This window comes from Amycolatopsis sp. NPDC003865 (assembly GCF_053605345.1).
Genome location: NZ_JBSGJA010000006.1, coordinates 226,573 through 339,076, shown reverse-complemented (window position 1 = coordinate 339,076; position 112,504 = coordinate 226,573). Strand labels below are relative to the sequence as shown.

Annotated in this window: 108 protein-coding genes (2 of these 108 running past the window's edge); 39 read left to right on the top strand and 69 right to left on the bottom strand. The window is 71.8% G+C overall.

Features of this window, described 5'->3' with window-relative positions; translation table 11 throughout:
- Together ACWEVP_RS17650 and ACWEVP_RS17645 are read right to left on the bottom strand one after the other, a co-directional pair.
- Nucleotides 1-112 carry the start of an SRPBCC family protein gene (locus ACWEVP_RS17650; RefSeq protein WP_452063580.1) on the bottom strand. Its footprint begins 527 nt before the window's first position, so only the first 112 of its 639 coding nucleotides appear in the window; its start codon is at nt 110-112; the stop codon falls past the left edge of the window.
- Nucleotides 109-459 (bottom strand): ArsR/SmtB family transcription factor, encoded by a 351-nt coding sequence (locus tag ACWEVP_RS17645; RefSeq protein WP_452063579.1) that lies wholly within the window; start codon nt 457-459, stop codon nt 109-111. Before ACWEVP_RS17645 ends, ACWEVP_RS17650 begins: the two co-directional genes overlap by 4 nt.
- A 145-nt stretch (nt 460-604) precedes the next feature.
- Here ACWEVP_RS17645 and ACWEVP_RS17640 point away from each other — a divergent pair, with 145 nt between their 5' ends.
- Nucleotides 605-2,266: a GGDEF domain-containing protein gene (locus ACWEVP_RS17640; RefSeq protein WP_452063578.1), complete on the top strand. Its 1,662-nt coding sequence runs from the start codon at nt 605-607 to the stop codon at nt 2,264-2,266.
- Here ACWEVP_RS17640 and ACWEVP_RS17635 read toward each other — a convergent pair.
- On the bottom strand, nt 2,263-2,868 hold the full coding sequence (locus ACWEVP_RS17635; protein ID WP_452063577.1) for a TetR/AcrR family transcriptional regulator: 606 nt from the start codon (nt 2,866-2,868) through the stop codon (nt 2,263-2,265). The genes ACWEVP_RS17640 and ACWEVP_RS17635 overlap by 4 nt on opposite strands.
- A 41-nt stretch (nt 2,869-2,909) precedes the next feature.
- Between ACWEVP_RS17635 and ACWEVP_RS17630 the strand changes: the two genes are divergently transcribed.
- Nucleotides 2,910-4,079: a glycosyltransferase gene (locus ACWEVP_RS17630; protein ID WP_452063576.1), complete on the top strand. Its 1,170-nt coding sequence runs from the start codon at nt 2,910-2,912 to the stop codon at nt 4,077-4,079.
- Here ACWEVP_RS17630 and ACWEVP_RS17625 read toward each other — a convergent pair.
- From ACWEVP_RS17625 to ACWEVP_RS17610, 4 genes are read right to left on the bottom strand one after another with little or no spacing between them, the layout of a single operon-like run.
- A complete protein-coding gene (locus ACWEVP_RS17625; protein ID WP_452063575.1) occupies nt 4,069-5,208 on the bottom strand; it encodes a sulfotransferase family protein in 1,140 nt (379 codons plus the stop codon). The genes ACWEVP_RS17630 and ACWEVP_RS17625 overlap by 11 nt on opposite strands.
- An 8-nt stretch (nt 5,209-5,216) precedes the next feature.
- The gene (locus tag ACWEVP_RS17620) at nt 5,217-6,005 is read right to left on the bottom strand and encodes an SDR family oxidoreductase (RefSeq protein WP_452063574.1); all 789 of its coding nucleotides are present in this window, start codon (nt 6,003-6,005) and stop codon (nt 5,217-5,219) included.
- Nucleotides 6,002-7,192, bottom strand: coding sequence for a hypothetical protein (locus ACWEVP_RS17615; protein ID WP_452063573.1), 1,191 nt, complete (start codon nt 7,190-7,192; stop codon nt 6,002-6,004). Before ACWEVP_RS17615 ends, ACWEVP_RS17620 begins: the two co-directional genes overlap by 4 nt.
- Entirely contained in the window at nt 7,189-7,668 is a 480-nt protein-coding gene (locus tag ACWEVP_RS17610) for a nuclear transport factor 2 family protein (protein WP_452063572.1), read from the bottom strand. The genes ACWEVP_RS17615 and ACWEVP_RS17610 overlap by 4 nt, the downstream gene beginning before the upstream one ends.
- Before the next feature lie 39 nt (nt 7,669-7,707).
- Between ACWEVP_RS17610 and cysD the strand changes: the two genes are divergently transcribed.
- Both cysD and cysC read left to right on the top strand, forming a co-directional pair.
- The gene (gene cysD, locus ACWEVP_RS17605) at nt 7,708-8,637 is read left to right on the top strand and encodes a sulfate adenylyltransferase subunit CysD (protein WP_452063655.1); all 930 of its coding nucleotides are present in this window, start codon (nt 7,708-7,710) and stop codon (nt 8,635-8,637) included.
- A complete protein-coding gene (gene cysC, locus ACWEVP_RS17600; RefSeq protein WP_452063571.1) occupies nt 8,637-10,445 on the top strand; it encodes an adenylyl-sulfate kinase in 1,809 nt (602 codons plus the stop codon). Before cysD ends, cysC begins: the two co-directional genes overlap by 1 nt.
- Here the strand turns inward: cysC and ACWEVP_RS17595 are convergent.
- From ACWEVP_RS17595 to ACWEVP_RS17580, 4 genes are all read right to left on the bottom strand, one after another.
- Nucleotides 10,442-11,152, bottom strand: a complete 711-nt coding sequence (locus tag ACWEVP_RS17595; RefSeq protein WP_452063570.1) for a class I SAM-dependent methyltransferase — start codon at nt 11,150-11,152, stop codon at nt 10,442-10,444. The genes cysC and ACWEVP_RS17595 overlap by 4 nt on opposite strands.
- A 19-nt stretch (nt 11,153-11,171) precedes the next feature.
- Nucleotides 11,172-11,819, bottom strand: coding sequence for a response regulator (locus ACWEVP_RS17590; RefSeq protein ID WP_452063654.1), 648 nt, complete (start codon nt 11,817-11,819; stop codon nt 11,172-11,174).
- Nucleotides 11,816-13,036: a sensor histidine kinase gene (locus ACWEVP_RS17585; RefSeq protein ID WP_452063569.1), complete on the bottom strand. Its 1,221-nt coding sequence runs from the start codon at nt 13,034-13,036 to the stop codon at nt 11,816-11,818. Before ACWEVP_RS17585 ends, ACWEVP_RS17590 begins: the two co-directional genes overlap by 4 nt.
- Nucleotides 13,037-13,107: 71 nt before the next feature.
- A complete protein-coding gene (locus tag ACWEVP_RS17580) occupies nt 13,108-13,638 on the bottom strand; it encodes a snapalysin family zinc-dependent metalloprotease (RefSeq protein WP_452063568.1) in 531 nt (176 codons plus the stop codon).
- 167 nt (nt 13,639-13,805) lie between these two features.
- Here ACWEVP_RS17580 and ACWEVP_RS17575 point away from each other — a divergent pair, with 167 nt between their 5' ends.
- Nucleotides 13,806-15,731, top strand: coding sequence for an ABC1 kinase family protein (locus ACWEVP_RS17575; protein WP_452063567.1), 1,926 nt, complete (start codon nt 13,806-13,808; stop codon nt 15,729-15,731).
- A gap of 14 nt (nt 15,732-15,745) precedes the next feature.
- Here ACWEVP_RS17575 and ACWEVP_RS17570 read toward each other — a convergent pair whose 3' ends face one another.
- Entirely contained in the window at nt 15,746-16,078 is a 333-nt protein-coding gene (locus ACWEVP_RS17570; protein WP_452063566.1) for a YnfA family protein, read from the bottom strand.
- Between the two features lie 17 nt (nt 16,079-16,095).
- Here ACWEVP_RS17570 and ACWEVP_RS17565 point away from each other — a divergent pair, with 17 nt between their 5' ends.
- Complete coding sequence (locus ACWEVP_RS17565) at nt 16,096-16,887, top strand: DUF4184 family protein (RefSeq protein WP_452063565.1); 792 nt, start codon at nt 16,096-16,098, stop codon at nt 16,885-16,887.
- On the opposite strand, the gene ACWEVP_RS17560 is transcribed toward ACWEVP_RS17565, so the two are convergent.
- Genes ACWEVP_RS17560 through ACWEVP_RS17530 form a run of 7 tightly spaced genes read right to left on the bottom strand, consistent with a single transcriptional unit; the run spans nt 16,877 to nt 23,244 of the window.
- Nucleotides 16,877-17,272, bottom strand: a complete 396-nt coding sequence (locus ACWEVP_RS17560; protein WP_449666424.1) for a metal-sulfur cluster assembly factor — start codon at nt 17,270-17,272, stop codon at nt 16,877-16,879. The two genes, ACWEVP_RS17565 and ACWEVP_RS17560, sit on opposite strands and share 11 nt — an antisense overlap.
- A complete protein-coding gene (gene sufU / locus ACWEVP_RS17555; protein ID WP_364446784.1) occupies nt 17,269-17,718 on the bottom strand; it encodes a Fe-S cluster assembly sulfur transfer protein SufU in 450 nt (149 codons plus the stop codon). Before sufU ends, ACWEVP_RS17560 begins: the two co-directional genes overlap by 4 nt.
- Entirely contained in the window at nt 17,715-19,004 is a 1,290-nt protein-coding gene (locus ACWEVP_RS17550; RefSeq protein ID WP_452063564.1) for a cysteine desulfurase, read from the bottom strand. The genes sufU and ACWEVP_RS17550 overlap by 4 nt, the downstream gene beginning before the upstream one ends.
- A gap of 43 nt (nt 19,005-19,047) precedes the next feature.
- Nucleotides 19,048-19,818, bottom strand: a complete 771-nt coding sequence (gene sufC / locus ACWEVP_RS17545) for a Fe-S cluster assembly ATPase SufC (RefSeq protein WP_452063563.1) — start codon at nt 19,816-19,818, stop codon at nt 19,048-19,050.
- 29 nt (nt 19,819-19,847) lie between these two features.
- On the bottom strand, nt 19,848-21,020 hold the full coding sequence (gene sufD / locus ACWEVP_RS17540) for a Fe-S cluster assembly protein SufD (protein WP_452063562.1): 1,173 nt from the start codon (nt 21,018-21,020) through the stop codon (nt 19,848-19,850).
- Nucleotides 21,021-21,022: 2 nt separating this feature from the next.
- Nucleotides 21,023-22,471: a Fe-S cluster assembly protein SufB gene (sufB, locus tag ACWEVP_RS17535; RefSeq protein ID WP_452063561.1), complete on the bottom strand. Its 1,449-nt coding sequence runs from the start codon at nt 22,469-22,471 to the stop codon at nt 21,023-21,025.
- Entirely contained in the window at nt 22,468-23,244 is a 777-nt protein-coding gene (locus ACWEVP_RS17530) for a helix-turn-helix transcriptional regulator (protein ID WP_452063653.1), read from the bottom strand. Before ACWEVP_RS17530 ends, sufB begins: the two co-directional genes overlap by 4 nt.
- Nucleotides 23,245-23,415: 171 nt before the next feature.
- Here ACWEVP_RS17530 and mptB point away from each other — a divergent pair, with 171 nt between their 5' ends.
- The 6 genes from mptB to ACWEVP_RS17500 all read left to right on the top strand — a co-directional run bounded on the left by mptB (nt 23,416) and on the right by ACWEVP_RS17500 (nt 29,075).
- On the top strand, nt 23,416-25,047 hold the full coding sequence (mptB, locus tag ACWEVP_RS17525) for a polyprenol phosphomannose-dependent alpha 1,6 mannosyltransferase MptB (protein ID WP_452063652.1): 1,632 nt from the start codon (nt 23,416-23,418) through the stop codon (nt 25,045-25,047).
- Between the two features lie 6 nt (nt 25,048-25,053).
- Nucleotides 25,054-25,980 carry an ABC transporter ATP-binding protein gene (locus tag ACWEVP_RS17520; protein WP_452063560.1) on the top strand — a complete coding sequence of 309 codons (927 nt, stop codon included), beginning with the start codon at nt 25,054-25,056 and terminating at the stop codon, nt 25,978-25,980.
- Nucleotides 25,981-26,036: 56 nt separating this feature from the next.
- Complete coding sequence (locus ACWEVP_RS17515; protein WP_452063651.1) at nt 26,037-26,762, top strand: ABC transporter permease; 726 nt, start codon at nt 26,037-26,039, stop codon at nt 26,760-26,762.
- A gap of 104 nt (nt 26,763-26,866) precedes the next feature.
- Nucleotides 26,867-27,832, top strand: a complete 966-nt coding sequence (locus tag ACWEVP_RS17510) for a COX15/CtaA family protein (protein ID WP_452063559.1) — start codon at nt 26,867-26,869, stop codon at nt 27,830-27,832.
- A gap of 48 nt (nt 27,833-27,880) precedes the next feature.
- Entirely contained in the window at nt 27,881-28,813 is a 933-nt protein-coding gene (locus tag ACWEVP_RS17505) for an acyl-CoA desaturase (RefSeq protein ID WP_452063558.1), read from the top strand.
- An 85-nt stretch (nt 28,814-28,898) separates the two neighbouring features.
- A complete protein-coding gene (locus ACWEVP_RS17500) occupies nt 28,899-29,075 on the top strand; it encodes a hypothetical protein (protein ID WP_452063557.1) in 177 nt (58 codons plus the stop codon).
- A 46-nt stretch (nt 29,076-29,121) separates the two neighbouring features.
- Here ACWEVP_RS17500 and ACWEVP_RS17495 read toward each other — a convergent pair whose 3' ends face one another.
- On the bottom strand, nt 29,122-30,378 hold the full coding sequence (locus ACWEVP_RS17495; RefSeq protein ID WP_452063556.1) for a hypothetical protein: 1,257 nt from the start codon (nt 30,376-30,378) through the stop codon (nt 29,122-29,124).
- Between the two features lie 53 nt (nt 30,379-30,431).
- Between ACWEVP_RS17495 and ACWEVP_RS17490 the strand changes: the two genes are divergently transcribed.
- The gene (locus tag ACWEVP_RS17490; RefSeq protein ID WP_452063555.1) at nt 30,432-30,587 is read left to right on the top strand and encodes a hypothetical protein; all 156 of its coding nucleotides are present in this window, start codon (nt 30,432-30,434) and stop codon (nt 30,585-30,587) included.
- Here the strand turns inward: ACWEVP_RS17490 and ACWEVP_RS17485 are convergent, their stop codons facing one another.
- The gene (locus tag ACWEVP_RS17485) at nt 30,588-31,448 is read right to left on the bottom strand and encodes an ATP-grasp domain-containing protein (RefSeq protein WP_452063554.1); all 861 of its coding nucleotides are present in this window, start codon (nt 31,446-31,448) and stop codon (nt 30,588-30,590) included. It abuts the gene before it with no gap.
- Entirely contained in the window at nt 31,445-31,759 is a 315-nt protein-coding gene (locus ACWEVP_RS17480; RefSeq protein WP_452063553.1) for a hypothetical protein, read from the bottom strand. Before ACWEVP_RS17480 ends, ACWEVP_RS17485 begins: the two co-directional genes overlap by 4 nt.
- An 80-nt stretch (nt 31,760-31,839) precedes the next feature.
- Here ACWEVP_RS17480 and ACWEVP_RS17475 point away from each other — a divergent pair, with 80 nt between their 5' ends.
- Entirely contained in the window at nt 31,840-32,808 is a 969-nt protein-coding gene (locus tag ACWEVP_RS17475) for a quinone oxidoreductase family protein (RefSeq protein ID WP_452063552.1), read from the top strand.
- 41 nt (nt 32,809-32,849) lie between these two features.
- Here the strand turns inward: ACWEVP_RS17475 and ACWEVP_RS17470 are convergent, their stop codons facing one another.
- From ACWEVP_RS17470 to ACWEVP_RS17450, 5 genes are all read right to left on the bottom strand, one after another.
- The gene (locus tag ACWEVP_RS17470) at nt 32,850-33,413 is read right to left on the bottom strand and encodes an FKBP-type peptidyl-prolyl cis-trans isomerase (protein WP_452063551.1); all 564 of its coding nucleotides are present in this window, start codon (nt 33,411-33,413) and stop codon (nt 32,850-32,852) included.
- A 10-nt stretch (nt 33,414-33,423) separates the two neighbouring features.
- Nucleotides 33,424-35,661: a HelD family protein gene (locus tag ACWEVP_RS17465; RefSeq protein ID WP_452063550.1), complete on the bottom strand. Its 2,238-nt coding sequence runs from the start codon at nt 35,659-35,661 to the stop codon at nt 33,424-33,426.
- Nucleotides 35,662-35,721: 60 nt separating this feature from the next.
- Nucleotides 35,722-36,336: a hypothetical protein gene (locus ACWEVP_RS17460; RefSeq protein ID WP_452063549.1), complete on the bottom strand. Its 615-nt coding sequence runs from the start codon at nt 36,334-36,336 to the stop codon at nt 35,722-35,724.
- Nucleotides 36,333-36,743 (bottom strand): hypothetical protein, encoded by a 411-nt coding sequence (locus tag ACWEVP_RS17455; RefSeq protein ID WP_452063548.1) that lies wholly within the window; start codon nt 36,741-36,743, stop codon nt 36,333-36,335. Before ACWEVP_RS17455 ends, ACWEVP_RS17460 begins: the two co-directional genes overlap by 4 nt.
- Before the next feature lie 77 nt (nt 36,744-36,820).
- Complete coding sequence (locus ACWEVP_RS17450) at nt 36,821-37,801, bottom strand: heme o synthase (RefSeq protein WP_452063547.1); 981 nt, start codon at nt 37,799-37,801, stop codon at nt 36,821-36,823.
- Nucleotides 37,802-38,084: 283 nt separating this feature from the next.
- Between ACWEVP_RS17450 and tkt the strand changes: the two genes are divergently transcribed.
- Genes tkt through pgl form a run of 6 tightly spaced genes read left to right on the top strand, consistent with a single transcriptional unit; the run spans nt 38,085 to nt 46,242 of the window.
- Nucleotides 38,085-40,187, top strand: coding sequence for a transketolase (tkt, locus tag ACWEVP_RS17445; RefSeq protein WP_452063546.1), 2,103 nt, complete (start codon nt 38,085-38,087; stop codon nt 40,185-40,187).
- A gap of 17 nt (nt 40,188-40,204) precedes the next feature.
- Complete coding sequence (gene tal / locus ACWEVP_RS17440) at nt 40,205-41,317, top strand: transaldolase (RefSeq protein ID WP_452063545.1); 1,113 nt, start codon at nt 40,205-40,207, stop codon at nt 41,315-41,317.
- An 8-nt stretch (nt 41,318-41,325) separates the two neighbouring features.
- Nucleotides 41,326-42,948 carry a glucose-6-phosphate isomerase gene (locus tag ACWEVP_RS17435; protein WP_452063544.1) on the top strand — a complete coding sequence of 541 codons (1,623 nt, stop codon included), beginning with the start codon at nt 41,326-41,328 and terminating at the stop codon, nt 42,946-42,948.
- A complete protein-coding gene (gene zwf / locus ACWEVP_RS17430; protein ID WP_452063543.1) occupies nt 42,945-44,468 on the top strand; it encodes a glucose-6-phosphate dehydrogenase in 1,524 nt (507 codons plus the stop codon). The genes ACWEVP_RS17435 and zwf overlap by 4 nt, the downstream gene beginning before the upstream one ends.
- The gene (gene opcA, locus ACWEVP_RS17425) at nt 44,465-45,466 is read left to right on the top strand and encodes a glucose-6-phosphate dehydrogenase assembly protein OpcA (RefSeq protein WP_452063542.1); all 1,002 of its coding nucleotides are present in this window, start codon (nt 44,465-44,467) and stop codon (nt 45,464-45,466) included. The genes zwf and opcA overlap by 4 nt, the downstream gene beginning before the upstream one ends.
- The gene (gene pgl, locus ACWEVP_RS17420; protein ID WP_452063541.1) at nt 45,463-46,242 is read left to right on the top strand and encodes a 6-phosphogluconolactonase; all 780 of its coding nucleotides are present in this window, start codon (nt 45,463-45,465) and stop codon (nt 46,240-46,242) included. The genes opcA and pgl overlap by 4 nt, the downstream gene beginning before the upstream one ends.
- A 165-nt stretch (nt 46,243-46,407) precedes the next feature.
- On the opposite strand, the gene ACWEVP_RS17415 is transcribed toward pgl, so the two are convergent.
- The gene (locus ACWEVP_RS17415; protein WP_452063540.1) at nt 46,408-46,971 is read right to left on the bottom strand and encodes a TetR/AcrR family transcriptional regulator; all 564 of its coding nucleotides are present in this window, start codon (nt 46,969-46,971) and stop codon (nt 46,408-46,410) included.
- Nucleotides 46,972-47,096: 125 nt separating this feature from the next.
- Here ACWEVP_RS17415 and ACWEVP_RS17410 point away from each other — a divergent pair, with 125 nt between their 5' ends.
- On the top strand, nt 47,097-48,185 hold the full coding sequence (locus ACWEVP_RS17410) for an FAD-dependent oxidoreductase (RefSeq protein ID WP_452063539.1): 1,089 nt from the start codon (nt 47,097-47,099) through the stop codon (nt 48,183-48,185).
- Between the two features lie 291 nt (nt 48,186-48,476).
- A complete protein-coding gene (locus tag ACWEVP_RS17405) occupies nt 48,477-49,676 on the top strand; it encodes a sensor histidine kinase (RefSeq protein ID WP_452063538.1) in 1,200 nt (399 codons plus the stop codon).
- A gap of 232 nt (nt 49,677-49,908) precedes the next feature.
- Here ACWEVP_RS17405 and ACWEVP_RS17400 read toward each other — a convergent pair whose 3' ends face one another.
- From ACWEVP_RS17400 to ACWEVP_RS17375, 6 genes are all read right to left on the bottom strand, one after another.
- A complete protein-coding gene (locus ACWEVP_RS17400; RefSeq protein WP_364446706.1) occupies nt 49,909-50,253 on the bottom strand; it encodes an RNA polymerase-binding protein RbpA in 345 nt (114 codons plus the stop codon).
- 107 nt (nt 50,254-50,360) lie between these two features.
- Nucleotides 50,361-50,591 carry a preprotein translocase subunit SecG gene (secG, locus tag ACWEVP_RS17395; protein WP_003071471.1) on the bottom strand — a complete coding sequence of 77 codons (231 nt, stop codon included), beginning with the start codon at nt 50,589-50,591 and terminating at the stop codon, nt 50,361-50,363.
- 127 nt (nt 50,592-50,718) lie between these two features.
- Nucleotides 50,719-51,504 carry a triose-phosphate isomerase gene (tpiA, locus tag ACWEVP_RS17390; RefSeq protein ID WP_452063537.1) on the bottom strand — a complete coding sequence of 262 codons (786 nt, stop codon included), beginning with the start codon at nt 51,502-51,504 and terminating at the stop codon, nt 50,719-50,721.
- Nucleotides 51,504-52,718, bottom strand: a complete 1,215-nt coding sequence (locus tag ACWEVP_RS17385) for a phosphoglycerate kinase (protein ID WP_452063536.1) — start codon at nt 52,716-52,718, stop codon at nt 51,504-51,506. Before ACWEVP_RS17385 ends, tpiA begins: the two co-directional genes overlap by 1 nt.
- 5 nt (nt 52,719-52,723) lie before the next feature.
- A complete protein-coding gene (gap, locus tag ACWEVP_RS17380) occupies nt 52,724-53,728 on the bottom strand; it encodes a type I glyceraldehyde-3-phosphate dehydrogenase (protein ID WP_452063535.1) in 1,005 nt (334 codons plus the stop codon).
- Nucleotides 53,729-54,123: 395 nt separating this feature from the next.
- The gene (locus ACWEVP_RS17375; protein ID WP_452063534.1) at nt 54,124-55,308 is read right to left on the bottom strand and encodes a winged helix DNA-binding domain-containing protein; all 1,185 of its coding nucleotides are present in this window, start codon (nt 55,306-55,308) and stop codon (nt 54,124-54,126) included.
- A gap of 72 nt (nt 55,309-55,380) precedes the next feature.
- Here ACWEVP_RS17375 and ACWEVP_RS17370 point away from each other — a divergent pair, with 72 nt between their 5' ends.
- Nucleotides 55,381-56,025, top strand: a complete 645-nt coding sequence (locus tag ACWEVP_RS17370; protein ID WP_452063533.1) for a LysE family translocator — start codon at nt 55,381-55,383, stop codon at nt 56,023-56,025.
- Here ACWEVP_RS17370 and ACWEVP_RS17365 read toward each other — a convergent pair.
- From ACWEVP_RS17365 to ACWEVP_RS17345, 5 genes are read right to left on the bottom strand one after another with little or no spacing between them, the layout of a single operon-like run.
- Nucleotides 56,006-56,332 (bottom strand): ArsR/SmtB family transcription factor, encoded by a 327-nt coding sequence (locus ACWEVP_RS17365; RefSeq protein WP_452063532.1) that lies wholly within the window; start codon nt 56,330-56,332, stop codon nt 56,006-56,008. The two genes, ACWEVP_RS17370 and ACWEVP_RS17365, sit on opposite strands and share 20 nt — an antisense overlap.
- Nucleotides 56,329-57,117, bottom strand: a complete 789-nt coding sequence (locus ACWEVP_RS17360; RefSeq protein WP_452063531.1) for a TIGR03620 family F420-dependent LLM class oxidoreductase — start codon at nt 57,115-57,117, stop codon at nt 56,329-56,331. Before ACWEVP_RS17360 ends, ACWEVP_RS17365 begins: the two co-directional genes overlap by 4 nt.
- A 37-nt stretch (nt 57,118-57,154) precedes the next feature.
- The gene (locus tag ACWEVP_RS17355; protein ID WP_452063530.1) at nt 57,155-61,615 is read right to left on the bottom strand and encodes a hypothetical protein; all 4,461 of its coding nucleotides are present in this window, start codon (nt 61,613-61,615) and stop codon (nt 57,155-57,157) included.
- 11 nt (nt 61,616-61,626) lie between these two features.
- Nucleotides 61,627-62,427, bottom strand: a complete 801-nt coding sequence (locus tag ACWEVP_RS17350) for a hypothetical protein (RefSeq protein WP_452063529.1) — start codon at nt 62,425-62,427, stop codon at nt 61,627-61,629.
- Complete coding sequence (locus ACWEVP_RS17345) at nt 62,427-63,905, bottom strand: hypothetical protein (RefSeq protein WP_452063528.1); 1,479 nt, start codon at nt 63,903-63,905, stop codon at nt 62,427-62,429. The genes ACWEVP_RS17350 and ACWEVP_RS17345 overlap by 1 nt, the downstream gene beginning before the upstream one ends.
- 62 nt (nt 63,906-63,967) lie before the next feature.
- On the opposite strand from ACWEVP_RS17345, the gene ACWEVP_RS17340 reads away from it, so the two are divergent.
- The 3 genes from ACWEVP_RS17340 to ACWEVP_RS17330 all read left to right on the top strand — a co-directional run bounded on the left by ACWEVP_RS17340 (nt 63,968) and on the right by ACWEVP_RS17330 (nt 68,076).
- On the top strand, nt 63,968-64,405 hold the full coding sequence (locus tag ACWEVP_RS17340) for a PPOX class F420-dependent oxidoreductase (RefSeq protein ID WP_452063527.1): 438 nt from the start codon (nt 63,968-63,970) through the stop codon (nt 64,403-64,405).
- A 39-nt stretch (nt 64,406-64,444) separates the two neighbouring features.
- Entirely contained in the window at nt 64,445-65,284 is an 840-nt protein-coding gene (locus ACWEVP_RS17335; RefSeq protein ID WP_452063526.1) for a coproporphyrinogen III oxidase, read from the top strand.
- A gap of 224 nt (nt 65,285-65,508) precedes the next feature.
- Nucleotides 65,509-68,076, top strand: a complete 2,568-nt coding sequence (locus ACWEVP_RS17330; protein ID WP_452063525.1) for a PQQ-dependent sugar dehydrogenase — start codon at nt 65,509-65,511, stop codon at nt 68,074-68,076.
- 45 nt (nt 68,077-68,121) lie between these two features.
- On the opposite strand, the gene ACWEVP_RS17325 is transcribed toward ACWEVP_RS17330, so the two are convergent.
- The gene (locus tag ACWEVP_RS17325) at nt 68,122-68,490 is read right to left on the bottom strand and encodes a hypothetical protein (RefSeq protein ID WP_452063524.1); all 369 of its coding nucleotides are present in this window, start codon (nt 68,488-68,490) and stop codon (nt 68,122-68,124) included.
- A 436-nt stretch (nt 68,491-68,926) separates the two neighbouring features.
- On the opposite strand from ACWEVP_RS17325, the gene ACWEVP_RS17320 reads away from it, so the two are divergent.
- Nucleotides 68,927-69,082, top strand: a complete 156-nt coding sequence (locus tag ACWEVP_RS17320) for a hypothetical protein (RefSeq protein WP_452063523.1) — start codon at nt 68,927-68,929, stop codon at nt 69,080-69,082.
- Here the strand turns inward: ACWEVP_RS17320 and ACWEVP_RS17315 are convergent.
- Entirely contained in the window at nt 69,057-69,665 is a 609-nt protein-coding gene (locus ACWEVP_RS17315) for a TetR/AcrR family transcriptional regulator (RefSeq protein ID WP_452063522.1), read from the bottom strand. The two genes, ACWEVP_RS17320 and ACWEVP_RS17315, sit on opposite strands and share 26 nt — an antisense overlap.
- Before the next feature lie 70 nt (nt 69,666-69,735).
- On the opposite strand from ACWEVP_RS17315, the gene ACWEVP_RS17310 reads away from it, so the two are divergent.
- Nucleotides 69,736-70,662: a sterol desaturase family protein gene (locus ACWEVP_RS17310; RefSeq protein WP_452063521.1), complete on the top strand. Its 927-nt coding sequence runs from the start codon at nt 69,736-69,738 to the stop codon at nt 70,660-70,662.
- Here ACWEVP_RS17310 and ACWEVP_RS17305 read toward each other — a convergent pair.
- Nucleotides 70,548-71,447 (bottom strand): helix-turn-helix transcriptional regulator, encoded by a 900-nt coding sequence (locus ACWEVP_RS17305; protein WP_452063520.1) that lies wholly within the window; start codon nt 71,445-71,447, stop codon nt 70,548-70,550. The two genes, ACWEVP_RS17310 and ACWEVP_RS17305, sit on opposite strands and share 115 nt — an antisense overlap.
- 163 nt (nt 71,448-71,610) lie before the next feature.
- Between ACWEVP_RS17305 and ACWEVP_RS17300 the strand changes: the two genes are divergently transcribed.
- Both ACWEVP_RS17300 and ACWEVP_RS17295 read left to right on the top strand, forming a co-directional pair.
- Nucleotides 71,611-73,023: an MFS transporter gene (locus ACWEVP_RS17300; RefSeq protein ID WP_452063519.1), complete on the top strand. Its 1,413-nt coding sequence runs from the start codon at nt 71,611-71,613 to the stop codon at nt 73,021-73,023.
- Between the two features lie 218 nt (nt 73,024-73,241).
- Nucleotides 73,242-73,592, top strand: a complete 351-nt coding sequence (locus tag ACWEVP_RS17295; RefSeq protein ID WP_452063518.1) for an ArsR/SmtB family transcription factor — start codon at nt 73,242-73,244, stop codon at nt 73,590-73,592.
- Nucleotides 73,593-73,853: 261 nt separating this feature from the next.
- Here ACWEVP_RS17295 and ACWEVP_RS17290 read toward each other — a convergent pair whose 3' ends face one another.
- The 6 genes from ACWEVP_RS17290 to uvrC form a co-directional block, all read right to left on the bottom strand.
- Entirely contained in the window at nt 73,854-74,210 is a 357-nt protein-coding gene (locus ACWEVP_RS17290) for a bleomycin resistance protein (RefSeq protein WP_452063517.1), read from the bottom strand.
- 298 nt (nt 74,211-74,508) lie between these two features.
- Nucleotides 74,509-75,525, bottom strand: a complete 1,017-nt coding sequence (locus tag ACWEVP_RS17285; RefSeq protein WP_452063516.1) for a glucosyl-3-phosphoglycerate synthase — start codon at nt 75,523-75,525, stop codon at nt 74,509-74,511.
- Between the two features lie 362 nt (nt 75,526-75,887).
- Nucleotides 75,888-76,880 (bottom strand): DNA-binding protein WhiA, encoded by a 993-nt coding sequence (whiA, locus tag ACWEVP_RS17280; RefSeq protein WP_086671216.1) that lies wholly within the window; start codon nt 76,878-76,880, stop codon nt 75,888-75,890.
- Entirely contained in the window at nt 76,871-77,866 is a 996-nt protein-coding gene (locus ACWEVP_RS17275) for a gluconeogenesis factor YvcK family protein (protein WP_452063515.1), read from the bottom strand. Before ACWEVP_RS17275 ends, whiA begins: the two co-directional genes overlap by 10 nt.
- Nucleotide 77,867: 1 nt before the next feature.
- Entirely contained in the window at nt 77,868-78,725 is an 858-nt protein-coding gene (rapZ, locus tag ACWEVP_RS17270; RefSeq protein WP_003101350.1) for an RNase adapter RapZ, read from the bottom strand.
- A gap of 42 nt (nt 78,726-78,767) precedes the next feature.
- On the bottom strand, nt 78,768-80,723 hold the full coding sequence (gene uvrC, locus ACWEVP_RS17265; protein WP_452063514.1) for an excinuclease ABC subunit UvrC: 1,956 nt from the start codon (nt 80,721-80,723) through the stop codon (nt 78,768-78,770).
- Nucleotides 80,724-80,888: 165 nt separating this feature from the next.
- Between uvrC and ACWEVP_RS17260 the strand changes: the two genes are divergently transcribed.
- The gene (locus ACWEVP_RS17260; protein ID WP_452063513.1) at nt 80,889-81,611 is read left to right on the top strand and encodes a S1 family peptidase; all 723 of its coding nucleotides are present in this window, start codon (nt 80,889-80,891) and stop codon (nt 81,609-81,611) included.
- Nucleotides 81,612-81,677: 66 nt separating this feature from the next.
- Complete coding sequence (locus tag ACWEVP_RS17255) at nt 81,678-82,454, top strand: exodeoxyribonuclease III (protein WP_452063512.1); 777 nt, start codon at nt 81,678-81,680, stop codon at nt 82,452-82,454.
- 9 nt (nt 82,455-82,463) lie between these two features.
- On the opposite strand, the gene ACWEVP_RS17250 is transcribed toward ACWEVP_RS17255, so the two are convergent.
- From ACWEVP_RS17250 to rpe, 5 genes are all read right to left on the bottom strand, one after another.
- On the bottom strand, nt 82,464-82,859 hold the full coding sequence (locus tag ACWEVP_RS17250) for a PH domain-containing protein (RefSeq protein ID WP_452063650.1): 396 nt from the start codon (nt 82,857-82,859) through the stop codon (nt 82,464-82,466).
- A 35-nt stretch (nt 82,860-82,894) separates the two neighbouring features.
- The gene (gene ribH, locus ACWEVP_RS17245; protein ID WP_452063511.1) at nt 82,895-83,401 is read right to left on the bottom strand and encodes a 6,7-dimethyl-8-ribityllumazine synthase; all 507 of its coding nucleotides are present in this window, start codon (nt 83,399-83,401) and stop codon (nt 82,895-82,897) included.
- Nucleotides 83,398-84,726 (bottom strand): bifunctional 3,4-dihydroxy-2-butanone-4-phosphate synthase/GTP cyclohydrolase II, encoded by a 1,329-nt coding sequence (locus ACWEVP_RS17240; RefSeq protein WP_452063510.1) that lies wholly within the window; start codon nt 84,724-84,726, stop codon nt 83,398-83,400. Before ACWEVP_RS17240 ends, ribH begins: the two co-directional genes overlap by 4 nt.
- Entirely contained in the window at nt 84,723-85,352 is a 630-nt protein-coding gene (locus ACWEVP_RS17235; RefSeq protein ID WP_452063509.1) for a riboflavin synthase, read from the bottom strand. The genes ACWEVP_RS17240 and ACWEVP_RS17235 overlap by 4 nt, the downstream gene beginning before the upstream one ends.
- 80 nt (nt 85,353-85,432) lie before the next feature.
- A complete protein-coding gene (gene rpe, locus ACWEVP_RS17230; protein ID WP_452063649.1) occupies nt 85,433-86,104 on the bottom strand; it encodes a ribulose-phosphate 3-epimerase in 672 nt (223 codons plus the stop codon).
- Nucleotides 86,105-86,225: 121 nt separating this feature from the next.
- Here rpe and ACWEVP_RS17225 point away from each other — a divergent pair, with 121 nt between their 5' ends.
- The 4 genes from ACWEVP_RS17225 to ACWEVP_RS17210 all read left to right on the top strand — a co-directional run bounded on the left by ACWEVP_RS17225 (nt 86,226) and on the right by ACWEVP_RS17210 (nt 90,827).
- Nucleotides 86,226-87,425, top strand: coding sequence for a sensor histidine kinase (locus ACWEVP_RS17225; RefSeq protein WP_452063508.1), 1,200 nt, complete (start codon nt 86,226-86,228; stop codon nt 87,423-87,425).
- The gene (locus ACWEVP_RS17220) at nt 87,422-88,081 is read left to right on the top strand and encodes a response regulator transcription factor (RefSeq protein WP_452063507.1); all 660 of its coding nucleotides are present in this window, start codon (nt 87,422-87,424) and stop codon (nt 88,079-88,081) included. Before ACWEVP_RS17225 ends, ACWEVP_RS17220 begins: the two co-directional genes overlap by 4 nt.
- Nucleotides 88,082-88,237: 156 nt before the next feature.
- On the top strand, nt 88,238-89,632 hold the full coding sequence (gene phoA / locus ACWEVP_RS17215) for an alkaline phosphatase (RefSeq protein WP_452063506.1): 1,395 nt from the start codon (nt 88,238-88,240) through the stop codon (nt 89,630-89,632).
- Nucleotides 89,633-89,735: 103 nt separating this feature from the next.
- On the top strand, nt 89,736-90,827 hold the full coding sequence (locus ACWEVP_RS17210; RefSeq protein ID WP_452063505.1) for a serine hydrolase domain-containing protein: 1,092 nt from the start codon (nt 89,736-89,738) through the stop codon (nt 90,825-90,827).
- 119 nt (nt 90,828-90,946) lie between these two features.
- Here ACWEVP_RS17210 and ACWEVP_RS17205 read toward each other — a convergent pair whose 3' ends face one another.
- Genes ACWEVP_RS17205 through fmt form a run of 3 tightly spaced genes read right to left on the bottom strand, consistent with a single transcriptional unit; the run spans nt 90,947 to nt 93,788 of the window.
- Nucleotides 90,947-91,444: a flavoprotein gene (locus tag ACWEVP_RS17205; protein WP_452063504.1), complete on the bottom strand. Its 498-nt coding sequence runs from the start codon at nt 91,442-91,444 to the stop codon at nt 90,947-90,949.
- Nucleotides 91,441-92,865, bottom strand: a complete 1,425-nt coding sequence (locus ACWEVP_RS17200) for an RsmB/NOP family class I SAM-dependent RNA methyltransferase (protein ID WP_452063503.1) — start codon at nt 92,863-92,865, stop codon at nt 91,441-91,443. The genes ACWEVP_RS17205 and ACWEVP_RS17200 overlap by 4 nt, the downstream gene beginning before the upstream one ends.
- Complete coding sequence (gene fmt, locus ACWEVP_RS17195; protein ID WP_452063502.1) at nt 92,862-93,788, bottom strand: methionyl-tRNA formyltransferase; 927 nt, start codon at nt 93,786-93,788, stop codon at nt 92,862-92,864. The genes ACWEVP_RS17200 and fmt overlap by 4 nt, the downstream gene beginning before the upstream one ends.
- 139 nt (nt 93,789-93,927) lie before the next feature.
- Between fmt and ACWEVP_RS17190 the strand changes: the two genes are divergently transcribed.
- A complete protein-coding gene (locus tag ACWEVP_RS17190) occupies nt 93,928-94,872 on the top strand; it encodes a GNAT family N-acetyltransferase (protein ID WP_452063501.1) in 945 nt (314 codons plus the stop codon).
- A 1-nt stretch (nt 94,873) separates the two neighbouring features.
- Here ACWEVP_RS17190 and ggt read toward each other — a convergent pair whose 3' ends face one another.
- On the bottom strand, nt 94,874-96,670 hold the full coding sequence (gene ggt / locus ACWEVP_RS17185) for a gamma-glutamyltransferase (RefSeq protein WP_452063500.1): 1,797 nt from the start codon (nt 96,668-96,670) through the stop codon (nt 94,874-94,876).
- A gap of 214 nt (nt 96,671-96,884) precedes the next feature.
- On the opposite strand from ggt, the gene ACWEVP_RS17180 reads away from it, so the two are divergent.
- On the top strand, nt 96,885-97,691 hold the full coding sequence (locus ACWEVP_RS17180; protein ID WP_452063499.1) for a lysozyme: 807 nt from the start codon (nt 96,885-96,887) through the stop codon (nt 97,689-97,691).
- 82 nt (nt 97,692-97,773) lie between these two features.
- Nucleotides 97,774-99,102 carry a hypothetical protein gene (locus ACWEVP_RS17175; RefSeq protein WP_452063498.1) on the top strand — a complete coding sequence of 443 codons (1,329 nt, stop codon included), beginning with the start codon at nt 97,774-97,776 and terminating at the stop codon, nt 99,100-99,102.
- A gap of 49 nt (nt 99,103-99,151) precedes the next feature.
- On the opposite strand, the gene ACWEVP_RS17170 is transcribed toward ACWEVP_RS17175, so the two are convergent.
- The 12 genes from ACWEVP_RS17170 to ACWEVP_RS17115 all read right to left on the bottom strand — a co-directional run.
- Nucleotides 99,152-101,248 (bottom strand): primosomal protein N', encoded by a 2,097-nt coding sequence (locus tag ACWEVP_RS17170; RefSeq protein ID WP_452063497.1) that lies wholly within the window; start codon nt 101,246-101,248, stop codon nt 99,152-99,154.
- Nucleotides 101,249-101,339: 91 nt separating this feature from the next.
- Nucleotides 101,340-102,542, bottom strand: coding sequence for a methionine adenosyltransferase (metK, locus tag ACWEVP_RS17165; RefSeq protein WP_452063648.1), 1,203 nt, complete (start codon nt 102,540-102,542; stop codon nt 101,340-101,342).
- A 93-nt stretch (nt 102,543-102,635) separates the two neighbouring features.
- Nucleotides 102,636-103,856: a bifunctional phosphopantothenoylcysteine decarboxylase/phosphopantothenate--cysteine ligase CoaBC gene (coaBC, locus tag ACWEVP_RS17160; protein ID WP_452063496.1), complete on the bottom strand. Its 1,221-nt coding sequence runs from the start codon at nt 103,854-103,856 to the stop codon at nt 102,636-102,638.
- Nucleotides 103,849-104,118: a DNA-directed RNA polymerase subunit omega gene (rpoZ, locus tag ACWEVP_RS17155; protein WP_013224624.1), complete on the bottom strand. Its 270-nt coding sequence runs from the start codon at nt 104,116-104,118 to the stop codon at nt 103,849-103,851. Before rpoZ ends, coaBC begins: the two co-directional genes overlap by 8 nt.
- A complete protein-coding gene (gene gmk / locus ACWEVP_RS17150; protein WP_452063495.1) occupies nt 104,115-104,768 on the bottom strand; it encodes a guanylate kinase in 654 nt (217 codons plus the stop codon). The genes rpoZ and gmk overlap by 4 nt, the downstream gene beginning before the upstream one ends.
- Complete coding sequence (gene mihF, locus ACWEVP_RS17145) at nt 104,765-105,082, bottom strand: integration host factor, actinobacterial type (protein ID WP_003096398.1); 318 nt, start codon at nt 105,080-105,082, stop codon at nt 104,765-104,767. Before mihF ends, gmk begins: the two co-directional genes overlap by 4 nt.
- Before the next feature lie 107 nt (nt 105,083-105,189).
- On the bottom strand, nt 105,190-106,038 hold the full coding sequence (gene pyrF / locus ACWEVP_RS17140; protein WP_452063494.1) for an orotidine-5'-phosphate decarboxylase: 849 nt from the start codon (nt 106,036-106,038) through the stop codon (nt 105,190-105,192).
- On the bottom strand, nt 106,035-109,349 hold the full coding sequence (gene carB, locus ACWEVP_RS17135; protein ID WP_452063493.1) for a carbamoyl-phosphate synthase large subunit: 3,315 nt from the start codon (nt 109,347-109,349) through the stop codon (nt 106,035-106,037). Before carB ends, pyrF begins: the two co-directional genes overlap by 4 nt.
- On the bottom strand, nt 109,349-110,470 hold the full coding sequence (carA, locus tag ACWEVP_RS17130; RefSeq protein ID WP_452063492.1) for a glutamine-hydrolyzing carbamoyl-phosphate synthase small subunit: 1,122 nt from the start codon (nt 110,468-110,470) through the stop codon (nt 109,349-109,351). The genes carB and carA overlap by 1 nt, the downstream gene beginning before the upstream one ends.
- Complete coding sequence (locus tag ACWEVP_RS17125; protein WP_452063491.1) at nt 110,467-110,961, bottom strand: PH-like domain-containing protein; 495 nt, start codon at nt 110,959-110,961, stop codon at nt 110,467-110,469. Before ACWEVP_RS17125 ends, carA begins: the two co-directional genes overlap by 4 nt.
- A complete protein-coding gene (locus tag ACWEVP_RS17120) occupies nt 110,961-112,247 on the bottom strand; it encodes a dihydroorotase (protein WP_452063490.1) in 1,287 nt (428 codons plus the stop codon). The genes ACWEVP_RS17125 and ACWEVP_RS17120 overlap by 1 nt, the downstream gene beginning before the upstream one ends.
- Nucleotides 112,244-112,504, bottom strand: the end of a protein-coding gene (locus ACWEVP_RS17115; RefSeq protein WP_452063489.1) for an aspartate carbamoyltransferase catalytic subunit. 672 nt of this gene lie beyond the right edge of the window; only the last 261 of its 933 coding nucleotides appear in the window; its start codon lies off the right edge, out of view — the gene reads right to left on this strand; the stop codon is at nt 112,244-112,246. The genes ACWEVP_RS17120 and ACWEVP_RS17115 overlap by 4 nt, the downstream gene beginning before the upstream one ends.

Sequence of the window (112,504 nt, the reverse complement as noted above, 5' to 3'; positions counted from 1 at the left end):
CGTCGGTGTCGTAGACCTGGCTGATGGTCATCACGCGCGCCTCCCCCGCTTCGAGCGCGCGGCGGCCGAGCGTCCGGCGGACGGCGCTGATCTGGTGGCTGACCTCGATCACGAACCTTCTCCTTCTTCGATGCGTCGCCGCGCGCGTTTGCCGCGGGCGATTTCGGTGGCCAGTGCGTCGAGCGGCGGGGTCCAGAACCGGCGGAACCGGTCGAGCCAGGCGTCGACGTCGCGCAGCGGGTCGTGCCCGACCGCGTACAGCCGCCGCGCGCCGTCCTGGCGGACGACCGCGAAGCCGTTGTCCCGCAACACCTTCAGGTGCTGCGACACCGCCGGCTGCGAGATGCCGAACTCGGCCCGGATCACCTCGGTCACCGCGCCGGCGGCCCGCTCGCCGTCGGCCAGCAGCTCGAGGATCCGGCGGCGGACCGGGTCGCCGAGGACGTCGAACGCGTGCACGCCGTCAAGCTACAAGCAGCAACTTATATAAGTCAAGGCTGAAGTAGTGGCAGGCGTCACGCTGCGTTACTCCGATGTGGGTAACGGGGGTGAACATCAGTCGACATCCGTTTCGCTTCGCGGCCGGACCCGCGACGATCGGGGCGTGAAGTCGCCACGCGCGGTCCGCTTCGCCTTCCAGCCGCTGTACAGCCTGCACACCGGGGGCGTCGTGGCTCACGAAGCGCTGGCCAGGCCGGGCCAGGGCACCGTCCCCGAGCTGCTCACCCAGGCGCGCCGCGAAGGCCGCCTCGCCGAGGTGGACCTCGGCCTCGCGATCGCCGCCGTCCGGCAGGACGAGACGGCGCTCCCCCTGCACCTCAACCTCTCCGCGCGCACCCTCGCCGCGCCGGCGGCGATGTACGACGACCTCCTGGCCGAGCTCGGCGACGCCGGGCGCCGCACCCGCGACGTCGTCCTCGAGATCGGGCCGCCGTTCGCGCCACTGCCCGCCGACCGCGCGCTGGCCGGGATGCGGGCGCTGACCGAACTCGGCTTCCGGCTCGCGCTCGACGGCCTCGGCCGCGGCGACCTGCCGCTCGGCCTGCTCGTCGACGCGCCGGTCGACCTGGTCAAGCTCGACCGCACGGTGCTGCGCGGGCTGCCGGACGACCAGGCATCGGTCGCTGTCGTCGAGGCGCTGCTGCACTACACCAACCGCACCGGCACGCGGCTGGTCGCGACCGGGGTGGAGACCGACGCGCAGCTCGACGCCGTCCGCGGCCTCGGCGTCCGGATCGCGCAGGGGAACCTGCTGGCCCCGCCGACCGCCGCCGGTCCCGCGCCGGCGCTGCTGACGAGGTCCCCGGCCCCGCGCGCGCCGGGTCCGGCGCAGTGCGTCGGCGACTTCCTCCGGCCGGCCACGACGCTGCCGGAGTCCGCGACCTGCGACGAGGTCCGCGAGGTGCTGGCGGCGGCGGACGCGCCTTCGGGTGTCGTCGGGGTCGACGAGCTGAACCGGCCGCGCTGGTCGGTCGACCGGACGCGGTTCCTGGTCGCAGTAACCGGCCCTTATGGGCACGCGCTGCACGCGAAGCGCCCGGCGGCGCGGCTCGCGGACACGCCGCACACGATCGAGGCCCGCGCGGGCGCGATGGAGTTCCTCGAACTGGTCACCGACGCCGACTGGGGCCGCACGGGCGACGACGTCGTGGTCGTCGACGAGGTCGGCCGCTGCCTCGGTGTGGTGCTGGTGACCGAGGTGGTGCGCGGGGTGGCCGAGGCGAAGGTCGAGGCCGCGGCGGCGCTGAACCCGCTGACCCGGCTGCCGGGCAGCGACACGGTGGCCCGTGACGTCGCCCGCCGCATCACGATCGGCGAGCCGTTCGTGGCGGCGTGGCTGGACATCGACGCGTTCAAGGCAGTCAACGACACCGCGGGCTTCGCGGCGGGCGACGACCTGATCCGCGAACTGGGCGGCGCGCTGACGGCGTTGGCCGGGCAGCTGCGGCGGATGCGGGTGAGCCACGTGGGCGGCGACGACTTCCTGGTGGTGTGCGACGTCGACGAGATCGCGACGGTGGCGGGCGCGCTGCTGGACCGCCCCTGGACGGCCGACGGGATGCCGGTGACGGTGTCGCTGGCGACGCTGGTGTGCGCGAGCGGGTCGATCCGGTCGTACCAGGAGGTTTCCCGGCTGCTGGCGCCGTTGAAGAAGCGCGCGAAGGCGGTGCCGGGGTCGAGCTGGGTCCTGAGCCGCCCGGGCACGGACCGGGTCGAGGTGTTGCGCGGAATCGGCACCCGCGGCCTCCAGCCGGCGGCGGGCTAGAACGGGCCGCCTGCCAACTGGGCCTGGATCGCCTCCGTCGCCCAGGTCACGTAGTCCTCGTGCGGCCAGCCGCACACCCCGGTCAGGTGGTCGTAGGCCTCGTGCGACGTCAGCAACCCGATCGCGTCCGCGAGCTGGTCCGAGGCCGGCGCCCCCGCTTCCGCCAGCCGCTCCCTGATCTCCGCGCGGCGGGCCACCGCCAGCTCCGCGCGGACCGCCGCCACCGCCGGGTCGGCCATCGCCGCCGTCGTGAACGCGCGCCAGATCGGCAGCGACCCGCGGACGCCCGACGCCAGCCGCGCGACCATCTCCGGCAGGTCCGCCAGCGTCCCGCGGCCGACCAGGGCGTCCAGGCTCACCGCGTCCGGACTGCCCGCGAAGCCGTCGCGGAACGCGGCCAGCAGCAGGTCCGCCTTGCGGCCCGTCTGCGTGACCGTCTCCAGGCTCACCTCGGCCGCGGCCGCGATCTGCCGCATGCTCGTGCCCGCGTAGCCGCGCTCGGCGAACAGCCGCCTCGCCGTCGCCACCACGTGCGCGCGGGTCTGCCGGGCTCGCGCCGAGCGGACTGGTGACGAATAGCGGCGTTTCTCGGGTATCGTCATCAATTGGATAGTACAGCGTATCGGTCAATCGAGGGGGAACCATGGCCCGCGTACTCGTCTGCGTCCAGCCGGCCCGCGGTCACGTCGGCCCGACCAAGCCGATCGTCGAAGCCCTGCTCGCCGAGGGGCACGACGTCACGGTCGTCACCGGCGCGCGGTACCGGGACGCCTTCGGGAAAGCCACCGTGCGGCTCCTGCCGCCGGAAGCCGACTTCGACGAAACCGACCTCGACGGCTCCATCCCCGGCCGCGCCGGGAAACGCGGGCTGCGGCTCGCCCGCTTCGAGCTGGCGAACTTCGTGAACGCGCTCCCGGCCCAGCTGAGCGTCCTGGACCTCGACGTCGACGTCGTCCTGTGCGACCCGCTCTTCATGGCCGGCCTCGCGCTGGTCCGGCGAGAGCACCGGCCACGCGTGCTGGTGCTCGGCTTCCTGCCGTTCCTGCCGCCGGTGCCGAGCGGCCCGAACAGCGCGTTCCTGAAGGTGCTCGCGCCCTGGGTCCTCGGGCCCGCACAGCGACGGGCCCGGCGAGTACTGGGCGAGGACCCCGGCATGCTCTTCGCGAACTGGCCCTTGCACAGCGACGGCGTCCTGCAGATGACCTGCCCGGGCTTCGAGTACCCGCGCCCGAACGCGCCGCTGCGCTTCATCGGCCCGACGACGGTCAGCGCGGCGAACGAGCACCCGCTGCCGCCGTGGTGGCCCGACCTCGACGGCTCGCGGCCGATCGTGCACGTCACCCAGGGAACGGTGGCCAACGACGACTTGAGCCGGCTCGTCGAACCCGCGATCGACGCGCTGGCCGTCGAAAACGTGCTGGTCGTCGTGACGACGTGCGGCGGCGCGCTGCGGCCCGGCCCGCTGCCGGACAACGTCCGCGTCGCCTCGTTCCTGCCCTACGACGACCTGCTCCCCCGCTGCGCCGCGGTGGTCACCAACGGCGGGTACGGCGGCGTCAACCACGCCCTCCGGTACGGCGTGCCGCTGGTCGTGGTCGGCGCCAGCGAGGACAAGCGCGAGGTCGCCGCCCGGGTCACCTGGTCCGGCGCCGGGATCGGCCGCGCCCGCGGCTCCGCCTCGCCGAAGAAGCTGCGGCGGGACGTCCGGGCCGTCCTGGACGAGCCGCGCTACCGCGACCGGGCGAAGGAGCTGGCCGCGGAGATGGCGTCCGCGCCGTCGATGGCCGAGGTGGTGCGGCTGATCACGAGCTGAACCGCTCGTCGACCTCCTCCGCCGTCAACCCGAAGTCCGCCAGGCGGTAGCGGTGCACCGGCTTCCGGTCCCCCGACCGGCTTTCCGAGTGCAGCGCGGTCATCGCCGCGCGGGCCTCGTCCGTCAAGGACAGTCCGAAGTGGTCGTACACAGTGGACACCGTGCCGATCGGGTCGGCGACGAAGTCCTCGTACGCCACGTCGCAGAACTGGGCCGCGTCGTACTTCGCCCGCGCCGCGCGGAACTCTTCCGCGCCGCGCGCCCACAGGTCGAGCTGGGAGCGGCCGATCACCTCGCCGCGGAACTTCGCCGACCAGCCGTCGGCCGCCTTCTCCGCGAGGCTGCACATCGAACCCATGATCGTGCTCGGCGCACGGTGGGTCTGGATCACCAGCGCGTCCGGGTACGCCGCCATCAGCGCGTCCAGCGCGAACAAGTGGCTCGGGTTCTTGAGCACCCACCGCTTGCCCGCGTCCGGCAGCCCGATGAGCTGCAGGTTGCGCCGGTGGCGGGCGTACGCGTCCGTCCAGTCCTGCTTCGCCAGCCACCGCGAGTACCGCGGCACGTGCGCCAGGCACTCGAAGGAGATCGACCGCATCGACTGGCGCAGCAGCTGCCAGCACTCCTCCACCTGGTCGGCGGACATGTGGTGCACGCCCATGAACTCCGGGTGCTCGACGTGGTGCCGCTCGTAGCCGGCCTGGATCCCCTGGAACACCGGGTTGTCCGGCCACGTCGCCCGCGGCGGCCGCGGCTGCGGGACCTCGGCGAGCCACACCTCGAGGCCCTGGTGCCCGGGATCTTCGGCGAGCAGCCGGTGCAGCGCGGTCGTCCCGGTGCGCGGCAGGCCGGTCACGAAGATCGGCCGCTCGATCGCCACTTCCGCCGAAGCCGGGTGCTGCTTCCACCCGGCCTCACTGAGCAGCCGCGCCACCAGCGCGCCGCGCAGCATCGCCCGGTGCACCTTGTTGCCGTACGGCGTGAGATCCTCGTCCGCCTCGTACGACTCCAGCAGCACGCGCAGGCCCTCGAGGTATTCGTCGCCGCCGAAGTCGTCGAGCCCGGTGAGCTTGGTGGCCGACGCGTGCAGGTCCTCGACGGTGCCGACGTCTTCCCGGCCGGGACGCATGAACCCTCCTAGTGGTGGTACTCGCCGCCGTTGACGTCGAGGCACTGCCCGGTGATCGCCCGCGCCATCGGCGAGGCGAGGAACACCACGGCGTCGGCGATCTCGTCCGGTTCCGGCAGCTTGCGCAGGTCTATCGTGGACGCCGTCTCGGCGTACACCTCTTCGGGCGTGATGCCGCGTTCTTTGGCGAGGTAATTGAAGTACCACTTGAGGTTCGGCGCCCAGATGTACCCGGGCGCCACGGTGTTGACGCGGATCCCGTCCGGGCCGAGTTCGCTGGCGAGGCTCTGCGAGAGCGACAGCAGCGCCGACTTCGCCATCTTGTACGCGCCGAACGTGCGCCGCGAATGCCGCAGCACCGCGGAGTTGATCATCACCAGCGAGCCCTTGCTCTCCTTGAGCGCGGGCAGGAACAACCGGGTCAGCCGCAGCACCGAGATCCCGGCCGTTTCGAACCCGGCGCGGACGGCGTCGAGGTCCACTGTGGCCAGATCGGTCAGCGGCGGGACGGCGAAGGCGTTGTGCACCACCGCGTCCACCCGGCCGAAGGCCTCGAGGGCCTCGTTCACCAGGTTCTGCGCCGAGTCCGCGTCGTCGATGTCGGTCCGGACCGCGACGGCGCGGCGTCCCAGGTCCGTCACCTCCTTGGCGACCTCGGTCAGCCGCGACTCGGTGCGCGCGGCGAGCACGACGTCCGCGCCCGCTTCCGCGCTGCGCACGGCGATCGACCGGCCGAGCCCCGGGCCGATCCCGGAGACGACCACCACCTTGCCCTGCAACAGATCCGGCACGCTCACCCCAGCATCCGGGCGGCGACGGCGTCCTGCCGGGCCGCGATCCGCGCCGACCACTCGGCCGGCGTCACGCGTGCTTGTTCGTGGTAGGGCAACCGGTCCGGCAGCTCGTCCACCTTGACGACCTCGACGACCGGGCCGTCGTCCGGCCCGAGGTCGCGGGCGAGCCGCTGCCAGCGGATCTGGACGTACCCGCGGTCGTGGCCCGTGCGCTCCAGCCAGTTCGCCAGGCCGGGATCGCGCTCGCTGATCACGAACCGGAGCTTCCCGTCCGGGTCGACGCGGGCCTGGTCGGCGGTGAGGCTCGTCTGGTGGTTGATGTAGTCGAGCGAGACGTACCAGAGGCTGCCGAGCTGGATGCCCTGGTACGGCGCGTCCGCGCACCGCGGCACGGTGACGATCATCGCCTCTTCGTCGCCCAGCTCGTAGTGCCCGGCGGAGGAGAACTGCGTGGTCAGCCCGCCCGGCGTCGAGCGCGGCTCGGTCATCGTGTTCACCGGCAGGTTGTCGTAGAACCACTTCGGGAACGCCAGGAACGTCTTCAGCCGGCTCAGCAGGATCTTGCCGGTGACGCCGTAGCGCTTGGCCAGCGCCGAGCGGTCCGGCACCGGGGGTGCCTGGCCGGCCGTGTCGACGCAGCGGATGCGGATCTCGCCGCGCTTCTCGGTCGCCCAATCGCTGTGGACCTCGCGGACGACGAGCATCGACGAGCCTTCGCCGAGGACGAAGTAGTTCGGCCCCGGGTTTTCGCGGGCCGGGCCGAAGCGCAGCTCGAACCGGCCGTCCTCGCCGATTTCGATGGCCCGGTCGTCGAACGCGGCGAGGCTGTCGGGCACCACGACCGGCGAGTAGTCGCCGTTGAGGATCTGGAAGCTCAGGTCGGCGGTGGTTCCGCGGACCCCGGTGACCAGGTACTCGCGGTCGGCGCGGATGTTCGCGTTGAAGTACAGCGTGTCCGGGTTGTCCAGCCCCATCTTCGTGTACGGCCCGGTCGACGCGGTGAAGTACGGGAAGTCGCGCTGGTAGGCCCAGGTCATCTGCAGTGACGCGCGGATGCTGCCGGCGAGGTAGTCGTAGCCCTCCAGGAGGCCCTGCTCGGTCTGCGCCGGCGGCGCTTCGGCGATCAGCTTCTCGGCTTCCGCGATCGCGTCGGCGAACGGCCTGGTCAACGAGAACTCGTTCTCGATCATGCCGGAACGGCCCAGCGGTTGGCGAGCAGCCGGAAGCCCGCGTTGTCCGCCCAGGAGAGCATCGACTCGTAGGTCCGGACGTACCCGATGTGCGTCATCCGCCAGGCGCCGTCGGCGTCCCGGCGGTAGGTGTCCTCGTAGAAGGCGGCGCCCTCGATGATCACCTTGTGGTCGGGGACGATGACCTTGTCGGTGAACGACCACCGCCCGGTCGCGGTGTCGCCGTCGACCTCGATCTCGGGCTGACCTGCGTGGTGGACGGTGATGATGCCGTTGCCGAGGCTCGTGGTGAGGAACTCGAGGATGGCGTCGCGCCCCTCGAACTTCTTCCCGTCCCCGCCCACGGCGTGGGTCCCGTAGTCGGCCGTGGCGTCGACGGTGAACGTGTCGGCCACCTCGTCCCACAGCTTCAGGTCCACCCCGCGCAGGTACCGGTACTTCAGCCGCTTGATCTCTTCGAGTACGACCAGGTCCATGCTCACAGGGTCCCGCACCGCTTGACCGATGACAAGAACATGTTCTACTTTTTTCCGGTGTCCGTGGCCTATGAGCTGACCCACCTGGCCGCGCTCGAAGCGGAGGCCGTGCACGTCTTCCGCGAAGTCGCGGCGACCTTCGAACGCCCGGTGCTGCTCTTCTCGGGCGGCAAGGACTCGGTGGTGATGCTGCACGCCGCCGCGAAGGCGTTCTGGCCGGCGCCGCTGCCGTTCCCGGTGCTGCACGTCGACACCGGCCACAACTTCGACGAGGTCATCCGGTTCCGCGACGAGACCGTCGCCGCCCTGAACCTGCGCCTCGAAGTCGCCCGGGTGCAGGACGACATCGACGCCGGCCGCGTCGTCGAGGAGACCGGGCCGCGGGCCAGCCGCAACCGGCTGCAGACGGTCACGCTGCTGCGCGCGATCCGCGAAGGCGGCTTCGACGCCGTGTTCGGCGGCGCCCGCCGCGACGAGGAGAAGGCGCGCGCCAAGGAGCGCGTGTTCAGCTTCCGCGACGAGCACGGCCAGTGGGACCCGCGCGGCCAGCGCCCGGAGCTGTGGAACCTCTACAACGGACGGCACCGCCGCGGTGAGCACATCCGCGTCTTCCCGCTGTCGAACTGGACCGAGCTGGACATCTGGCAGTACATCCGGGACGAGCGGATCGCGCTGCCGCCGCTGTACTACGCGCACAAGCGGCCGGTGGTCCAGCGGGACGGCATGCTGCTGGCGGCCACCCGCTTTTTGTCCCTTGTGGACGGGGAGACGCCGTACGAGGCGACCGTGCGCTTCCGGACCGTCGGCGACGCCACCTGCACCGGCTGCGTCGAGTCGTCGGCGGCGACACCGTCCGAAGTGGTCGCCGAGGTGGCCGCCACCCGCGTCACCGAGCGCGGCGCCACGCGGGCCGACGACCGGATTTCCGAAGCAGGCATGGAAGACCGCAAGCGGGAGGGCTACTTCTGATGCAGCTGCTGCGGATCGCCACGGCGGGGAGCGTGGACGACGGCAAGTCCACGTTGATCGGCCGGCTGCTGTTCGACTCGAAGGCGATCTTCACCGACCAGCTCGCCGCCGTCGAACGCGCCAGCCGCGACCGCGGCGAGGACTACCCGGACCTCGCGCTGCTCACCGACGGACTGCGCGCCGAGCGCGAGCAGGGCATCACCATCGACGTCGCCCACCGCTACTTCGCCACGCCCAAGCGCAAGTTCATCATCGCGGACACACCGGGGCACCTGCAGTACACGCGGAACATGGTGACCGGCGCGTCGACGGCCGACCTGGCACTGATCCTGGTGGACGCGCGCAAGGGCGTGCTGGAGCAGTCGCGGCGGCACGCGTTCCTCGCGTCGCTGCTCGGCATCGGGCACCTCGTGGTGTGCGTGAACAAGATGGACCTCGTCGGCTGGTCCCAGGAGCGGTTCGACGAAATCCGCGAAGACTTCCGCCGGTTCGCGATGAAGCTGGACGTCGCCGACCTGACGTTCGTGCCGGTTTCGGCGCTGCACGGCGACAACGTCGTCCACCGCAGCGCGAGCATGCCCTGGTACGAGGGGACTTCGCTGCTGCACCAGCTGGAGGAGGTGCACGTCGCCTCCGACCGCAACCTGATCGACGCGCGGTTCCCGGTGCAGTACGTCATCCGCCGCGCCGACTTCCGCGGGTACGCGGGCACCATCGCCGGCGGCGTGTTCAAGCCGGGCGACGAGGTCGTCGCGCTGCCGTCGGGGTTCACCTCCCGGGTGCGCGCGGTGTGGGGCCCGGGCGGGAAACCGCTTTCGGAAGCCTTCACCGGGCAGGCGGTCGCGGTCGAGCTGACCGACGACCTGGACCTGGGGCGCGGCGCGATGCTGTGCCGCCCGGGCAACCGCGCGGAGTCGGCCCGCGAAGTCGACGCGCTGGTGTGCTGGTTCTCGTCGCGGTCATCGTTGACGCCGGGCGCTTCCTACGCGGTCCGGCACACGACCACCGAGACCCGGGGTTCGGTGGAGCGGCTGGAGTACCGCCTCGACGTGACGACGCTGCACCGTGCCGAGGCGGCCGCGCTGGCGTTGAACGACATCGGCCGCATCCGGCTGCGCACGCGGGCGCCACTGCTGTTCGACCCGTACCGCCGCAACCGGGCGACGGGCGGGTTCCTGCTGGTGGACGAGCACACCGGCGACACGGTGGCGGCGGGCATGATCACCGGGGCCCCGGCGTCCCCGGTGGTCTGGCACCAGGCGGCGGTCCGCCGTGAGGACCGCCCGACCCGCGGCGCGACGGTGTGGCTGACGGGGTTGTCGGCGTCGGGCAAGTCGTCGGTGGCGGTAGAGCTGGAGCGCCGGCTGGTGGCGGCGGGCCGCCCGGCCTACCTGCTGGACGGCGACAACCTGCGCCACGGACTGAACAAGGGGCTCGGCTTCAGCCCCGCCGACCGCGCCGAGAACGTGCGGCGGGTCGCGGAGGTGGCCCGGCTCTTCGCGGACGCGGGCGTGGTGGCGATCGCGTCGCTGATCAGCCCTTACGCATCGGACCGCGCTTCGGCGCGCGAGATTTCCGGGGAGCTGCCCTTCGTGGAGGTCTTCGTGGACACGCCCCTCGACGTGTGCGAGGCACGCGATCCCAAGGGGATGTACGCGAAGGCGCGGGCGGGTGAGATCAAGGGGTTCACCGGGATCGACGCGCCTTACGAGCGGCCGGAGTCGCCGGACCTGGTGCTGCGCCCGGACGACGGCGACCCCGCGACGATGGCGGCGGCCATCCAGGCCCTCCTCGAAGGCTTGGACTAGCCGGCTTCGACGACGAAGAACAAGAAGCTCGGGAACGTGTCGAGCAGCTCGAAGTCGCCGGGGAACAGCTCACGGGCCTCCGGCACCGGGTGGGGTTCGCCGATCACCGCGATCCGGAAGCCGGCCGCGGTGAAGGCGTCGGTCATCGCGTGCAACGGCTTGTGCCAGAACGTCATCCGCGCGGTTCGGCCGCGCATCTCGAACTCGTCGGTCCAGGTGTAGGACGCGAAGTAGTCGGGCCGGGGCCCGCTCTGGCGGTGGATCAGGTTGTTCATGAAGGGGTGGTTGACCGAGGCGATGAGCCGGCCGCCGGTCTTGAGCACCCGCCGGAACTCGGCGAGCACCGGCTCCCAGTCCCGCAGGTAGTGCAGCACGAGGGACGCGACGACGTCGTCGAAGGCGTCGTCGGGGTAGGGCAGCGGCTCGGCCAGGTCGGCGACCCGCAGGTCCGCGTCGGCGCCGAGCCGCTTGCGCGCGTGCTCGATCATCGCCGGGCTCTGGTCGAAGCCGGTCACGACGGCGCCCCGCTCGCGCAGCGCGGCCGACAGCGGGCCCGAGCCGCAGCCGGCGTCGAGGATCCGCCGTCCGGCGACCTCCCCGGCGAGGGCAAGGGTCGCGGGCCGTTCGTAGTAGGCGTTCATCAGGCTGGTTTCGTTTTCCGCCGTGTAGGCCTCGGCGAAGTCGTCGTACGCGGCTACCGGAGTCATACGGCCCATCCTGCCCGCGCTATCCCGCCGGCGCCACGAACCCCGAGTCGTACGCCCGGATCACCGCCTGGGTGCGGTCGCGCGCCCCCAGCTTGGCCAGCACGTTGCCCACGTGGGTCTTCACCGTCTGGATCCCCAGGTACAGCTCCCCCGCGATCTCCACATTGGACAGTCCGCTCGCCATCAGCCGCAGCACTTCGCGCTCGCGCTCGGTCAGCCCCGCCGCCGCCAGACCGTCGCCGGACGGGCCGTGGTGGGCCGCCAAGCGGCGGATCGCCGCCGGGAACAGCAGCGACTCGCCGGCGACCACTGTGCGGATCGCCGCCACGATCTCCTCCGGCCGGGCCCGCTTGAGCAGGAACCCGCTCGCGCCCGCGAGCAGCGCGTCGTACACGTAGTCGTCGTTTTCGAAGGTCGTCACCACGATCACCTTCGGCGGCCGGTCCACGGTGGACATCAGGTGCGCGGTGGCGCGGATCCCGTCCACCGCGGGCATCCGCACGTCCATCAGGACGACGTCGGGGCGCAGCCGCGCCACCAGGCCGGGCACCTCGGCGCCGTCGGCCGCTTCGCCGACCACCGTCAACCCCGCTTCGCTGTCGACGATCGCCCGGAGCCCGGCGCGGATCAGCGGCTCGTCGTCCACCAGCAGCACGCGCACGCTCAGCTCCCCCACGGCACCCGCACCTCGACCTCCCACCGCTCGTCCACCCGCCCGGCCGACAGCTCGCCGCCGAGCACCGCGACCCGCTCGGTCATCCCGCGCAGGCCGCGGCCGCCGCCGGCGCTCCCCGTGCCGCTCCCGAGCGGGTTGGCCACCCGGGCGGCCAAGCCGTGCGCGGTGATCGCGAGAGCCACCGTCACCGGGACCCTACCGGCGTGCCGGACCGCGTTGGTCAGGCATTCCTGCAGGATCCGGTACACCTCGCGCGACACCACCGCGGGCACCGCGGCCAGGTCGCCGTCGATCGACGCGGTGACCTCGGTGCCGGCCAGCCGGGTCGTGTCCAGCAGGGCCGGCAGCTCGGCCAGCGCCGGCTGCGGCGTCCGGGCCGCCGCCTCCTCGCGCAGCAGGCCGAGGACGTGGTCGAGGTCGTCGAGGGCCGTGCGGGCGGACTCCTCGATCGCGCCGAGCGCGCGTTCGGTGAAGTCCGGGTCGGTGCGCAGCGTCCGCCGGGCGGCGCCCGCCTGGACGGTGACGACGCTCAGCGCGTGCCCGACCGAGTCGTGCAGTTCGCGGGCCAGGCGGTTGCGTTCGGCGAGCTGCCCGGTCCGCCGTTCCAGCTGGGCGATCCGGTCGGCGGCGCTCATCCCGAGCAGCCGGGCCGCGACCCGGCGCAGCACGCCGCCGACCGCCCAGACGGCGTAGACGAGCAGCACCGCGGCGAGGGTGAAGGCGACGGGCAGCCACACCGAGGCCCAGCCCGTCGGCACGGTGACCTGGCCGCCTTCACCGGTCTGCACGAAGTGCCCGGTGAACACGGCGCTGATCGAAAGCCCGATCGCGACAGGCGCGGCGAGGCTGAAGAAGCTGACGACGAACCCGGCGACGACGTGCAGCACGAACATGGCGGCGGCCCGCCGCCGCCCGGGCCGGCTGCGCGGTTTCGCGGGCGCGTCCGGGACGGGATCGTCGAGCAGCTCCCGGACGGCGGTGGATTCCAGGACGTGCACGGCGGGCAGGAAGGCGGTCCCGCCGAGGACGAGCAGGGTGACGGCGCCCCCGGCCACGACGGCCTGCCCGGCGGTGGTGACGAACGGCAGCACCGACGGCACGGCGACGGCGGAGAAGAGCAGGTAGGGGACGCTGATGGCCCCGCCGAGGACGAGGTAGACCCAGCGGCGGTAGGTCGCCTTGCCCGTCAGGGGGCGGAGGATGCGCACGGGCCGATCTTCGCAGGTGGCGGGGCCCGTGCGCCTCCCTCCCGCGGTGGAGGCAAGCGCCCCGAGGTCGCCTAGTGAGCGACCTTGCGCGGAGCGGCCTCGGCCCCCGCCAGCCCGTTCACCCACAACGACTGCACCTTCGCCGCCTCGGTCGCGTCCGGCCGGGCGTTCGTGCACGACGTCCCGGGCCCGTGCCCCGACATCAGCTCCGTGCACGGCCCGCTGTAGTGGTCCGGCAGGCCCAGGTTGTGGCCCAGCTCGTGCGCCGCGATGCGGGTCGGGTCGTAGCCCTCCGCCACCTGGCTCGTGTCCAGGTAGATGTCGCCGCGGCCGTGGCCGTTGGTGTTCGTGTACGAACCGCCGCTGTGGATCTCGTGGAACTTGATCGTCGCGCCCGTCGCGCGCTTGACCAGCTTCACGTCGGTGACCGCGGCGTTCCAGTTGGCCGCGCCCTGGTCGATCTGGGTGAGGTAGTCCGGCGCGCCCGTCGAGCTGTAGTAGAGCGTCGTGACCGCGGCCGCCGAAGCCTCGGGCGCGAAGCCCAGGCCCAGCGGGGCCACCAGGGCCAGTGCCGCGATCCGGCTGATCACGCGTGCGTCCATCGTGTCTCCTTCGTCCGATTCAGAGAACACTTCACCGTGGTTCGAGCGATCACGTTAGAAGTCCACGGACACCGCGGCCACGGCCGAAAGTAGCCCACTCGCCGGAGGGAGCCCGGTCCCGCCGCCGCGTGAGCCGCCCGGCCGGGCCGCCGTGGTCTGCTCGCCGCATGGACATCCTGCTGGGCCTGCTGACCCTCCCCCTCTACGCGCTCGTGCTGTGGCCGCTGGTGGTCGCCTCCCGGCGCGTGCTCGGGGTGCGGATCGGCGCCGTCCGCGCGCTGTGCGGGGCCGCGTTCGGGTGGCTCGTCGCCGGCGGCATCGGCCGGGCGTTCCCGGTTTCCCTGCTGCACAACGGCGGTGCGGCCATCGGCCTGCTGATCCCGTTGGCGGGCAGCGCTTTCCTGGCGACGCTGATCTTCCTCTTCGTCGCCGAACTGGCCCTGCCGGGCGGGTTCCGGCCGCGGTCGCTGCGGGCCAAGGTCCGCCGCGCCCGCCGGTACTCGCAGATCAGCCGGATCGCGGTCAAGCACGGCCTCGGCCGCCACCTCACCGGCCGCCGCGAACCCGGCGTCCGGCACGCCAAGCTCGCCCGCTCCCTGCGCCTCGCGCTCGAGGAAGGCGGCGTGACGTTCGTGAAGCTCGGCCAGCTGCTGTCAACGCGCGCGGACCTGCTGCCGCCGGTGTTCGTCGACGAGCTCGCCAAGCTGCAGGACCGGGTCGCCCCCGCGAAGGCCGACGCCGTGTGGGCCGTGCTGACCGAAGAGCTGGGCGGCTCGCCCGACGACGTCTTCGCCGAGTTCGACCCGGAACCCCTGGCCGCCGCTTCGGTCGCGCAGGTCTACCGGGCCCGGCTGCGCGGCGGCGAGGACGTCGTGGTCAAGGTGCAGCGCCCGGGCGTGCGGGACCAGGCCGAACGCGACATCGACATCGTCCGCCGCGTCGCCGCCGCCCTCGAGGAACGCGCGGACTGGGCGCGCTCGCTGGGGGTCGCCGAGCTCGCCGACGGGTTCGCCGAAGCGCTGGCCGAGGAGCTCGACTTCACCATCGAAGCCCGCAACATCGCCGCCGTGGCCGCCACTTCGTGCCCCGGCGTCGCGCTGCCGTCCGTCCACAAAGCACTGTCCACGGAGCGCGTGCTCGTCATGTCCCGGGTGGACGGCAAGCCCCTGGAGACCGCCCCGGCGGCCGACCGCAAGCGGCTCGCGCGGGCGCTCCTGCGCTGCCTGCTCGACCAGGTGCTGATCGGCGGCGTCTTCCACGCCGACCCGCACCCGGGCAACCTCGTGCTGCTGCCCGACGGCCGCCTCGGCCTGCTCGACTTCGGCTCGGTCGGCCGGCTCGACGCCGGGTTGCGCGGCGGCCTGCAGAACCTGGTGCTGGCGCTCGACCGCGGCGACCCGGCGGCCCTGCGCGACGGGCTGCTCGAGATCGTCGACCGCACCGGCGACATCGACGAGCAGCGCCTGGACCGCGCGCTCGGCGCGCTCGTGGCCCGCCACTTCGGCCCCGGCCGCTCCCCCGGCCTCGACCTGTTCACCGGCCTGTTCCGGGTCGTCGCGGACTTCCGGCTGAGCGTGCCGCCACCGGTCGCCGCGGTGTTCCGGGCGCTCGCCACCGTCGAAGGGACGCTGTCGGCGCTCGACCCCGGATTCGACGTCCTGGCCGAGTCCCGCGCGTTCGCCGCCGAGCAGGTCGGCGCCCGGCTGCGGCCGGACTCGCTGCGCCACACCGCGCTCACCGAGGGGATGGCGCTGCTGCCGGTCCTGCGCCGCCTCCCCCGCCGCGTCGACCGCATCGGCGCCGCGCTGGAGGAGGGCAGGTTGTCGGTGAACGTCCGGCTGTTTGCGGACGAGCGCGACCGCGACGTGGTCACGACGCTCGTGCACGAGGTCCTGCTGACGTTCGTCGGCGCGGCGACCGGGCTGATGGCGGTCCTGCTGCTGACCGGCGACGGCGGGCCGCGCGTGGCCGCCGCCCTGACGCTGCACCAGGTGTTCGGCTACAACCTGCTGGTGATCAGCGCACTGGTGGGTCTTCGGCTGCTCTTCGTCGTCTTCCGGCGCTCCGGACGACGGTCACGATCAGCCCGCTGACGGCGGCGGCCTCGTCACCCCGCCCGGGGCGCGTACATGATCACCGCGACCCCGGCCAGGCACAGCAGCGCGCCGAGGACGTCGTAGCGGTCCGGGCGGTAACCGTCCGCCACCATCCCCCAGGCCAGGGAGCCGGCGACGAACACGCCGCCGTACGCGGCCAGGATCCGGCCGAAGTGGGCGTCCGGCTGGAGCGTCGCCACGAAGCCGTACACCCCCAGCGCCAGGATTCCGCCGCCGATCCACAGCCAGCCGCGGTGTTCCCGCACGCCCTGCCAGACCAGCCACGCGCCGCCGATTTCACAGACCGCCGCAGCGAGGAACAGGGCGATCGAGCGCAGGACCACCCCGGGATACTAGCTCCGTGCCGTTCACGCTGAGTCACCCGGCCGCCGTGCTCCCGCTGGCCAGGCGGCCCCTGGTCCCCTCCGCGCTCGTGGCCGGGTCTGTGGCTCCGGACGTCTTCTGGTTCGTGCCGCGGCTGCCCGGGGTCGGCCTGACGAAGACGCACGAATTCGCGTCGGTCCTCTGGCTCGACCCGCTCATCGCCCTGGTCCTGCTCGCGGTGTTCCACGTCCTGCTCAAGCGGCCACTGCTCGCCCTGGCGCCCCGACCGCTGGCCGAACGGCTACCCCGCGACTTCACCTGGCGACGGCCGGGCTGGACGGCGCTCTCTTTGATCATCGGCGCCGCGACCCACGTCGGCTGGGACGCCTTCACGCACGAAAGCGGCGGGCCGTCCTTCCTCAAGATCCCGCTCGTCACCGGCGTCGACGTCGGCCGGCTCAGCCAGTTGGTCAGCACGATCGCCGGCGCCGCGGTCCTCGCCTGGTGGCTGATCCGCTGGTACCGCACCGCGCCCGCCCGCCCGGTCCAGCCGGGCACCCGGCACCGGAAAGGCGTCTCGGCACTTCTGGCGGCCGGCGCCCTCACCGGCGTCCTGGCGCAGGTGCTGCCGTTCCTGGCCCACCACGACCCGATGACCGACGCGGGCGTGGTCGGCAACGCCACGTACCTCCTGGTCACCGGCGCCTGCAGCGGGTTCGCCACCGCGCTCGGGCTCTACGCGCTGGCCTGGCACGCGCGGTATAAGTCGTTATACGCAAAGAAGGCCGCTCCGGAGAGCGGCCTTCCCACGAACTGCGTCAGACGGTGAAGCCGAGGGCGCGCAGCTGTTCGCGGCCGTCCTCGGTGATCTTCTCCGGGCCCCACGGCGGCATCCAGACCCAGTTGATCCGGAAGTCCTTGACCAGGCCGCCGGACGTCAGCGCGGCCGACGTCTGGTCTTCGATGACGTCGGTCAGCGGGCAGGCCGCCGACGTCAGGGTCATGTCGAGGGTCGCGGTGTTGTCCGGCTCGACGCGGATGTCGTAGACGAGCCCGAGGTCGACGACGTTGATGCCGAGCTCGGGGTCGACGACGTCGCGCATGGCTTCCTCGACGTCCTCGATCTTGGCGAGGTCGAGGTCCTGCTTCGCGGTGGTCTCGGCGTCGAGGTCGGCGGCGGTGCGCCCCTCACGAGTGGCGGTTTCTTCGGTCATGCCTTTTCAGCTCCACTGGTCGTCCGGGCGACGGCGTCCTTGAAAGCCATCCAGCCGAGGAGGGCGCACTTCACGCGGGCGGGGTACTTGGCGACGCCGGCGAAGGCGACCCCGTCCTCCAGCACGTCCTCGTCGGGCTCGACCTTTCCCTTGCCCTGCATCAGTTCCACGAAGGCGTCCATGGTGGTGAACGCCTCCTCGATCGTGTGGCCGACGACGAGGTCGGTCAAGACCGACGTCGAGGCCTGGCTGATCGAGCAGCCCTGGCCGTCGTAGGAGACGTCGGCGACCTTCCCGTCGTCGACCTTGACCCGCAGCGTCACCTCGTCGCCGCAGGTCGGGTTGACCTGGAACGACTCGGCGTCGAACGGGTCGCGCAGGCCGCGCCCGTGCGGGTTCTTGTAGTGGTCCAGGATGATCTCCTGGTACATGCTCTCGAGGTTCACCGGGCCACCCCGAAGAACTTCTGCGCCTCGCGGATGCCCGCGACGAGGGCGTCCACTTCGGACAGATCGTTGTAGAGGTAGAAGGACGCGCGCACGGTGGCCTGGGCGTTGCACGCGCGGTGCAGCGGCCACGCGCAGTGGTGGCCGACGCGCACGGCGATGCCGAGGCTGTCGAGCACCTGGCCGGCGTCGTGCGGGTGCACGCCGTCGATCACGAACGACACGGTCGCGCCGCGGTCCTTCAAGTCGGTCGGCCCGATGATCCGGACGCCGGGAATCGCGCCGATGCCCTCGATGGCCGCCGCGGCGAGCTGGTGCTCGTGCGCCGCGATCCGGTCCATGCCGATGGCCGAGAGGTAGTCGACGGCCGCGCCGAGGCCGATGGCCTGCGACGTCATCGGCACGCCCGCCTCGAACCGCTGCGGCGGCGGCGCGAAGGTCGAGCCCTCCATGCGGACCATCTCGATCATCGACCCGCCGGTGAGGAACGGCGGCATCGCTTCGAGCAGCTCGGTGCGGCCGTACAGGACGCCGATGCCGGACGGGCCGAGCATCTTGTGCCCGGAGAACGCGGCGAAGTCGACGCCCAGCGCGTGGAAGTTCACCGGGAAGTGCGGCACCGACTGGCAGGCGTCCAGCACGGTGAACGCGCCGACCGCCTTGGCCTTCTCGACGAGCAGCTCGACCGGGTTGACCGTGCCGAGCACGTTCGACTGGTGCGCGAACGCGACCACCTTCGTGCGCGGCGTGATCAGCTCGTCCACATCGGACAGGTCGAGCCGGCCTTCCGGCGTCACCTTGAACCACTTCAGCGTCGCCCCGGTGCGCTGGCACAGCTGCTGCCACGGCACGAGGTTCGCGTGGTGCTCCATCTCGGTGACGACGATCTCGTCACCCGGGCCGACGACGAACCGCGCGGCTTCCGGGCCCGCGGTGGCGGCGTTGCCGAACGAGTACGCGACGAGGTTGATGCCCTCGGTCGCGTTCTTCGTGAACACCAGTTCTTCGGAGTCGGCGCCGACGAACTCGGCGATCTTCGCCCGAGCGGATTCGTAGGCGTCCGTGGCCTCTTCGGACAGCTGGTGCGCGCCGCGGTGGACCGCGGAGTTCGACGTGAAGACGTACTCGCGTTCGGCCTCGAACACCGCGGTCGGGCGTTGCGAGGTCGCCCCGGAGTCCAGGTACACCAAGGGTTTCCCGTCGCGGACAGTGCGCGACAGGATGGGGAAGTCGGCCCTCAGGGCCGCCACGTCCAGTGGCAAAGAGCTGGCCGAGGTGGTGGTCATCGGGCCGACTCCTCTCATTCTCGGTGTAGTACGGGGAAAAGCGTCAGAGCGCGGCGGGCTCGGGCTTGCCCACGTACTTGACGTAGCCGTTCTCCTCGAGCTCGTCCGCCAGCTCCTTGCCGCCCGACTCGACGATGCGGCCACCGGCGAAGACGTGCACGAAGTCCGGCGTGATGTGCCGCAGGATCCGGGTGTAGTGCGTGATCAGCATGACGCCGACCTCGCTGGAGGCCTTGTACGCGTTGACACCCTCGGAGACGACGCGCAGGGCGTCGACGTCCAGACCCGAGTCGGTCTCGTCGAGGATGGCGAACTTCGGCTTGAGCAGCGCCAGCTGCAGGATCTCGTGGCGCTTCTTCTCGCCGCCGGAGAAGCCCTCGTTGACCGAGCGCTCGGCGAACTCCTGCGAGATCTCGAGCTTGCCCATCTCCTCCTTGACCTCCTTGACCCAGTGGCGCAGCTTGGGGGCCTCGCCACGGACCGCGGTGGCCGCGGTGCGGAGGAAGTTGGACATGGACACGCCGGGCACCTCGACCGGGTACTGCATGGCCAGGAAGAGGCCGGCGCGGGCGCGCTCGTCGACGCTCATCTCGAGGACGTTCTCGCCGTCGAGCAGGACCTCACCCGAGGTGACTTCGTACTTCGGGTGCCCGGCGATCGCGTAGGACAGCGTGGACTTGCCCGAGCCGTTCGGGCCCATGATCGCGTGCGTCTCGCCCGACTTGATGGTCAGGTTGACGCCCTTGAGGATCTCCTTGGCGCCCTCGTCGGTCGTGACCGAGGCGTGGAGGTCCTTGATTTCCAGGGTAGCCATTTCTTCGTTTCCTAAGTCAGAGAGGGCGGTCAGGCGCCAACGGCTTCGAGTTCGGCTTCGATCGCGGCTTCGAGGCGCTCGCGCACCTCGGGGACGTCGATCTTCACCAGGATCTCGTGGAAGAACCCGCGCACGACCAAGCGGCGCGCGGCTTCTTCGGCGATCCCGCGCGACTGGAGGTAGAACAACTGCTCGTCGTCGAACCTTCCCGTCGCGCTCGCGTGGCCGGCGCCTTCGATCTCGCCGGTCTCGATCTCGAGGTTCGGCACCGAGTCCGCGCGCGCCCCGGGCGTGAGCACCAGGTTGCGGTTGAGCTCATAGGTGTCGGTGGCCTCGGCCGCGGCGCGGATCAGGACGTCGCCGATCCAGACCGCGTGCGCGTCGTCCCCCTGCAGCGCGCCCTTGTACATCACGCGCGACTTGCAGTTCGGCACCGCGTGGTCGACGAAGAGGCGGTGCTCCTGGTGCTGGCCCTTGTCGGCGAAGTAGACGCCGAGCATCTCGACGTCGCCGCCCTTGTCCGCGAACGTCGCCGTCGGCGAGACGCGGACCAGGTCGCCGCCCAGGGTGATGACGGTGTGCCGCAGCGCGGCGTCGCGGCCCAGCTTCAGGTGCTGCTCGGAGACGTGCACGGCGTCGTCGGCCCAGTCCTGGACGCTGACCACGGTGACCTTGGCGCCGTCGCCGATGACGAACTCGACGTTGTCGGCGTAGGTGCCGGAGCCGACGTGGTCGAGCACGATCACGGCCTCGGCGAACGCCTCGGCGCGGACCTGCAGGTGCCCGTAGGCGACCTGGCCCTCGCCCGGGCCGTGGATCCGCAGCACGGACGGCTTCGACGCCTTCGTCTCCTTCGGCACCGTCACGACGGTGGCCTTCTGGAACGACGAGTACGCCTGCGCGGCGATGCGGTCGCTCGGGACGCCGGCGGCACCCAGCCGCTCGTCGTCGCGGCCGACCGACTCGATCTTCAGCTCGGACGCGGCCTCGGTTTCGAGGGTGATCTCGCCGGTGGCGACGGCGCTGCCGTCGTGCAGGCCGCGAAGGCGCTTCATCGGCGTGAAGCGCCAGTTCTCCTCACGACCACCGGGGACCTCGAAGGCCTCGACGTCGTAGGAGGTGAAGCGCTCCGCGCGGGAGGCGGCCGGGATGACCGCCCCCTCGCGAAGAGCCTCGGAAACGTTGTTCTCGGTAACCGACATGACTAGCCGACGGACCCTTCCATCTGGAGCTCGATCAGGCGGTTCAGCTCGAGCGCGTACTCCATCGGCAGCTCACGGGCGATCGGCTCCACGAAGCCGCGCACGATCATCGCCATCGCCTCGGCCTCGTCGAGGCCGCGCGACATCAGGTAGAACAGCTGGTCCTCGCTGACCTTGGACACCGTGGCCTCGTGGCCCATGGACACCTCGTCGTTGCGGATGTCCACGTACGGGTAGGTGTCCGACCGCGAGATGGTGTCCACCAGCAGCGCGTCGCAGACGACGCTGGAGCGCGAGTGGTGCGCCCGCTTCGCCACGCGGACCAGGCCGCGGTAGGAGGTGCGGCCACCGCCGCGCGCCACCGACTTCGACACGATCGTCGAGGAGGTGTGCGGCGCGAGGTGCTCCATCTTGGCGCCCGCGTCCTGGTGCTGGCCCTCGCCCGCGAACGCGACCGACAGGACCTCGCCCTTGGCGTGCTCGCCCATGAGGAACACCGACGGGTACTTCATCGTCACCTTGGAACCGATGTTGCCGTCGATCCATTCCATGGTCGCGCCCTCTTCGCACTTGGCGCGCTTGGTGACCAGGTTGTAGACGTTGTTCGACCAGTTCTGGATGGTCGTGTAGCGGCAGCGGGCGCCCTTCTTGACGATGATCTCCACGACCGCCGAGTGCAGCGAGTCGGACTGGTAGATCGGCGCCGTGCAGCCCTCGACGTAGTGCACGTACGCACCTTCGTCGACGATGATCAGGGTGCGCTCGAACTGGCCCATGTTCTCGGTGTTGATCCGGAAGTAGGCCTGCAGCGGGATCTCGACGTGCACGCCCTTCGGCACGTAGATGAACGAGCCGCCGGACCACACCGCCGTGTTCAGCGCGGAGAACTTGTTGTCGCCGGCCGGGATGACCGAGCCGAAGTACTCCTGGAACAGCTCCGGGTGCTCCTTGAGCGCGGAGTCGGTGTCCAGGAACAGGACGCCCTGCTCCTCCAGGTCCTCGCGGATCTGGTGGTAGACGACCTCGGACTCGTACTGCGCGGCGACACCGGCGACGAGGCGCTGCTTCTCCGCCTCGGGGATGCCGAGCTTGTCGTAGGTGTTCTTGATGTCCTCGGGCAGGTCCTCCCAGGAGGCCGCCTGCTTCTCCGTGGACCGCACGAAGTACTTGATGTTCTCGAAGTCGATCCCGGAGAGGTCGGCCCCCCAGTTGGGCATGGGCTTCTTCTCGAAGAGCTTGAGCGCCTTCAGTCGCGCTTCGCGCATCCACTCCGGCTCGGACTTCTTCGAGGAGATGTCGGTGACAACGTCCTCGTTCAGCCCGCGACGGGCGCTGGCGCCCGCCTCGTCGGAGTCCGCCCAGCCGAACGCGTACTTGCCAAGGGACTCGATGGTCTCTTCCTGGCTCAGTGGCGCGGTGGTGGGAGTGCGCTGCTCGGCAGCGGCAGTCATGCGGGTTTCCCTCCATTCGGGATCCGTGCTGTGCGCCCAGAGGGCACCGTGCTTGCCGGCTCGGGATGGGCCGGCTGACCCGCCGTGACGGGTACGTGGGTGGTGCACGCGGAGTCACCGCGCGCGATGGTCGCCAGCCGCTGGACGTGGGTGCCCAGCAGCTGCGCGAACGCCTCGGTCTCGGCCTCGCACAGCTGCGGGAACTCCGCGGCCACGTGGGCGACCGGGCAGTGGTGCTGGCAGAGCTGCGCCCCGACGTTCTGACCGGCGGCCGGGGCCCCGACCTGACGGGTCGACGCAGCGTAGCCCTCCCTGGTCAACGCGGTCGCCAGGGCCTCGGCGCGCGCCGACGGATCACTCGAAGCGGTGATCGCCGAGCGGTGCGGGCCGACCAGCTTTTCGATGCGGCGTTCGGCGAAGGCGCGGACGGCGTCTTCGCCGGCGTGCTCGGCGAGGAAGCGGATGGCCGACACGGCCAGGTCGTCGTAGGCGTGCCCGAAGCGGGCGCGGCCGGGCTCGGTGAGCAGGAACAGCTTCGCCGGACGACCCCGGCCTCGGGGTCCGCGGCGGGGTGCGTCGCGGGTCTCGGCCTCGCCGTCGGCGAGCAGCGCGTCGAGGTGGCGGCGGACGGCCGTCGGGCTGATCCCGAGCTGCTCGGCGACCACGACGGCGGTCATGGGACCCTGTTCCAGCAGCAGCCGGGCGACTTCGTGCCGGGTCTTGCCCTCGGCGCTGACCTGCGACGGGACGTGCGGGTGTGCGGCGCGGGGCATGTCGCCGCCCGCCTGGTCACCCGCCTCCGTCTTTTTCACAACACAAGTGTGTCTTATTTCCGGATGACCCGCAAAGGCGGGGTCTCCGGCAGTGACCCGACTCACTCCGGGGCGGACCGATACCCTGCACCCGTGGCTGTGGGCGAACATCCTGCTCAGCAGGAACGGCAAGTGGCGGAGCTGGACACCGGGAGTGCCCACCCCGTCACGCTTTCGCCCGTCCGCCCGCTGGAGCCGCTGCCCCTGGAGGCCGACGAGCGGCGCGGGCTGAACGTGGTCCGCCGCTTCGGCACGGTCGGGTCGCTCTTCCTCGCCCTCGGCTCCCTGGGCGCCGGCGCCGCCCCGGTGATCAACCCGGTGCAGGAGATCCCGGTGCTGCGGTTGTTCACCCGGATCCCGACGGTGTCGCTGGCCATCGCCATCTCCGGGATGGGCATCCTGGTGCTCAGCTGGCTGATGCTCGGCAAGTTCGCCCGCCCCGACCGCACCCGGCTCGCCTCCCAGGGCCAGCTCGCCCGGACCATCGCGCTGTGGGTGCTGCCGCTGCTGGTCATCCCGCCGTTGTTCTCCCGCGACGTCTACAGCTACCTCGCGCAGAGCGAGATCGTGCACCGCGGGATGGACCCGTACGTGCTCGGCCCGGCGCAGGCCCTGGGCGTCGCCGACCCGTTCACCGCGGGCGTGTCGAACATGTGGCGCGAGACGCCGGCGCCGTACGGGCCGCTGGTGCTGCGCCTCGGCGGCTGGCTGGCGCCGCTGGCCGGCAACAGCATCGCCGTCGGCGTGCTGCTGCAGCGGCTGCTCGCGCTCGCCGGCGTCGTCCTCATCGTCTGGGCGCTGCCCCGGCTGGCCCGCCGCTTCGGCGTCCAGCCCGCGACCGCGCTGTGGCTCGGCGCGCTGAACCCGCTGCTGATCTTCCACTTCGTCGCCGGCGCCCACAACGACGCGCTGGCCGTCGGCCTCATGCTCGCCGGCCTGGAGGTCGGCATCCGGCGGCTGCCGATCCGGGTGAAGGGCGACACGCCGCCGCCGCTCGCGCGCGGGGAACTGCTGTACATCGGCCTGGGCGTGGCGATCATCACCCTCGGCGTCGCGGTCAAGCTGCCCGCGGTGTTCGCGCTGCCGTTCTTCGCGGTGATGGTGGCGCGGCGCTGGCACGGCAGGCTCAAGGACCTCTTCTACGCGGGCGCGCCGATGGCGGCGTGGTTCGGCGTCGTCCTCGTCGCCGTGTGCTTCGGCACCGGGCTCGGCTTCGGCTGGGTCGGCGCGACGTTCAACACCCCGGGCCTGGTCCGCTCCTGGATCTCCCCCACCGCCGAGCTGGCCAACCTCTCCGGCGTCCTCGGCATCGCGCTCGGGCTCGGCAACCACACCAACGGCCTGGTGCCGATCCTCGGCGCGCTCGGCTACCTCGTGGCCGTGGCGATCACCTTCAAGTTCCTGTGGGACAGCTTCAAGTGGCGCTACCGGCCGATCATCGGCCTCGGCGTGTCGCTGGGCGCGGTGATGATCCTGCAGATCAACCTTCAGCCCTGGTACGTCCTGTGGGCGGTGATCCCGCTGGCCGCGGCGGCCGGGACGTCCCGGTTCCGGGTGGCCGCGGCGGCGCTGTCCGCTGCCCTGCCGTTCCTGCTGCCGCCGACCGGCAGCACCTTCGACGGCCGCCCGTACGTGCTGCCGTTCGCCTACGTCGCGGCGATCGTCGTGTGCGGCGGCGGGATGCTGATCGTGCGGCGGCTGGCGCCCGTGCTGCTGTCCAGGCCGTCCCCGCGGCTGCCCGCGCGGGCCGAGCCCGTATCGTGACCCGATGTGAGTGCCCCCGCCGTCGAGATCACCGGGCTGGTGAAAAGCTACGGCTCCACCCGCGCGGTCGACGGTCTCGACCTGCGGATGGAGCGCGGCAGCCTGCTCGCCCTGCTCGGCCCGAACGGGGCCGGCAAGACCACCACCGTCGAGGTCTGCGAAGGCTTCCTCAAGCCTGACGCGGGCACGGTCCGCATCCTCGGCCTCGACCCGGTCCGCGAGTCGGCGGCGATGCGCCCCCGCGTCGGGATCATGCCCCAGGGCGGCGGCGCGTACCCCGGCGTCCGCGCCGACGAGATGCTCGGGCTGGTGGCCTCCTGCGCGGCGTCCCCGCTGGACCCGGCGTGGCTGCTGGAGGTCCTCGGGCTGGCTTCGGTCCGGCGGACGCCGTTCAAGCGCCTCTCCGGCGGGCAGCAGCAGCGGCTTTCGCTGGCGTGCGCCCTGGTCGGGCGGCCCGAGCTGGTGTTCCTCGACGAGCCGACCGCGGGCATGGACCCGCAGGCCCGCCGGCTGGTGTGGGACCTGCTGTCGGCGCTGCGCCGTGACGGCGTTTCGGTGCTGCTGACCACGCACCTGATGGAGGAGGCCGAGGCGCTGGCCGACACGGTGGTGATCGTGGACCACGGCAAGGTCGTCGTCTCGGGCGCGCCGCAGACGCTGACGGTGGACGAGACCGGCACCGCGGGCCTGCGGTTCAAGGCCCGCACGCGGCTGGACACGGCGTTGCTGACGGCGGCGCTGCCGGAGGGCTACGCGGTGCGGGAGTCGGCGCCGGGCACGTACGTCGTGGTCGGTTCGGTCGACCCGCAGGTGGTGTCGACGGTCACGGCGTGGTGTGCGCAGCAGGGCGTCCTGCCGGAGGAGCTGCAGGTCGGCAAGCGGACGCTCGAAGAGGTCTTTCTCGAGCTGACCGGACGGGAGCTGCGGGCGTGACGGTTTTCGAGCCCGGTGTCTTCACCCCGGCGCCCGGGCGGGGCTCGCTCGGCCGGATGCTGCGGACGCACGCGCGGGTCGAGGCGAGCTTGACGCTGCGCCACGGCGAACAGGTGCTGCTCACCCTGTTGATCCCCTTGGCGTTGCTGATCGGGTTGTCGCTATTGGACATCCTGCCTTCGTCGTCCCTGGGCTCGACGTCCAAAGTGGACTGGATCACGCCGCGGATCCTGGCGCTGGCGGTGATGTCGTCGGCGTTCACGGGCCAGGCGATCGCGCTCGGGTTCGATCGGCGGTACGGCGTCTTGAAGCGCCTTTCGGCGACCGCGTTGCCGCGGTGGCTGCTGGTGGCGGGACGGCTGGCGGCGGCGTTGGTGGTCGTGGTCCTGCAGTCGGTGATCATCGGCGTGGTGGCGGCGTTCCTGGGCTGGTCGCCTTCGGTCGCCGGGCTCTTCTCCGCGGTTCTGCTGCTGGTGCTGGGAACTCTCGCTTTCGGCGCTCTCGGCGTGCTGCTGGGTGGCGCTTTGCGGGCCGAGGCGGTGCTGGCTCTGGCCAACATCGTGTGGTTCGTGCTGCTGCTGGCCGGCGGGATCCTGCTGGCGCCTTCGTCGTTGCCTTCGGGGCTGGCCGTGGTGGTGGAGCTGCTGCCGTCGGGGGCCTTGGCGGAGGGGATGCGGACGGCTTTGGTGGACGGCGCTTTCGCGCCGGGGCCGATGCTGGTGCTGGCCGTCTGGGCGGTGCTGGCGGGGGCGCTGGCCTCGCGCACCACGAAACTCACCTGAGTCCCGCTCTTCGCGTGACCTAGGTCCCTTGCGCACCACGTCACCCTTCTGGGCGCCGGGACCTGCCGAAAGCCCGGTTTCCGCGCGGTTCTACCATCGAGCACGTGCCGTTCACCAGCCTCGTCGCCCGCCTGCCGTTTCCGTCCGCCGCCGTGCAGCGGGCCGTCGGGATCGCCGCCGTCGTCGCGCAGGCGCTGATCGGCGTCACCGGGTCGATCGTGCGCGTCACCGGATCCGGCCTCGGCTGCCCCACCTGGCCGCAGTGCGTCGCCGGCAGCCTCGTGCCCAAGCACGACTCCGGCATCGACGCGCTCAACCAGTGGATCGAGTTCGGCAACCGGCTGCTGACCGGCGTCGTCATCGTCGTCGCGGCCATCGCGGTCGTCACGGCGTGGCGCGTGCAGATCGACCACCCGTCCCGCAAGCGCCTGGTGAAGCTGGCCTGGACGATGCCCGGCGGCGTCGTGCTGCAGGCCGTCGTCGGCGGGATGACCGTGCTCGCGAAGCTCGAGTGGTGGACGGTCGCGATCCACTTCCTCGCGACCACTCCCCTGGTGTGGCTCGCGGTCCTGCTGCTGCGCGCGTTCCGCGAGGGCGACGAGCCGGCGCGCTCGCTCGTCCCGGCGTCCGGCCGGGGCATCCTGGTGGCGCTGGCCGCGGTGATGTGGCTGGTCCTGGCGGCGGGCACGACGGTGACCGGCGCCGGCCCGCACAGCGGCGACATCAACACCCACCGCCTCGACGCCCCGGTGGAGTCGCTCGCCCAGGTCCACGGCGGCCTGCTGGTGCTTTACCTGCTGCTGCTCGCGGTGTTCGGCCTCCAGCTGATGCGCATCGGCGCGCCGAAGGGCCTCTGGCAGCGCTACGTCGTGGTCTGGGTGGTCGCGGTGGCGCAGGGCGGGCTCGGTTCGCTGCAGTACGCGCTGGGCGTGCCGGAGGCGATGGTGTCGTTCCACGTGCTCGGCGCGATGGCGGTGATCATCGCGACGGCGTCGCTGTGGGTGGGCAGCCGCGACCGCGGTCCGGTGACGTCGCTGACGGCGGCGCCTAAGGAACTCGCCACCGCCTGAGCAACCGGCGGACACGCGACCGTAACTCGGTGCGGTTACGGTCCGGCCATGACGACGCGCTCCGCGCCCAAGCCGCTCATCTCCCACCGCCGGGGCACCGGCGAGATGCTGGTGCTGAAGACGTTCCTGCTGGTGCCGTTCGCGGCACTCCTCGTCGCGGTCCCGCTGGTGTGGGGCTGGGGAATGACGTGGATCGACCTGATCCTCGCGGCGGCGTTCTACGTGTTCGCGACGCTGGGCGTGACGGTCGGTTACCACCGCTACTTCACCCACGGGGCGTTCAAGGCGTCGCGGCCGCTGCGCGTGGGGTTGGCGATCGCGGGCAGCATGGCGGTCCAGGGGTCGGTGATCTTCTGGGTGGCCAGCCACCGCCGGCACCACGCGTTCGCGGACCGCGAGGGTGACCCGCACTCGCCATGGCTGTTCGGGACGTCCCCGTCGGCGCTGCTGCGCGGCTTCTGGCACGCGCACATGGGGTGGATGTTTTCGCGCGAGGTGACCAACGCGGACCGGTTCGCGCCGGATTTGGTGGCGGATCGGGATCTGCGGGTGGTGAACCGGTACTTCTGGCTGTGGATCACGCTGAGCCTGGTGCTCCCGGCTCTGTTGGGCGGGTTGCTGTCGTGGTCGTGGTGGGGTGTCGTGACGGCGTTCTTCTGGGCGGGGCTGGTCCGGATCGCTTTCCTGCACCACGTGTCCTGGTCGGTGAATTCGATTTGTCACCTGATCGGGGAACGGCCGTTCGCTTCCCGTGACCGCGCCGCCAACTTTTGGCCGCTGGCGTTGTTGTCGATGGGCGAGTCCTGGCACAACTCTCATCACGCCGATCCGACCTGCGCTCGGCATGGGGTGTTGCGGGGTCAGGTGGACGTTTCGGCTCGGGTGATCCGAACGTTCGAACAGCTCGGGTGGGCGACCGATGTCCGGTGGCCGCGGGCTGATCGGTTGGCTGCCAAGCGGTCGAGCTTAGTACGCCCGTAACGCCACGAAAGAGATATGACTCGCTCGATCGTGGCGCCCAGTTCTCCTTACGGTGAGCCAAATTCCCTCTGACCGAAGGAGCCTCATGGGCAAGCACAGCACCAACGACGGGCGCGGACGGATCCGGCGGATCATCGTCGCCGGCACCCTGATCCTCGCCGCGATTTGGGTGATCGCCCCCACGTCGAGCGGCCAGGAGCCGGCTGACACCGCCACCACTGTCGTCGCGGGCGGCGGCGGTGGCGGAAACACCGGCAACTAGGCTACCGAACGGGAAATGATCTCGTGGCCGGTGCGAACCACATCGGTCACGAGGATTTCCATTTAAACGCGATACCGTAATCCTCCCGCGGATGGCACCCGTCAGCAAAGGTGTGCCGGACGAAACCGTCCCCGACCGGAAGCAGGTGCGGGTCACCATCCAGTGGTTGCCGGGTACGTTCGTATTCCAGCTGTTCCGCGTACCACCAGCACGCCTCAGGCAGGTGCTTCGCGTCGAAGGTCAGCTGGATCGTCAGTCCGCCAGGCGCGATGCCGTGGTGGTCGATGTCGACGTTGAGCCACTTGCGTTCCTCGTCGAACTGCCCGTCGAGCGCCTCGGAAACGAACGTGTAGCGCTCGCCCTTCCGCAGCGTCCGGCGAAAGCTCAAACGCGCCTGAATCGGGTCGCCCGGGTGCTCCCAGGGTGAAGCGACCACCCGGCACCCCCACAAGGCCGTCACCGGCAGGTCCGCCGGGTCGTGTTCCCAGCCGATCGCCGCGTGCGTGTCGTAGCCGTCGACGCCGTCCTCGCAGGCGATGATGTCGCGTTCGGTGATGCGGCGCCAAATCGTTCGGCGGTGCATCACCGCCGTGACGAGCATGCGCTCCACGAACACCGGCTGCGCCCCCTTTGACGCCGCCCTGGCTCGCCACCCGACGCGCTCGTCCCTGGCTTCCACTGCCGCCCGGCCGATGTCGATGTAGGCCGGCCAGTCCGGACCGCCCGCCAGCTGCTCCGCCAGCGAGGCTGCCAACGCCGTGAGCGACCACCTCCAGGCCTGGTGCATCGGCGTGGCGGTGGTCGGGGGCGGATCGCCGAAGACGCCAGGGAGCAGCATCAACTGCCGGAACCGGTCGCCCAGCGTGGCTTTCCACGCGGTTCCGCCCGGTGCCGGCGGGACGCGGAACGCCGCCATCAAGGTGTGGCGGCGGCGGGAATTCGCGGCCGCGCCGATCTCGTCGACCAGCAGGCCCCACACAGCGAACGCGCGCGTGTCGGCCGGCAACGACGCCGCCGGTGCTACCAAGGAACGGAGCACGACCGCCGGCTCGCCCGCGGGGCTCTCGATCGCGTCGCGGAGGAAGTGAAGCGGCTCGCCGTCTTTGCGTTTCGCCAGCCAGCGCAGCGCGGCTTCGACTTCCGCGGGCGAAGCCGCCCCGTCAACCGGCTCGCCGGCCATCCCGATGGTCATGACGCCCTCCGCTACCCCGACGAAGATCGACAATTCCCGACAACGATGAAAAGCGCGGCGACGAAGAGAAATCCGTCCCGAAAACAAAAGATCATTTCCGGTGGGGCTCACCTGCGGTCACCATTGCCTGGGGCGTACTAGTACACCGATAAAGGGGTAGCACAGTGACCGACGAAAGGACAAGCAAGCGGAGCCGCGGCCTGCGGGAACTGATCAAAGTCGGCCTCAGCGGGATCGGCGGGCTCTACCTGCTCACCGGCTCACTGGCCGTGACAGCCATCGGCGCCATCGTCGCTCTCGCGCTGGCCGCAGTCCGATGACTACGCCAGCTGCTGCCGCACCGCCGACGCGAACCGCGTCGGCGCGGCCGGGTCCGTCTGGCGGAAGCCCAGCGACGGCTCCGTCAGCTCCAGCTCCAGCAGCAACGGCTTGCCGTCCGTGCCGCGGACCAGGTCCACCCGCGCGTACAGCAACTCCGCCCGCAGGATTCCCAGCAACGCCGAAGCCGCGTCCAGGACGTCCTCGGCCAGCGCCACCGCGTCGGCGGGCGGGGAAGCCGGGGCCAGCGACTCGGACAGGTACAGCCCCGAGGCATCCATTGTGGACCCCAGCATCGCGCTCTTCGAGAACGCGTGCGAATAGATACCGCCCAGGTACACCAGGGCCAGCTCGCCCGAGGTGTCCACACTGGACTGGTACGGCTGGATCAGCGCCGTGTGGCCTTCGGCGTGCAACGACGAAAGGTGCGCCGAGGCGTCGGCACCCGCCGGGAACCGGGCCGCGCCGCGGGAGCCCGCTCCCACCGAGGGCTTCACCACGAAGTCCGACGAGGGGAAACGAGCCGGCTCGCCCGGCGCGACCAGCGAAGTGGGCACCACCGGCAGACCCGCGTCGAGCAGCTCCGCCAGGTACGACTTGTCCGTGTTCCACCGCACCACGTCGGCCGAGTTGATCAGCGACGGCACCGACTCGCACCACGACAGGAACTCCGCCCGGCGCTCCGCGTAATCCCACGTCGCGCGCAGGATCACCGCATCCGCCGAAGAGAAGTCGACCGAAGAGTCCCAGGCCGCCCACGACACCGAAAAGCCCAGCGAGGTCAGCGCGGGCACCACGGCGTCGTCGTCGCCGTCACCCGAAGGGAGTTCCGCGCAGCCGACCAGGATCGCGCTGCGGGTCACCGGCCCGCCATCTTGCGGCGGTGCGCCGGGCCGATCTTCGCCTGCTTGACCGTCTCCGCGTCCCACTCGGCCGACGAAAGGTCCTCGACCGCCTCGATCAGCGCCTCGCCCGTCGCCGAAGAAGGCACCACCACGTCGCCGAGCGCTCCGTCGGCTCCGACCAGCACCACGCGCGCGCCCGCGCGGCCGATGTTCTCCACCACCGCGCGGGACGGCTTGCCGTGCGCCTTCACGAACTTGCGCGCCGCGCCCAGCTGCGCGCTGGTCGGCGCCACCACGGTCTCAGAAGTTTCAGCCACGTCCCGAACCATAACCAAAGGAGAGCCGGAACGCGGAACAGCGTGGCGTCGGCCATAGTTGCTACCGGGAGAACCCGACCCGAGGAGGACGCATGCCCACCGCAGTGCAGGTGACGAAGACCGGCGGCCCGGAAGTGCTCGAAGCGGCCGAAGTGGACGTCGCGGCCCCGCAGGCCGGCGAACTGCTGGTCGACGTCGCCGCGGCCGGCGTCAACTACATCGACACCTACCAGCGGCAGGGAATCTACCCGATCGACCTGCCGTTCGTCCTCGGCCTCGAGGGCGCGGGCACGGTCGTCGAAGCCGGGGCCGGTACCGGCTTCGAGGCCGGTGACCGCGTCGCCTGGCAGGGCTCGCTCGGCAGCTACGCGGCGCGCAAGCTCGTCCCGGCGTCGATGGCCGTGAAGGTTCCCGAAGGGGTCTCGCTGGAGACGGCGGCCGCGACGATGCTGCAGGGCATGACCGCGCACTACCTGGTCGCCTCGACGTTCGAGGTGAAGCCGGGCCACGACGTGCTGGTGCACGCGGCCGCCGGCGGGGTAGGCCTGCTGCTCGTCCAGCTGGCGAAGGCGCGCGGCGCCCGCGTGATCGGCACGGTGTCGACCGAGGAGAAGGAGAAGCTCGCCCGCGAAGCCGGCGCCGACGAGGTGATCCGCTACGACCGCGACGACTTCGCCAAGCTGACCCGCGAGCTGACGAACGGCGAAGGCGTCGACGTCGTCTACGACGGCGTCGGCAAGGACACCGTCGACGGCAGCCTGGCCAGCCTCAAGATCCGCGGCCTGCTGGCGCTGTTCGGCGCGTCCAGCGGCCCGGTGCCGCCGCTCGACCCGCAGCGCCTCAACTCGGGCGGCTCGCTGTACCTGACCCGCCCGACGTCCGCGCACTACACGCGCACGCGCGAGGAGATCGACTGGCGGTCGAAGGAGCTGTTCGACGCGATCCAGGCGGGTGAGCTGACCGTCCGGATCGGCGGCAAGTACCCGCTGGCCGACGCCCGCAAGGCCCACGAGGACCTGCAGGGCCGCCGCACGACCGGCAAGCTCCTGCTCATCCCGTGACCGCGGTGGAGGCCACCTGTCGCGAGGTGGCCTCCACGACGTCAGGCGGCGGGCACCGCCACGGCATCGGTGACGAAGACGAGCGTCTCGTTCGGCTGGATGCCGCGGCCGCCCTGGCCGTACGCCAGGTCCGGCGGGATGATCAGCAGCCGGCGGCCGCCCTGCTTGATGCCCGCCAGGCCCTGGTCCCAGCCCGGGATGACCTCGCCCGCGCCGAGGTTGAGGTCGAACGTCTCGCCGCGGTCGTAGGAGTTGTCCAGGACCTTCTTGTCCGACCACGTCACCAGCAGGTAGTTCATCTTCAGCTGCTGGCCGGCCTTCGCCGCGCCGCCGGTGCCCTCGGACAGGTCCTTGGTGATCAGCTTCTTGGGCGGGTCGCAGTCGTCGGGGATGGTGATCGCCGGCTTCTCGCCGAACTTGCCCGTCGTCTTGATGTCCTCCGCGGTGCACTCGCGGCCCTTGCTCTGGGTCGCCTGGGCGGCGTCCGACGACGGCGGCACCGACGGTCCCGCCGGGGCGGCCGTTTCGGTTTTGGCCTGCTGTCCGCACGCGGCCAGCGACAGCGCCGCCGCGGCGACGACCACGATCTTCCCGATCTTCTGCATGCGAGGCACCCTAGCCAAGCACGGAGAGTGCCGGGACGTCGTCACCCGTGGCGACCACGCCGAGCCGCCGCGTAGCCCGCGTGAGCGCCACGTAGAGGTCGTTGAGCCCGCGCGGCGACCCCGCGACGACCTCGTCCGGCGCGACCAGCACCACCGAGTCGAACTCCAGGCCCTTCGACCGCTCGACCGTCAGCACGCTCAACCGCTCGTCGTGCGACGCGAGAAGCGCCGAGATCAAGTCGAAACGGCCGCCCGGCACCAGGACGGCCACCGTGCCACCGTCCACTTCGGACAGCTCGCGCGCGACGAGGCCGGGCAGCTCCGCGGACAGGGAAGCCGGACGCGCCGACCACGGCGGCACTCCGGTCTCCCGCACCGAAGACGGCGCCGCCAGCCCCGGGGAAACCTCCGCCAGGACCCGCGCCGCGACCGCCATGATCTCGGCGGGCGTGCGGTAGTTCACGGTCAGCTCTTCCAGCCGCCACCGGTTCTCGACGTACGGCGAGAGCACCTCGTCCCACGACCGCGCGCCGCCGTCCGCGCCGGTCTGGGCGACGTCGCCGACCAGCGTCATCGAGCGGTTCGGCGAGCGGCGCATGAGCAGCCGCCAGTCCATCGCCGACAGCTCCTGGGCCTCGTCGACGATGACGTGCCCGAACGTCCACGTCCGGTCCTGCGCCGCGCGCTGGGCGGCGGTCAGCTCGCTGCGCGCCACCTGGCGCTCGGCGAACAGCTCGGCGTCGAGGACGTCGGAGACGCGCAGCAGCTCCTCGTCGATGATCTCCTCGTCCTGTTCGAGGATGTCGAGCACGCCCTCGGCGTACGCGCGGTCCTCGCGCTCACGGCGTTTGCGCTCGACGCGGGCCTCGGTGTCGTCGACGCCGATCAGCTCGGCCAGCTCGTCGAGCAGCGGCACGTCGGCCGGCGTCCAGCGCCCGTCCCGGCCGCTTTCCAGCAGCGCCCGGTCTTCGGGGGACAGCAGCTTCCGGGCCGCGCTGTCGAGCCGTTCGCGGTCGGCGAACAGGTCGTCGAGCACGCCTTCCGGGGTCAGCACGGGCCACAGCGAGTCCAGCGCCGCGGCGACGTTTTCGTCCGCGGCCAGCTCGGCGCGGATGTCGGCGAGGTCCTGCCCGTCGAGGAGGTCCTCCCCCAGCTTCCGGGCGGCCTGGCGGGTCAGCGCGTCGAGGACGTCGGAGACGAACAGGCGCCGAGCCGGGTTGTGCGGCCGCCGCGAGCGGCGGGCGCGGGTGCGGGCGTCGGTGCACGTCTTGCGGTCCAGCCGCAGCACGTCGTGCTCGTACTCGATCTCCATGACCGGCTCGGGCACGCGCTGGCGGTCGCGCACGGCGTTGGCGAGCACGTCGGCCAGCACCAGCCGGCCCTTGACCTCGGCCGTCTCGCGGGACTCGACGCCGTCGGCGTCCAGGCCGGGGTAGAGCTGCCCGATGGTGGCGAGCAGCACCCCGGTCTCGCCGAGCGACGGCAGCACCTGGCCGATGTAGCGCAGGAACGTGCTGTTCGGCCCGACGACCAGGACGCCGCGCGTGGTGAGCTGCTGGCGGTGCGTGTAAAGCAGGTAGGCGGCGCGGTGCAGCGCGACGGCGGTCTTGCCGGTGCCGGGGCCGCCCTGCACGACCATGACGCCGCCGAGCGGGGCGCGGATGATGCGGTCCTGCTCGGCCTGGATGGTGGCGACGATGTCGCTCATCTCGCCGGTGCGCCGCTGCTCGAGCGCGGCGAGCAACGCGGCCTCGCCGGCCAGGCCGAGGTCCTGGCCCTGGTCGGCGGCGGTGAGGTCGAGGATCTCGTCGTCGAAGCCGGTGACCTTGCGGGTCAGCGACCGCAGGTGCCGCCGGCGGCGCACCCCTTCGGGTGACGCCGCGGTGGCGAGGTAGAAGGGGCGCGCGACCGGTGCCCGCCAGTCGACCAGCAGCGGCTTGTAGTCGTCGTCTTCGTCGAACAGCCCGAGGCGGCCGATGTAGGTGGTTTCCTCGGCGCTCTCGGGGACGAAGTCCAGCCGCCCGAAGGCGAGGCCCTGCTCGACGGAGCCGAGCTGGGCGAGCCGGTCGGTGTAGAGGGTCGTGGCGACGTCGCGCTCGGTGCGGGCCTGCGGCGTGCCGCCGGTCTGCCGCAGGGTTTCGTCGAGGCGGCGCTGGGCGTCGACGCGCTCGGCGTCGAGCTTCGCGTAGAGGGTGGTGACGTACGCCTGCTCGCGACCGAGCTCGGCGGAGAAGTCGTCCGAAGACAAAGATCCTGCTTTCGCCTCAAGGAAAAGAGCCAACAGAGTTTAACGGCGCCCGCCGCGCGATCATTCCGCCCCGAGAGCGCAGTACGGGGAGACCTCGCTGCCGGGCGGCAGAGCGAGGGGCAGCACCCGGTCCCCCGGTGCGCAGGACACGCTTTCCGGGGGCAGCTGGTCACCACCGGTGATCCGACCGTCCGGTCCACGGAACAGGGCGGCGGCACCGTGGCTGGTGAGCGCCCGGCAGTTGGCCGAGGTGTAGCGGATCCCGCCGGGCACGACCGTGGCGGTCACCGGGGTGAAGCCGCCCACGGCCTCGGGAGCGAGCCAGACCGCCGGGCCGACCGTGGGCCGGTCGAGCACGACGCCGACGCGCTGGCCCGGGGTGAGCAGCGGCACTTCGACGGTCCGGGTGCCGGACGTGACCGGGACCCGGTAGGCGACGAGGGTGCCGGTGTTCTCCAGCACCGCGGCACCCGGTCCCTGTTCGGCCACGCGGACGGCACCGCCGTCGGGTGCCGGGCCGCGCACCGCGGTGATGCGGGACGGGATCGCGCAGCCGGTGCCGAGGAGCTGGTTTGTGTCGAGCTGCACCCTGCCGCGGCCTAGGAGGGCCAGGAGCCCGAACACGGCGACCGCGACCACGCCGACCCCGATCTTCTTGAGCATCGGGGTGCTCACGGGATTCCGGTGCGCGAACTCGCGACCCGGTGGAGGTCGCCGGCCCGGCCGTAGTACGAGCCCTCGACGACGGAGACCACGATGTGCGCGTCCGGCTGCCAGTACGCGCGCAGCTCGCCCGCCTCCGCCGGGTAGGGGACCTCCCGCAGCGGCACACCCCGGTCCGCGAGCACCGCGCTGACCTCGTCGAACGTCACCAGGCCGGGGAAGGCGCCGTAGCGGTCGCGGATCACCCGGTTCACCAGCTCGGGCTCGGCGTAGCGGAGCCGGTGGGCCTGGACCGAGAAGTGGGTGCCTTCCCAGCGCCCCCGGACCCGCTCCCAGAAGAACTCGACCATGCCGTGGTCGCGCACCAAGGCGCGCTGGAAAGGGTTGTCACCGTAGTCGTCGCCGAGCAGCTCGGCCACCCGCTCGGGCGACCACGTGCGGTCGGCGCCGAGGACGGTGCCGGACTCGATGACGTCGGCGAAGAACTCCGCCGGGCTCAGAACGGCAGGCCGAGCGTGGGCAGCCCGATGGCGGAGTCGACCGCCAAGGCCACGAACACGATCATCAGGTAGGTGTTCGACCGGTGGAACAGCGCCATCGGCTTGGTCTCTTCCCCGCGCCGGACCGCCGCCTGGAGGCTGTGGGCGTAGAAGAGGAACCAGCCGCCCGCGAGGATCGCGAACGTGCCGTACAGCCACGACGTCACCGGGAGCAGCAGCAGCGTCCACGCCACCATCACCCACGAATAGATGACGATCTGGCGGGCGACGTGCTGGGCGGTGGCGACCACCGGCAGCATCGGGACGCCGGCGCGCTCGTAGTCGTCGCGGTACTTCATGCCCAGCGCCCACGTGTGCGGGGGCGTCCAGAAGAAGATGACGCCGAACATCACGAACGCCGGCCACTGCACGGTGCCGGTGACCGCGGCCCAGCCGATGACCACCGGCATGCAGCCCGCCGCGCCGCCCCAGACCACGTTCTGTGACGTGCGCCGCTTCAGGCCGAGCGTGTAGACGAAGATGTAGAAGAGGATCGTCGCGACCGCGAGGATCGCCGACAGCAGGTTCACCGTGAGGTACAGCACGGCCGCCGACGCGACGCCCATGACCAGGCCGAAGATCAGCGCGCCGCGGCGGGGCACCGAGTCCTTCACCAGCGGGCGGCGCTTCGTGCGGTTCATCACCTTGTCGATGTCCGCGTCGATCACGCAGTTGAGCGCGTTCGCGCTGCCCGCGGCCATCGTCCCGCCGACCAGCGTGGCCAGCACCAGCCACGGCGAGGGGATCTGACGGCCGGCGAGGAACATCGCCGGGATGGTGGTCACCAGGAGGAGCTCGATCACCCGCGGCTTCGCGAGCGCGGCGTAGGCGCCGACGACCCGGCGGAGGCTTCGCCGCTCACCGTGCGGTCGGTCACCGGTCGGGTGCACGGCGCTGGTGTCGTCACTGCGTCCGTGCGCAGCGTTCACCAACGACATTTCACTCCCTGCGTCAGGTTCGGGCGGGACCAGTCCGGGTAGCCGAAGAACCAGCCCTACTGAACCCTCGAACGATGTTAGACGTGGTGAATCCCGTGGGTGATCGCGGGTCCTCGACTCCCCGAAGCACTAGGCTGGCCGCGACGGGCCGCGATTGCCCCTGCGCATGGCCGCGAGCAGGAATATCGTCCCTTCGGGATCGATTGAGATAGGTAGCCGCGCGCACGGGTAACCGGAACGAGGAAGACCAGCCGCAACCATCATGACCGGGAGTTGGAGTTCAGTGTCCGAAACCGCCACTACCAGCGAGAACAACCCACTCCTCCGGCGCAACGTGCCCGCCGACTGGACCGAGACCGACACCCGCGCCGTGGACACCGTCCGGGTGCTGGCCGCCGACGCGGTCGAAAACTGTGGCAGTGGCCACCCCGGCACCGCGATGAGCCTGGCGCCGCTGGCCTACACGCTCTTCCAGCGCACGCTGCGTCACGACCCGAGCGACCAGCACTGGCCGGGCCGCGACCGGTTCGTGCTCTCGGCCGGGCACTCGAGCCTGACGCTCTACATCCAGCTGTTCCTCGCCGGCTACGGCCTCGAGCTCGAGGACCTCAAGCAGCTGCGCAAGTGGGGCTCCAAGACCCCGGGTCACCCGGAGTACCGCCACACCGACGGCGTCGAGACCACCACCGGCCCGCTCGGCCAGGGCCTGGCCAACGCCGTGGGCATGGCGATGGCCGCCCGCCGCGAGCGCGGCCTGCTCGACCCGGACGCCGCGCCCGGCGAGAGCATCTTCGACCACCACATCTACGTGATCGCCTCCGACGGCGACATCGAAGAGGGCGTCACCTCCGAGGCCTCGTCCATCGCGGGCCGCCAGGAGCTGGGCAACCTGATCGTCTTCTACGACGACAACAAGATCTCGATCGAGGACGACACCAACATCGCGCTGTCCGAGGACACCGTGAAGCGCTACGAGGCCTACGGGTGGCACACCCAGGTCGTCGAGGGCGGCGAGGACGTCGTCGCGATCGAGGAGGCCATCAAGGCCGCCAAGGCCGAGACGCAGCGGCCGTCGTTCATCGCGCTGCGGACCGTCATCGGCTACCCGGCCCCGAAGAAGATGGGTACCGGCAAGGCGCACGGCGCCGCGCTGGGCGCCGAAGAGGTCGCCGCGGTCAAGGAGATCCTCGGCTTCGACCCGGAGCAGTCGTTCCAGGTCGAGGACGACGTGCTCAAGCACACCCGCCAGGCGCTGGAGCGGGGCAAGGCCGCGCACGCCGAGTGGCAGGAGAAGTACGAGGCCTGGGGCAAGGCCAACCCGGAGCGCAAGAAGATCGGTGACCGGATGGCCACCCGCACGTTGCCCGAGGGCTTCGCCGACAACCTGCCGAAGTGGGAGCCGGACGCCAAGGGCATTGCCACCCGCAAGGCCTCCGGTGAGGTGCTCAACGCCCTCGCCGAGCCGCTGCCGGAGCTGTGGGGCGGCTCGGCCGACCTGGCCGAGAGCAACAACACGACGATGAAGGGCGCCGACTCGTTCGGTCCCGAGAAGGCCGCCACCGACATGTGGCAGGCCAACCCCTACGGCCGGACGCTGCACTTCGGCGTCCGCGAGCACGCCATGGGCTCGATCCTCAACGGGATCGCGCTGCACGGCGGCACCCGTCCGTACGGCGCGACGTTCCTCATCTTCTCCGACTACATGCGCCCGCCGGTCCGGCTGGCCGCGCTGATGAAGGCGCCGGTCACCTACGTCTGGACGCACGACTCGATCGGCCTCGGCGAGGACGGCCCGACGCACCAGCCGATCGAGCAGCTCTCCGCGCTGCGCGCGATCCCGGGCCTCAACGTCGTCCGCCCGGCGGACGCCAACGAGACGGCGTACGCGTGGAAGGCGGTCCTGGAGGACATCCACCACCCGTCCGGCCTGGCGCTGACCCGCCAGAACGTGCCGGTGCTCGAAGGCACCAGCGCCGAGGGCGTCGCCAAGGGCGGGTACGTCCTGGCCGACAGCGACGGCACCCCGGACGTCGTGCTGATCGCCACCGGCTCCGAGGTCCAGCTCGCGGTCGAGGCGAAGAAGACCCTGGACGCCGACGGCGTCAAGGCGCGTGTCGTGTCCATGCCGTGCGTCGAGTGGTTCGACGCGCAGGACGCGGCCTACCGCGAGTCCGTCATCCCGGCCGGTGTGAAGGCCCGCGTGTCCGTCGAGGCGGGCATCGCCCAGTCGTGGCACCGCTTCACCGGTGACGCCGGGGTGAATGTTTCGATCGAGCACTTCGGCGCCTCCGCCGATGCCGCCACACTGTTCCGTGAGTTCGGTTTCACCGCGGAGGCAGTCGTCGAGGCCGCGCGCCGCTCGATCCAGAACACCCAGAATTCCTGAAGGGGATGACGCAGCAAATGAGCAACGACAAGCTCGCGCAGCTGTCCGCAGCCGGTGTTTCGATCTGGCTCGACGACCTTTCGCGTGAACGCCTGAACACCGGCAACCTCGCCGCGCTCGTGCGCGACAAGCACGTCGTGGGCGTGACGACCAACCCGACGATCTTCGCCAACGCGATGTCGAAGGGCGACGCCTACGACGAGCGGACCCGCGAACTGGCCGCCCAGGGCGCCGACGTCGAGGCGACCATCCGGGACCTGACCACGACCGACGTGCGCAACGCCGCGGACCTGTTCCGCGACGTCTACACCGCCACGAACGGCGTCGACGGCCGCGTCTCCATCGAGGTCGACCCGCGGCTGGCCAAGGACACCGACAAGACGGTGGTCGAGGCGCAGGACCTGTGGAAGACCGTGGACCGGCCGAACGTGCTGATCAAGATCCCGGCCACCGAAGAGGGCCTGCCGGCCATCACGAAGACGCTGGCCGAGGGCATCAGCGTCAACGTCACGCTGATCTTCTCCGTCGAGCGCTACAAGAAGGTCATCGAGGCCTTCTTCGCCGGGCTGGAGCAGGCGAAGGCCAACGGCCACGACCTGAAGGGTATCCACTCGGTCGCGTCGTTCTTCGTGTCCCGTGTGGACACCGAGATCGACAAGCGCCTGGAGGCCATCGGCACCGACGAAGCCTTGGCCCTGCGCGGCAAGGCGGCCGTCGCCAACGCGCGGCTCGCCTACGCGGCCTTCGAGGAGCTGTTCGCTTCGGACCGTTGGAAGGCCCTCGCGGCCGACGGCGCCAACGCGCAGCGCCCGCTGTGGGCCTCGACCGGCGTGAAGAACCCGGACTACTCCCCCACGCTGTACGTCGACGACCTCGTGGTGAAGGACACCGTCAACACGATGCCGGAAAAGACCCTCGACGCCGTCGCGGAGCACTCCCAGCTCAAGGGTGACCAGGTGACCGGCCGCGGCGCCGAGGCGCAGGAGGTCTTCGACAAGCTCGAAGCCGTCGGCATCGACATCCGCGACGTCTTCCTGACGCTGGAGAACGAGGGCGTCGAGAAGTTCGAGAAGTCGTGGACCGAGCTTCTGGAGACCGTGAACGGGCAGCTCGAGAAGGCGAAGGGCTGAAGCACGACATGACGACTGCTGAGAAGACCGGCGTCGAGATCGTGGACGCCGCACTGGCGGAGCGCGCCGCGCCGCTGGCCGAGCAGCTGGTCAAGGACCAGGCTGCGTCGAAGCTGGCGGCGCAGGACGCGACGCTCTGGGGGCCGGACGCCGAATCCGAGGCGTCGATCCGGCTGTCGTGGACGACGCTGCACAAGTCGTCGCGGCCGCTGATCGGCGAGATCGAGGCACTGCGGACCGAGCTGCGGAGTGAGGGCGTCGACCGCGTCGTGCTGGCCGGCATGGGCGGTTCGTCGCTGGCGCCGGAGGTGATCACCGCGACCGACGGGGTCGCGCTGACCGTCCTCGACACCACCGACCCGGGTCAGGTCGCCGACGCGCTCGCCGGCGACCTCGAGCGCACGGTGATCGTGGTGTCGTCGAAGTCGGGCGGCACCGTCGAGACCGACAGCCACCGGCGGATCTTCGCGAAGGCGTTCGCCGACGCGGGGATCGACGCGGCCCGGCGGATCGTGGTCGTCACCGACCCGGGCTCGCCGTTCCAGGAACTGTCCGAAAAGGAGGGTTACCGCAAGACCTTCCTCGCCGACCCGCACGTCGGCGGCCGCTACTCGGCGCTGACCGCGTTCGGGCTCGTCCCGGCCGGCCTGGCCGGCGCGGACGTCGCCCGGCTGCTCGACCAGGCCGCTTCGGCGGCCGACGAGCTCGCCACCGACGACGCGGCCAACCCGGCGGTCAAGCTGGCCGCCGCGTGGGCCGCCGCGCACGAGGCGGGCGCGGAGAAGGTCGTGCTGGCCGACACCGGTTCGGGCATCAAGGGCTTCCCGGACTGGGCGGAGCAGCTGATCGCGGAGTCCACCGGCAAGCAGGGCACCGGCCTGCTGCCGGTCGCGGTCGAGGGCCCGGAGGCGCCCGGTTTCGCCGACGCGAAGTCCGACGCCACGGCCACCGCGGTCGGCAGCCCGCAGGGTGCGGCGAAGATTTCGGTCACCGGCTCGCTGGGTGCGCAGTTCCTGCTCTGGGAGTTCGCCACGGCGCTCGCCGGGCGGCTGCTCGGGATCAACCCGTTCGACCAGCCCGACGTCGAAGCCGCGAAGAAGGCGGCGCGCGCGCTGCTGAACGACCCGGAGAAGCTGAAGGGCGGCGAGGAGCCGGCCAATGTGGACGGACCGGTCGAGATCTTCGGTTCCGCCGGGGTGTCCACCGAGGGCAGCCTGACCGACGTGCTGCGCGCGTTCTTCGCTTCGGCGCCGGACGCGGGCTACATCGCGGTGCAGGCCTACCTCGACCGCCTCGACGACGCGTCGACGTCCCTGCTGCGCGGTGAGATCGCCAAGCGCACCGGGAAGCAGACGACGTTCGGCTGGGGCCCGCGGTTCCTGCACTCCACCGGCCAGTACCACAAGGGCGGCCACCAGAACGGCGTGTTCCTGCAGCTGACCGGCGCGGTCGAGCAGGACCTCGACGTGCCGGACCGGCCGTACACGCTGGGGCAGCTGCAGCACGCTCAGGCGCTGGGCGACGGGCAGGTGCTCGCCGAGCACGGCCGCCCGGTGCTGCGCCTGCACCTGACCGACCGGGCCGCGGGCCTCGCGGCCGTCGTCCGCGCGGTACAGGAGGGGGACGCATGACCTGGAGCAACCCGCTGCGCGACCCGCGGGACAAGCGGCTCCCGCGGATCGCCGGGCCGTCCAGCCTGGTGATCTTCGGCGTCACCGGCGACCTCGCCCGCAAGAAGCTGATGCCCGCCATCTACGACCTGGCCAACCGCGGGCTGCTGCCCGCGGGCTTCTCGCTCGTCGGGTTCGCCCGGCGCGACTGGGAGCACCAGGACTTCGGCGAGCTCGTGCACGACTCGGTCAAGGAGCACGCGCGGACGCCGTTCAAGGAGTCGGTGTGGAACCGGCTCGCCGAAGGCATCCGGTTCGTCCAGGGCACCTTCGACGACGACGACGCCTTCGACCGGCTCGCGCAGACGGTCAAGGACCTCGACCAGGAACGCGGCACCGGCGGCAACACCGCGTTCTACCTGTCGATCCCGCCCGGCGCCTTCCCGGTGGTGACCAAGCAGCTGGCCCGCTCCGGGCTGGCCAACGCCGACGAGAAGACCTGGCGGCGCGTCGTCATCGAGAAGCCCTTCGGCCACGACCTCAAGAGCGCCGAAGAGCTGAACGCGATCGTCAACGACGTCTTCCCCGAGGAGTCGGTGTTCCGCATCGACCACTACCTCGGCAAGGAGACGGTGCAGAACATCCTGGCGCTGCGCTTCGCGAACCAGCTGTTCGAGCCGATCTGGAACGCCAACTTCGTCGACCACGTGCAGATCACCATGGCCGAGGACATCGGCCTCGGCGGCCGCGCGGGGTACTACGACGGCATCGGCGCCGCCCGGGACGTCATCCAGAACCACCTGCTGCAGCTGCTGGCCTTCACGGCGATGGAGGAGCCGCTGTCGTTCGACCCGCGGGCCCTGCGCGCCGAGAAGATCAAGGTCCTCTCGGGGACCAAGCCGCTCGGGCCGCTGGACAAGACGACCGCGCGCGGCCAGTACGCGGGCGGCTGGCAGGGCGGCACGAAGGTGCCGGGCCTGCTGCAGGAAGAGGGCTTCGCGAAGGACTCGAAGACCGAGACCTACGCGGCGGTCACCCTCGAGGTGCAGAGCCGCCGCTGGGCCGGGGTGCCGTTCTACCTGCGCACCGGCAAGCGGCTCGGCCGCCGCGTCACCGAGATCGCCGTCGTGTTCAAGCGGGCGCCGCACCTGCCGTTCGACTCGACCTCGACCGAGGAGCTGGGGCAGAACGCCCTGGTCATCCGGGTTCAGCCGGACGAGGGCATCACGCTGCGGTTCGGCTCGAAGGTGCCGGGGACCACGATGGAGGTCCGCGACGTCACGATGGACTTCGGCTACGGGCACGCGTTCACCGAGTCCTCCCCGGAGGCCTACGAACGCCTGATCCTCGACGTGCTGCTCGGCGAGCCGTCGCTGTTCCCGGTGAACGAAGAGGTCGAGCTGTCCTGGAAGATCCTCGACCCGATCCTGGCGCACTGGGCGAAGGAAGGCGCGCCGGAGCAGTACCCGCCGGGCACGTGGGGTCCGCCGTCCGCCGACGAAATGCTGGAGCGCACCGGCCGGAAATGGAGGCGCCCGTGATCATCGACCTGCCGTCCACCACGACTTCGGCACTCAACAAGAAGCTGGTGGAGATCCGCGAACAGGGTGGGCAGGTCGCGCTGGGGCGCGTCCTGACGCTGGTGATCGTGGCCGACGACGACGCCAAGCTCGAAGAGGCCATCGAGGCGGCCAACGGCGCGAGCCGCGAACACCCGTCGCGGGTGATCGTGGTGGCCAAGGGCGCCCGCACGGCGGCCCCGCGCATCGACGGCCAGATCCGGGTCGGCGGCGACGCCGGCGCGAGCGAGGTCATCGTGCTGCGGCTCTACGGCCCGCTGGCGTCGCAGGGCCAGAGCGCGGTGGTGCCGCTGCTGCTGCCGGACGCGCCGATCGTCTGCTGGTGGCCCGGGGCCGGTCCGAAGGACCCGGCGAAGGACCCGCTGGGCGAGCTGGCCCAGCGCCGGATCACCGACTCGGCCGCGGAGAAGAACCCGGTGCGGGCGCTGACGACGCGCGCGAAGGCGTACACGGCGGGCGACACCGACCTGGCGTGGACCCGGCTCACCCGCTGGCGGGCGCAGCTGGTGTCGGCGCTGGACCTGCCGCCGTTCGAGAAGGTCACGGGCGCGACGGTGACCGGTGAGGCCGACTCGCCGTCGACCGAGCTGCTGGCCGGCTGGCTGGCCGAGTACCTCAAGGTGCCGGTGAAGCGGGTCAAGAGCACCGGCGCGGCCGGGATCATCTCGGTGACCCTGAACCGCCGGTCGGGTCCGGTGGAGCTGCACCGGCCGGACGGCCGCGTCGGCACGCTGACCCAGCCGGGCCAGCCGACCCGCCGGATCGCCCTGCAGCGCCGGGACAACCAGGACTGCCTGATCGAGGAGCTGCGGCGCCTGGACCCGGACGAGGTGTACGAGACGTCGCTGCACGGCCTGGGCAAGATCACGTCCGGGACCAACGGCAAGACGGGGGCGCCGGCGAAGGCCGACGTCACTTCGCCCGCCGCGGCGGCTGCTGCTTCCGGTTCGAAGAAATGAGCAAGACGGAAGTAGTCGTCTACGCGAACCAGGACCTCCTGGCGGCCGCGGCGGCCGCCAGGCTGGTGACGCGGCTGGTGGACGTCCAGGCGGCCAAGGGTTCGGCATCGCTGGTGCTGACCGGCGGCGGCACGGGCATCGCGGTGCTGTCGGAGCTGCGGGCGTCCTCGGCCCGCGATGCGATCGACTGGTCCCGCCTGGACATCTACTGGGGCGACGAACGGTTCGTCCCGGCGGATTCGGACGAGCGGAACGAGAAGCAGGCCCGCGAGGCGCTGCTGGACCACGTCCCGCTGGACCCGAAGAGGGTCCACGTGATGGCGCCGTCGGACGGCGAGTTCGGCGACGACGTCGACGCGGCGGCTTCGGCCTACGCCGACGTGCTGGCGTCCCAGGCCGGCCCGGAGGACCACGGCGACGTGCCGTCGTTCGACATCATGCTGCTGGGTCTGGGCGGCGAAGGGCACACGGCGTCGGTGTTCCCGGAGTCGCCGGCGGTGTACGAGACCGAGCGGTCGGTGGTGGCGGTGCGCAACTGCCCCAAGCCGCCGCCGACGCGGATTTCGCTGACGCTGCCGGCGATCCGGCGGGCCCGGGACGTGTGGCTGATGACGGCCGGGGCGGCGAAGGCGGACGCGGTGGCGTTGGCGTTGTCGGGGGCCGGCGAGGTCCAGCTGCCGGTGGCCGGGGCTCGCGGGCACCGGCGGACGCTGTGGCTGCTGGACCGGGCCGCGGCGGGGAAGCTGACGAAGGTGTACCAGCCGCCTACGGCTTGAGCGTTGTTCGACGAAGGCCCCCTCGGCGCGCGCCGAGGGGGCCTTCGTCGTCGGTGAGCACGGCCGACGACGAAGTGCCGGCCCGCGGGAAGGCGCCACCGTGCCCCGGCGCCGGTCCGGGTGCCCGTTCCGTGGCGCGAGGTCGTCGGCAAGCTGTTGCGGGTCCTACTTAACCCGCCACCCGCGTTCGAGGCAGCCGAAGATCTCCTCCGCCGCTCGGCGCGGGTTCTCCGCCGCCAGGATCAGCTCCCGTGAGGCCAGCGCGAACCTCGCCAGGGCCGCGCACTTCACGTCGTTCTCCGGGGCGTCCGTCTCCTCCGCGATCGCCCGGGCCAGGGCCGTCTCGTGGCGCATCCACATGCGGCGGGCGTAGTCGCGCAGGACCGGGGTGCTCTCGATCAGCCGGATGAACTCGTCGCTCGGACCGCCGTCCGCGCTGTCGCGCAGCATGTGCTCGCGCAGCGCGTCCACGATCGAAAGCCCCGGCGGCCGGCCGCGGACCGCCCGGACCAGGCCCGCCTCGATGTCGTCGTCCTGGTCGAACAGCAGCGCTTCCTTGCTCGGGAAGTACTTGAACAACGTCGTCACCGAGACGTCGGCCGCGTCCGCCACCTCCTTGACCCCGACCTCGTCGTAGCCGCGCGCCAGGAACAGCTCCAGCGCCGCGTCGGCCAGCGCCTGCCGGGTCTGCGCCTTCTTGCGCTCGCGGCGTCCGATCACTTCGGTCATGCACCCACCCTACGTGATAGTGGACTCACTTCAAAAGTTGAGTGGTTGCACTTTTTGAGTCACTGTGCTTTTCTGAGGCCAGGCCGCCGGACCAGCCGGGGGCACCGGACTTCCAGGGGGAAGCCATGAACTCCATCGCGATCGTCGGCGCCGGCCTCGGCGGGCTCGCCTGTGCCCGCGTCCTGCAGCTCCACGGCATCGACGTCACCGTCTTCGAACAGGAACCCTCGGCCGGCGCCCGCCCCCAGGGCGGCACGCTCGACCTCCACGGCGACACCGGCCAGGTCGCCCTGCGCACCGCACGGCTCTACGAACCTTTTCGCACGCTGGCCCGCCCCGAAGGGCAGCAGATGCGGGCCGTCGACCCGCGCACCGGCGACGTCGTCATGGACGAGGTCCCCGCCGAAGGCGACGACTTCCGCCCCGAGATCGACCGCGGCCAGCTCCGCGGCCTTCTCCTCGATTCCCTGGCGCCCGGCACCGTCCGATGGGGACGCCCGATCGCCGAAGTCACCCCCGGCCGCCTGACCTTCGCCGACGGCACGGGCCAGGACTTCGAGCTGATCGTCGGCGCGGACGGCGCGTGGTCCCGCGCCCGCCGTGCGCTCACCGGGGTCCGGCCCGAGTACAGCGGTGTCACGTTCGTCGAGTTCGGACTCGACGACGCCGACCGCCGCCACCCGGACCTGGCCTCGCTCACCGGCCAGGGCACGCTGATGACGAAGATCGACGGCAAGGCACTCGTCGCGCAGCGCACCAGCACCGGCCACATCCGCTGCTACGCGACCTTCTACGCACCCGAAGACTGGGCCACCGGGCTCGACTTCGCCGACACGGCGGCGGTGCGCGCGAACCTGCTGGAGCGCTACGCCGGCTGGCACCCCAGCGTGCTCGCCTTCCTGCACGACGCCGACGGCGGCTTCACGCACCGGCCGCTGCAGGTCCTGCCGGTGCCGCACGCCTGGACCCACACCCCCGGGCTCACGCTGCTCGGCGACGCGGCGCACCTGATGCCGCCGCTGGGCGTCGGCGCGAACCTCGCGCTGCTGGACGGCACCGAGCTCGCCACCGCGCTGGCCACCGCGCCGAGCGCCGGGGAGGCCGTCCGCGCCTACGAGGCCGGGATGCTGCCGCGGTCGATCGAGACGGCGAAGGCGTGCGCCTCCGGCCTGCACGACCTGCTCAGCGACGACCTCCGGTCCATGGCGGCCTGATGACCCCTTGCCGGGCGACCACACGTGGGTAACATGATTCCCACGATGTGGTCGTCTCGGTGCACAGTACGGAGCAGTACTCCCACTCTTGGTAGCACCCTTGCGTCCTTCTCCCCCAGACGGAGCAGCCGACTGCGGAATTCGGACGCCGAAACTCCGACAACGGGTGAAACTTACCGTCTTCGTACGCGACCTCGTTAGCATCCGCACATTTGTCGGCCGCTACGCGTCCCGATCGGGCCCTGAGCGCATCTCACCACCAAGTCCACAAGACGAATGGGGTCGCCAGCGATGAGTACAGAGGGACTCTCGATTCCAGGCATCTCGATCGCCGGCTCGGGGCCGTCGGCCGCCGAGCGGGCGCGCAAGCGCGGGCTGCGTCTGTTCGGCTCGGTGCCGCGCCCCGCTGTGGTCACGTTCGCCATCGACGCGGCCGCGGTCATCCTGGCCGTGCTCGACGTGTGGCTGGTGATCCCCGAGAAGGCGCAGCCCTACTCGATCTGGCTCTCCGGCGCCGCCTGCCTCGCGGTGGTGTTCCGCCGGAAGTTCCCGTTCCTCGCCGTGCTCGTCGCGGTCCCCGGCTTCCTCGCCGGCTGGGCGCAGCTCGCGTCCATGATCACCCTCGGCATGCTCGCGACCCGCCGCCAGCTGCACTGGCAGACGTGGGTCGGCGCGGCGCTGGTGTGGTGCTGCCGGTTCGTCCAGTGGCCCCTGGAGGACTTCGCCGAGCTCAGCTGGCGCGAACACATCCTCGACGGCATCTACGGCGTCCTCGTCGCCGGCATGCCGATCGCGATCGGCCTGCTCATCGGCGCGCGGGCCGAGGTCGCGAACAAGCTCGCCGAGCTGGCCACGAGCCGCGACCGCGAGCGCCGCTTCCACGCCGACGCCGTCCGCGCCGAGGAGCGCGCCCGGCTGGCGCGCGAGATGCACGACGTCGTCTCGCACCAGATCACGCTGATCGCGATGCAGGCCGGCGCGCTGCAGGCCCAGTCGAGCGACGACCGGGCGCAGGAGACGGCGCAGGTCATCCGGACGCTGTCTAAGCGGACCCTGGAAGAGCTGCGCTCCCTGCTGAGCGTGCTCCGCGCGGACGCGGACGACGACGGCCCGCGCCCGGGCATCAACGACCTCGACCGGCTGATCCGGACGTCGGAGGTTCCGGTGCACCTGTCGGTGGAGCACCTGCCGGAGGCGCTGCCGAACCAGGTGTCGGCCGCGGCGTACCGGACGGTGCAGGAGTGCTTGACGAACGTCCACAAGCACGCCCCGGGCGCGACGGCGACGATCCGCATCCAGGGTGAGCACGGCGCGCTCAAGATCGAAGTCCGCAACGAGCGCGCGAGCCGGCCGGCGGAGGCGCTGCCCTCGGGCGGCCACGGCCTGACCGGCCTGGCCGAACGCGCCCGCCTGCTGGGCGGGAGCTTCGAGACGTCCGGGATGAAGGACGGCGGGTTCCGCGTGCGGGCCCGGTATCCGCTGGACCGCTGAGGGCGGCCACCGGCCCCCGGTCACCATTCTAGGGGCGGGGTACGACGATTTCGGATTCGACGAAGCCGCGAACGGCGGATTCCGGGCTGTGCGGACCGGAATCCGCCGTTCGCGGCTTTCCTCGCGGGGAAACTGTCAGTGGCCGCCGATAGCGTGGAAACGGGGGCTGCTCAGGCCCGGAACGCACGAAAAGCCACCCCGAGGTGTCCCGGGGTGGCTTCGGCCGCCGAAGCTAGATGATCTCCCGGCGCTGGCGCAGGCGCTCGAGGGCTTCGGCCAGGATGGCCTCGCCGTCGGCGTCGCTGCGCCGCTCCTTCACGTACGCCAGGTGCGTCTTGTACGGCTCGGTCCGCGGTGCGGCCGGCGGGTTCTTCTCGTCCTGCCCGCCGGGGAGACCGCAGCGGGGGCAGTCCCACTCGTCCGGGATCTCCGCGTCGAGCGCGAACGACGGGCGGGCCTCGTGCCCGTTGGCACACCAGTAAGCTACGCGGCGCCTCGGCGCCGATTCACCCCGTTCCGATTCGCCCGTAGGACCGGCACCCACCCGGGTGCCTCGAATCGCGTTACCGCCAACCATGAATCCTCACACCTAGGAATCGGCGGCGCGCCCCCCAATAGGCACGCCGAATCGCTGCGCCCTGCCGCCGTGACCCGGTCGCGATCGACGGCGGGGCGCCGGACGCCTCACACCTTGAGCAGCAGACCCAGGCCCACGATGCTGATCAGCCAGACCGCGCCCAGCAGCAGGGTGATCCGGTCGAGGTTCTTCTCGGCCACGCTCGACCCGGCCAGGCTCGACTGCATCCCACCGCCGAACAGCGACGACAGGCCACCGCCCCGGCCACGGTGCAGCAGCACGGCGACCACCAGCAGGACGCTGGAGACGATCAACAGGATTTGCAGGAACAGCTTCATGTCATCCTCTGGGCTCTAGGAGAATGCAGGGGTACGGCATGGTCGTTTCCGACCACCACCGTACCCCTGGACTCGTCCACTGCTGTGTGACGGACCGGATACACAGGCTACCCGGTCGTGGCCTCGATCAGGGCAGCGGCCCGCCCGCAGCGAGTGCGCAGAGTTTCGTGAACTCCTCGCCGTCGAGGCTCGCTCCGCCGACCAGGGCACCGTCGATGTTCTCGCAGCCCACCAGCTCGCTGATGTTGCCCGACTTCACCGACCCCCCGTAGAGCACCCGGACGGACGAAGCGACCTCGTCGCCGTACTTCTCCTGCAGGGTCGCCCGGATGGCCTTGCAGACCTCTTCGGCGTCCGCGGACGACGCGACCTTGCCGGTGCCGATCGCCCAGACCGGCTCGTACGCGACCACCACGTCCTTGACCTGCTCGGCCTTGAGGCCCTTCAGGCCCTCGATCAGCTGCGTCGTGGTGTGGTGGATGTGCTCGCCGGCCTCGCGGACCTCGAGCTTCTCCCCGATGCAGAGGATCGGCGTGATGCCGTGCTTGAGCGCGGCCTTGACCTTCTTGTTGACCAGCTCGTCGGACTCGGCGTGGTACTCGCGCCGCTCCGAGTGGCCGACCGCGACGAACTTGCAGCCCAGCTTGGCCAGCATCGGGCCCGAGATGTCACCCGTGTAGGCGCCCGAGTCCTGCGGCGCGAGGTCCTGCGCGCCGTAGGTCAGCGACAGCTTGTCGCCGTCGACCAGGGTCTGCACGCTGCGGATGTCGGTGAACGGCGGCAGCACCGCCACGTCGACCTTCGCGTAGTACTTCTCCGGCAGCGCGAACGCGATCTTCTGCACCAGCGCGATCGCCTCGAGGTGGTTCAGGTTCATCTTCCAGTTGCCGGCAATGAACGGCTTGCGTGCCACTAGTTCTGTCCCTCCAGTGCCACGACGCCCGGCAGTTCCTTGCCCTCGAGGTACTCGAGGGAGGCACCGCCGCCGGTGGAGATGTGCGAGAAGCCGTCCTCGGGCAGGCCCAGCTGCCGCACCGCGGCCGCCGAGTCGCCGCCGCCGACCACGGTGAACGCGTCGCTCTTCACGAGCGCCTCGGCGACGGCCCGGGTGCCGCCGGAGAAGGCCTCGAACTCGAACACGCCCATCGGGCCGTTCCAGAACACCGTCCGCGCGTCGGCGAGCTTGCTCGCGAACAGCTCACGGCTGCGCGGGCCGATGTCGAGGCCCTGGCGGTCGGCCGGGATCGCCGTGGCGTCGACGGCCTCGTTTTCGGCGTCGGCCGCGAACTCCGTCGCCGCCAGGACGTCGACCGGAAGCACCAGTTCGACGCCGCGCTTCTCCGCCTCGGCGAGAAAGCCCTTGACCTGGTCGAGCTGGTCGGCCTGCAGCAGCGACTGGCCGACCTCGTGGCCCTGGGCCTTGAGGAAGGTGTACGCCATGCCGCCGCCGACGATCAGCCGGTCGACCTTCGTCAGCAGGTTCGCGATGACGCCGAGCTTGTCGGACACCTTCGCGCCGCCGAGCACGACCACGTACGGCCGCTGCACGTCGTCGGTCAGCTTCTTCAGCACGTCCAGCTCGGCCAGCACCAGGCCGCCCGCGTACGCCGGCAGGACCGACGCGACCTCGTAGACCGAGGCCTGCTTGCGGTGGACGACGCCGAAGCCGTCGGAGACGAACGCGCCGCCCGGGACGAGCGCGCCCAGCTCGGCGGCCAGCTCGGAGCGGTCCACGGCGTCCTTGCTGGTCTCGCGCGCGTCGAAGCGCACGTTCTCCAGCAGGACGACACCGCCGTCGGCCAGGCCGCCGGTCAGTGCCTTCGCGGACTCGCCGACCAGGTCACCGGCCAGCGCGACCTCGGCGCCGAGCAGCTCGGACAGCCGCTTCGCGACGGGCGCGAGGGTGTACTTCGGGTCCGGCTCGCCCTTCGGGCGGCCGAGGTGCGCGGTGACGACGACCTTCGCGCCCGCGTCGGCGAGCTTCTTGATCGTCGGCAGGGCCGCGCGGACCCGGCCGTCGTCGGTGATCCGGTCCCCGTCGAGCGGGACGTTCAGGTCGCTGCGCACCAGCACGTAGCGGCCCTGAACGCCCTCGCCCAGCAGGTCGTCGAGGTTCTTGACGCTCATCGGGCTCAGGCGAGCTTCGAACCGACGAGCTTGACCAGGTCGGCGAGGCGGTTGGAGTAGCCCCACTCGTTGTCGTACCAGCCGACGACCTTGACCTGGTTGCCGATGACCTTGGTCAGCGGCGCGTCGTAGATGCAGGACGCCGGGTCGGTGACGATGTCCGCCGACACGATCGGGTCGTCCGAGTAGCGCAGGATGCCGGCGAGCGGGCCGTCGGCGGCGGCCTTGTACGCGGCGTTGATCTCCTCGATGGTGGCGCTCTTCGACAGCGTCACGGTGAGGTCGGTGGCCGAGCCGGTCGGGACCGGGACGCGCAGCGCGTAGCCGTCCAGCTTGCCCTGCAGCTCCGGCAGGACCAGGCCGATGGCCTTGGCGGCGCCGGTCGAGGTCGGGACGACGCTCAGGGCGGCGGCGCGGGCGCGGCGCAGGTCCTTGTGCGGGGCGTCCTGCAGGTTCTGGTCCTGCGTGTAGGCGTGGACCGTGGTCATCAGGCCCTGCTCGATGCCGAACGCGTCGTTGAGGACCTTGGCCAGCGGGCCGAGGCAGTTGGTGGTGCAGGAGGCGTTGGAGATGATGACCTGCGAGCCGTCGTACTTGTCGTCGTTGACGCCGAGCACGATGGTCAGGTCCTCGCCCTTCGCGGGCGCGGAGATGATGACCTTCTTGGCACCGCCGGCGATGTGCGCCTTGGCGGCGTCGGCGTTGGTGAAGAAGCCGGTCGACTCCAGGACGACGTCGACGCCCAGGTCGCCCCAGGGCAGGTTGGCCGGGTCGCGCTCGGCGAGGGCCTTGATGGTCTTGCCGTCGACGACGATGCCCTCGTCGCTGACGCTGACCTCACCCGGGAACCGGCCCAGGATGGAGTCGTACTTCAGCAGGTGGGCCATGGTCGCGACGTCGCCGAGGTCGTTGAACGCGACGACCTCGATGTCGTGGCCGCTGGCCTGCACGGCGCGGAAGAAGTTGCGGCCGATGCGGCCGAAGCCGTTGACACCTACGCGAACGGTCACTGCTGCCACTCCTCTGAGGATCGGCCGGGAGTCCCGGCCGTGACTTGCGGGCTCGCGGCAACCCTAGCGTGCGGGCATGCGCGTCCCTGACTGCCCTGACGAGACTTCCACCACTTGGCGAACGGGTCAAGAATCGATTAAGAAGCCGGGGCCCGCGCAGGGGTGCGGGTTACGTGCCCGACACCTGGACCACGGCGGACCGGCCCGGCTCGCGGTTCGGCGGTTTCGGCTGGCAGACCGGCGTGCGAGCGGACACGGGCCGGGCACGCGCACGAGGTACCGGATCGATTCAGTCGATCTTGCGCAAACACGGCCTTCCGGCCCTTCGGCGAGCCGGATCCCGCGGGGCGCGGGCGAGCGTGAGGTCGGTGACTCGACCGATCCAGCGACGTCGTTCACCCCGTGAGCTCCCGTTCCAGCGGGGTCCGGAACCGCGGGACCGCCCGGACCTCGCCGTACCAGCCCCGGCACCTCTCCGCCTCCGCCTCGACCCTCGCCGCCACCTCCGTGCCCACGTCCTCCAGCAGCCGGAACGCGATTTCGCCCGAGGCCCGCTGTCCCCACCCGCCGACGATCCGGCCGGACGCCCAGATCGTCGGGCCGATGTTGCCGCTGCGGTCGAACAGCGCCGGGCGGTGCGGGCCCAGGAACCAGCCGCGCTCCTGCCAGCCCATCGACGTCGGGTCCAGAGCCGGCAGGAACGCCACCCACGGCGGTGGCTCCGGCACCGGGTCGAGGTCGTCCGGCAGGACGACGCCCGGCACTCCGTCGAGCTCCACCTCCACCGGGGACACCGCGGCGAGGGCCTTCTTCGTCTGGCCCGCCGTCCAGCCCGTCCACCAGCGCAGGTCCGCCACCGGCGCCGGGCCGTACGCGCGCAGCCAGCGGCGGGCCAGTTCGGCCCTGGCCTCCTCCGCGTCCCACGACGGCAGCCCGCCCGGCACCCACCCGTCGAGCGGGTGCCAGACGTACTGGCTGCTGAGCCAGCTGCCGCGGGGGCGGCCGCGGGCGATCCGGCCGCCGGCCGCCAGCAGGAACAGCACCCGGCTCGTCACGTTCCCGATCGCCTCGTACGGCTTCCCCGCCGCCATCAGCAGCTGCTGGCGCAGGCGGGGCTCGTCCTCGCTCAGCTGCTGCGCCGTCGCCGAACCGCGGGCGCGCAACGCCGCCTCGACCGACGCTTCGACGTCCACGAGCCACTTCCCCGGCTCCGGCACGTTCTCCGGGTGCCCCTGCTTGCCGAGGTGCCCTTCGAGCAGCTTCCGCTGCTTGACGGCGATGTCCGCCGAGCACCCGGCCTGCACGAGCGCCGCGGTGTCCAGGGTGGTCACGAACACCGTGCGGCGCATGCCGAGCAGCCGCAGCAGCGTGCGGTCGGTGTACAACGCCTGCTCCACCAGGGAAACGCCGGGCGAGGCCAGCCGCGCGGACGCCGAAAGGTGGACGGTCGCCGGGTCGGTGGCGTGCAGGGCCACGACCCCGGCCACGGCGTCGGCGACCGTGGCCGCGGGCGCGGCGAGGTGGTGGCGGACGCCGAGGCGGGCCCGGCGCTGCGAGGAGCTGATCGTCGGTGGGGGCACCCGCTTGTGATACCACCGGCCACCGACAAAAACCGCTGGTCGCCTGGCCGGAGGCGCGTTTACGCTCGCGGCATGGTCTCCGGTGCGCACTTCGCGGCCTTCGCCGCGCTGACGTTCCTCATGGTCGTCGTCCCCGGGCCGAGCGTGCTGTTCACCATCAGCCGCGCGCTCACGGTCGGCCGGCGCGACGCCCTGCTCACCGTCGTGGGCAACTCCGCCGGCGTCTACACGCAGGTCGTCGCGGTCGCCTTCGGCCTCGGCGCGCTCGTGACGACGTCGGCCGCGGTCTTCACCGCGATCAAGATCGCCGGCGCGCTCTACCTCGTCTACCTGGGCGTCCAGGCCCTCCGGCACCGGCGGAAGCTGTCCGACGCCATGGCCGCGAAGGTGCCCGGCACGCCCGGCCGGGTCGTGACCGTGCTGCGCGACGGGTTCGTCGTCGGCTTCGCGAACCCGAAGTCGATCGTGTTCCTCGCCGCGCTGCTCCCCCAGTTCGTCGACCCGGCTGCCGGGTCCGTGCCGGTCCAGATGCTGCTGCTCGGCCTGTGCCTGCCCGCGATCGCGCTGGCCACCGACAGCGCGTGGGCGCTGGTGGCGGGCACCGCCCGCGCGTGGTTCGCCCGCTCGCCGAAGCGCCTGGAAGCGGTCGGCGGCACCGGCGGACTGGTCATGATCGGCCTCGGCACGACGCTCGCGTTCACCGGCCGGGGTGACTGAGCACCAGGTCCAGCAACCCCGGGAACGCGGCGTCGAATTCGGGGCGCCGCAAGCGGTTCAGCCGCCGCGGGCCTTCGTCGTGCTGCTCGATCAGGCCCGCCGCGCGCAGCACCCCGAAGTGGTGGCTGAGCGTCGCCTTCGCCACCGGCAGGTCGAACGTGCCGCACGCCTTCGTCCACTCCGGGACCGCCGCCAGCTCGCGCAGGATGCTGCGGCGCACGGGGTCGGCGACCGCGGCGAGGGCGTCCTGCAGGGACACCTCCGCCGGGACGCCGTGCGTGAGGCCGCGAGCCCGCGCCGAGGTCACCGCAGCGCCTCCGCCAGCGCCGGCCACCACTCGCGGGGCAGGCCACCGGCCGGGACGACGACCTGGTCGGCCCCGGCCGCCCGGTACTCGCGCAGCCCGGCGACGACCGCGTCGAGGTCGCCGCGCAGCGTCAGCCCGTCGACCAGGCGGTCCGACAGGTCCGCGATGTCGGCGTCGGTGAAGCCCATGCGGCGGAAGTTGTTCGCGTAGCCGGGCATCCCGGCCAGGAACCGCAGCGAGCCCTCGCGAGCGCGTTCGCGAGCAGTCGCCGCGTCGGGCTCCGCGACGACGTTCAGCAGGACCACCAGCTGCTTCCCGGCGCCGAGGATCTCGCGCGCCGAAGCGACGTAGTCCGTCGTCACCAGGAACGGGTACGCGCCCGCCGCGCGGTCCCGCGCCAGCTCCAGCATCTTCGGGCCCAGCGCCGAGAGGATGCGCGCGGACGCGGGGACAGTGTGGTCCAGCTCGTCGAGGTAGTCGTTCAGCGTGGCCAGCGGACGCGGGCCGTGCGCGCCGCCGAGACCGACCACGAACCGCCCGGCCGGCAGGTCCGCGTAGGCCGCGGCGACCGCGGCGGCGGGCACCCGGTCGACGGGGAGGATGCCGCTGGCCACCGGGATCTTCGCGGTCCCGTGGACGACGTCGGTGATCAGCGGCAGGTTGCTGCCCTGCCCGCCCGGCAGCCAGAGCGTGGCGTACCCCAGCTCCTCCAGCTCGGCGGCGGCCGCGACGGTCTCCGGCCCGGTCGTGTTCAGCGTGGCGCCCAGCGCCCCCAGGTTCGTCATGCGCGCGGCAACCACGAAACCCCGGGAGATGTTCCCGTCACGCCGTCTGTTCGTCCTCAGCGGAATCGGCGGGTTCTTCGGACGGCCGCGTGAACATCCGGGTCGCCGACAGCCGCGCGACGCCGTCGGGGTCGCCGAGGTCGTCCAGGGAGTTGCGGATCGTCGAGTCCACCGACAGGTACTTGCGCCCCGCCCGCAGGTCGGCGTCGTTGCGCAGCCGCACGATCAGCGGGAACTCCGACAGCGCGCCCGCGTCGAACAGGCCCGTGGTGTAGATCAGCTGCACGCCGAGCGCCTCGGCGACCGCGCGCTGCAGCTCCAGGAGGTACCCGGCGGACGCGCGGCCGATCGGGTTGTCGAGGAACAGCACGCCGGAGTGCCGGTTGCGGACCTTGCCGCGGTTGTTGGCGCGCAGCGCCGCGAGCGTGCAGTACAGGATGATCGCCGCGGTCAGCTGCTGGCCGCCGGAGAAGACGTCGCGGATCTCCGACACGCGCTGGCGTTCGGTCCGCAGCACCGAGTCCGGCTTGAGCATGTCGACGCGGAAGCCCTTGGGCGCCGCGGCCCGGACTCCGCGCAGCACCAGCGAAAGCCCGTCGCGCTTGACGTCGCGGCCGTCCGCGGTCTTGCCGACGGCGGCTTCGTCGACGACCTCGCCGAGCTTCTCGGTGAGCGCGTTGTCCTCCAGCTCGGTGAACCGGATGCGCAGGAACTCCTGCCCGGACCAGTCGCCGAGCCCGTCCGGCAGGCGCGAGACGCGCTGGGCCGAGCGCAACGTCCGCAGCGCGCCGTCGACCATGCCCTGCAGGCGGGTGATGATGCCGCCGCGGTGCCGGTCGATCTGCGCGAGGTCGTCGGTGAGCGACCGCAGCCGCGGCCGCAGCGCTTCGGCCCACTCGGCGGCGTGCGCCGGGAGCTGGTCGCGCTTGACCGAGATGACCTGCTGGCGCACCGGCGTGCTCAGCTTCTCGAACCGCTTCTCGGTCGCGTACTGCGCGAGCTGGTCGGCGGCCGCGCGCACCCGGCGGTCGCCCGCGTCGGCGGCTTCCTGCGCCTGGCCGAGCGTCGCGTTGAGGCGGCTGTGCTGGGCTCGGGCGGTCTCGACGTCGCCGTCGTAGGCGGCCGCGTCCGTGTCGGTCACCAGGTGGGCCATCGACTCCGCGAGCAGCGCGAACCCGGACGCGGAACTTCGAGCCGACTCCAGCGTCGCTTCCGCCGCGGCCCGGCGTTCCTGCAGCTCTTCCCACTTGCGCGCGGCCGCCGAAGCCTCCAGCCCGGCCGCGTCGATCAGTTCCAGGCCGTGCTCGATGTCCCGCGGCTTCTCGCCGGTGACGCCGTTCTGCAGCGGCAGCGCGTCCAGCTCGGCGCGCCGCGTCGAAACGAGCCCGATGGCTTCGGTGCGTTCGTCCTCCAGGCCGTCGACGACGCGGCGAGCCCGCGCCAGCGCGGCCGCCCGCGCCGAGGCGTCGGAACCGTCGGGCGTCTCCAGCAGTTCGGCCGCGCGGACCCGCACGGCCTCGTCGAGGGACTCCACGGCCGAACCCGCCGCCGCTTCGGCGGATTCGGCCTGCTCCAGCTCGGCCCGCAGGTCGCTGCCGACCTCGACCTTCGCGTAGGACTCGGACGCCGAGAGGTAGGTCCGCCGCAGCGCGTCGACGGGCTCGGACGGCACGTCGCCCTCGGCCGCCTCGGCCGCGCCGGGCACCTCGGCGAGTTCGGCGCGCGCGGTGGTCGCGGTGCGGCGGTGGCCGTCGGCGGTGCGCTGCTCCTCCCCCGCCTGCTCGCGCAGCCGCGCGGCCTTGCCCGCGGCGTCGGCGGCCTGCAGGTCGGCGCGCTCGGCGACCTCGGTGGCGCGCTCGACGTCCTCGGTCCACTCGGTGATCCGCGCGCTGCGGGCGCCCAGCTCTCCCAGCCGCCGCGCCTTCTCTTCGGCTTCGGCCGCGGCCGCCCGCAGTTCGGGGACGCGCTCGCGCAGCGACGCCGCTTTCTCGCTCAACCGCGCGAAGTCCGCGTCGGCTTGGTCCAGCGCCGCGCGGGCGGTCTCGCGGGCGGTGCGGGCGGCCTGGGCCTGCTCGGCCAGGGTCGCGACGGCGCCGGGCGGGTAGTCCTCGCGCCAGGTGGTGAGCTTCCAGGTCAGCGCGCCGTCCGCGGACAGCTTGGCGGACAACGCCTCGAGGCGCCGCTGCCGCTCGGTGTGCCGCCGCGCCACGGCTTCCCGCTCGGCGTCGGCGGCTTCTTCGTCGTACATCGCGGGGTTCGGCGGCACGAGGAACTCGACGCCGGGCGCGGCGGGCACCTCGGCCTGCAGGGCTTCGGTGGTGCCGACGGCGATGGTCGCGGACGGCAGCAGCCGCCGCTTCGTGAGCACTTCGCGGGCGCGATCCACGTGCGCGGCGTCGTTCAACAGCACGCCGGACACCAGCTGCGGCAGGCTTTCCAGCACCTCGGCCCGCCGCGAAGCGTCCAGTTTGGACAGATAGCGCCAGCCGGACCACGCCGTGATCCCGGCTTCTTCGAGCGCGTCGAGGGCGGCCTGGACGTCCTCCGGGGGCGGCAGGAGCCCACCGGAGCCGAGGGCGGCGAGCGCGCGCTCGTCGGCGGACTCCTCCATCCGCAGCGCGGTCTGCTCCTTCTCGACGGCCGCGCTCGCCTCGCGCAGCCGTTCCAGCAGCACCGGCAGATCGCTTTCCAGCGCGACGTCGTCGGCGCCGAGCAGCTCGATCAGCCGCCCTTCGGCGGCCAGCGCGTCGGTGCGGCGGTGGGCGCGGTCGAGGTCCTCGGTGGCGCGCTCGAAGCGGTCCTGGGTGGTGCCCGCCAGCTGGTGCGCCTCGTTCACGGCCCGTTGCGCCGCCTGGAGATCCGCCGCGACGCGGTCGAGTTCCTGCTCGCGCCGCACGAGTTCGGCGGTGGCTGCTTCGGCGGCGCTGCGAGCGGCGCGGGACGCTTCGGCGACGTCGGCGCCCGACGGCAGCAGCCCCGCCCGCACGGCGTTCTGGACTTCTTCGCGCAGCTCGGTGATCCGGGCCGTGAGGCCCCGGGCTTCGGCGCGGCGGGCGGCCGCGAGGTTCGCGGCTTCGTCGCGTTCGGTCTGGGCCTTCTCCGCTTCGGCCCGCAACGCGCCCGCGTGCGCTTCGGCCTTGTCGGCCTGACGCTGGGCGTCCTGCGCCAGCGCGTGCAACCCGCGCGCGAGCGCCGAAGCGGCGTCGTTGCGCGCCTTCAGCGCCGGCCGCGCCTTCTCTTCCCGGCTGCCGACCAGTTCGCGCAGGTCCTTCGCCTTGCGGGCCGCGTTCAGGGAATTGAGCACGGTCGCCGTCTCGCGCCAGGCCTCCGCCGCGGTCTTCGCCTCGGCGAGTTCGGCGTCGACGCGCTTGCGGGCCTCCTGGGCTTCGTCCAGGCGCAGCACGGCGACCAGGCGACGCAGCTCCGTGACGGCCGCCGCGAGCCGCCGGTGGTCGCCCTCCGCGAGCTTCTCGGCGGACTTGACCTCGGTGACGTGGTCCTCGAGCCCGGACAGCCGCGCGTTCTCGAGCTCGTTGCGCGCGACGACGCGCCCGGCCAGCGCGGCCATGTCGGCTTTCGCCGATTCGGCGATCTTCCGCGACTCCGCGGCGACGCCTTCTTCGGCGGCCAGCGGCCCCAGCAGGTCCAGGGCGCCGGCCACGAAGTCGCGTTCGGACAGCAGATCCCCGCGCTGCGCCAGGTTGTGCGCGTAGGTGGCGACGACCTCGGCGAGATCCTTCGGCTCCTCTTCGGAGATCACCGCGCGCAGCAGGAACTCGACGAACGCGTCGTCGGTGCCGAAGGCGAACGCGTCCGCCGCTTCGCCTTCGCCGGCGTTCATCGCGCGCTGGTAGCGGAACAGCTCGGTGTCGAGGCCGAGCCCGTCCAGGCGGTGGGTCCACTCGTGGTGGCGGCGGGTCCAGAACAGTTCCAGCTCGGGCTCGGCCAGCTGGGCCGCGGCGAGCTTGTCGTGGAAGCCGGACATGGTGAGCAGCCGGCCGTCCTGGGTCATCGGCAGCGTATCGAGCCCCAGCGCGGCGGTCGGGCGGAAGCAGTACCAGGAGTCGGCCAGGTTCTCCGAGTCCGACGAGACGACGTGCCCGCGCCACTCCGACGTCTTGCCGGTGATGATCCGGTGGCCGCTCTCGACGTGCAGCCACTCCAGCACGACGTGGGAAACGTCCTTGGCGGCGACGAACTTCTCCAGGACCTTCGTGCTCGTGGTGCCGACGACCTGGCGGCGGCCGGGCAGCATGACCGAGAAGATCAGCTTGATGAGCACGGACTTGCCGCCGCCGTTCTCGAGGAACAGCACGCTCGCCGGCGACGGGCGGCGCAGCTCGGCCGGCCCGGTCGCGTGGATGCCGGCGCTGAACAGCGCGTCCTGCTGCGGCGCGGTGATCTTGGCGCCGACGCCGCTGAAGTCGAGCACGACGTCCTGGTAGCGGGCACCCGCCGGGCCCACCGAGTGCAGGCGGACCCGCGAAAGCTCGTACATCGAATCCCCTCTTAAAGCGTGTCCGAAGACGCCGCGCGCAGCGTGCCCCCGGCGTTCGCGACGGCGACGACGTCCAGCGCGAGCAGGTCGTCGAACGCGGCGTCCGCGGCGAGCTCGCGGACCTGGATCTGGTAGCGCGGCGTGGTCCGGTAGGTGCCGCCCTGCTCGTCGCTCACCGGGACCAGGAAGCCCTGGTCGGCGAGGAAGCGCAGGGCGCGGGAGACCATGCCGCGGGTGGTGTCGGCGGCGAGGCGGCCGTCCTTGGTGGCCGCGGCCGCGGGACGCCGGGTGTAGGCGCGCCAGGCCTGTTCGAGCTCGGGCGCGTCGGCCAGGGGGTCGTTGTTGGCCTCGGCCGCCGCGGCGCGTTCGTCGAGCATCCGGGCGGCTTCGCGGACCATCGCGTCGACCTGCTCGACGCTGACGCGGCCGATGTAGGTGTCGTTGGCCAGGTCGTCCGGCCGCGGGTAGCCGAGCGCGGCGGCGGCGAGGTGGATGAGGCCGTGCAGGACCTTCTCCGTGTCGCGGCGCTCGCGGATCTTGGCCTGGCGGGCGTAGGAGTCCATCTTGATTTCGAAGACGGACTCGTCGGTGGCCGCGAGGACCGCGCCGGCCTGCTGGTTGACCTCGAGGACCATGAGGCCGAGCCCGGCGGCGACGGCGTGGGTGAGCGCCTTGAACGCGTTGTCCTCGCCGTAGCGGCGCACGAGGTCGCCGTACACGACGTCACGCGCGGGCAGCTGCTTCGGCCGCATGCCGAAGGCGACCAGCCGGGCGGCGGCCTCGGCGTCCACGCTGCTGTGGGACAACGCCATCAGGCGACCTCCTCGTTCTCTTCTTCGTCGGCGCGCTCGACGGCCGCGGTGGACAGCAGCAGGTCGGCGCCGCCGAACTCCGGGTCGTCGAGGAGCGTGCCGTCGTCGACGGCGAGCAGCACCTGCCGGTCGCCTTGGCGGCGGGCCGCGCCGACCCCGGGACTGTAGGCGTGGACGGCGCGCAGCGCGACGAGGGCGGCGAGGCCGGGCTGGCGGCTGCGGCGCGCTTCTTCGAGCAGGCCCGACAGCCGCCGCGGCACCTCGGGCAGGTCGAGGAGTTCGTCGGCGCGCCGCCAGACCTCGTCGCCGAAGCGATCGGTGGTCTCGGCGGGCATGAGCTCGGGTTCCGGGATCTCCCCGACCAGCTGATCGCGCTCCGGTGCGGGCCGCAGGAGCAGCGAGACCAGCGAGGACAGCGACGGCACGACCGGCGCGGTGATCCCGGCGGCGGCGTGGAAGAAGTGCTCGGCGGGCGCGACGGCGTCGGCCAGCGGCAGCCCGAGGGTGGGGACGAGGAGCTGGCCGAACAGGTCGAGCGTGGCGCGCTGGGGCGGGCCGGAGAACTGCTGGCGGTCCTGTTCGGCGCGGAAGACCGCACCCGCGTCGGCCAGCCGGGACTGCAGGCGCGTGTGGCGGCGGATGCAGTCGCCGACGATGTCGACCAGCTCGGCGGCACGGCGTTTCTTGTCGAGGTCCTCGGTCTCGTCGCGGGCGGTGGTGATGTTCTTGAGGATGGCGTTCTCGGCGCGGAAGCGGGCCTCGATGTGGCTGAGCGCGCTGTCGAGCAGCTCCGGGACCTCGCGCTCCCAGTCGACCGACCGGACGTCGCGGCGGGTCGCGTCGAGCTTCGCGCGCAGGGTCTCGCCGTACTGGACGGTCCGGTAGCGGGCCTGCTCGGCGGCGAGCTTCGCGTCGGCGAGCCGGCCGCGGTTGATCAGGTTCTCGAGCTTGACCTCGGCGGCGATCTGCGCCGATTCGACGTCGGTGTCGAGGGCGCCGACGAGGACGTTGATGGCCTCGTCGGTGGCGCGGAGGTAGACCTCGCCGTCCGGGGCGGCCAGCTCGACGAGCAGCTTGAAGTCGAACTGCCGCCGCTGGTAGCCGCCCGGCCCCATCGAGCCGTAGACGCGCCGGAAGCCGCGGTCGGTCGTGCCGACGTTGATCAGGTTGTCCAGGACCCACTTGGCCACGCGGACGTGTTCCTCGGGCATCCGCGACGGCGCCTGCTGGGCGATGAAGGGCAGGAGCCGGTCGATGACCTGGTCGTGGCCGGCGCCGGTGTCGAAGTCCATCGCGATGGTGACCTGGTCGATCGTGTGCAGCGCGATCTCGGCCATCTGGTAGACCGTGGCGTCGGCCCAGTCGAGCTTCGCCTTGCGCGCGTCCAGGTCGTGCAGCGGCGCGGTGCAGGCCAGCGCCTTGAGGCGGCGCGTCAGCCCCTCGTCGGCCAGTCCTGGTCCCCCGGTGTCGTCTCGCACAGCAGGCCAGGCTAGTCGGCCACCCTCTGCGCACGCCCGGGTGACGGGCTAACGTCCCCCTCATGCGTGAGATGAGCCGTGAAGAGTGGTGGCAGTTCGCGTCCGAGGGCACCCGCACGGGCATGCTCGGCCTGGTCAGGAAGGACGGCTCCCCGATCGTGACGCCGATCTGGTTCCTGCTGAACGAGGGCCCGGACGGCGACGAGCTGATCTTCACGACCGGCACCGAGACGCTGAAAGGGAAGGCCATCGCCCGCGACGGCCGCATTTCCCTCGCCGTCGACGACCAGAAACCGCCGTATTCGTACGTGCAGTTCACCGCCGAGGCGCGGCTGACCCACGACTTCGACGACATGCTCGCGTGGGCGACCAAGCTGGGCGGGCGGTACATGGGCGCCGAGCAGGCCGAGGCGTACGGCAAGCGCAACGCCGTCCCGGAAGAATCGCTCGTCCGGGCGAAGATCACCAAGGTCATCGCCCGCGCCGACATCGCCGGCTGACCCCGGTTTCGCGTACCCTGCCCGGTGGGGGTGGGGCCCATGGTTCCGGGTGAGGACGACAGACGGGACGCCGTCAAGGCGATCCTGAACTCCGGCCAGCGCGAACTGGTCGCCGAGCTGGAACGCCTCGACGGCGGGGCCCGCTTCGGCCGGGGCCGGGCGCGGCTGCTGGAGAACGGGGACGTCTTCGAACGCGCCGGCGTCTGCGTGACGTCGACCGACGACGGCGGGTTCCTCACCTGCGGGCTTTCGGTCGTGATCCACCCGCGCAACCCGTACGTGCCCGCGTTCCAGGCGCACTTCCGATACTGCGAAGCCGGGGAGACCTGGTGGTTCGGCGGCGCCGCGGAGCTCATCCCCTGCTACGGCTTCGCCGAAGACGCGACCCACTTCCACCGCGTGCTCCGCACCCACTGCGACACGCTCGACCCGGCGTTCCACGCGCAGGCCAAGCGGACCGCCGACGACCGCTTCCGGCTGCCGCACCGCGACGAGCCGCACGGGCTCGGCGGCATCGCCTACGACCATCTGCGCCCGCCCGGCCCGCACGGCTGGCGTCGCGGCGCGGCGTTCACGGCGGCGGGCATCGCCGCCGTCGCACCCGCGTACCTCCCGATCGTGCGGCGGCGCCGGGACCACCCGCACGGCGAGCGCGAGCGGCAGTGGCAGCTGCACCGCCGGGGCCGGTACGTCGAGGCCGCCCTCTTCCACGCCGCGTCCGCCCCGCCGGCCGACGCCGAAGCCGTGCTGACGGCCCTGCCGCCGCTGGCCCGGTGGGAGCCGCCCGGCACGCCACCGCCGGGGAGTCCCGAAGCGGCGCTGGCGTCCTTCCTGGTGCCCCGCGACTGGGCGGGCGAGGCCGCCGCGATGGCCGGCTGACGACCCGGGTCACGTCCTCGCCGGGCGCGCACCGGTGAGCGGGAAACCCTTCTTCACCAAGGGTGAGCGGTCGCGTCGAGTATTGACACGGCCCGCTCGGAGGGTGTGAGATCTGTCCCATAGATAGGAAACTTTCCTAACTATTAGATCCGATTCCGGTGGTCCGCCGACCAGTTCCGCCCCGGTCACCCCCTGTCCCCCCCCACCCACGCAGGAGGCTCCCAGTGGCACCCCGTCCACCGTGGCGCGTGGTACTGGCCGGTACCGCCGTCGCGGCGCTCGGCCTCACCGCGCTCAGTCCGGTAAGCGCTTTCGCGGCGGATACCGACTACGAGTCCGAGAACGCCGTGCTCTCCCAAGGCGTGGTCGAGTCGAACCACGCCGGCTACTCCGGCACCGGGTTCGTCAACTTCGACAACGTCGTCGGCAGCTACGTCGAGTACTCCGTGAACGCCGCGCAGGCGGGCACGCACACCCTGACCTTCCGCTACGCCAACGGAACCGCCGACAACCGCCCGGTGAAGCTGCTCGTCGACGGCGGGGACAAGGGCACCGTCGACTTCCCCGGCACCGGCGCCTGGACGACGTGGAAGACCGCCACCGCGACCGTCCAGCTGACCGCCGGCGTCAACAAGGTCCGCACCACCGCGACCACCGCGAACGGCGGCCCGAACGCCGACAAGCTCACCGACACCTTCGTCGCGCCCACCGACGGCGAAGCGCCGACCCCGCCGTCGAACCTCAAGGCGAGCACCATCCTCCCCACCGCGGCGACGTTCACCTGGACCGCCGCGACCGACAACGTCGGCGTCGTCCGCTACGAAGTCAACCGCGGCGGCAACGTCCTCAAGACCGTCGACGGGAACACGACCACGGCGACCGTGGACAACCTGACCCCGAACACCGCCTACGACATCTCGGTCGGCGCGTTCGACGCCGCGGGCAACCCGTCGCAGCAGAGCAACGTGGTCACCTTCACCACGCCGCCGAGCGACGACACCACCCCGCCGACGGTGCCGGGCAACCTTCGTTCCACCGGCGTCACCGCGAACAGCGTTTCGCTGGCGTGGAACGCTTCCACCGACAACGGCGGCACCGTCGCCGGCTACGACGTCTACCAGGGCGCCACGAAGGTCGCGACCACGACGTCCCTGGGGACGACCGTCACGAACCTCAGCCCGAACACCTCCTACACCTTCACGGTCAAGGCACGCGACCCCGACGGCAACAGCTCCGCGGCCAGCAACGCGGTCACCGTCAAGACGTCCGCTCCGGGCGGCGCAGGGGGCATCCCGGAGTACGACAAGGACATCGCGAAGGTCGACCTCGGCTGGTCGGTGGACTTCCTGCCGAACGGCAACGCGCTGGTGACCGAGCGGGACCGGTTCGAGATCGTGCTGGTGACGCCGTCCGGCCAGAAGACGACGCTGGGCAAGGTGCCGGGCGCGGTCACGACCAGCGGTGAAGGCGGCCTGCTCGGCCTGGCGATCTCGCCGAACTGGGCGTCCGACCACGCGATCTACCTGTACCACACGGCTTCCGGGGACAACCGGATCGTGAAGATGACCTACGACGGCGCCACGCTGTCCTCGACGTCGACGCCGGTGCTGACCGGGATCGCGAAGAACCGCTACCACAACGGCGGCCGGATCAAGTTCGGTCCGGACGGCAAGCTGTACGCCACCGTGGGCGACGCGAAGAACAGCGACAACGCGCAGAACAAGAGCTCGCTCAACGGGAAGATCCTGCGGCTGAACCCCGACGGCTCGGCGCCGTCCGACAACCCGTTCTACGCCACCAGCGGCAACGCCCGGTACGTGTGGAGCTACGGCCACCGCAACCCGCAGGGCCTGGCCTGGGACTCCCGCGGCCAGCTGTGGGCGGCGGAGTTCGGCGAGAGCAGCCAGGACGAACTCAACCTGATCCAGAAGGGCGGCAACTTCGGCTGGCCCAGCTGCGAAGGCACGCAGGGCAGCTGCAGCGGCTTCATCGCCCCGAAGAAGACGTGGCCGACCTCGCAGGCCGGGCCGAGCGGGCTGGAGATCGTCAACGACTGGATCTACATCGCCGGCGTCACCGGCGAGCAGATGTTCGCGACGCAGATCAACTCCGCGGGCACCGGCATCGGCTCCGTGTCGACGCTGTTCTCGGGACGCTGGGGCCGGCTGCGCTCGGTCACCAAGACCCCGGACGGCGGGCTCTGGCTGACGTCGACGAACAACGACAAGAACGGCGGCACGCCGTCGGTGCTGGACAACGTGATCGTGCGGCTGAAGTTCCCCGGCGGTTCGACGCCGGGTGAGTTCAAGCTGACCAGCTCCGCGTTCGCCGACAACGCGACCATCCCGGACAAGTACACCTGCGCCGGCGACGGCACGGCGGGCCAGGACCCGTCGCCGCCGCTCGCGTGGGGCGCGGCCACCGGCGCGAAGGCCTACGCGGTCGTGTTCGCCGACGTCGCCAACAGCGGGAACAAGCTGCACTGGGCGATCTGGGACGTCCCGGCCACCGCGAAGTCGCTGCCGGAAGGCCTCGGCGCGGGCTACACCGTGCCGAACCAGGGTGGCGCCAAGCAGAAGGCGATGGGCAGCGGGGCGAACGCCCTGAAGTTCTTCGGCCCCTGCCCGGGCGGCTCCAGCCACCCGTACACGTTCACGCTGTACGCGCTGAACACCGCGACGGTCCCCGGCCTGAGCTCGTCCTCGACGATGGCCCAGATCGAGACGGCGATCAAGGGCGCGTCGACGGCGAGCGTGGTGCTGCGCGGCAAGTCCAGCGCGGCGGCCCAGTAGCCGCGGCAGGGGTGACCGGAGCGGCGCCGGTCACCCCTGCCGCCCTCACCCCTGCTCGGCCAGGGTGCGCAGGTGCGCGTCGACGTCGAAGCCGTGTTCCTCCAGCCGGCGGCGGGCGAGCAGGAGCTCGTCGGGGGTGAACAGCTCCGAGTACTCCGCGCGGAGCATCGTGGCCTCCGAGCTGCGGCCGAGCTGGTTCTTCTCCCAGAGGACGGTGAACCCGCCCGCGGTGCCGGCGCCGCGCAGCAGCAACCGGGCCGCTTCGACGCCGCCGTGCTCGCGGACCATGCGCTCGAACTGGGCCGGCCGGTAGCCGTAGTCCTTGGCCAGGACCCGGCAGCCGTCGAGCAGGTCCTCGGTGAACCGCGCGGCGAGCCGGGGGTCGGCCGGGACGGGGGCGGCTGGTTCGGGCATGGGACACCTTCCGACGCGATGGCTTCCCTGATTAATCGCGAAGGCTACCCGTTTCGCTACGCCGTTCGGGCAGCCAATCGGCGAACACCACTCTGCGTACGCAGAATAACGGACAAAACCTGCCAAAAGGAACTTGTCGGTGACGCACGCCGTGCCGGCCGGCATGCGAACCGTGGTACACGGCGACGTTCATGTCCACTATGGACAGATCTACGTCCACGGCGAAGGGCGGACCACGAACAGCGCGTGCGCGAATGGGTGGCAGCCTGCCGGACGAGCGGATTCTGGCGCTGCCGCCGGGGTTTCTCCGGCTGTTCGCGAAACAGGAGCACGATCTGGCCGGCGCCGTCGTCGCGGCCCCGGGCGAGGTCCAGCGCACGCTGGCCCGCTATATCGCGCGCCGGACGGGCGCCACGACAACGCGCCGCGGCAGGCCATGGCCTTTCCGGCGATCTTCGGCGCGGCGAAGGCCGAGCCCCACGAGGCGCTGGGTCAGGTGCGTTCGGCGGCGACCGTGACCTTCGGGGACGACCGCGCCGCCTTCTTCGCCGAAGTCCGCGCCGAGTTCACCAGCCGAACAGGCCCGCCATGATGCGCGCGCACCGGGCCGTCATCGCCGCCGCGTCCTCGTCCGGGCGGTCGATCCACCAGCTGATCAGCGAGTCGACCACGCCGGTCCAGACCTGCGCGATCGCCTCGATGTCGACCGGGTCGGCCAGCCCGCGCGAGGTCATCAGCTGCGTCGCCCCCAGCAGCGCGAACGCGTCCAGGCGGTGCCGGTAGTCCGCCGCCGACGCCGCGATGTCCCCGGTGGCCGGGACGGTTTCGTCGCGCAGGAGACGCCACGCGTAGCGGTCGTGGTCGAACGTCGTGAAGATCGCCGAGAGCACCTTCAGCGGCATCTGGTCGGGCTCGCCGCCGGCCGCCATGGTCGTCGCGACACCTTCGGTCAGCCGGTCCCCCGCGCGGTGCAGGCAGGCCAGGTAGAGCCCGTCCTTCGAGCCGAAGTACTGGTACAGCAACGGCTTCGTGACCCCGACCCGGCGCGCGATCTCGACCATCGACGCGCCCGCGTAACCCACCCGGCCGAACTCCTCGGTGCCGGCCACGACGAGCTGGGCCTCGCGCTCTTCGCGAGGCATCCCCTTGGTCCCGACCGCCCTTGACTCCGTCACGCGCGAGAGCCTACCGTGCGTAAAGTGACCCAAGGGTAAGTTACCGCAAGGTCAGATCCTAGGAGGCGACGTGGCCGAGTTCCTGGCGCACCTGCGCGACCCCGTGTTGTTCGCGATTCCGGTGTTCGTGCTGTTCGTAGCGATCGAAATCGTCGCGGTGCACGTGCTCGGGCACGACGACAACGTCATCGGCTACAGCCCGGCCGACACCCGCACGAGCATGCTGATGGGCACCGTCGCGGTCGGGGTCAACGCGCTGTTCCGGCTGGTGATGCTGGTCGTGTTCGCCGCGCTGTTCGAGCTGGCGCCGGTGAAGTTCGACCCGCGCGACTGGTGGACGTGGGTGCTCATGCTGCTCGGCCAGGAACTGGTCTTCTACGGCTACCACCGCGCCAGCCACCGCGTGCGGCTGCTGTGGGCCGGCCACCAGGTGCACCACTCCAGCGAGCACTACAACTTCTCGACCGCGCTGCGCCAGAAGTGGACCCCGTACTTCCAGCTGCCGTTCTGGTCGGTGCTGGCGCTGTGCGGGATCCCGCCGTGGATGATCCTGACCGGGCTCTCGATCGACCTCGTCTACCAGTTCTTCGTGCACACCGAGAAAGTCGGCAAGCTGCCGCGCTGGTTCGAGTACGTCTTCAACACCCCCTCGCACCACCGCGTCCACCACGGCAGCGACGAGGAGTACCTGGACGCCAACTACGGCGGCATCCTCATCGTGTGGGACCGGCTGTTCGGCAGCTTCGTGCCGGAGGGGAGGCGGCCGACGTACGGGCTGACGAAGAACATCGGCACGTACAACCTGCTCAAGGTCGGCTTCCACGAGTACGGCTCGATCCTGCGCGACCTGCGCACGGCGAAGACGTGGCGCGAGCGCGCCGGTTACGTGCTCGGCCCGCCCGGGTGGGCGCCCCGCACCACCGCCGGAGCCGGAGCCGACGCGCTGCCCAGGAGCTTCAGCGCGGTCTCCGACGGCGAACCGGGCTCGGCCGTGTAGGCGATCAGGCGCTGGCCGGACGTGCCCGGGATGACGAGGTTCTCGAAGCTGAGCTCCACGTCGCCGACCACCGGGTGCCGCAGCAGCTTGACGCCCGAGGTGCACGTGCGCACCGGGTGCCGGGCCCACAGCTTCGCGAACTCGTCGGAGTTCATCGTGAGCCTGCCGACCAGCTCGGCCAGGCCGCGGTCGTCGGGGTGCCGGCCGGCGACCAGGCGCAGCGCCGCCACCGCCAGCTCCGCCTGCTCGGACCGGTTCCGGTACAGCGCGCGGTACCGCTCGTCGAGGAACAGCATCGTCGTCAGGTTGGGCCGGGTCGCGGGATCGTCCGGGCCGCCGGGTGCCAGGTGGGCCGCGAGCAGCGCGTGGCCCAGCTGGTTCCAGGCGAGGACGTCGTTGCGGCGGTCCATGATCACGGCCGGGACGTGGGTCATCGCCCCCAGCAGCTGCCGGGCCGACGCGCTCGCGTGCGCCACCCGCGGCGCCGCGGGACGGCGGGAGGTCGTGGCCGGCCGCGCGAGGTCCTTCAGGTGGGCCGTCTCGTCCTCGGTGAGCCGCAGGGTGCGCGCGATCGCTTCCAGCGTGCTGTCGGAGGCGTTGCTCGCGCGGCCCTGCTCGAGGCGCGTGTAGTGGGTGACGCTGACGTTGGCGAGCGTCGCCAGCTCCTCGCGGCGCAGGCCGGAGACGCGGCGGCGGGCCGGGTGCGGCGTGATGCCGACGTCCTCGGGACGCAGCGCGGCGCGGCGCGACTTGAGGAAGTCGCCGAGCTCGGACGGGGCTGCCATGGACACCTCCAGTACTCACCCCATGATGCCCGGACCGGAAGCGGTGAGCCTGGTGCTGTCGTGACCACCCTCGCGTGGACGGGGGAAAACGGGGTTCTGGCTGGGGTTGCGGATGCCGGTGATCGTTCTCGGTGATCGACGAACCCCGCTGGAAAGGACTCCCGTGTCCGCCACCGAAACCGAGGCGGCCGCCCGGCTCACCCCCCGGCTGCGGCTGGTGCTCGTGCTGCTGCTCGCCACGCAGTTCATGCTCGCCGTGGACTTCGCCATCCTGAACGTCGCGCTGCCGGTGATCGGCGGGAACCTCGGCTTCTCGCTGGGACACCTGCAGTGGATCGCCACCGCGTTCGCGCTGTGCGCCGCGGGGTTCACGCTGTTCTTCGGCCGGGTCGCGGACCTGTTCGGCCGGCGCCGGCTGTTCCTCGGCGGCCTGGTCGTCCTGGGCGCGGCCTCGATCCTGGGCGGTCTGGCGCAGAACCCGGAGATGCTGATCGTCGCCCGCGTCTTCCAGGGCCTGGCCACCGCCGCCGTGACGCCGGCCGCGCTGTCGCTGATGACGGTGTCGTTCCCGGAGGGCCCGCTGCGCCAGAAGGCGCTCGGCCTCAACGGCGCGCTGATGTCCAGCGGCTTCACCGCCGGCGCCATCCTCGGCGGCGTGCTGACCGACCTGCTGTCGTGGCGGTGGGCGTTCTTCGTCAACGTGCCGGTCGCCCTCGCCGTGCTGCTCGTCGCGCCGGCGGTGATCAAGGAGTCCCGGCCCGACGAGCGCCCGAAGCTCGACGTGCCCGGCGCCGTCACTGTGACGCTCGGCCTGCTGGCCGTCGTCTTCGGCCTCACGCAGGCGAGTGACGAGGGCTGGGGCTCGGCGACCGTCCTCGGCTCGCTGGCCGCGGGGGTGGTGCTGCTGCTGGTGTTCCACGCCGTCGAGCGCAAGGTGGCCGCGCCGCTGGTGCCGCTCGCCGTGCTGCGCAAGCGATCGGTGGCCTGGGGCAACGTCGCGGGCCTGATCGCGTTCCTCACCGAGTGCTCGCTGGTGTTCCCGCTGACGCTCTACCTGCAGGAAGTGCTCGGGTTCTCCCCGCTCGCCGCGGGTCTGTCCTTCGGCGTGCTCGGCCTGGGCACAGTCACCGGTGGCGTCTTCGCGCCGAAGGTCATCGGCAAGGCCGGCAGCAAGCGGACGCTGATCGTCGGCGGCATCCTGCAGACGGTGTTCACCGCGGCCCTGCTCGGCCTCGGCGACGACCGCTCGTGGATGGCGCTGATGCTGATCGCCAGCTTCGCCGGCGGCGTCGGCAACATGCTCGTCATCGTCGGCTTCATGGTGACGGCCACCTCGGGGCTGGCCGACCGCGAACAGGGCCTGGCCACCGGCCTCGCCACGATGACCCAGCAGGTCGGCATCACGATGGGCACACCGATCATGAGCGTGGTGGTGACGTCGGCGGTGGCGGGTACCGGAGCCACGGCCATCCTCGGCGGCCTGAAGGCGGCGATCGCGGTGAACGCCGCCATCGTCCTGCTCGGTCTCCTGACCAGCGCGCTGTTCCTGCGCAGCGATCGGGCGCCCGCGCGCTGACCCGAACGAAGAAGCCCGCGATCCGGGGTGGCGGGAGCGAGCGACAAATCGATTCTCGACGTTCACCTGAATGCTTTTCACCGCGCTTCTGTCGGGAAATTTCAAGGAGTGTCAAGGCGCAGGTTTCGTCCGCGCCGACAGTCCGAAAAGGTCGCGCGCGCACGTCGCATCGGATATCATCGATACGGCCATGATCAGCACGGAAGGCCACTGACGACATGCCCGTGACAGGCGACATCGCGGCTCTGCTCGAGCCCCTCAAGGCGCTCGCCAACCCGGTGCGGTTCGAAGTGCTGCAGTGGCTTCGCGAGCCGGAAGAGCACTTCCCCGTCGACCCCGCCGTGGTCGACCCGCGCGAGGTCGGCGTCTGCGTCAGCCACATCCAGGCCAAGGCCGGGCTCGCGCAGTCGACCGTGTCCGCCTACATGGCGGTCCTGGAACGTGCGGGCCTGGTGCGGGCGACGCGCGTCGGGAAATGGACCCACTACCGGCGTGACGAAGAACGCATCGCGTCGTTCATCGAATTGTTCAAACAGGAACTCGGGTCGCTTTCAGCCGGCTTGGCGTAGCCGTTTTCCGGTTCAGCCGTGCCCCATCCGGAAACCGACGCCGCGCACGGTGACGATCCACCGGCTCGAGCCGAGCTGGCTCCGCCGGCTGCTTACGCGCGTGTCGATGGTTGGATCTCCGGGTCGGCCGGCGCGCCGGTGACCGTACCCACCGGCTGTTCGGTCTTCCCCAAGGAGCTGCAGCGCCCCGTCGCCGCGTTCGAGCAGCCGGCGTTGTTCGTCGACGAGGTCCGGTCATTCTTCCGGCTGGTCCGGTGATGGTCACCCGGACTCGGTAAGCGGCTGGCTGAAGATCAACAAGTGCCCATCGGGTGTCCGTACGGTGAAGTCGCGCATCCCGTAGGGCCGGTCATCCAGTGGCTCGACGATGTCGGCGCCGCGGGCGCGCAGTTCGTCGTGGCAGGAATCGACGTCGTCGACGATAACCGTCACCCTGGCCGGGCCGACGCTGCTTTCGGCGTACAGGTGGAACTCGGCGGTGTCGCGGATCACGGCCGCGTAGCTGGGTGGGGTCTCCCAGGTGAATATGGTGTCGAATCCGAGCGTGTCCGTGAAGTACGACCGCGCTGCCTGCACATCTCGGCACGGCAGCACGGGAATCGCCACCCGCATGACCATTCCGTCACCGTACCTGAGTTTGGCTCAAGATCGCTGATCTTGGGGAGGGGGCTGGCTGTTGAGCCGCCGGCCGGGGACAGGCCCGGCGCAACACCGCTTCCATCCGGGCGAGCAGTTCCGTAGGCCGTAGGGCTTGACGATGTAGTCGTCGGCCCGGCGGGCCCCCAGCCCGAGCACGCGGTCCGGCGGCACACCTGCAGGCCGTCGAGGTCCGCGAGAAGGATGCGGACAGCACGAAACAGCCGGGCGGGGACTTCCCCTGCCCGGCTGTTTCCCGGCGCTCGTCAGGCGGTGGACGTCACGCCGTGGTCCGCAGATCGACCGCGTTTTCCGGGCGCACCGTCGCCGGCAGGGCGGCCAGCGGCGGGCGCTGCGGAGACGTCACGTCGGTCAGCACGAGTTCGCGCTCGACGCCGTTTTCCGAGACCCCGCGCTGGAACTGCGCGAGCAGCGTGGCCGGCGGGATCGCGGTGACCAGGCGGCCGTGGTGCTCCAGGCGGTCGAAGAGCGTCTGCATGATCTGCCCGGACATCCGGCCCAGCGCCTGGGTGCTCTGGTGCCGGTGGACGCGGTGGCCGAGGTCGACCTGCGCGAGCGCGTCGAGGCCGCGCAGTTCCAGCAGGTCGATGAGGTGCCCGATCTCGACGCCGTAGTTGACGACGAACGGGATGCTCTCCAGCACCTCCCGCCGCCCCGCGTACTCGCCGGCCAGTGGCTGCACGAACCCGGCGAGCTCCGGCCAGAACATGTTGAGCAGCGGCCGGGCGACGAGCTCGGTGACGCGGCCGCCGCCTTCCGGCTCGCTGCCCGCCGCGCCGTTCAGCGGGCGGTGGTAGAAGCCCTTGACGTAGGCGACCGCCGGGTCGGTGAGCAGCGGGCCGAGCAGCCCGGTGACGTAGTCGGTGGTGAAGTCATACAGGTCGCCGTCGACGAAGACGACGAGGTCGCCGGTCGTCGCCGCGACGCCCTTCCACAGCGCCTCCCCCTTGCCCTGCAGCCCGTCGAGGGCGGGGAAGACGTCGTCCTGCGCGACGACCCGGGCCCCGGCCGCGGCGGCGACTTCGGCGGTGGCGTCGGTGGAGTGGCTGTCGACGACGAGGATCTCGTCGACCAGGAGGCCCCCCAGCTCCTCGCGGATGGCGGTGACGATCGCGCCGACGGTGGCCTCTTCGTTCCTGGCCGGAATGACGACGGAGACGGTGGTTCCCCGCTTGGCCGCGACGAGCTCGTCGATCGTCCAGTCGCCGGCCTTGCTGCTGCGCCGGGCGAGCCAGGTGCCGACCTCCGGCGTCACCTGCAGGCGTGCGTTACGCATGCTTTCCCCTTCCCTCGTTCGGCGTATCCCTGTCCGAGGTTCGACGTGCCGCGTTTCGGCGGCCGCACCCGGGTGCTACCGCGGTGTTACGAAGTAGCCGGTCCGGTTAACGCGACCGGCCGAATCCGGCTGACCGGCGGTGCGTCACGGCCTGGGCTCGCGGTCGATGAGCCAGTACTCCAGGGCAGCCCTCGCCGGGGCCGCGCACGCTGCTCGCCGGCCTGCCCGAGCCGGAGCTGTGGTTCCTCCGCACTTGCTGCCGCTGTCCACCGCGTCGATCGACGGCCGGCCGGCGGGCCGTGGCCGCGGGTCCTCGTCCGGCGCCTTCTTCCCGCGCGTCGGGCGTGACAGCGGCTTCCCCCTCAGGCGTCTTCCTCTTCGAGCATCTCCGGCGTGACCGCGGACTCCGTGTCCGGGATGTTCAGGTCCTTCGCCCGCTTGTCCGCCATCGCCAGCAGCCGCCGGATGCGGCCCGCCACCGCGTCCTTCGTCATCTGCGGGTCCGACAGCTGGCCCAGCTCCTCCAGGGACGCCTGGCGGTTCGACAGCCGGAGCTTGCCCGCCGCCAGAAGGTGGTCCGGGGCCGTGTCGCCGAGGATCTCCAAGGCCCGCTCCACCCGGGCCGCCGCCGCGACCGCCGCGCGGGCCGAGCGGCGCAGGTTCGCGTCGTCGAAGTTCGCCAGGCGGTTGGCCGTCGCGCGGACCTCGCGGCGCATCCGGCGCTCTTCCCACTGCAGGACGCTCGTGTGCGCGCCCAGGCGGGTCAGCAGCGCGCCGATCGCGTCGCCGTCGCGGACCACCACCCGGTCGGCGCCGCGGACCTCGCGGGACTTCGCCTGGATGCCCATCCGCCGGGCCGCGCCGACCAGCGCCAGCGCCGCCTCGGGGCCCGGGCAGGTCACCTCGAGCGACGACGAACGGCCCGGTTCCGTCAGGGAACCGTGCGCGAGGAACGCCCCGCGCCACGCCGCTTCCGCGTCGGCCACGCCCCCGGACACCACGGCCGCGGGCAGCCCGCGCACCGGGCGGCCGCGCTGGTCGATCAGCCCGGTCTGGCGGGCCAGGCCCTCGCCGTCCTTGACCACGCGCACGACGTACCGGGTGCCCTTGCGCAGCCCGCCGCTGGCGGTGATGACGTGGACGTCCGAATGGTGGCCGTACAGCTCGTGGATCTCCTTGCGCAGCCGTCGCGCGACCGAGCCCGTGTCCAGCTCCGCCTCCACGACCACCCGGCCGGCCACGATGTGCAGCCCGCCGGCGAAGCGGAGCAGTGACGCGACCTCCGCCCGGCGCGGCCCGATCTTCGTGATCTCCAGCCGGCTCAGCTCGTCCTTGACCGCGGCGGTCATCGCCATTGCTGCCCCTCCCTGCCTTTCGCTCCTCCCCCGTGCTCCCTGCCGAGACCGAGAGCCTCCCGCATGCACAACGCGAGCGCATCAGGATCATGCCGTCCCGCCACCGCGGGGTCGGCCACCGCCCCCAGGTGTGCCCGGCCGCCGAGCCGTTCCGCCGCGCGCCGGAGATTCGCCGGGTCGGGCACGGAATCGCGGTCCGCGATCACCGCGTCGACCCGCAGATCGGGCGCGTGCTCGAAGAGTACGTCCAGGTGCCGCTCCGGTGAGAATCCCGCGGTTTCCCCCGGCTGGGGGACAAGGTTCAGCACGAGCACCTTCGTCGCGCCGGTCTGCACGAGCGCGTCGTGCAGACCCGGCACCAGCAGATGAGGTAAAACGCTCGTGAACCAGGAGCCCGGACCGAGGAAGACGACGTCGGCGTTCAGCACCGCTTCGACGGCTTCCTCGCACGCCAGCGGCGGCCGCCCCGTGCCGCCCGGTGCGCGCAGGCTCACGCGCTGCACCTGACCCGGGGTGGTCGCCACCGCGACCTGCCCGCGGATCGTGCGCAGCGCGGCCGGGTTCTCGCTGTCCAGGCCGCTGACTTGCCCCTCGATCTCGAGGGGCTCCGGCGACATCGGGAGCACGCGCCCCGAGACGCCCATCAGCCGGCACGCCTCGTCGAGTGCCGCGACCGGGTCGCCGAGCACCTCGAACAGCCCGGCCAGCAGCAGGTTTCCCACGGCGTGGCCGGCCAGCGCGCCGTCGCCGCCGAAGCGGTGCTGGAACACCTCCGCCCACAGCGTTCCGCCGTCTTCGGCGGCGAACGCGGCGAAGGCCTGCCGGAGGTCGCCCGGCGGCAGCAGCCCGAGCTCGCGCCGCAGCCGGCCGGACGATCCGCCGTCGTCGGCCACGGTCACGATCGCCGTGACGTCGGGGGTCACCCGCCGCACCGCGGACAACGTGGCGTGCAGCCCGTGGCCGCCCCCGAGGGCGACCGCGCGCACGTTATTCACGACCAAGGTCGCGGTGCACCACCTTCACGGCCATACCGTCCTCTTTGGACAGACGCTGGGCGAGCTCCACGGACAGCGCCACGCTGCGGTGCTTGCCGCCGGTGCAGCCGACGGCGAGCGTCAGGTACCGCTTGCCCTCGCGCTTGTAGCCGGCGCCGATCAGCCGCAGCAGCTGGTGGTAGCGGTCCAGGAACTCCTCGGCGCCCTCCTGCGAGAGGACGTAGTTGCGGACCTCGCCGTCGAGGCCCGTGTGTTCGCGCAGCTCCGGGATCCAGAACGGGTTGGGCAGGAACCGGACGTCCATCACCAGGTCGGCGTCCATCGGCAGGCCGTACTTGTAGCCGAAGGACAGCACGGTGACCCGGGTCTGGGTGCTCGCCTCGGAGCCGAACGCGTCCTCGATCTTCGCGCGCAGGTCGTGCACCGACAGCGACGACGTGTCGAGCACCAGGTCGGCCTCTTCGCGCAGCGGCTCCAGCAGCGTCCGCTCGGCCGTGATGCCGTCGGCCAGGCGGCCGTCCCCCTGCATCGGGTGGCCGCGCCGGACGGCTTCGAAGCGCCGCACCAGCACGGCGTCGGTCGCTTCCAGGAACAGCACGCGCGGCTTGTAGCCCCGCGCGTCCAGGTCCTTGATGACCGAGGCGAGGTCGTCGGTGAACGCGCGCGAGCGCACGTCCATGACGACGGCCACCTTCGTGATCGCGCCGCGCGCCTGCGCGCCCAGCTCGACCATCGTCGCGATCAGCTCCGGGGGCAGGTTGTCGACCACGAACCAGCCCAGGTCCTCCAGGCACTTGGCCGCCGTGCTGCGGCCCGCCCCGGACAGCCCGGACACGACCGCGACCTCCATGCCGGACCCGCGGATCTCCTCTTGCGCACTCACTGTCTTTCCCTACTCCCCTGCTTCTGTGCCGTTGCCCGCACCGGACTCCCCGGCCAGCGCGGCGACCACGGCCTCCGCGGTGCGCCTGCCGAAGCCGGGCACCGCCTCGATCTCTTCGATCCTGGCCTGCTTGAGCTTCTTCACCGAGCCGAAGTGCTTGATCAGCGCGGTGCGGCGAGCCTGCCCCAGCCCGGGCACACTGTCCAATTCGGACGTCTGCAGCCGCTTGGAGCGCTTCTCGCGGTGGTAGGTGATGGCGAAGCGGTGGGCCTCGTCGCGCAGCCGCTGCAGCAGGTACAGCCCCTCCGACGTGCGCGGCAGGATCACCGGGTCGGGGTCGGCGGGCAGCCACACCTCCTCCAGCCGCTTGGCCAGCCCGATGACGGAGATGTCGGTGATGCCGAGCTCGGCCAGCACGTCCGCGGCCGCGGTGGCCTGCGGGCCCGCGCCGTCGACGACCAGCAGGTTCGGCGGGTAGGCGAACTTCTTCGGCCGGCCGGTCTCCGGGTCGAGACCGGGCGTGCTCGACTCTTCCGCGGTTTCCTTCAGGTAGCGGTGGAACCGGCGCCGGACGACCTCGGCGATCGACGCCACATCGCCCTCTTCGGCCGCCTCGCGCAGCGCGAAGCGCCGGTACTCGGACTTGCGCGCGAGCCCGTCCTCGAACACGACGAGCGAGGCCACGACGTCGCTGCCCTGGATGTGGCTGATGTCGATGCACTCGATGCGCAGCGGCGCGGTGTCCAGCGCCAGGAACTCCTGCAGCTCGGTCAGCGCCGCCGACCGGGCCGTGAGGTCGCCGGCGCGGCGCAGCTTGTGCTGGGTGAACGCCTCCCCCGCGTTGCGCTCGACCGTCTCCGCGAGGGCCTTCTTGTCGCCACGCTGCGGCACCCGCAGCTGCACCCGCGAGCCGCGCAGCCCGCTGAGCCACTCCGCGACCGCGTCGGCGTCCGCCGGCAGCTCCGGCACCAGCACCTCGCGCGGCACGACCGGGCCGGCGTCGACGTCGTCGCGGGCGTCGAGCTCGGCCTCGTCGCCGTAGAACTGGGTCAGGAAGTGGTCGACCAGCGCCGGGACATCCATCTCCTCGGCCTTGTCGATCACCCAGCCGCGCTGGCCGCGGACCCGGCCGCCGCGCACGTGGAAGACCTGGACGGCGGCTTCGAGCTCGTCGTGCGCGAACGCCACGACGTCGGCGTCCGTGCCGTCGCCGAGCACCACGGCCTGCTTCTCCATGGCGCGGCGCAGCGCGCCGAGGTCGTCGCGCAGCCGGGCGGCGCGCTCGAACTCGAGCTCCTCGGACGCGGCCGCCATCTCGGCTTCCAGGCGCTTGATCATGACGTCGGTCTTGCCGGCGAGGAAGTCGCAGAAGTCCTCGACGATGTCGCGGTGTTCGTCGGCCGAGACCCGGCCGACGCACGGCGCCGAGCACTTGTCGATGTAGCCGAGCAGGCAGGGGCGGCCGATCTGCCCGTGCCGCCGGAACACCCCGGCCGAGCAGGTGCGCGCCGGGAAGACGCGCAGCAGCAGGTCGAGCGTCTCTCGGATGGCCCACGCGTGCGCGTACGGCCCGAAGTACCGGACGCCCTTCTTGCGCGCGCCGCGGTAGACGTGCAGGCGCGGGAACTCCTCGTTCAGCGTCACCGCGAGCACCGGGTAGCTCTTGTCGTCGCGGTAGCGGACGTTGAACCGGGGGTCGAACTCCTTGATCCAGTTGTACTCGAGCTGGAGCGCCTCGACCTCGGTGGTGACGACGGTCCATTCGACGCTCGCCGCGGTCGTCACCATCTGGCGCGTGCGCGGGTGCAGGCCGGAGAGGTCGGCGAAGTAGGAGTTCAGCCTGCTGCGGAGGCTTTTCGCCTTGCCGACGTAGATGACCCGCTTGGTCGCGTCGCGGAACTTGTACACGCCAGGGGCCTCCGGGATGCTTCCCGGAGCGGGTCGGTAGGTGGTCGGGTCAGCCACGTTGTCAAGACTATGGGTCGGCACCGACAGTTCTCGCACGCCCCCGTTCGCCCCGCCGGAAGTAGGGTGATCGTCCGGTTCCGACTTCGGTAGGTGTCCCCCCGGGTGACGCGGTGGTTACTTTCCGACCAGCCCGCTCCGGGCTCTTCCGAAAGGATCCTCACCGTGAGCTCTCTCCGTATCCTCGGCGCCGCGTCCGCGGCCGCCGTCGCGCTGACTCTCGCGGGTGGCGCCGTGGCCTCGGCCGGCGTCCAGCCGAACATCGTCGGCGGGACCACCGCCCCCACCGTGTCGTGGGGCGCCCAGGTGTACGTGAACACCCCGGGGCGCGACTACCAGGGCTTCAACTGCTCGGGCACGGTGATCGCCGCGCGCTGGGTGCTGACGGCGGTGCACTGCCTCGACCAGGACGACTCCGGCATGTACGTCCGCGTCGGCAGCAACACGCTGCTGTCGGGCACGAAGATCGCCGTCGACCACGAATACGAGTCCCCCAACGGCGACATCGCGCTGCTGCACCTGGCGTCGGCGACGAGCGCGTCGCCCATCCCGCTGGGCAGCTCGGACCCGGCGACCGGCAGCACCAACCAGATCTACGGCTGGGGCCGCACGACCCCGACCGGCCCGCCGGCGACGTCGCTGAAGACGGCGAACGTCCAGGTGACCGGCCGCTCGACGGACGCCTACGGCGGCCGCGCGATCCAGAGCGTCGGCATCGACGGCTCGGCGTGGAAGGGCGACTCGGGCGGCCCCGAGGTCGCGAACGGGGTCCAGGTCGGCGTCGCGTCGACGGTCCAGAACCAGAGCGGGTCGAACACGCGCGGCACGAACAACTACGCGAGCGTGGCGGCGAGCCGGTCCTGGATCCGGACGACCGCGGGCGTGTGACTCACCGGGGCGGCGCGGTCTCGCGCCGCCCCGGTTCTGTCGGTGCCGTGTGGGATGCTCGCGGGCATGCGGATCGCCACCTGGAACGTGAACTCCATCGTCCCCCGCCTGCCCCGGCTGCTGGGCTTCCTGGAGGAGACGGCGCCGGACGTGCTGTGCCTGCAGGAGCTGAAGACCACGACGGAGAAGTTCCCGCTGGCCGAGGTCGAGGCACTGGGCTACGAGGTGGCGGCGTACGGGCTCGGCCGCTGGAACGGCGTCGGGATCGTGTCGCGCGTGGGGGTGTCCGACGTGGTGCGCGGGCTGCCGGACGAGCCGTCGTTCGAAGGCGCCGCGGAGGCGCGGGCGATCGGCGCCACGTGCGGCGGGGTGCGGGTGTGGTCGGTGTACGTGCCGAACGGGCGCGAGCCGGACAACCCGCACTACGGGTACAAGCTGGAGTGGCTTTCGTCGCTGCGTTCACTGGTGGCTTCGGAGCTTTCGTCCGGGCCGTTCGCGGTGCTGGGGGATTTCAACGTGGCCCCGGCGGACGAGGACGTGTGGGACATCGCGGTGTTCGCGGAGTCGACGCACGTGACGAAGCCGGAGCGCGACGCCCTGGCCCGGCTGCGGGATCTCGGGCTGTCGGACGTGTTCCCGCGGCCGTTGAAGTACGACCACCCGTTCACGTACTGGGACTACCGGGCCGGGAACTTCCCGAACAACAAGGGAATGCGGATCGACCTGGTGTACGGGAACGAGGCTTTCACCTCCGCGGTCACGGATTCCTATGTGGACCGGAACATGCGGAAGGGGAAGGGGCCGTCGGACCACGCGCCGATCGTCGTGGACCTGGACCTCTGACGCCGGTCGCTAGCCGCCGGTGGCCGCGCGGTGCAGCTTGCGCAACGCCCGCACCGCTTCCACCGCCCGGCCCCGGTCCACCGCCTGGATGGCCATCACCGCGTGGTACTCGTCGTCCGGCAGTTCCAGCCGCGCCCACGAAGCGCCGTCCGGGAAGCTCACCGACAGCACCTCGCTCCACGCGAACCGCCGGGTCACCAGCACGTTGCGGACCTCGATGCCCTCGTCGTCCGCGCGCACCCGGGCGATCGCGAACAGCATCACGCCGGCCGCCAGCAGGATGCCGATGCCGATCATCGCCGCCTGGTCGGACCGCTGGAAGTGGACGCCCGTGTTGCCGTTGCGCAGCAGCACCGCCACCACCACGAACACCGCGAGCAGTGCCACCGCCAGCACGCTGCACATGATCAGCGCGCGCCGGGGGCGGATCACCAGGAGCGTCACACGAAACCCCGCTCGGTCCACGGCTGGCGCAGGCTCTTCAGCACGTGCGCGGTGTCCAGGGCCGCCACCGTCGCCTCGTAGCCCTTGTCCTCCTTGGCGCCGGGGCGGCCCGACCGGTCGACCGCCTGCTCGTGCGTGTCGCACGTCAGGACGCCGTTGCCGACCGGGGTGCTCTCGTCCAGCGCCACCCGGGTCAGGCCCGCCGTCACCGCGTCGCACACGTACTCGAAGTGCGGGGTGCCGCCGCGGATGACCACGCCCAGCGCCACCACCGCGTCGTGGTTGCGGGCCAGTGCCTGGGCCACCACCGGGAGTTCGATCGCGCCCGCGACGTGGACGACCGTCGGCTCCTCCTCCAGCTCCGCTTCCTTCGCCGCCACCAGCGCCCGCTCCAGCAGGACGTCGGTGATGTCCGAGTTCCACTTCGTCGCCACGATGCCGAGCTTCAGCGACTTGCAGCCGGTCAGGTCCAGCGAAACGTCGGGACGGCCTTCGCCGCTCACAGTGCTCCCCCGTCCGCGTGCTCGGTGCCGGCGCCGACCTGGTCGTAGTGCTCCAGCTGGGCCAGGTCGTGGCCCATCCGGTCGCGCTTGGTCCGCAGGTAGCGCAGGTTCTCCGGGTTCGGCGAGATCGGCAGCGGCACGCGCCCGGTGACGCGCAGGCCGTAGCCCTCCAGGCCGATCCGCTTGGCCGGGTTGTTCGACAGCAGCCGCATGGTGCGGACGCCGAGGTCGCACAGGATCTGCGCGCCGGTGCCGTAGTCGCGGGCGTCGGCCGGGACGCCGAGCGCCAGGTTCGCGTCGACGGTGTCGGCACCGTCGTCCTGCAGCTGGTAGGCCTGCAGCTTGTGCAGCAGGCCGATGCCGCGGCCCTCGTGACCGCGGATGTAGAGCACGACACCGCGGCCCTCGGCGGCCACCGCTTCCAGCGCGGCCTCCAGCTGCGGGCCGCAGTCGCAGCGCAGCGAACCGAAGACGTCGCCGGTCAGGCACTCGGAGTGGACGCGGACCAGGATGTCCTGGCCGTCGCCGATCTCGCCGTAGACGAACGCCACGTGCTCGATGCCGTCCAGCAGCGAGTCGTAGCCGACCGCGCGGAACGTGCCCGCCGCCAGGGGGATCCGGGCCTCGGCGACGCGCTCGACCTGCTTCTCGGTGCGACGGCGGTAGGCGATCAGGTCGGCGATGGTGATGATCGCCAGGTCGTGGTCGGCGGCGAACACCTCGAGCTCGTCGCGGCGCGCCATGTCGCCTTCGTCCTTCTGCGACACGATCTCGCACAGCACACCGGCCGGCGCGAGCCCGGCCATCCGGGCCAGGTCGACCGACGCCTCGGTGTGCCCGGGGCGCCGCAGCACGCCGCCCTCCTTGGCCCGCAGCGGCACGACGTGCCCGGGGCGGCGGAAGTCCTTCGCCGTGGACGCGGGGTCGGCCAGCAGCCGGATGGTGTGCGCGCGGTCGGCGGCGGAGATGCCGGTGCTGATGCCCTCGGCGGCGTCGACCGTGACGCTGTAGGCGGTCCCGCGCGCGTCCTGGTTCGTGTGGTACATCGGCGGCAGGTCCAGCCGGTCGGCCTCGCCCTCGGTGAGCGCCACGCAGACGTAGCCCGAGGTGTAGCGGACCATGAACGCCAGCAGCTCCGGCGTCGCCTTCTCCGCGGCGAAGATGAGGTCGCCCTCGTTCTCGCGGTCTTCGTCGTCGACCACGACGACCGGGCGGCCCGCCGCGACGTCCGCGATCGCCCGCTCGATGGCGTCGGCGTCGAACACCGCTCCGGTGCCGCACGGTGTCCAGCCCGATTCGGGCTCTGCCGCGCTCGTCTCACTCATGACCGCTCCTCCGTGCCGCCGTCCCGATTGTGCACCTGGTCGCGGATATGCGCCTCGGCCAGCTTTTCCACGTACTTCGCGACCACGTCGACCTCGAGGTTGACCAGGTCGCCCACCTCGCGGCCGCCCAGTGTGGTCGCCTCGAGCGTGGTCGGGATCAAGGCCACCTTGAACTGGTCGGCGGTCACCGCGGCCACCGTCAGGGAGATCCCGTCGACGGCGATCGAGCCCTTCTCGACCACGTACCGCGCGAGGTGCGCGGGCAGCGAGAACGTCGTGACGCCGTCCTCGTCGCGGCCGAGGAACGTCCCGGTGCCGTCGACGTGGCCCTGCATGATGTGGCCGCCGAGCCGCCCGCCCGCCGGGGTGGCGCGTTCCAGGTTGACCCGGTCGCCGGTCGCGACCTTGGCCAGGCTCGAGCGTTGCAGCGTCTCGTTCACGACGTCGACGGTGAACTCGCCGCCGGAGACCTCGACGACCGTGAGGCACACCCCGCTGACCGCGATCGAGTCGCCGTGCCCGGCGTCGCTGGTGACCAGCGGGCCGCGTACGCGCAGCCGTGCCGCGTTGGTCAGCTGCTCGACCGCGGTGACCTCGCCGATCTCCTCGACTATGCCGGTGAACACGTCCGCTGCCTCCTTGTGAGCCGGTCCTTCCATCCAACACCCGCCGCGGCCCGGTGGCTTCTCCGGTGCCGCCGGGTGGGTCAGCCGGCCCGGCCGCGGGCCGCCTGCTCGCGCAGCGCGGCGACCGCTTTGCCCGGGTCACCGGCGCCGTAGACGGCCGAACCCGCGACGAAGCAGTCGACGCCCGCTTCGGCGGCCTGCTCGATGGTGTCGGTGTTGATCCCGCCGTCGATCTCGACGACCAGCTTGAGGTGCCCGGTGTCGACCAGCCGCCGCGCGGTGCGGACCTTCGCCAGGACGTCGGCGATGAACGACTGCCCGCCGAAGCCCGGCTCGACGGACATGACCAGCAGCGTGTCGTAGTGCTTCAGGGCGTCCAGCCACGGCTCGAGCGCGGTGCCCGGCTTGATCGACAGGCCGGCCTTCGCGCCCGCGGCGCGCAGGTTCTTGGCCAGCGCGACCGGGTCCTTCGCGGCTTCGGCGTGCACGGTGACGTTGTAGGCGCCGGCCTCGGCGTACCCGATCGCCCAGCGGTCCGGGTCGTCGATCATCAGGTGGCAGTCGATCGGCACGTCGGTGCTCTTGAGCAGCGCCTTGACCACGGGCAGGCCGAGGGTCAGGTTCGGGACGAAGTGCGCGTCCATGACGTCGACGTGGACCCAGTCGGCGCGGGTCTCCCCGGTGCCGGCCACGGCGGCGATCTCCTCGCCGAGCCGGGCGAAGTCCGCGGACAGGATGCTGGGGGCGATCAGGGGTCGGTCTGCCACGTCCTGAGTGTAGGAGGAGCGTGCTAACGCTCACTAACCGGTTGTGACCAGGATCTGGCTCCGCGGAGGGAGGCGGTGGCCACAGCGGCCGCCCTACGCTCGCCGCATGTCCGGATTCTTCGGTTCCCTGGCGCGGCTCGGCAGCTACCGCGGCCTCCCATTCGCCGTCGCGGGTGCCCTCCTGATGGTGCCGGTGTCCCCGTTCGCGTTCGCCGCGGCGGTGTCGGTCGAAGCCGACTCGCGGGTGCGGGCCCTGCTCGCCCTGGTCGCCATCGCGGTACTCACGGGCCTGCTGGGCCTGCTGGGACCGGTGCGGCGCGCCGGTATCGGGCTGGCGAACCTCCTGCTCGGGACCGCCGTCCCGGCCCCGGCCGGGCGCCCCGACGCCGGCACGCGGCTGCGGTCGGGTCTGTGGCTCGCCCTGCACACGCTGCTCAGCGGCGTGCTGCTCACCGTGCTCGCGTTCCTCGGGCTCGGCCTGCTCGTCCCGGCGGTGTGGCTGGCCGGCGGGCAGGACCGGATCAGCCTGTTCTGGGACGACGTGCCGCTCGGCGGCTGGACGGTCCCGTTCGGCCTGGTCCTGCTCTTCGGCGCGCTCGTGCTGGTCGCCGGCGCCACCCGCGCGTTCCGCACCGGGGCGGAAGCGCTGCTGGGACCGTCGGACAGCGAGCGCGCGGCGCTCGCCGAACGCCGCGCGGCCGTCCTGGCCCAGCGCAACCGGCTGGCCCGCGAGCTGCACGACTCGATCGGGCACACGCTGACGACGTCGACCATCCAGGCGGCCGCGGCGGCGGAGCTGGTCGAGGCCGACCCGGCCCAGGTGCGGCGCGCGCTCGGCACGATCGAAGAAGCGTCTCGAACCGCCCTCGAGGACCTCGACCACGTTCTCGGGCTGCTGCGCGAAGAACCCGCGGCGAAGGAGCCGACCCGCACGCTCACCGAGGTCGACGTCCTCGCCGTGCGTGCCCGCGAGGCCGGGCTCGACCTCCGGCTGACCGTCACCGGGCCGGTCGCCGCGCTGCCCGCCGCGGTGTCGCGCGAGGGCTACCGGATCGTCCAGGAGGGCCTGACGAACGCGCTGCGCCACGCCGGTCCGGGCGCGGTCGAGGTCCGTGTCGAGGCCGGAGCCGAGCACCTGGCGATCGCGGTCGTCAACGCCCTGCCCGGCGGACAGCCGCGGCCGGGGCGGCGCGGGCTGGCCGGGCTCGCCGAGCGCGTCGAAGCCCTGCGCGGCGAGCTCGACGCGGGCCCGGACGGACAGCGGTGGCGGCTGTCCGCGACGATCCCGCTGCGGGCGGGCGCGTGAACCCCAGCGTGCTCCTGGCCGACGACGAGCCCCTGGTCCGCACCGGCCTGCGGGCGCTGCTGGAGCAGCAGGGCATCCCCGTGGTCGGCGAAGCGGCCGACGGCGCCGACGTGCTGCCCGCGGTGCGCCGCACCCGGCCGGACGTCGTGCTGATGGACGTCCGGATGCCCGGCACCGACGGCATCGAGGCCACCCGGCTGCTGCTCGCCGAACTCGCCGAGCCACCGAAGGTCCTCGTCGTGACGACGTTCGACAACGACGACTACGTGCACGAGGCACTGCTGGCCGGCGCGAGCGGGTTCCTGCTGAAGCGGGCGCGCAAGGAGGAGATCGCGCACGCGGTCCGGACCGTCGCCACCGGGGAGTCGCTGCTGTTCCCCGAGGCGATCCGGCGGCTGGTGACCGCCCGGCCACCGGGCGGCCGGTACGCGCGGGCCGCGAAAGCGCTCACCCGGCGCGAGACCGAGGTGCTCCGGCTGGTCGCCCGCGGACTGTCCAACCAGGACATCGCCGCCGAGCTGGTGATCAGTCTGGAGACGGTGAAGACCCACGTGGGCAACATCTTCGGCAAGCTCGGCGCGACCGGCCGCAGTCACGCCGTCGTCATCGCCTACGAATCCGGCGTCGTGCGGCCGGGTCATCTCGCCGGTCAATAACCAACGTGCTCCCGGTCACCCGCGCGCAGCCATGAGTTCGATCAGCGGCCACGCGGCCGTCACCTCCCATCTCTTCGCACCACACATGCGGGAGGACTAATAGCCCGTGTCCGAAATCCGGGCCGTAATCCCCGAAGTCCCCCGAAGAGGAGAAACATGGCTTCGCTGTTCGCCGGCCGCCGCCGGTGGCTGGTCGCGGGCGCGCTCGGCGCCGCGCTGGTCGCCGCCGCCCCGGTCGCCCTCGCCACCAGCGGCTCCGACAACGCCGACGCGCGTTCGTCTGCCGGCACCGGTGACCGCACGAACGACGTCCGCGCCGCGGTCCAGGGCGGGTACGCCCGCAACGTGATCCTGTTCATCGGCGACGGCATGGGCCAGTCGGAGATCACCGCCGCCCGCAACTACGAGCGCGGCGCCGCGGGCCGGCTCGCCATGGACGAGCTGCCGCTGACCGGCGACTACACGACGTACGCGGTCGAGCAGAACAACCCGGCCAAGCCGGACTACGTGACCGACTCGGCCGCGTCCGGCACCGGCTGGGCCACCGGCACCAAGACCTACAACGGCGCCATCTCCGTCGACGCGTACGGCAACGACGTCCCGACGATCCTGGAGATCGCCAAGCGCAACGGCCTGCGCACCGGCGACGTGACCACCGCCGAGGTCCAGGACGCGACCCCGGCCGTGCTCGGCTCGCACGTCGTCAACCGCGACTGCAAGGGCCCGGTCGAGACGACCGCGAAGTGCGCGAAGAACGCCAAGGAGAACGGCGGCCTCGGCTCGATCGCCGAGCAGCTGGTGCAGACCCGTCCCGACGTCCTGCTGGGCGGCGGCGCTAAGTACTTCAACCAGCCGGTGACCGCGGGTAAGTTCAAGGGCAAGCCCGTGCTGGAGCAGGCCAAGGCGGCCGGCTACACCGTCGTCAACACCGCGGCGGACCTGGCCGCGGTCAAGAAGGGCAAGCCGGTCCTCGGCCTGTTCGCCGACGGCAACATGCCGGTCAACTGGACCGGCCCGGCGGCCGTCCACGGCGGCACCGCGCCGGCCCGCTGCACCCCGAACCCGAAGCTGCCCGCGACCCAGCCGAAGCTGGCCGACCAGACCCGCAAGGCACTGGAGCTGCTCGACGACCGCCGCAGCGACAAGGGCTTCTTCCTGCAGGTCGAGGGCGCGAGCATCGACAAGCAGGACCACGCGGCCGACCCGTGCGGCCAGATCGGCGAGACGGTCGACTTCGACGCGGCGATCGCGGCCGGCACGGCGTTCGCCCGCAGCCACCCGGACACCCTGGTCCTGGTGACGGCCGACCACGGCCACAGCAGCCAGATCGTCGAGCCGACGGCCACCCCGGGCCTGACCGCGACGCTCGTCACCAACGAGGGCGCGAACATGACCCTGGCCTACGGCACGGCGGAGACCGGCGGCTCGCAGTCGCACACCGGCACCCAGGTGCGCATCGCGGGCCTCGGCCCGCAGGCCGCCAACATCGTCGGGCTGACCAACCAGACCGACCTCTTCGGGACCCTGAAGCGGGCCCTGAAGCTGCGCTGAGTGGTGGGGCAGGCCCCCGGCCCGGTCCGGCGGCCTGCCCCATGCCCCCCTGGCGTCGCGGCTCCCTAGCGTGGGGAAGACCGAGACACCAGGGGGTTTTCTCATGCGGAAGCCAGTGCGGATCGCCACCGCCGGAACGCTCGTCGCCTTGCTCGCCGTCACCACCGCGGCACCGGCGTTCGCGACCGGCTCGGTGCAGGCTCGCTTGGACGTGCTCACCGCCCAGGACGGCGTGCCGGGCGCCGAGGCGGTGGTCCAGGACGGGCCCCGGACGCGGGTCACGCGCAGCGGCACCGGCGACGTCGCGACCGGGAAACCGTTCCCGCGCAACGGTTCCTTCCGCGCGGGCAGCGTGACCAAGACGTTCGTGGCGACGGTGGTGCTGCAGCTCGTGGGCGAGGGCCGGGTGAATCTGGACGCGCCGGTCGAGCGATACCTGCCAGGGCTGCTCCCGGACCGGCGGATCACCGTCCGGCAGCTGCTGCAGCACACGAGCGGGCTCTACAACTACACCGACGACCTCGACCTGTCGGACCCGGAAGCCCTGCGGCACCGCGGCGCCGAGCCGGCCGAGCTGGTGGCGATGGCGCTGAAGCACCCCGCGCTGTTCCCGCCCGGGACGAGCTGGTCGTACTCCAACACCAACTACGTCGTCGCGGGGATGATCGCCGCGAAAGTGACCGGGCGGGCGCTGGACGAGGAGATCGCGCGCCGGATCACCCGCCCGCTCGGCCTGCGCGACACGTACCTGCCGCGTCGCGGCGACGAGGAGCTGCCGGACCCGCACGCGGTGGGCTACGCGCCGATCGGCGGGCGCCTGGTCGACTTCAGCGACTTCGACGCGACGATCGCGGGGGCGGCGGGCGGGCTCGTCTCGACCCCGGCCGACCTCGACCGGTTCTACGGCGCGCTGCTGGGCGGGCGTCTGCTGCGCCCGGCGGAGCTGGCCGAAATGCGGCGGACGGTCCCGGCCGACCTGGGCGTGCCGGGGGCCCGGTACGGACTGGGCATCGGGAGCATCCCGGTGTCGTGCGGCGAGTTCTGGGGGCACGAAGGCGGGATCATCGGCTTCACGAACCTGGCGGGCGTGGGGCCGGGCGGTCGCCGGGTGACGGTGGTGCTGAACGAGAACCCGACGCCGGCGGAGACGAACACGCACCTCCTGGCGGCGGTGGACGCGGCGGTGTGCTCGTAGCCCGCGGCCGGAGTGCACCGTTCGCGAGCGGCGCCGTCGGCAGCGTGCGCCGCTCGCGGCCCGGAACTGTCGGTGCCACCCGGTAGCGTGGAAAACGGGGGGCGCCCCCGCGGCCGGCCTCAGGGCAGCAGGTCGAGGGCTTCCGTCCACGGGCGCCCGATGTCGAGCCGGTGCAGCGTCACCCCGGCGCCCGCGAGGGTGTCGAGGTGGCGCTGCCACGCCGGGTGGTGCACCCGGGTGTCCTGGATCTGGTACGCCACCACGATCGTGATCCCCGGCGCGCCCAGCACGTCGCCCAGCACCGTCAGCGCCTGGTTGTCCGCGATCCCCAGCGCCAGCTTGGCCACCGAATTGGCCGAGGCCGGGGCGAACAGGAACACGTCCGGGTCCGGGTGCGGCCGCGGCTCCCCCGGCAGGCGCGAGACGCTGCGCACCGGCAAGTCGGTCGACGAAGCAACCTCCGCGAGGCCGCCCGTCGACTCCAGCCAGCGGTGGGCCGTCGGCGTCAGCGTGATCGCCGGGCGCCAGCCGCGCTCGGCCGCGGGCCGGACCAGCTCGGCGGCGAACCGGGTGTCCAGCCCGCCGCACGAGCCGGCGACCAGCCCGAGGTCCCTCACGGCTTGCGCAGCACGGCGCAGAACATCGCGTCGGTGCCGTGGCGGTGCGGCCACAGCTGCACGTACGGCCCGTCGCCCAGCTCCGGCACACCCGGGAACAGCTCGCGCGCGTCCAGCACCTCGGCCTTCAGCCGCCGCGCCGTCTCCCCGATCACGCCCTCGGTCTCGGCCAGGTGCGGCGAGCAGACGACGTAGGTCAGCGCGCCGCCCGGCCGCAGCAGCTCGTAGGCCGCCGTGATCAGTTCGCCCTGCAGCTTGGTCAGGTCCGCGACGTCCGAGGGCTTGCGGCGCCAGCGGGCCTCCGGCCGCCGCCGCAAGGCGCCGAGCCCGCTGCACGGCGCGTCGACCAGGATCCGGTCGTAGCCCGGCTCCAGCCCGGACTCCCGGCCGTCGGCGACGTGCACCTTCACCGGCAGGCCGCTCGTGGCCTTCTCGACGAGCTTCGCGCGGTGCGGCGCCTTCTCGACGGCGTCCACGGTCGCGCCGCTCACCGCCGCCAGCGCGCCCAGCAGCGCGGCCTTGCCACCAGGACCGGCACACAGGTCGAGCCAGCGCTCGTCGGAGCCTTCGACCGGCGCCTTCGTCGCGGCGATCGCGCACAGCTGGCTGCCCTCGTCCTGGACGGCGGCCAGCCGCTCGCGGACCGGCTCGACGTCGGCCGGGTCGCCGGCGCCCGCGGGCAGGCGCACGCCGTAGGGCGAGTACGGCGCCGGGTCGCCGCCGGTGATCGCGGCCAGCTCGTCGGCGCTGATCTCGCCGGGCCGGGCGACCAGGTGCACCTCGGGCCGGGCGTCGTCGGCTTCGAGCGCGGCCTTGAGCCCCGCGCCCTTGTCCCCCAGCGCCTCGGCGAACGACCGGGCGACCCAGCGCGGGTGCGCGGTGCGCAGCGCGTAGGCGCCGATCGGGTCGGTGGCCTCGTCCGGCGCGAGCTCGTCCAGCCAGGCGGCTTCGTCCTTTTCGGACACCTTGCGCATGATGGCGTTCGCGAAACCCGTTGCCCACGAACCAGCCTCGGCCCGCACGAGGTCCACAGTGGACGTCACCGCGGCGTGCTCCGGGATGCGCGTGCGCAGCAGCTGGTAGGCGCCGAGGCGCAGCGCGTCGAGCACCGCCGGGTCGGTCTGCGAGAGCGGGCGCTCGGCGCAGGCGGCGATGACGGCGTCGAGCAGGCCCTGCGCCCGCGATGCGCCATAGGCGAGTTCGGTGGCCAGTGCCGCGTCGCGGCCGGTGATCCGCCGCTCGCGCAGCAGGTCGGGCAGGACGAGGTTGGCGTAGGCGTCCTTCGTGCGCACGGCGGCGAGGACGTCGAACGCGGCCTGCCGCGGCGCGTCCACCTCCGGCGGGCGGCGCGGCCCTTCCTTGCGCGGCGCGGGGCGCCCCCGCTGCGGCCGTGACGGACGTCGTTCCCTGTGGTCGTTCACCGGAGGCGTTCTCCCTGCTCGATGCGTGATCCGCGAGCCCAGTCGGTGGCCGCCATCCGTTTCTTGCCGGGTGCCTGGACCTCGCCGAGCCGCAACGGCTTCGTCGCCGTCCCGACCAGCACCCGCTTGCGTTCGACCACGATCTCGCCCGGCGGCGGGCCGGGTTCGTCGAGCACCGTGACCGGGCCGAGCTTCAGCCGTTCCCCGCGGAACTCCGCCCACGCGCCCGGTTCCGGGGTGACCGACCGGATCTGCCGGTCGACCGCCGAGGCCGGGTCGGCGAAGGACACCCGCGCGTCCTCGACCGTCACCTTCGGCGCGTAGCTGGTGCCCTCGGCGGGCTGGTCGCGGGCGACCAGGCTGCCGTCGGCCAGACCGTCCATGGTGGACAGCAGGAGCTTGGCCCCGGACTCCGCGAGCCGCCCGAGCAGGCCGCCGGCGGTGTCGGTCGCGCCGATCGCCTCGGTGACGACACCGTAGACCGGGCCCGCGTCCAGCTCCTTGACGATCCGGAACGTCGAGGCACCGGTGATCTCGTCCCCGGCGCGGATCGCGGCCTGCACCGGCGCCGCGCCGCGCCACGCGGGCAGCAGCGAGAAGTGCAGGTTCACCCAGCCGAGGCGCGGGATGTCGAGGGCGGCCTGCGGCAGCAACGCACCGTAGGCGACGACCGGGCAGGCGTCCGGCGCCAGCTCGGTCAGCCGCGCGAGGAAGGCCGGGTCGCTCGCCCGCGCGGGCGTCAGGACCTCGATGCCGCGGGAGTCGGCGAGCGCGCCGACCGGGGAGCGGACGACGCGGCGGCCGCGGCCGGCCTGCGCGTCCGGGCGGGTGACGACGGCGGCGACCTCGTGGCGGCCGGAGTCGAGCAGCGCGCGCAGCGCCGGGACGGCCGGCTCGGGGGTGCCGGCGAAGACGAGCTTCATCGGCCCACCCCCGGTGGGGAGGGTTCAGGTGGCTGGAACATCGCGCCCGAGTCTAGAAGGCCCCCGTGATCGCGGCGCGCCCGCGCCCGCCGGAAAAACCCGGGCGACAGCCCGCGGGAGTCCGGTTAGCGTCGCCGGCATGCCCACCCCGACGTGGCGGCCCCTCACGATCGAGGACGCCCAGGCCTCGGCCGACCTGCTCAACGCCATGGAGGTGGTCGACGGCATCGGCGAGCACTACACGGCCGAGGACACCCGCCAGGAGCTGGTCGATCCGTACGCGGACCTGGCGCGCGGCAGCCTCGCGGCCTTCGACGGCGACACGATGATCGGCTACGTGAAGATCCGCTTCAAGCCGTCCGCCGACGAGGTGCACCGGGTCTTCCTGGACGGCGGGGTGCACCCGGCGCACCGCCGCCGGGGCCTCGGCACCCGGCTCGTCGAGGCCGGGGTGGCCGCGGCGAAGGTGCTGCACGAGCTGCACCACCCGGGCCTGCGGCTCGCGGTGGACGTCCACCGGCCCGCGCACATCGCCGGCCTCGCCGAGCTGATGCGGTCGACGGGCTTCGAGCCGGTCCGGTACTTCCGGCGCATGGAGCACCCGCTCGGGGACGTGTCGCCGGTGGACGCGCGGATCGAGCCGTGGACCGAGGCGACCGGCGAGGACTTCCGACGGGTCCGGAACGCGGCCTTCGCGGACTACTGGGGCGCGGCGCCGATGCCCGCGGACCAGTGGCGGAACAAGATCGTCAACCAGACGTTCCGGCCCGCGGTCAGCTTCCTGCACCGGGACGCGGCCGGGGTTCCGGTGGGCCTGCTGGTGACGATGTCCTGGGACGCCGACACCGCGGCCACCGGAGTCCGCGACGCGCACTTCATGATCGTCGGGACGCTTCCGGAACACCGGAAACGCGGGGTCGCCACCGCGTTGCTGAAGCACGCGCTGCGTGCCGCGGCGGAGCAGGGCTACCACCAGGCGAGCCTGGTCGTGGACTCGGCGAGCCCGTCCGGCGCCTCCGGGGTGTTCGAGAAGGCCGGTTTCGTCCCGAAGACGCCGTACGTCCGCTGGGCGCTGGAGCCCTGACCTACCAGCCCGCCGGCCACACCACCTGAGCCGCGCCCTGGCCACGCCGGACCGGTTCCGCCGCCGCCAGCCAGCGGCCGTCGCGCAGGCGCTCCACGCCCGTCGCCGCGCCGATCTCCGCCGGCGCCGTCGAGAAGCCCTGGCCCCGCGCCTTCAGGTCCGCCGTCTCCGGCTGGTCCAGGAACGCCTGCTCGACCTGGGCGGCCGCCGAGTTCCGCTGCGACGCCCGCGGCGCCGCGATCGCGTCCTCCAGGGACAGCCCGCGGTCGAGGCGGCCGAGGATCACCTGCAGCACCGTCGTGATGATCGACGCGCCGCCGGGCGAGCCGGTCGCGAAGAACGGGCGGCCGTGGTCCAGCACGATCGTCGGTGCCATCGACGAGCGCGGCCGCTTGCCGGGGCCGGGCAGGTTCGGGTCGGGCACGCCCGGCGTCACCGGCGTGAACGAGAAGTCGGTCAGCTCGTTGTTGAGCAGGAACCCGCGGCCCGGCACGACGATCCCGCTGCCGCCCTCCTGCTCGATGGTCAGCGTGTAGGCGACGACGTTGCCCCACTTGTCGGCGACCGTCAGGTGCGTGGTGTTCTCGCCCTCGTACGGCGTCGGCGCGGCCGTGGTGCCCGCCGCGCACGGCGTGGGGTGCTTCGGGTCGGCCGGCGCGACCGGGCTGGTCGCCGCCTTGTCCTTCGAGATCAGGCACGCCCGTGAGTCGGCGAAACGCTGGCTCAGCAGTTCGCGCGCCGGGACGTCGACGACCGCCGGGTCGCCGATCCAGCGGTTGCGGTCGGCGAACGCGAACCGCGTCGACTCCAGGAAGTACTGCAGGTAGTCGGCCTTGCTCGCGTGCTTCAGGTCGAAGTTCTCGAGGATGTTGAGCGCCTCGCCGACGGTGAGCCCGCCCGAGGACGGCGCCGGCATGCCGTAGACGTCGAGGCCTTCGTAGCGCGCGTGGGTCGGGTCGCGTTCGATGGCCCGGTAGGCGGCGAGGTCCGCGGTGCTCAGCTTGCCGGGGCGCACGTTCAGCGTCGAGGCCGGGTCCTTCGGCGGCTGCTGGACGGTCTTCGCGATGTCGGCCCCGATCGGGCCGTGGTAGAGCGCGCCGACGCCCTGGTGCTCGAGCTGCGCGTAGGTGTCCGCGAGGTCGGCGTTGCGGAAGACGGTCCCGGGCACCGACGGGGCACCGCCGGGCAGGTACAGCGACCGCGTCGAGGGGAACGCGGCGAACCGCGCGGCGTTGTTCGCGACCTGCGTCTGGAACGTCGGGTCGACGACGAAACCCTTGCGCGCCAGCTCTTCCGCGGGCTTCAGGGACTTCGCCAGCGAGCGCGTCCCCCACTTGCGCAGCGCCTCCGACCACGTCGCGGGTGTGCCGGGCACGCCGACGCCGAGCCCGCTGGTGACGGCGTCGGCGAACGGCAGCGGCTGGCCGTTCTCGACGAAGAGGTTCGCGTCGGCGGTCTTCGGCGCGGTCTCCCGGCCGTCGAGCGTGTGGACGCGGTGGGTCTTCGCGTCGTAGTAGACGAAGAACCCGCCCCCGCCGACGCCGGCGGAGAACGGGTCGGTGACGCCGAGGGCGGCGGCGACCGCGACGGCCGCGTCGACGGCGTTCCCGCCGTCGCGCAGGACCTGGGTGCCGATGGCGGTGGCGTCGGCGTCGATGCTGGCCACGGCGCCCCCGAACCCGACCGCGACGGGGGACTTCGGCGTCGGGGTGGCGGCGACGGCGGGCGCGGCCACGCCGGCGGTGAGCGCGGCGGCAGCGGCCAGGACGAGCGTGGTTCGGCTCCAGTGCGCGGGCATGCGGGCGAGTCTGCCCCTCGGATCAAGCGCCTTCAAGACGCCAAAGGGCGCGGATCGGGCCGATTCGCCCGGTTTGCCAAGATTTCACGAATTTCCCCAGACTTCGAAATTGCTTCACATGGAGCAGTGACGTTGTGGTGCTTGCTGTAACAGAATCATGCGGCGCGGCCTGCACACCGCGCATCGCGAGGGCAACCGAAAGGAACAACCGAAGATGACCGCACCACGGAGGTGGCGCCGCCTGCTCGGCGCCGCTGTCGCTGTCTCGGCCTCCCTGCTGGCCGTGACGGCCCCCGGCGCCTCGGCGGCGCCGGGCTCGGACGCGTCGGACAACCACGAGATGGGCGCGGCGATCCGCGCCCACGACGGGGTCGCGCCCGCGGGCCTGGCACCGGCGTCGGTGGACGCGAGCGTCCCCGGCATCGACGTCAGCTCCTACCAGGGCAACGTCAACTGGGCGTCGTACTGGAGCGCGGGCAAGAAGTTCGCCTACGTCAAGGCGACCGAGGGCACCAGTTACCAAAACGCGTACTTCAGCCAGCAGTACACCGGGTCGTACAACGTGGGCATGATCCGCGGCGCATACCACTACGGCCGCCCGGACACCTCGGGCGGCGCGGCCCAGGCGGACTACTTCGTCGCCCACGGCGGCGGCTGGTCGAAGGACGGCAAGACGCTCCCGGGCACGCTCGACATCGAGTGGGGCCCGAACAACGCGTGCTACGGCAAGACGCCGTCCCAGATGGTGGCGTGGATCAAGGCGTTCAGCGACGAGTACCACGCGAAGACGACCCGCTGGCCGGTGATCTACACGGCGACGAGCTGGTGGAGCCAGTGCACGGGCAACACGGGCGACTTCAGCTCGACGAACCCGCTGTGGGTGGCGCGGTACGCGTCATCGGCGGGGACTCTGCCGTACAACTGGGGCTTCTACACGTTCTGGCAGTACAGCTCTTCGCCGATCGACCAGGACCAGTTCAGCGCGGACATCTCGCGGCTGAAGGTGCTGGCGACCGGCTGATCTTCCCGACGAACGCGGGTTATGCGGGTGGCGCGGTCGGCGGAAGACTCGATCGCGTCACCCACGCCGTGGAGGGAAACCCGTGCGCCTGTCCGCCCTGCTCCCCCTGCTCGCCGCCCTTCCGCTCGTCGCCTTTCCCACCGTTGCCGTCGCCGCCCCCGGCTGCTTCGACCCGACCGTCCCGCTCACCGTCGAAGAACAGCGCCTGACCGCGACCCTGCCCTCCGGTGGGGCCGCCGTCGGGCCCGAGCTCGTGCGGCTGGCCGGGCTCGACCCGCTCGTCGCCGACGTCGAGCGTGACCTCTGCGGGGCACGGACACCCAGGCGGGCCGAACGTGTTGCCACCCAAGCTGGTGCGCTGCTGTGGCGGACGGCCGTCGATCGGGCGCAGGGCCGGCGGCCGGATCTCGGGACGCTCGACCGGTTCGACGACCGGCCGCTCTACTGGGCGCGGCTGCAGCTCAGCAGCGCCATCCGGCAGCTGAAGTCGTTCCCCTCCCGGCGGAACGCGATGCTGACCGCGTTCGACCGCGGCTCGCGCGGCCTCGACGACGTCCGGTTTCCGCTCGGGAAGACGCGGCGCGTGCTGGTGAGCGGCTTCGACCCGTTCCAGCTCGACGGCGCCGGCATCACCATCTCGAACCCGGCGGGCGCCTCGGCGCTGCAGCTGGACGGGCGCGTCCTCGACACGCCGGCCGGACCGGCCGTCGTGCAGGCCGTGAGCTTTCCGGTCGTGTGGGGCTACTTCGACGAAGGGATCGTGGAAGCGGCCTACGGTACGGCATTGCGCGACCGCGCCCGGCGGCCGGACGTGGTCATGACCATCAGCCAGGGCCGGCCGGGCCGCTTCGACGTCGAACGCTGGGCCGGCGCCTGGCGCGGCGGTTTTCCGGACAACAACAACGTTTCCGTGACCGGCGGGGTCCCGCCGGCCGCGGGCTGGCCGCAGCCGGACGTCCAGTTCATCGAAACGACGCTGCCGTACGCGCGGATGCTGACGGTGACCGGCGCGTACCCGGTCAACTTCAACCAGGCTTTCTGCGTGTGGCCCGCGCAACCGGGCGTGGGGACGCCGGCGTGCCGGTCGGACGCCCCGCTGCCGGGCGAGATCGCGGCTTCGGGGGGTGGCGGAGATTATCTGTCGAACGAATCGATGTTCCGCGTGAACCGGGTCCGGCTGGGACTGGGCCTGACTTCGGTGGCGGGCGGGCACTTGCACACCCCGGTACTGGGCCGGCCGACCGGCTTGACCGACCCGGCTTTCGAAGGCCGCCGCCAGGCGATCGCGGCCGAGGTGATCGACCTGACGACCGCCGCGGCCGGCGGGGCGACCCCGGCGATTCCGTTGCCGGTCAAGGAATCCGCGCGGGCGGCGCTGGAATCCTTGCCGGGCACGGTGCTCGGCGGCTGATCCGGCGGAATCGCCCGCGCGCCAAGGCTTCCGCGCGCGGGCGAGGACGCTAGATCAGGTCCAGCGGGTCCAGCTGGATGCGAATCGGTTCGGTGGCCTTCTTCGCGTCCCGCCGGGCGGCCGCCGCGTGGATCGCCGACGACAGCGCCTTTCCGTCGGAGCGCGAAACCCGGACCAACGCCCGTTCCCGCTCCGCATTCCCCTCGTCGTCCACCTCGCCCAGCGGCACGGGGCCGAGCACCTCCCCGGACGAAGGCAACGGCAGGTCCGCCAGCAGCCCGGCCACCGCGTCCGGGCTTCCCTCCACGCTCGCCATCCGCATCGCCGGGGGGAAACCCAGCTCCCGGCGCTCCGCCAGCTCCTGGCCCGCGTGCCACGCCGGGTCCCAGCGGACCAGCGCCTGGACCACCGCCAGTCCCGCCTCCGCCCCGACGATGACCCGCCCACCCGACGACGAAGGGCGGACCAGCGCCGCCGCCGCCATCCAGCGGCGCAGCGTCTCCTCGCCCGCCCGCAAATCCTGGCGGCCCAGCAACGCCCAGCCGTCCAGCAGCAACGCCGCGCCGTAGCCGCCTTCGGCCACCGGCTCCGCTCCCGGTGTGCAGACCACCAGCGCGGGCTTGCCCGGCACCGAAGCCAGCACCTCCGCCGCCCCCGAGGTGCGGACCGGGATGCCCGGGAACGCGCGGCCCAGCTCTTCCGCCGTCCGCTTCGCGCCCACGATCACCGCGCGCAACCTCACCGAGCCGCACGCCGTGCAGCGGAACGCCGTCTCGGGGACGCCGCACCAGCGGCACGCCGGGGGCTTCGGCTGCCCGTCCACCGATCCGCCCGGCAGTGCCAGCGGCCCCGCGCAGCGGCGGCAGTGCGCCGGCGTGCGGCAGTTGCCGCAGGCCAGGCCCGGGACGTACCCGCGCCGCGGGACCTGGACCAGTGCCGGGTGGCCCGCCGCGAACGCCTGCCGCGCCGCTTCGAACGCCACCGCCGGCAGGCGCGCCACCCGTGCCGCTTCGTCGCGGGCCACGTCGAAGTCTTCACCCACCGGTGTCACGCGGGGCGCCGCGGCCCGCAGCACCGTGCGGTCGGCCAGCACCGGCGCCGCCCAGCCCGACTCGACCAGCAGCTGTGCCTCGGCCGTCCGCGCGAACCCGCCGACCAGCAGGGACGCCTTCGCCGCGTGCGCGCGGTCCATCAGCACGTCCCGGACGTGCGGGTACGGCGCGTGCTGGTCGAGGTGCAGGTCGTCGCCGTCGTCCCAGACGGCGAACAGGCCCGGGTCGTGGACCGGCGCGAACATCGCCGCCCGCGTGCCGACCACCACGCGCACCGCGCCGCGCAGCACCGCCAGCCAGCGCCGGTAGCGCTCGGCGGGCCCGAGGCCGGCGATCAGCGCCACCACGGCGTCCTCCCCCACGACCGCCGCGCACGCCTCGTGGACGCGGGTCAGGTCGCGGTGGTCGGGGACCACCAGCACCGCGCCGCGGCCGGCCGCGGCCACGACCCCGGCCGCCTCGGCCAGCCGCCGCGGCCAGTCTTCGCCCGGCAGGGCCTGCCAGACGGCGTTCGCGGGCTTGCCCTCCGCCAGCGCCTCCAGGAACGCCGGGCCCCGCTGGTACCGCGCCCAGGCCGTCGTGCCGGGCGCGTCCGGGGCCGCCGCGGGCGCCAACGCCGGTTCGCCTTCGGCCTTCGCGTGCCGGGGCGGGATCGCCAGGCGCAGGACGTCGGACAGCGTGCCGCCGTAGCGGTCGGCGACCGCCCGGCAGACCGCGTGCAGCGACGGCGGCAGCACCGGTTCCGGCGAGGTGACGCGGTCGAGGAACGCCAGCTTGCTGCCGTAGTCGCTGGTCTCGCCGCGCTCGATCAGGTAGCCGTCGACGAGCTGGCCGGCGAACCGGACGCGCACCCGGCACCCGGGTACGGCGGTCTCGTGCAGCTTCTCCGGCACGAGGTAGTCGAAGGTGCGGTCCAGGTGGGCGAGGGGGATGTCGACGACGATCCGCGCGACCGGCCGCTCGGGCGCGGGGTTCTGCGCGCCCTTGGTCTTCGCTCCCGGCTTGGCCGGTTTCCGGGCACGCGAGGGGGCCGCCTTCGGCGAAGGCGGTTTCTCCGGGAGGTCCCAGAGAGCGGCGGGCTCGGAGCTACTCACGCCACGATCTCTACCAGACCCCTCCGACAGCCCCGACGCCAGGAAGGCCACCCCGAGGCGTGCTCGGGGTGGCCCTTCACCGGATCGTGCGTCAGGCGCCGGCCGCGGCCTTGAGGGCCTCGGCGCGGGCCGTGCTCTCCCACGGCAGGTCGAGCTCGGGCCGGCCGAAGTGGCCGTAGGCCGCCGTCGGGGCGTAGATCGGGCGCAGCAGGTCGAGGTCGCGGATGATCGCCGCCGGCCGGAGGTCGAAGACCTCGGTGATGGCCTGCTGGATCTTCGACGGGTCGACCGTCTCGGTGCCGAACGTCTCGACGAACAGGCCGACCGGGGCCGCCTTGCCGATCGCGTACGCGACCTGCACCTCGGTCCGCTGGGCCAGGCCCGCGGCGACGACGTTCTTGGCCACCCAGCGCATCGCGTACGCGGCGGAGCGGTCGACCTTGGAGGGGTCCTTGCCCGAGAACGCGCCGCCGCCGTGGCGGGCCATGCCGCCGTAGGTGTCGACGATGATCTTGCGGCCGGTCAGGCCCGCGTCGCCCATCGGGCCGCCGATGACGAACCGGCCGGTCGGGTTGACCAGCAGGCGTGCGTTCGAGGTGTCGATGCCCAGGCCCTCGAGCTCGGGGCCGACGACGTGCTCCTTGACGTCGACGCTGAGCATCCGGTCGAGGTCGATGCCGTCGGCGTGCTGCGAGGACACGACGACCGTGTCGAGGCGGACCGGCTGGTCGCCGGCGTACTCGATGGTGACCTGGGTCTTGCCGTCCGGGCGCAGGTACGGCAGCACGCCGTCCTTGCGGACCGCGGTCAGCCGCTTGGACAGCCGGTGCGCGAGCGCGATCGGCAGCGGCATCAGCTCGGGGGTGTCCGAGCAGGCGTAGCCGAACATCAGGCCCTGGTCGCCGGCGCCTTGGCGGTTGATCTCGTCCTCGTCGGACTCGACCCGCGACTCGTAGGCGGTGTCGACGCCCTGGGCGATGTCGGCCGACTGGGAGCCGATCGCGACGTTGACGCCGCAGGAGTTGCCGTCGAAGCCCTTGGCCGAGGAGTCGTAGCCGATCCTCAGGATGACGTCGCGGACGATCGTGGGGATGTCGGCGTACGCCTCCGTGGTCACCTCGCCGGCGACGTGCACCTGGCCGGTGGTGATCAGGGTTTCGACCGCGACGCGGCTACGGGGGTCCTTCGACAGCAGGCCGTCGAGGATCGAGTCGCTGATGGCGTCGCAAATCTTGTCGGGGTGCCCTTCGGTCACCGACTCCGAGGTGAACAATCTGCTGCTAGACGCGGTCACGGTGGCCGTCACTTCCTCACCTTGTCGTCGGATGCCCCGAAAGTTAGGCACCCCTTACCTGTGCAAGCGTACTGACTATCGCTCGGGGGACGGTCAACGCTTCATGAAGCTCACAACAGCGTCCCACAGAGTGGACGCCAGTTCAGCCTTCGCGCCGAGAGGTATGGGGATTTCCGTGCCGTCCGAGCCGAGCAGCCAGCCCGAATTGTCTTCCGTGCCGAACGCTTTTCCGTCGCCGACGGCGTTCACCACCAGCAGATCCGCGCCTTTGCGCTTGAGCTTGACGCGGGCGTGGTCCAGGACGCCGCCCTGCGCGTCGCCGGTTTCCGCGGCGAATCCCACGACGACCTGACCGGGACGCCGGTTTCGCACCAATTCCGCGAGGATGTCGGCATTGCGGTCGAGGGTGATCACCGGGTCGGGCTGGTCGTCGGACTTCTTGATCTTGTGGTCGGCCCGGTTCGCCGGCCGGAAGTCGGCGACGGCGGCGGCCATCACGACGACGTCGGCGCTTTCGGACGCCGCGTGCACGGCCTGCCGCAGCTCCTCGGCCGTCGAAACGTGCTCCACGGTCGCGCCCGCCGGGTCGGGCAGCGCGACGGTGTGCGCGGTGACCAGGGTGACCTCGGCGCCGCGCTGGGCGGCGACGCGGGCCAGCGCGTAGCCCTGCTTGCCGGAGGAGCGGTTGCCGAGGTAGCGGACCGGGTCGAGCGGCTCGCGCGTCCCGCCGGCCGACACGACGACGCGGACGCCTTCGAGGTCGCGCGGGAGGGCGTCGGGGCGGGCCAGCAGGAGCCGCGCCAGGTCGACGATCTCGGCCGGGTTCGCGAGACGACCCTTGCCGGTGTCGACGCCGGTCAACCGGCCCGAGTCGGGCTCGGTGACGATCGCGCCGCGCGAGCGCAGCAGGGCCACGTTGGCGCGGGTCGCGGGGTGCTCCCACATCTCCGTGTGCATCGCCGGGAAGAAGGCGACCGGGCACCGGGCGGTGAGCAGGGTGTTCGTCAGCAGGTCGTCCGCGAGGCCGTGGGCGGCCTTGGCCAGGAGGTTCGCCGTGGCCGGGACGACCAGGACGAGGTCGGCTTCCTTGCCGACGCGGACGTGCTGGACCTCGGGCACCTCGGTGAACACGCCCGTGTGCACCGGGTGGCCGGAGAGGGCTTCGAAGGTGGCCGCGCCGACGAAGTTCAGCGCGGCTTCCGTGGGGACCACGCGGACGTCGTGACCGGACTCGGTCAGCCCGCGCAGGACCTCACAGGCCTTGTAGGCGGCGATGCCGCCGCCCACGCCCAGGACGACCTTGGGTTTACTCACCCTCGGTGTGCTCGAGCAGGCCGCCGTGGATCTCGCGCAGCGCGATCGAGAGCGGCTTCTCGCGCGGGCCCGGCTCGACGAGCGGGCCGACGTACTCCAGCAGCCCCTCGCCCAGCTGGGCGTAGTAGTCGTTGATCTGGCGGGCGCGCTTGGCCGAGTAGATCACCAGCGCGTACTTCGAGCTGACCTTCTCGAGCAGGTCGTCGATCGGCGGGTTGGTGATGCCTTCGAGCTCTTCGGTCAGGGCTACCTGGGTGGTCACGCGTGATGCTCCGAATCTTCGGCAGACTGATCAGTCATCAAGTTTAGCAAGTGCTCGGCGGCCTCCCGCACGTCGGCGTTGACGAGGCGGTGGTCGAACTCCCCCGCCGCCGCCAGCTCGCGCTCCGCTTCGGCCAGCCGGGCCTGCACCGCGGCCTCGCTTTCGGTGCCGCGCCCGGTGAGCCTGCCGACCAGTTCCTCCCACGACGGCGGCATCAGCATCACCAGCCGGGCCTCCGGCATCGCCGCGCGGACCTGGCGGGCGCCCTGCAGCTCGATCTCCAGGACGGCCGGGCGGCCCTCGGCGAGGGCCTTCTCGACGGGTTCGCGGGGGGTGCCGTAGCGGTTGCCCGCGAACTCGGCCCACTCCAGCAGCCTGCCGTCGGCGACCATGGCGTCGAACTCCGCCCGGTCGACGAAGTGGTAGTGCGCCCCGTCGACTTCGCCGGGGCGCGCCTTGCGCGTGGTGACCGAGACGCTGAACCAGACGTCGGGCTCCAGCTTCCGCAGTTCGCCCACCACGCTCGACTTCCCGACCCCCGAAGGCCCCGATACGACGGTGAGCCGGTGCCGGGGGAGGTCCCCCGCCACCGGCTCACTGCCGCGGTCGGTGCCCGGGTTCACCGGGTAGTCACGACCGGCGCCGTTCACTCGCCGCTGAACTCGGCCAGCAGCGCCTTGCGCTGCCGGTCGCCGAGGCCGCGAAGGCGACGGCTGGGGGCGATCTCCAGTCGTTCCATGGTCTGCTGCGCGCGGACCTTGCCGACGCCCGGGAGGGCCTCGAGCAGAGCCGAAACCTTCATCTTGCCGAGGACTTCGTTCTCCTCGGCCTGCTTCAGCACGTCGACCAGAGTGGTACCGCCCCGCTTCAGCCGCTCCTTCAGCTCAGCACGGATGCGGCGGGCGGCGGCGGCCTTCTCCAGCGCCGCAGCGCGCTGTTCCTCTGTCAGCTGGGGAAGTGCCACGTTTTCCTCCGGTAGTTCTCAAATCTGGGTGGGTGACGCGACGGTACCCACCCGTGAGCACCGGCCACAATGCGGGGGTGCCTGGTGGGGGCCCGTTCCGGGCCCTGCTATTGGTCGTTTTCCTGCGGGTCGGCCAGCACTTCGGCGACCCGTTCGACCGCTTGGCGCAAAGCCGCTTGCTCCGGACCGTGCTTCAGGATGTCCCGGGACGACGCGGGCAGCACGCCCGGCAGTCCCGCTCCGAAAAGCGCCTTCAAATCCGCCACAGTGGCTCCCTGGGCCCCGAAACCGGGTGCCAGCACCGGTCCGTTCAGCCCGGAGAGGTCCAGCTCGCCCGGCGCGACGGTGGCCCCGACGACGACCCCTACATCGCCGAGCGGTGCCGCGGCTGCGTTGAGCGCCGCCGCGGAATCGACGATCGACTGCCCGACGGTGCGCCCGTCGGGCAGTTTCGCGTTCTGCACGGCGGCGGCTTCCGGGTTCGAGGTCCGGGCAAGCACGAAGATGCCGCGCCCCGCCGAAACCGCCGTTTCGGCGCATTGGGCCAAAGAGCCGAACCCGAGGTACGGCGAAACGGTCATCGCGTCGGCCGCGATCGCCGCCCCGTCGGCCACGTAGGCCGCGGTGTACGCCGCCATCGTCGAGCCGATGTCGCCGCGCTTGACGTCCAGCAGCACCAGCGCGCCCGCCTCGCGGGCCGTCTCGACGACCCGTTCCAGCACGCGGACGCCGGCCGCCCCGAAACTTTCGAAGAACGCCGACTGCGGCTTCACGACCGCCGCTCGGGCCGCCAGGACCTCCGTGGCGGACAGCGCGAACCGTTCCAGGCCCGAAGCGTCCACCGGGAGCCCCCAGGCCTCGAGGAGGCCCGGGTGCGGGTCGATCCCGGCGCACAGCGGGCCGCGGGCCGCGACGGCCTTCGCCAGCCGCGCCCCGAACCGCTCCCCCGTGCTCACGACTGCGCCTTCAGCGCCGCCTGGAGCTCCTGCAGGGACTTGACCCCGATGTCGCCCCGGATCAGCGCTTCGATGCCGTGCACGGCCGCCGCGGCGCCCTGCACGGTCGTCACGCACGGGATGTCCCGGGACACCGCCGCGGTGCGGATTTCGTAGCCGTCGACGCGGGGACCGCTGTTCCCGTAAGGGGTGTTGATCACCATGTCGACGCCGCCGTCGAGGATGACGTCGACGATGTTCGGCTCGGCCTCGGTCGAACCCTCGTAGTGCTTGCGCACCACCGTGCACGCGACCCCGTTGCGCCGCAGCACTTCCGCGGTGCCGGACGTGGCGAGGATCTCGAACCCGAGGTCCGCCAGCCGCTTCACCGGGAACACCAGCGAGCGCTTGTCGCGGTTGGCGACCGAGACGAACACGCGCCCGGACGTCGGCAGCGAGCCGTACGCGCCGCTCTGGGACTTCGCGAAGGCCTTGCCGAAGGAGACGTCGACGCCCATCACCTCGCCGGTGGACTTCATCTCCGGGCCCAGCAGGGAATCCACGCCGTGGCCTTCCGGCGTGCGGAAGCGGTGGAACGGCAGCACGGCCTCCTTGACCGCGACCGGCGAGTCGGCCGGCATCTGCCCGCCGTCGCCCTCGGCGGGCAGGACGCCGCTCTCGCGCAGGTCCTTGATCGTCGAGCCGGTCATGATCAGCGCGGCCGCCTTGGCCAGCGGCACGGCGGTCGCCTTGGACACGAAGGGTACGGTGCGCGACGCGCGCGGGTTGGCCTCCAGGACGTACAGGACGTCGTCCTTGAGCGCGTACTGGACGTTCAGCAGTCCCCGCACGCCCACACCGCGGGCGATCGCCTCGGTGGAGCGGCGGACGGCCTGCAGGTCCGTGTGCCCGAGCGTGATCGGCGGCAGCGCGCAGGAGGAGTCGCCGGAGTGGATCCCGGCCTCCTCGATGTGCTCCATGACGCCGCCGAGGTAGAGCTCCTCGCCGTCGAACAGCGCGTCGACGTCGATTTCGATGGCGTCGTCGAGGAAGCGGTCCACGAGCACCGGGTGCTCGGGGGTGACCTCGGTGGCGCGGCGGATGTAGCCGGCCAGGGTTTCCTCGTCGTAGACGATCTCCATGCCGCGGCCGCCCAGGACGTAGGACGGCCGGACGAGGACCGGGTAGCCGATCTCGTCGGCGATCCGCTTGGCGCCCTCGAAGGACGTCGCCGTGCCGTAGCGCGGCGCGGGCAGGCCGGCGTCGGTGAGGACCTCGCCGAACGCGCCGCGGTCCTCGGCCAGGTGGATGGCCTCCGGCGGCGTCCCGACCACCGGGACCCCGGCGTCGGCCAGGCGCTTGGCCAGGCCCAGCGGGGTCTGGCCGCCGAGCTGGACGATCACGCCGGCGACCGTGCCGGACGCCTGTTCGGCGTGCACGACCTCGAGGACGTCCTCGAAGGACAGCGGCTCGAAGTACAGCCGGTCGGAGGTGTCGTAGTCGGTGGACACGGTTTCCGGGTTGCAGTTGACCATGACGGCCTCGAACCCGGCCTCCCGCAACGCGATCGCCGCGTGCACGCAGGAGTAGTCGAACTCGATGCCCTGGCCGATCCGGTTCGGGCCGGAGCCGAGGATGAGCACCTTCGGCTTGTCCGACTGGACGGCCACTTCGGACTGCGCGTCGGGGTCGGACTCGTAAGCCGAGTAGTGGTACGGGGTCTTGGCCGCGAACTCGGCCGCGCAGGTGTCGACGGTCTTGAACACCGGCCGCACGCCGAGGCGGTGGCGCAGCGCGCGGACGCCATCCTCGCCGGCCAGTTCCGGGCGCAGGGCGGCGATCTGGCGGTCGGACAGACCGGTGCGCTTGGCGCGGCGCAGCAGGTCCTCGTTCAGCACCGGCGCGTCGCGGACTTCGGCGCCCACTTCACCGATGAGGGCGATCTGGTCGATGAACCACGGGTCGATGCCGGAGGCCTCGTGGACGTCCTGCACCGAAGCACCCAGCCGCAGCGCGCGTTCCACTTCGTACAGCCGGCCTTCGTGCGGCGTGCGCAGCGAGTCCAAAGTGGACTCGACGGTCGCGCCCTCGGGGTCGGGCAGCGTCCAGAACCCGGTCGCCTTGGTCTCGATCGACCGCATCACCTTGCCGAGCGCCTCGGGGAAGCTGCGGCCGAACGACATCGCCTCGCCGACGCTCTTCATCGTCGTGGTCAGCGTCGGGTCCGCGCCCGGGAACTTCTCGAAGGCGAACCGCGGCATCTTCACGACGACGTAGTCGAGCGCGGGCTCGAACGACGCCGGGGTCTCGCCGGTGATGTCGTTCTGGATCTCGTCGAGGGTGTAGCCGATGGCGAGCTTCGCGGCGATCTTGGCGATCGGGAAGCCGGTCGCCTTGGACGCCAGCGCGGAGCTGCGCGACACGCGCGGGTTCATCTCGATGACGACCATCCGGCCGTCGGCCGGGTTGATCGCGAACTGGATGTTGCAGCCGCCGGTGTCGACGCCGACCTCGCGCAGGACCGCGATGCCGACGTCGCGCATCACCTGGTACTCGCGGTCGGTGAGGGTCATCGTCGGCGCGACGGTGACCGAGTCGCCGGTGTGCACGCCCATGGCGTCGATGTTCTCGATCGAGCAGACGACCACGACGTTGTCGTGCTTGTCGCGCATCAGCTCGAGCTCGTACTCCTTCCAGCCGAGCACGCTCTCCTCGATGAGCACCTCGGTGACCGGGGACTCGGCGAGGCCGGTGGACGCGAGCCGCTCCAGGTCCTCCGGCGTGTGCGCCATGCCGGAGCCGAGGCCGCCCATGGTGAACGACGGCCGGATGACGACCGGCAGGCCGAGCTCCTTGACGGTGTCGCGGACCTCGTCCATGTCGTGGCAGACGCGGCTGCGCGGGACGTCGGCGCCGACCGTGCGGACGATGTCCTTGAACTTCTGCCGGTCTTCACCGCGCTGGATGGCGTCGATGTCGGCGCCGATCAGCTCGACGCCGTACTTGTCGAGCACGCCGCGCTCGTGCAGCGCGACCGCGCAGTTCAGCGCGGTCTGGCCGCCGAGGGTCGCCAGCAGCGCATCAGGCCGCTCCTCGGCGATGACCTTCTCGACGAAGTCCGGCGTGACCGGCTCGATGTAGGTGGCGTCGGCGAACTCGGGGTCGGTCATGATGGTGGCCGGGTTCGAGTTCACCAGGGACACGCGCAGGCCTTCGCTGCGCAGCACCCGGCAGGCCTGGGTGCCGGAGTAGTCGAACTCCGCGGCCTGCCCGATCACGATCGGCCCGGAGCCGATCACCAGCACGTGCTGGATGTCCGTCCTCTTCGGCATCAGGCCTTCTTCTCCATGAGCGAAACGAAATCGTCGAACAGGGGGGCCGCGTCGTGCGGGCCGGCCGCGGCTTCGGGGTGGTACTGCACCGAGAACGCCGGGACGTCGAAGGCCCGCAGGCCCTCGACCGCGCCGTCGTTGGCGCAGTAGTGGCTGACCTGAGCCGCGCCGAAGGGCGACTCGAAGCGCTGCCCGGGCTCGCCTTCGAGGGCGAAGCCGTGGTTCTGTGCGGTGATCGCCACCGACTTGGTGGCGACGTCGATCACCGGGATGTTGATGCCGCGGTGGCCGTAGCGCATCTTGTACGTGCTCAGGCCGAGCGCGCGGCCGAGGACCTGGTTGCCGAAGCAGATGCCGAACAGCGGGATCTCGCGGCCCAGGACCTGCTTGGTCAGCTCGGTGGCGTGCGTCGTCGTGGCCGGGTCGCCCGGGCCGTTGGAGAGGAACACGCCGTGCGGCTCGACGGCCAGCAGCTCGTCCAGGGTCGAGGTCGAGGGCAGCACGTGCACCTCGATGCCGCGCTTGACCATCTGGCGCGGGGTGTTGGACTTGATGCCCAGGTCCAGCGCGACCACGCGGAAGCGCGTCTCGCCTTCCGCCGGGACGACGTACGGCTTCGCCGTGGTGACCTGGCCGGCCAGGTCGGCGCCCTCCATCTTCGGGCTCGCGAGGACCTCGGCGACCATGTCGTCGACGGTGCCCAGCGCGTCGCCGGAGAAGACCCCGGCCCGCATCGCGCCCAGCTCGCGCAGGTGGCGGGTCAGCGAGCGGGTGTCGACCTCGGCGATGCCGACGATCCCCTGGCGCACCAGCTCCTCGTCCAGCGTGCGCTTGGCGCGCCAGTTGGACGGCGTGCGCGCGGGGTCGCGCACCACGTAGCCGTTGACCCAGATCTTCGAGGACTCGTCGTCTTCGTCGTTCCAGCCGGTGTTGCCGATCTGCGGCGCGGTCTGCACCACGATCTGCCCGTGGTAGGACGGGTCGGTCAGCGTCTCCTGGTAGCCGGTCATGCCGGTGCAGAACACCGCCTCGCCGAGGGTTCGCCCCTGCGCGCCGTAGGCAGCGCCGCGGAACACCCGGCCGTCTTCGAGTACCAGTGCGGCCTGAGCGCGCGCGTTCACTGGGCACCTCCCTTGATCTTGAGCTGTTCGATCCACTGTGGATAGTCGTCGAGGTCGTCGCCGCGGAAGCCGGTGTCGACCTCGGTTTCGCCGGCTCGCCAGGTGAGGACGAGCAACGCGTCGGTGCCCATCACCTTCCCGGCGATCTTCGTGTCGCGCCGGACGCCGGTGATCGCCTCGCGCGGGATCCAGAAGTCCGGGGCGCCGCCGCGTTCGACCGCGACACCGCCGGCGTGCAGCCGCAGGACCGCGCCGGTGCGCAAGCCCGCGCCGCGGGTGACGACCCGGTTCTGCCACTCCCCCGCGAACGTCGTGGCGAGGTAGACGCCGGTGGACTCCAGCAGGACGTCACCCGGCTCCGAGGGGATGGCGGGGAACGGCGGCACCCGCACGCTCTGCGAGCGCGCCTTGCGCCGCCAGCCGACGTACATGCCCCAGAGGCACAGCAGGAAGAAGGCGACGATCGCCAGCACGAGCCAGAAGCGCTCCATCAACAGACCTTCCCGTCCCGCGCGGTGACCCGCCCGCGCAGCAGGGTCGCGGTCACCACACCGGGGAGCCGCATTCCCTCGTACGGGGTGTTGGCCGCGATGCTGGCCAGCTCGGCGCCGCGGACCGTCCACTCGGCGTCCGGGTCGACCAGGGTCAGGTTCGCGGGCTCGCCGACGGCGATCGGCCGGCCCTGGTCGGCCAGGTTGCCGATCTCGGCCGGGCGCTCGCTCATGACGCGGGCGACGCCGCGCCAGTCGAGCAGCCCGGTGCGGACCATCGTTTCGGCCACGATCGACAGGGCCGTCTGGAGCCCGAGCATGCCCGGCCGGGCCGCGGTCCACTCGGTGTCCTTGTCCTGCACCGCGTGCGGGGCGTGGTCGGTGGCGACGCAGTCGATCACGCCTTCGGCCAGGGCCGCGCGCAGCTTCTCGGCGTCGGACTCCGTGCGCAGCGGCGGGTTCACCTTGTTGACCGGGTCGTAGGTGGCCAGGCGCTCGTCGGTGAGCAGCAGGTGGTGCGGGGTGACCTCGGCCGACACCTTGGTGCCGCGGTCCTTGGCCCAGCGCAGCACGTCCGCCGTGCCCGAGGTGGAGACGTGGCAGACGTGCAGCCGCGCGTTGGCGTGCAGCGCCAGCAGGCAGTCGCGCGCGACGATGGACTCCTCCGCCGCGGCGGGCCAGCCGGTGTAGCCGAGCCGGGCCGCGCGCTCGCCCTCGTGGGCCTGGGCGCCGACGGTCAGCCGCGGTTCCTCGGCGTGCTGCGCGATGACGACGTCGAGCGCGGTCGAGTACTCCAAGGCGCGGCGCATGAGCAGCGGGTCGGCGACGCAGAGGCCGTCGTCGGAGAAGACCGTGACGCGGGCCTGGGCGTTCGCCATGGTGCCCAGCTCGGCGAGCTTCTCGCCCTTGAGCCCGACGGTGACCGCGCCGACCGGGTGGACGTCGACCAGGCCGACCTCCAGCCCGCGCCGCCAGACGTGGTCGACGACCACGGCGTTGTCGGCGACCGGGCTCGTGTTGGCCATCGCGAACACCGCGGTGTAGCCGCCGAGCGCCGCCGCGGCCGAGCCGGTGTCGATCGTCTCGGTGTCCTCGCGGCCGGGTTCGCGCAGGTGGGTGTGCAGGTCGACGAAGCCGGGCAGCAGCACCTGACCGGCGGCTTCGACGACTTCGGCGTCTTCGGGTGCTTGGACGGCGCCGATCGCGGTGATCACCCCGTCCTCGATCAGGACGTCGACCGGGTCGCCTTCGCCGTAGGGGCGAGCGCCCTTGATCACGGTGCTCACGCGGCGTCTCCTTCGCTGGCCAGGAGGTGGTAGAGGACCGCCATGCGCACGTGGACGCCGTTGCGGACCTGTTCGGTGATGGCCGAGGCCGGGGAATCGGCGACCGCGCTCGCGATCTCCATCCCGCGCAGCATCGGGCCGGGGTGCAGCACGACCGCGTGGTCCGGCAGCAGCTTCTGGCGCCGTTCCGAGAGTCCGTACGCGATGGAGTACTCCCGCGCGGAGGGGAAGAAACCTCCGTGCATCCGCTCCGCCTG

What these genes read in the sequence shown, in the direction of transcription:
- ACWEVP_RS17595 (WP_452063570.1), bottom strand. Translation starts at nt 11,152, where the DNA reads ATGACTCCGGTAGCCGCGTACGACGACTTCGCCGAGGCCTACACGGCG.
- ACWEVP_RS17470 (WP_452063551.1), bottom strand. Translation starts at nt 33,413, where the DNA reads ATGCAGAAGATCGGGAAGATCGTGGTCGTCGCCGCGGCGGCGCTGTCG.
- ACWEVP_RS17550 (WP_452063564.1), bottom strand. Translation starts at nt 19,004, where the DNA reads ATGACCACCACCTCGGCCAGCTCTTTGCCACTGGACGTGGCGGCCCTG.
- secG (WP_003071471.1), bottom strand. Translation starts at nt 50,591, where the DNA reads ATGAAGCTGTTCCTGCAAATCCTGTTGATCGTCTCCAGCGTCCTGCTG.
- ACWEVP_RS17635 (WP_452063577.1), bottom strand. Translation starts at nt 2,868, where the DNA reads ATGACGATACCCGAGAAACGCCGCTATTCGTCACCAGTCCGCTCGGCG.
- ACWEVP_RS17305 (WP_452063520.1), bottom strand. Translation starts at nt 71,447, where the DNA reads ATGGCAGCCCCGTCCGAGCTCGGCGACTTCCTCAAGTCGCGCCGCGCC.
- ACWEVP_RS17285 (WP_452063516.1), bottom strand. Translation starts at nt 75,525, where the DNA reads ATGCGTAACGCACGCCTGCAGGTGACGCCGGAGGTCGGCACCTGGCTC.
- ACWEVP_RS17255 (WP_452063512.1), top strand. Translation starts at nt 81,678, where the DNA reads ATGCGGATCGCCACCTGGAACGTGAACTCCATCGTCCCCCGCCTGCCC.
- cysC (WP_452063571.1), top strand. Translation starts at nt 8,637, where the DNA reads ATGCAGCTGCTGCGGATCGCCACGGCGGGGAGCGTGGACGACGGCAAG.
- ACWEVP_RS17415 (WP_452063540.1), bottom strand. Translation starts at nt 46,971, where the DNA reads ATGACCGAAGTGATCGGACGCCGCGAGCGCAAGAAGGCGCAGACCCGG.
- ACWEVP_RS17630 (WP_452063576.1), top strand. Translation starts at nt 2,910, where the DNA reads ATGGCCCGCGTACTCGTCTGCGTCCAGCCGGCCCGCGGTCACGTCGGC.
- sufB (WP_452063561.1), bottom strand. Translation starts at nt 22,471, where the DNA reads ATGACTGCCGCTGCCGAGCAGCGCACTCCCACCACCGCGCCACTGAGC.
- ACWEVP_RS17295 (WP_452063518.1), top strand. Translation starts at nt 73,242, where the DNA reads ATGCCCGTGACAGGCGACATCGCGGCTCTGCTCGAGCCCCTCAAGGCG.
- ACWEVP_RS17190 (WP_452063501.1), top strand. Translation starts at nt 93,928, where the DNA reads ATGCCCACCCCGACGTGGCGGCCCCTCACGATCGAGGACGCCCAGGCC.
- ACWEVP_RS17240 (WP_452063510.1), bottom strand. Translation starts at nt 84,726, where the DNA reads ATGAGTGAGACGAGCGCGGCAGAGCCCGAATCGGGCTGGACACCGTGC.
- sufC (WP_452063563.1), bottom strand. Translation starts at nt 19,818, where the DNA reads ATGGCTACCCTGGAAATCAAGGACCTCCACGCCTCGGTCACGACCGAC.
- ACWEVP_RS17530 (WP_452063653.1), bottom strand. Translation starts at nt 23,244, where the DNA reads ATGCCCCGCGCCGCACACCCGCACGTCCCGTCGCAGGTCAGCGCCGAG.
- fmt (WP_452063502.1), bottom strand. Translation starts at nt 93,788, where the DNA reads ATGAAGCTCGTCTTCGCCGGCACCCCCGAGCCGGCCGTCCCGGCGCTG.
- ACWEVP_RS17560 (WP_449666424.1), bottom strand. Translation starts at nt 17,272, where the DNA reads ATGACCGAAGAAACCGCCACTCGTGAGGGGCGCACCGCCGCCGACCTC.
- ACWEVP_RS17405 (WP_452063538.1), top strand. Translation starts at nt 48,477, where the DNA reads ATGAGTACAGAGGGACTCTCGATTCCAGGCATCTCGATCGCCGGCTCG.
- pgl (WP_452063541.1), top strand. Translation starts at nt 45,463, where the DNA reads ATGAGCAAGACGGAAGTAGTCGTCTACGCGAACCAGGACCTCCTGGCG.
- whiA (WP_086671216.1), bottom strand. Translation starts at nt 76,880, where the DNA reads ATGGCGATGACCGCCGCGGTCAAGGACGAGCTGAGCCGGCTGGAGATC.
- tal (WP_452063545.1), top strand. Translation starts at nt 40,205, where the DNA reads ATGAGCAACGACAAGCTCGCGCAGCTGTCCGCAGCCGGTGTTTCGATC.
- ACWEVP_RS17325 (WP_452063524.1), bottom strand. Translation starts at nt 68,490, where the DNA reads ATGCCCGAACCAGCCGCCCCCGTCCCGGCCGACCCCCGGCTCGCCGCG.
- carB (WP_452063493.1), bottom strand. Translation starts at nt 109,349, where the DNA reads ATGCCGAAGAGGACGGACATCCAGCACGTGCTGGTGATCGGCTCCGGG.
- rapZ (WP_003101350.1), bottom strand. Translation starts at nt 78,725, where the DNA reads ATGGAGGTCGCGGTCGTGTCCGGGCTGTCCGGGGCGGGCCGCAGCACG.
- ACWEVP_RS17320 (WP_452063523.1), top strand. Translation starts at nt 68,927, where the DNA reads ATGGCCTTTCCGGCGATCTTCGGCGCGGCGAAGGCCGAGCCCCACGAG.
- phoA (WP_452063506.1), top strand. Translation starts at nt 88,238, where the DNA reads ATGGCTTCGCTGTTCGCCGGCCGCCGCCGGTGGCTGGTCGCGGGCGCG.
- ACWEVP_RS17435 (WP_452063544.1), top strand. Translation starts at nt 41,326, where the DNA reads ATGACGACTGCTGAGAAGACCGGCGTCGAGATCGTGGACGCCGCACTG.
- ACWEVP_RS17580 (WP_452063568.1), bottom strand. Translation starts at nt 13,638, where the DNA reads ATGGACGCACGCGTGATCAGCCGGATCGCGGCACTGGCCCTGGTGGCC.
- ACWEVP_RS17385 (WP_452063536.1), bottom strand. Translation starts at nt 52,718, where the DNA reads ATGAGCGTCAAGAACCTCGACGACCTGCTGGGCGAGGGCGTTCAGGGC.
- ACWEVP_RS17225 (WP_452063508.1), top strand. Translation starts at nt 86,226, where the DNA reads ATGTCCGGATTCTTCGGTTCCCTGGCGCGGCTCGGCAGCTACCGCGGC.
- ACWEVP_RS17400 (WP_364446706.1), bottom strand. Translation starts at nt 50,253, where the DNA reads ATGGTTGGCGGTAACGCGATTCGAGGCACCCGGGTGGGTGCCGGTCCT.
- ACWEVP_RS17355 (WP_452063530.1), bottom strand. Translation starts at nt 61,615, where the DNA reads ATGTACGAGCTTTCGCGGGTCCGCCTGCACTCGGTGGGCCCGGCGGGT.
- cysD (WP_452063655.1), top strand. Translation starts at nt 7,708, where the DNA reads ATGTTCTACTTTTTTCCGGTGTCCGTGGCCTATGAGCTGACCCACCTG.
- ACWEVP_RS17615 (WP_452063573.1), bottom strand. Translation starts at nt 7,192, where the DNA reads ATGATCGAGAACGAGTTCTCGTTGACCAGGCCGTTCGCCGACGCGATC.
- ACWEVP_RS17475 (WP_452063552.1), top strand. Translation starts at nt 31,840, where the DNA reads ATGCCCACCGCAGTGCAGGTGACGAAGACCGGCGGCCCGGAAGTGCTC.
- ACWEVP_RS17480 (WP_452063553.1), bottom strand. Translation starts at nt 31,759, where the DNA reads ATGGTTCGGGACGTGGCTGAAACTTCTGAGACCGTGGTGGCGCCGACC.
- ACWEVP_RS17575 (WP_452063567.1), top strand. Translation starts at nt 13,806, where the DNA reads ATGGACATCCTGCTGGGCCTGCTGACCCTCCCCCTCTACGCGCTCGTG.
- ACWEVP_RS17125 (WP_452063491.1), bottom strand. Translation starts at nt 110,961, where the DNA reads ATGGAGCGCTTCTGGCTCGTGCTGGCGATCGTCGCCTTCTTCCTGCTG.
- ACWEVP_RS17625 (WP_452063575.1), bottom strand. Translation starts at nt 5,208, where the DNA reads ATGCGTCCCGGCCGGGAAGACGTCGGCACCGTCGAGGACCTGCACGCG.
- ACWEVP_RS17410 (WP_452063539.1), top strand. Translation starts at nt 47,097, where the DNA reads ATGAACTCCATCGCGATCGTCGGCGCCGGCCTCGGCGGGCTCGCCTGT.
- ACWEVP_RS17210 (WP_452063505.1), top strand. Translation starts at nt 89,736, where the DNA reads ATGCGGAAGCCAGTGCGGATCGCCACCGCCGGAACGCTCGTCGCCTTG.
- ggt (WP_452063500.1), bottom strand. Translation starts at nt 96,670, where the DNA reads ATGCCCGCGCACTGGAGCCGAACCACGCTCGTCCTGGCCGCTGCCGCC.
- ACWEVP_RS17335 (WP_452063526.1), top strand. Translation starts at nt 64,445, where the DNA reads ATGGTTCCGGGTGAGGACGACAGACGGGACGCCGTCAAGGCGATCCTG.
- ACWEVP_RS17180 (WP_452063499.1), top strand. Translation starts at nt 96,885, where the DNA reads ATGACCGCACCACGGAGGTGGCGCCGCCTGCTCGGCGCCGCTGTCGCT.
- ACWEVP_RS17290 (WP_452063517.1), bottom strand. Translation starts at nt 74,210, where the DNA reads ATGGTCATGCGGGTGGCGATTCCCGTGCTGCCGTGCCGAGATGTGCAG.
- ACWEVP_RS17610 (WP_452063572.1), bottom strand. Translation starts at nt 7,668, where the DNA reads ATGGACCTGGTCGTACTCGAAGAGATCAAGCGGCTGAAGTACCGGTAC.
- ACWEVP_RS17450 (WP_452063547.1), bottom strand. Translation starts at nt 37,801, where the DNA reads ATGTCGTTGGTGAACGCTGCGCACGGACGCAGTGACGACACCAGCGCC.
- zwf (WP_452063543.1), top strand. Translation starts at nt 42,945, where the DNA reads ATGACCTGGAGCAACCCGCTGCGCGACCCGCGGGACAAGCGGCTCCCG.
- ACWEVP_RS17500 (WP_452063557.1), top strand. Translation starts at nt 28,899, where the DNA reads ATGGGCAAGCACAGCACCAACGACGGGCGCGGACGGATCCGGCGGATC.
- ACWEVP_RS17370 (WP_452063533.1), top strand. Translation starts at nt 55,381, where the DNA reads ATGGTCTCCGGTGCGCACTTCGCGGCCTTCGCCGCGCTGACGTTCCTC.
- sufD (WP_452063562.1), bottom strand. Translation starts at nt 21,020, where the DNA reads ATGTCGGTTACCGAGAACAACGTTTCCGAGGCTCTTCGCGAGGGGGCG.
- ACWEVP_RS17250 (WP_452063650.1), bottom strand. Translation starts at nt 82,859, where the DNA reads ATGTGCAGCGTGCTGGCGGTGGCACTGCTCGCGGTGTTCGTGGTGGTG.
- ACWEVP_RS17340 (WP_452063527.1), top strand. Translation starts at nt 63,968, where the DNA reads ATGCGTGAGATGAGCCGTGAAGAGTGGTGGCAGTTCGCGTCCGAGGGC.
- ACWEVP_RS17515 (WP_452063651.1), top strand. Translation starts at nt 26,037, where the DNA reads ATGCTGCGGACGCACGCGCGGGTCGAGGCGAGCTTGACGCTGCGCCAC.
- ACWEVP_RS17505 (WP_452063558.1), top strand. Translation starts at nt 27,881, where the DNA reads ATGACGACGCGCTCCGCGCCCAAGCCGCTCATCTCCCACCGCCGGGGC.
- ACWEVP_RS17360 (WP_452063531.1), bottom strand. Translation starts at nt 57,117, where the DNA reads ATGACGAACCTGGGGGCGCTGGGCGCCACGCTGAACACGACCGGGCCG.
- ACWEVP_RS17350 (WP_452063529.1), bottom strand. Translation starts at nt 62,427, where the DNA reads ATGGCGTTGTCCCACAGCAGCGTGGACGCCGAGGCCGCCGCCCGGCTG.